Below are 94,503 nucleotides of genomic sequence, written 5' to 3' on the forward strand. Positions count from 1 at the left end.
GACGGACATGCCGCGGCCAGCGCGGTCTCGCGCGGCGGCGGCGCGGCCGTCGCCGATGCGCAGGACGCCGATGCGGGCCAGGACGTGCCTTACCGCGACACCCGTTATCTGCCGGTCACCGCGACCCTGCGCTTCGAAGGCGACGGCCTCGACGCGGTGCTGGCTACGGCGCAGGCGAGCATGGACGTCTACAACCCGTACCGCATCGACAGCGAGACCATCGCCGGGCGCAAGGTGCCGCTGGCGGCGAACTATTCGGCCGCCTACGGCGTGTGGCTGGCGCGCTCGGAACTGGCGCGGCTGAGCCTGACCAGCCTGCTGCGGCCCAAGCAGGCGCGCGCGTTCAAGCCGCGCGTGTATCTCAACCAGCCCTACGATCCGAACAAGCGCGTGATCGTGCTGATCCACGGCCTGGCCAGCAGCCCGGAGGCCTGGGTCAACCTGGCCAACGAACTGCTCGGCGACGAAACCCTGCGCCGCCGCTATCAGCTGTGGCAGGTGTTCTATCCGACCAACCTCGGCATGCTCTCCAACCGCGCCGCGATCGAATCGGCGCTGCGCCAGACCTTCGCCCACTACGACCCGCAGGGCGACGACGCCGCCAGCCACGACGCGGTGCTGGTCGGCCACAGCATGGGCGGGGTGATCGGGCGGCTGCTGCTGAGCGACAGCGGCGAAAAGGTCCTGGACGCATCGCTGGCTCCGCTCGACGCCAAGGCCGCGCAGCGCCTGCGCGACGATCCGGCGGTGCGCGAGCTGACCGTGTTCCGGCCGATGCCGCAGTTCGGCCGCGCGGTGTTCATGGCCTCGCCGCAGCGCGGCGCGGTGGTCACCGACGGCTGGCCGCTGCGGATGGTGCGCAAGCTGATCCGGCTGCCGTTCGACGTGCTGCGCGAGACCGCCGAACTGATCCAGCGCAACGACGTCGACAGCGCCGAACTCGAACGCATCGGCTTCCGCAAGGGCCGCCCGCCGACCGGGCCGGACGACCTGAGCCCGAATTCGCTGTTCATGCGCAGCACCCGCGACCTGGCGATCGAACCGGGCCTGCCGTACCACGTGATCGTCGCCCAGCGCGATCCGAAACTGCCGCTGGCGCAGTCCAGCGACGGCGTGGTGCCGTACCAAAGCGCGCACCTGGAAGGCGCGGTCTCGGAAAAAGTGGTCGAATCCGGCCATAGCGTGCAGGAGACGCCGCAGGCGATCGCCGAACTGCGGCGGATCCTGCACGAGGACATGGCGACGTACGAAAGCCGCGGCAAGCGCTGAGCGCCGCCGCGGCGGCGCGGCTCAGCGGTGCGCGGGCTGCGGTTGCGCCTGGGTCTGGGTTTCGTTCTGCGCTGGCGCTGGCGTCGGCGCTTCGCGCGGCAGCGCCGACAACTGCCGGCTCGATTCCTCCACCGGCGTGCGCAGCGCGTCCTGCATCGCGACGCCCGCGCGGCGGTGCGCGGGATCGTCGAGCCCGCCCTGGACCACGAACACGCTGCGGCCCGAACCGACGTCGGCGCCGATCACGACATGGTCGGCGCGCTCGATGCCGCCGCGTCGCGCCTCCACGGTCAGGGCCGCGGCGAGGCGCTCGCTTTCCTGCGCGTTGCGGTGCAAGGGATGCCCCTGCGCGCCGAGCTTGTCGTGGATGCTCTGGTACAGCGCGTGGTCGGGATGTTGCGGGCTGCGCAGGTCCGACGCGGGCAGCGCGGGCGCCCCGGCCGGCGCCGCAACGGACGCGACCGCCGGTGCCGCGGCGGTCGGGCGGTTGTTGCGGACGTAGTCGTGCGAATCGATGGTGTGGTCGAAGTTCGACAGCTCCGGCCGGCGGCCGCCGACATCGTAGTAGGGCAGGCGCTCGCCGGCGTGGCGGCCGAGGTTGATGCCGTTGCGCTCGAGCGTGCGTTCGCTCAGGCCGAGCGCGCGCATGTCGATTTCCACCCGCGGCGCGTTCGCGGGCGCGTGCCCGCGATCGAGTTCCAGCTGGGCGAGTTCGCCGATGTAGCGCGCGCCGTACAGATTGCTGTAATCCGAGCCGCCGCGATAACCGAGCCGCGCGTCGCTGGCCGACTTGCCGAAGTAGTACTCGCCCATCGCGCGGACGTTGGCGGCGTTGTCCGGCGAAATCGACTGGTCGGCCTCCAGCGTCAGGTTGCGCTTGAGCCGGTACGAAGGATTGCTGTCGGAGCCGGTCTGTTCGATGAAATCGGCCGCGCGCGGCGAGGACTTGTAGATGTCTTCCAGGGTCAGGTTGGAATCGGTCTCGCGCAGCGCGCCGACCATCGCGTTCCAGCCCTGGATATGCGCGCGCGCTTCGTTGTCGCGATGCGCCTGCAGCACCGTCGTCAGCGCCGGCGTGTAGTTGTGGACCGGCGCGTCGCTGGCGGCCAGCGTGCGCGCCTGGTCGGTGAAGGCCTGGCGCGCCTGGTCCATCGGCGTCTGGGTCTGGCCCGGCGCGATCCGTCCGTGCTGCACTTCGTGGCCGAGCACGAAGGTCATGTTGTTGGCGTCGTACTTGTTGGTCAGGTCGTCCAGGCCCAAGGCCATCGTGCGGTTGCGCGAATCGAAGCTGCCGCCGGCATGCGGGTCGCTCTTGAGTTCGAAACGCCGCAGCTCGTGGCTGTCGGCCGCCGCGTTCAATTGCCGGGTCAGCGCCGGCGAGCGCACGATCGCCGCCTCCAGGTTGCGCGCGGCTTCCGCGGTGACGCCGGTTTGGCGTGCGAACTCGTCCAGGCGTGCGCGCAATTCCGTACCGATGGGTTCGGCGCTCATGCTGCCTCCTTGCGTTGCCGGCGTTATTCGACCGTGATCAGGCTGACGCACTCGTGCTCGTAGGCGTCGTCGGATTCGGCGCGGGTGTAGATGCGGATCCACAGCTGCGGGCGCTGGAAGCTCCAGCCCAGCGGGCGGTCGTGCTCGGCCGACATCGGGCTGCGCTGGTAACCCAGGCCTTCCAGGGTCTTCGCGTAGCGCTCGAAATCGGGGCGGCAGATCGCGCTGGCGTCGGCGTCGTCGCGCTTGCGCCGGTACTCGAAGCGCAATTGCTGGCGCTGCGAACCCGCCGGCACCAGCAACTCAAGCGAGTAACCCCAATCCGGCCCGAGAGAAGCGCCGGTGCGGGCGCTGTTTTCGGAGCGTTGCAGGCTCCAGCCGGTGTCGCGCTCGATCCGTTCGGCGCTGAGCTGCTCGCGCGCGCTCAGGCCGGCGAGCAGTTTCAACACGGTTTCGCCGACGGCTTCGGCGTCGGCCTTGCGGCCGGGAGATTCGTCGGAAGGATTCATCCTGGACTCCTTGACGGGCGCCTGGGCCGGACCGGCCGCGGCGCAGGCGCTCAACAACGCGACGCTCAATGCGCAGGCGAGCGCCGGGGCGGTTCGGCCGGAAGCGATACAGGCTGGGCGAAAGCGGAAAGGCATCCGGGGCGTCCTGCGTGCGTCGGCTCGGTATAGATCAAACCGCAGGCGCGGGCAAGCGGCAGCGCGAATCGACGCGCGAATCGTGGATTTTTTGCCCACGGCCGGCTGGCGAACCGGTCGGGCCCCGCGCGCGGCGGAGCCCGACCGCACACCGCGATCAATGGTGCGAGTTGGCCGAAATGCCGCCGCCCTTGCCGTCCGGCACCAGCATGCGCACGTTCTGCATCATGCCGCGGTCCTCGTGGTCGAGGATGTGGCAGTGCAGGACGTACTCGCCGATGTAGCGCTCGTAGCGCGAACGGATCACCACGTTGTAGCCCTGCTTGACGAACAAGGTGTCCTTCCAGGTGTTGCGCAGGTTGGCGTACTGCGGATCGTTGGGCTCGCCGCTGACGCTGACGTCCTTGCCGCTGGGGTCGTAGATCGCCACGACCTGGAACGGATTGACGTGGATGTGGAAGGGATGGCCGCCGCGCTTGGAGGTCAGCGTCCATTCCTCGGTGCGGCCCAGGATCAGGTCGCGCGCTTGCTTGGGCGCGTAGGAGTTGCCGTCGACCTGGTACTGATCGTCGTCGGTGATGTTGAAGTACAGCTCCTGATTGCCGTTGACTTCGCTCTTGGGAATGTCGCGATGCGGTACGAACGCGCCCAGGCGCAGGCCGTCGCGCAGCTCGGCCAGCACGCGCGGCTTCACTTCGTTGGGCATGTTGCGTTCGGCCGAAGCGGTGAGCTGTTGCAGGATCAGCGCGCGCGGTTCGAACGCCGGTGCGAACGGCCCGGCGACTTCGGCGATGCCGAGCAGCTGACGGTCTTCCGCGGCCTGGGTGACGCTGGCGCTGGCCGGCGCGGCGGCGTCGATCACGCAGTAGCGCCCGGGGGTGGGGAACACCACCAGCACGTCGCTGCGATAGCCCGGTTGCAGCACGTTCTCGCGCTTCTCGATGATCTGGCCATGGGTGAGTCCGTCGGCCGCGACTTCGAACTGGCTCAGGACCGGGCCGGTGCAGTTCTTGCTCACCCAGTTCTCCAGCGCGACGCCGGCCAGCCCGACCGGCGCCGCGACCCGCGCGTTGAGCGCGCGCAATTGCAGGTTGACGGTGTCGCGCACGCCGGCGTGCAGCAAGCGCCAGCGTTCGAGCTTGCCGGCCTGCAGGCCGGTGAAGGTCGGCAGCACCACGCCGTTGACGCTGGTGTAGCGGCCGGACTTCTGCCAGGTGCCGAAACCGAACTGGTCGTCGTAGTTGTCGATGCGGCCGATGTCGCCCGGATCGCAGATCCAGTTGCCCTTGGCGTCGGTCTTGATCTTGCCGGCGCTGTTGCGGCAGGCGTAGGCGACCTGCTGGAACATCAGCAGGCGCTCGGCCATCGGCTGGTCGGACGAGGCCTCGCGCAGCAGGGTGTCGAGGTCGCCGTTGCGGGTCGGCGAGGGCAGGCGCGCGCCGCGCACGAGCAGCGCGCCGGCCATGCCGCTGGAAACCTGCAGCGCGGTCGAGCCGTGCAGGTGCGGGTGATACCAGAAGGTGCCGGCGGGGTGGTCGGCCGGCAGGTTGTACTCGTATTCGAACGACACGCCCGGGTGCAGGGTCAGCATGACGTTGTCGCTGTTGCCGGACGGGCTGACCCACAGACCGTGCGAATGCAGGTTGGTGGAGTTGAAGCAATGCGGCGTGTTGAGGCTGGGCTGGGCGCAGTCGGGTTCGGGGTCGAGTCCGTTCTTGAGCGCGATGCGCACGGTTTCGCCGGGCGCGGTGACCACGGTCGGGGCGACGAAGGGAATGTTCGGATCGGTGCCGGGGCTTTTATAGGAGCGCAGTTCGACCGTGTCGTTGCGCTGCGTGGCCGGATTCCAGATCTTCGAAGTGGTCAGGCCGATGACGAGGTCGAGCTTGGCCTCGCGCGTGTCGAGCGGACGCGCGCCGGCGCTGGTCAGCAGCTTCTGCGCGGTCTCGGGCGCGTCGGTGGAGCGCAGCATGCGCGCCAGCACCGGCGGCGCGGCGACGCGCAGCGCGGCGGCGTCCTCGGCCGGCGCGGCGCTCTGCTGGGCCAGCGCCGCGCCGTGCGCGGCGAAAGCCAGGCACAGCGCCAGCGCGGTGCGTTGGTGGCGAATGCGGGCGGAAGAAACGGAAGTGTTCATGCGGAACCCCTGTTGGCATGAAGCGTGCCGTCGCGGCACGGTGTACCGGCGTGCGCGGCGCGGACGGGCGCGTCGCGCCGCATCGGCGGCTGAGCGGATCGGTGAGTCGGTTGCGGGTGTCGCCTGCATCGCCGCGCGCCGCAGACGCTGCGGCGCGGACGGAGCGCGCGGCCGCGGGGCCGACCCGAAGCCGCGAGGAACGAAGTGCGTGCGATTCCGCGGCGAAATGCGAACCCGTTCGCACCGCGCGTTCCGCCGCGGTCTCGAGTGCGTGCCGTCGTCGTCGCGACGGCCGTTCGCGCTCGCTTGATGAACGGCGAAAGCTTGAGCCGCAGGACAGTGCGCAGCGTCGCGCGCTGCACTCGGGTGCGGGCTCCAGCGTTGTCCGCTGCGCGCGTCGGCGTCGGCGATCGATGCGCTGGCTTTACGGAGGCGCGAAGTGTGCGGTCGTGCGGCGACGCGGACGTTCGCTGTCGGCGAGTCGATGGCCGCGGGCGGCCGGCGATGCGTCGTTGCCGGCCGCACGGCAGACGCTCGCGAACGCTGCGGGAACGCGCCGGCCGTCACCGCCCGCTGTCGCCGGCTTGGGCCGGATCGACGGCATCGCCGGTTCCCGGCCTGCGCGCCAGGGCACGCACGACCTGCGACCGCCGCCACGGCTGCGACCCGGTTTGGCGCAAATTGCGCGGGCCTCGCCTATTCAGGTTTCGCCGTCCCGAGCCGGACGACGCGCTCCGGTGTCCGCGCGGGTTCCGCTTGTCATCGGTAACAAGCCTTATGCCGCAAGGTTTTCGCGTTTGCGGGCCGATCCACGCGAGACCGTTTCAAATGTACCGATAAGTTCTGTTTTGCAGTGCAGCGTGCAAACCCAATAACGCTTCCTTCACGATCAGCACGCATCCCGACGTGGGGGAGGGAGCAAGCCCGCAACCGGTTCATCCGGAAGCGGGCTTTTTTATTGCCCGCGTTTTTTGCGGCGCAGTTTATCGCCCTGGGCGCGCGCCGCGCTGCCGCTGTCGCGCAGGCGCCGCGCGGATCCGGTCCGGCGACGACGATCGTCCGCCGCGGCGGCGATGCGCGCGCAGGCCGCCCGATATCGCCATGCGATCATTGCGCGCATGCACGCTTCTTCTTCCGCCGCCGCGCCCGCGCCCGACTTCGCCGCTCTCGCCGAGCGCGCGCTCGCGCGCCTGCGCAACGCCTCCGACGCCGCGCGCGTCGCGCTCGAAGACCCCGCCCTGGCCGCGCGCGCAGCGCGCGTGGCGCGGATCAGCGACTTCGCCATCGACACCTTGGTGCGCCAGCCGGCGCTGCTGCTGGCGCTGGCCGCCGACGACGGCGCCGCGCCGCTGCCGCCGCCGGTGCTGGACGCCGAAGCGCGCGCCGACTGGGCCACGCGCCTGCGCCGCTACCGCGCCGCCGGTTCGACCCGGCTGATCTGGCGCGACGCGCTGGGCCTGGACGAGGTCGCCGATACCTTGCGCGGCAGCACCGACCTGGCCGAAACCTGCTTGCGCCTGGCCCACGACGCGCTCGAAGACGAGTTCGAGCGGCGCTACGGCGCGCTGCGCACGCCGGCCGGCGAACGCGTGCGGCTGGTGGTGTTCGGGCTCGGCAAGCTCGGCGGCGGCGAACTCAATTTCAGCTCCGACGTCGACCTGGTCTACGCCTACGAGCACGACGGCAGCACCGAATTCGACGGCCGCGACGCGGCGCGCGCGCTCGACGCGGAAACCTACTTCGCCAAGCTCGGCCAGCAACTGGCGCGGCTGCTCGACGAACTCACCGCCGAAGGCTTCAGCCACCGCGTCGACCTGCGCCTGCGGCCGTACGGCAACGCCGGCCGGGTGGCGTGGTCGTTCGCGGCGATGGAGCAGTACTTCCAGCGCGAAGGCCGCGACTGGGAGCGCTATGCCTGGCAGAAGGCGCGGCCGGTCGCCGGCGATCTCGACGCCGGCGAGCGCTTCGTCGAGGCCTTGCGGCCGTTCGTGTACCGGCGCTACCTCGACTTCGGCGCGCTCGACGGCCTGCGCGCGATGAAGGCGGCGATCAGCGCCGAGGTCGCGCGCAAGGAACTGGCCGACGACATCAAGCGCGGGCCCGGCGGCATCCGCGAGATCGAGTTCCTGGTCCAGGCGCTGCAGCTGATCCGCGGCGGCCGCGAGGCCGAACTGCGCGGCCGCCGGCTGCTGCCGGCATTGGACGCGCTGGTCGCGCAGCGCCAGATCGGCGAAGACGCCGGCGCCGCCCTGGCCGACGATTACCGCTTCCTGCGCCGGCTGGAAAACCGCCTGCAAATGCTGCGCGACGCGCAGACGCATGCGTTGCCGGCCGGCGAGGCCGAACGCGAACGCATCGCGACCGGCCTGGATTACCCCGACTGGGATGCGCTCAGCGCCGAACTGGAACGTCGCCGCGCGCGCATCACCGCCGAATTCGACGCGCTGCTGGCGCCGCGCCGGCGCCGCGCCGCGCCCGATGCGCTGACCGCGTACTGGCGCGCGCTGCCCGAGGCCGGCGAGGCGCAGGCGCTGCTCGACGCCGGCTTCGACGCGGCCGGCGACGCCGATGCGGCGCTGCGCGACTTCGCCCGCAGCCCCGGCGTGCGCGGCCTGTCGGACGCGGCGCGCGCGCGCCTGGACCGGGTGCTGCCGGCGCTGCTGCAGGCCGCGGCCGCGTCGAGCCAACCGATGCTCGCGCTCAAGCGTTTGCTAGCGCTGCTGCACAACGTCCTGCGCCGCAGCGCGTATCTGGCCTTGCTCGACGAACAACCGGCGGCGCTGTCGCGGTTGGTCGAAGTGGTCTCGCGCAGCGCGCTGCTGGCCGAGCGGCTGGCCTCGCATCCGCTGCTGCTGGACGAATTGCTCGACGCGCGCGTCGCCGGCCCGCTGCCGGACCGCGAGGAACTGCTCGCCGCCTGCGCAGGCTTCGATGCGGGGGGCGATGTCGAAGAAGCCTTGCAGGCGATCAACGAAACCCGTCAGGCGCTGAGTTTCCGCATCGCGATGGCGCTGCGCGACGGCCGCCAGTCGGCCGAGGACAGCGCGCGCCAGTTGGCCTGGCTAGCCGATGGCGTGGTCGCGCAGGTGCTGGCGATGGCCCAGGCCGAAGTCGCCGCCGCGCACGGCCGGGTGCCCGGCGCGCGTTTCGCCGTGCTCGGCTACGGCAGCCTCGGCGGCGAGGAACTCGGTTTCGGCTCCGACCTGGATCTGGTGTTTCTGTATGAAGCGCCCGCGGTCGAGGGCGGCGCGGCCTCCGACGGCGCGCGCTCGCTCGACGCGCCGCGCTGGTTCGCGCGGCTGGCGCAGAAGATCGTCGCCCTGCTCGGCGCGGTCACCGCGGCCGGGCGTTTGTTCGATGTCGACGTGCGCTTGCGGCCCGACGGCGCCAAGGGCCTGCTGGTGTCGTCGCTGGCCAGCTTCGCCGAGTACCAGGACGAACGCGCCTGGACCTGGGAGCATCAGGCGCTGGTGCGCGCGCGCTTCGTCGCCGGCGACGCCGACCTGCACGCGCGCTTCGACGAGGTCCGCGCGCGCACCCTGACCCGCGCCCGCGACGGCGACAAGCTGCGCGGCGACGTCGCCGCGATGCGCGCGCGCATGCGCGCCGAGCTCGACCGCAGCGACGCGGCGTTCTTCGACCTCAAGCAGGGCGAAGGCGGGCTGGTCGATTTGGAATTCCTGTTGCAGTACCTGGTGCTGCGCGACAGCGCGCGCGCGCCGGCGCTGCTGGCGCCGCGCGACACGCCGGGGCTGATCGCGGCCGCGCGCGCAGCCGGCGGCTTGTCGGCCGAGCAGGCCGACGGTTTGCTGCAAGCGCATGCGGTGTTGCTCGCGGCGGGGCTGGAATGCACGCTGGACCGGCGTCCGCGGCGGGTGGCGGAAACCGACGCGATCGCGGCGGCGCGGCGCGCGATCGGCGCGGCGATGGCGGCGCACGGGCTGAGGGAAGCGCGATGATCGACCACGACGCCCGCGACATGATTTCGGTCTGGATGGGCACTACCACCCAAGTCGATGCGTTCGACCGCTACACCGAAGGCATGGAAGTACAGGGCTCGGGCTGCCCGGCGCACCGCGATTTCGGCTGCGGCTTCATCGATTCGGACTTCTTCGTCGCCTACGTCACCGCCGGCGCGCAGGTGATTCCGGTGGAGGAACTGGTGCGCGAAGTCGGCACGTACTCGCTCGAGACCAATCGCAAGATTGTCGCGCGCTGCCACGAACTCGGCATCGCCGCGGGCAACGCGCTGTACTTCTACGACCGCTGCGCCTTCATCGAGGAACAGCCGGGGCGGCTGTACAACGAATTGCGCTTCATCGGCAGCTTCGACAATTCCAGGCCGCGCCGCCGCGTGCGTTGAGGCGGGCGCGGCGACGCGGCACCGCCGTCAGTCCTGCAAGCCCAGCCGATGCCGGACCTCGCGCGCGACCCGCGCGGTCTCGCGCAGCGGCTCGACCGGAAACGGCCGCAGATGCGGATCGAACGCGTGCGCCCGGCGCAGCCCGAGCAGGCTGTCGACGAAGCGGCGCGGCCGCCCTTCGACCCGGTCGATGCCGAACACGAACAGCGGCGCGCGGGTCGCCGCGGCCTCGGACAGCATGTTGACCGAGTCGGCGGTGCAGACGATGCGGTCGGCCCAGCCGAGCAGGCCGGGGTAGGGGTTGGCGCCTTCGCCGGGTTCGTACCACGACACCTGCGGCAGCGCCGCCAGCCGTTCGCGCAGGCGCGCGCGGATCTCGGCCGGGGTGCGCCGCGAGGTGGTCGCCAGCAGGCTGCCGCCTTCGCGTTCGAGCTGGGCCTGCAGGCGCGAGGCCAGCGCGTCGAACGCGGCGCGGTCGAAGCGGGCGTGGGCGCTGGAGCCGCCGAGCAGCAGCGCGGTGCGCGGGCCGGGCAACTGGCCGAACGCGGGGAAGGTCTTGCGCGCGCCGGCCAGCCACAGGTCGTCGACCGGGTTGAGGCTGCCGAGCAGGGTGATCACGTTGGGCCCGCGCAGGCCGTCGTGCTCGGGCGCGATCACCAGGTCCCAGTGATCGGGCGGGATGCGCGGGTCGAGGATCTGCACCGCGCGGGTGCGTTCGCCGCGCATCAGCCGGGTCGCCAGCGCGGCGTGGCGGCCGCAGCCGATCACCATGTCCGGGCGTGGACCCAGCAGGGCCTGGGCGAAGTCCTCACCGAAGGCCCGTTCTGCCCCCGGCAGGCGCCGCGGCGACAGCCAGCGCCAAGGCGCGCGCGGCTGCAGCACCCAATGCCGGGCCGCGCGCCCCAGGGCCAGGGCCAGCGCCGAGGCCTGGCGCTGGTTGCCGGCCAGCCCGTCGGTCAATAACCAGGTTGCAGTGGTGGCGTCATTCTTCGCCGAAATGCTGTTTCGTTGCACAGATGCGGGTAATCCGTTCCGGGAGTGTCGATTTAGCGGCCGGGTCGAGACTCTACACTTCCGTCTCCCGATCACTTGCCCCAGCTTGGCAGCCCCATGGAGAAGAAGATGTCCAAGGTCCTCAGCGACGACGCCCTCGATCAGCTGTTCCGCAGCGCCCGCACCCACAACGTGCTCGGCGGCGAGATCAGCGAGGAGACCTTGCGCCAGCTCTACGACCTGACCAAGTGGGGGCCGACCAGCGCCAACGGTTCCCCGGCGCGGTTCGTGTTCGTGAAGTCGCCCGAGGCCAAGCAGAAGCTGCGCCCGGCGCTGTCGGAAGGCAACCTGGCCAAGACGATGGCCGCGCCGGTCACCGTGATCGTCGCCCACGACCTGGAGTTCTACGAAAAGCTGCCGTACCTGTTCCCGCACGACGACGCCCGCAGCTGGTTCGCCGGCAACGACGCGGCGATCAAGACCACCGCCTTCCGCAACGGCAGCCTGCAGGGCGCCTACCTGATCCTGGCCGCGCGTTCGCTGGGCCTGGACACCGGCGCGATGTCGGGCTTCGACAACGCCAAGGTCGACGAGGCGTTTTTCGCCGGCACCCGGATCAAGTCCAACTTCCTCATCAACCTCGGCCACGGCGACCACGACAAGCTGTTCCCGCGCTCGCCGCGGCTGCCGTTCGACGAGGCCGCGCGCATCGAATGATGCGTGCGCGCCGGCACGGTTCCGCGCTCGCGCCGCTTCGGCGCCGCGCGCGCCGGGCCATAGTGGTTCGAGCGACATGGCCGTACCCGCAACGCGTTACCCCGGATCCATCAACGAGCTCCACCACCAGCGTCCACCCGACGACATTTCGAGGAGATTTCCCATGAAGCGCATCCTGCTCGCCGCCGCCCTGGGCCTGGCGTTCGCCGGCGCCGCCAGCGCCGCCCCGGTCACCTACAAGATCGATCCGAACCACACCGACGTGATCGCCAGCTGGAGCCACTTCGGCTTCTCCAACCCGATCGCGCACTTCGGCAAGGTCGACGGCTCGATCACCTACGATCAGGCCAAGCCCTCGGCTTCGTCGGTGCAGGTGACCATCCCGCTCGACGGGCTGGATACGCACGTCGGCGATTTCGACGAGCACCTCAAGAGCGCCGACTTCTTCGACGCCGCCAAGTACCCGACCATCACCTTCAAGAGCACCAAGGTCGAAGCGGCCGGCGCCAACAAGCTGAAGGTCACCGGCGATCTGACCGTGCACGGCGTGACCAAGCCGGCGGTGCTCGACGTGAACGTCAACAAGGTCGGCGAGCAGCCGCTGGCCAAGCGCGCGGCGGCCGGCTTCGACGCCACCACCACGCTCAAGCGCAGCGAGTTCGGCATCGCCAAGTACGTGCCGAACGTCAGCGACGAGATCAAGATCCGCATCACCACCGAAGCGATCGTGCCGAAGAAGTAAGCGGCCTCGCGTGCCGGACGGCGTCGCCCGCGGGCGGCGCCGTTCGCGTTTTTGCGGGCATGAGCCGCCGCGTTGCGCGCTAAAATGGCGCGATGATCATTCAACGTTTTTCCCATGAGCGCGGGCGCGTCGGCGCCGACGGCACCGACAGCCTGCACGCGTTTTCCTCGGGCGCTTACTACGATCCGGCGTGGATGGGTTTCGGCGCGCTGCGCGTGTTGCGCGAAGTGCGGGCCGAGCCCGGCGCGGGATTGGCCGTGCACCGCTACGCGAATATGGACGTCTTCAGCTATGTGCTCGAAGGCGAGATGGGTTTCGAAGGCGCGGCGGGCTCGGAGTTCGGCGAGGCGGCCGAGAGCGGCGAGGTTGCGACCGGCATCGTGCGCGCCGGCGAGCTGCAATGGCTCGGCGCCGGCCACGGCATGCGCCATCGCGCGTTCAATCCGGCGGGCGACGCGCCGCTGCGTTTCCTGCAGATCTGGATCCAGCCCGACCGGCTCAACGCCCGCCCGGCGTATGCGCTGTCGCCGGTGCCCGCGGACGCGGACGGCTTCGTCCTGCGCGCCTCGCGCGACGCGGCCGAAGGCGGCCTGCCGGTGCGCCAGGACCTGCGCCTGTACTCGGCCGCGCTGGCGCCGCACGCCGACGCGCGGCGCGCGCTCGACGGCGGGCGCTGCTACTGGCTGCAACTCGTCGCCGGCAGCGCGCGGGCCAACGGCCGCGACCTGGCCGCGGGCGATGCGCTGGGGTTCGTCGCCGAAACCGGCGAACTGGCGCTGAGCGCGGGCGCGCAGGGCGCGCAGCTGCTGTGGCTGGAGCTGCCGCCACCGGCGTGAGCCCCGGAGCGCGGGTTTGGGCCCCGATCCGGCCGTTTCCGCCGCCCGAACCCGCGGATTTGCGCCGAACCGCCCGCCGGCGTCCACGCGCCGCCGCGCCGGCGCTGTTAAAATGCCCGCCCGCGTCGCCACTCGTCGTCCCGATCATGACCGCAGCCAACGCCCATCCCACCCAGGCCAACGCCGAACAGCGCTACACCGTCACCCGCGCGGACCTGCCGCTGAGCTGCCCGCTGCCGTCGATGGCGCTGTGGAACTCGCATCCGCGCGTGTACCTGCCGATCGAAGCCGAGCGCGAGTGCCAGTGCCCGTACTGCGGCGCGCACTACACCCTGGTCGACTGACCGCGCCGCCATGACTTCGCCGCAGCCGACCTCCACGCGCCGGCTGACGGCGATGCAGTTGCTGCCGGCGCTGGAGTCCGGCGGCGTCGAGCGTTCCACCCTGGAGATCGCCGACGCGCTGGTGCGCGCCGGCCATCGCGCGATCGTGGTCTCCGCCGGCGGCCGGCTGGTGCCGCGGCTGCTGCAACTCGGCGCCGAGCACATCGAGCTGCCGATCGGGCGCAAGTCGCCCTCGACCCTGCTGCACGCGTTCAAGCTGCGCCGCTGGATGACCGAACTCGGCGTCGACGTGCTGCACTTGCGGTCGCGCCTGCCGGCCTGGGTCGGCCTGCTGGCCTGGCGCGGCCTGCCCGAGCACGCGCGGCCGGCGTTGGTCAGCACCGTGCACGGGCTCAACTCGCCTTCGCGCTACAGCCAGGTGATGACCCGCGGCGAGCGGGTCATCTGCGTGTCCGACACCGTGCGCGACTACGTGCTGCAACATTATCCCGACACCGATCCGGCCAAGCTGCGGGTGGTGCCGCGCGGCATCGACCCGGCCGCGTTCCCGCATGCGCCGTGGCCCGACCGCGAAGCGCGCGCCTGGGCCGCCGCCGAGCATCCGCAACTGCGCGGCGACGGCCCGCTGCTGTTGCTGCCCGGCCGCGGCACGCGCCTGAAAGGCCATGCCGACGGCCTGCAACTGTTGGCCGACCTGCGCGCCGACGGCCGCGACGCGCGGCTGTGGCTGCCGGGCGCGCGCGAGCCAGGGCGCGAGGACTACATCGAGGAGATGCACGGCCTCGCGCAGCAGCTCGGCATCGCCGACGCGGTCGCGTTCACTGCGCCGACTGACGCGATCGCGCGCGCCTACGCCGCCAGCGACCTGGTGCTGCAACTCTCGCGCAAGCCCGAAGCCTTCGGCCGCACCGTGGTCGAGGCGCTGTCGTGCGGCCGCCCGGTGCTGGGCTGGAACCACGGCGGCGTCGGCGAATTGCTGACGCGGCTGCAAGCGCGCGGCGCGGTCGCGCCGTTCGACCCGCAGGCGCTGCGCGAGCGCGCTTGCGAATTGCTAACGCACGCGCCCGCGCCAGTGGATACGATGGCGTTTTCCTTGCGGGCGATGCAGGAGGCCACGCTTGCCGTCTATGCCGAACTCGTCGATGCCTGAGCCGGCCGCTTCGGTCGCGACGCAAACGCCGCCGAGCGGCGCCGCTCCGCCGCAGGAGATCGCCGGCTGGCGCTGGGCGCCGGTCTGGGTGTTGGCCTACGTCGCGCTGCTGTTCGCGCCGGGCTTCGCCGAGACGGTGCTGAGCCTGGGCGCGCTGACCATGCTGGTGAAGCTGGCGCTGGGGCGCATGCGCACCGGCCCGCGTTTGCTCAGCGACGCGGCCTGGGCGCTGACCAGCGCCTTGTTCGCCGCGTACTGGCTGCCGGAACTGGTCTCCGCGATCGACGCGGTCGACCCCGCGCGCGCGTTGCGCGAAGCCGCGGTCGACCTGCGCTATCTGCCGTTCCTGTGGCTGGTCGCCGCGGCGGTGGCCTCGGCGCGCGGACGCCGCATCACCTTCGGCGGGCTGGCGCTGATCCTCGCGGTCTGGACCGTCGACGCCTTGCTGCAGGCGCTGCTTGGCGGCCTCGAAAGTCCCTTGTTCCAGGCCATCGACGCGGCCAAGCATGCGATCAGCGGCCACGGCATGTGCACCGCGGCCGAACTGGCGCTGGTCGACCGGCTCGGCGGCGTGCTCGGCCCGTGCAATCTCAAGCTCGGCCAGGTCATCGCCAGCTTCTCGCCGTTCCTGCTCTACGCCGCCGGCCGCCGTTTCGGCGTGGCCGGCTGGCTGGTGGCGACCGCGCTGACCGGCGTGGTGGTGGTGCTGGCCGGTTCGCGCGCCTCGTGGATCACTTTCGCCCTGGTGCTGCTGCTCAGCGGCTGGCGCCTGCTCGGCTGGCAGAAGCTGCTGGCCTTGTTCGCCTGCGGCCTGATCGCGCTGGTGGTGCTCGACCGCGCCTCGCCGCAGGTGCACGAGCGGCTGGTGCGCACCGCGCACATCGTCAGCGGCGATGGCTCCGGCGTCGACGACGCGCTGTCGGGGCGCGCGCGGATCTGGCGCGCGGCCGGCTGCATGATCGCCGAGCACCCGCTCAACGGCGTCGGCGCGCGCGGCTTCCGCGAAGCCTTCCCGGCCTGCGATCCGACGCCGGGCGTCAACACGTCCTGGGGTTACGGCCCGGCCCTGCACGCGCACCAGTTGGTGCTGGAAGTGTTGAGCGAAACCGGCGCGTTCGGCCTGCTGTTGTGGCTGGCCGGCATGGCCCTGGCCTGGCGCGCGTGGGCGGTCGCCGATGCGCAGGCGCGCGAACGCGCGCGTCCGGCGATGGTCGCGCTGGCGGTCACGGTGTTCCCGCTGAACACCCATCTGGCGTTCTATTCGACGTTCTGGGGCGGGCTGACGTTGTTGCTGGCGGCGTTGTACGCGGGCAGTTTGCTGGCCCAGCCACGTAGCGAGTAGCCCCCTGCAGGAGCGGCGCGAGCCGCGACCGCGAAACCTCGCTTGCGTCGTATGCGCGATGTCGCGGTCGCGGCTCGCGCCGCTCCTACAAGGGGCTGCGGCGGTTATCGCGGCTGCTTGTAGGGCGAGACCATGCCTTCCGGCCGGCGCTTGAAGCGCCGGTGGATCCACAGGTACTGCGTCGGCGCCTGCCGCACCATCGCTTCGATCTGGGCGTTGACCCGCGCGCTGTCGGCGGTGGCGTCGCTGGAAGGGAAGTCCGGCAGCGGCGCGCCGACGCGCAGCACGTAGTCGGCGCCTTCGCGGCGATGGAAGAACGGCACCACCGCGCAGCCGGCCACGCGCGCGAACTGGTGGGTCGCGGTGATGGTCGCCGCCGGCACGCCGAAGAACGGCGCGAACACGGTTTCCTTGCCGCGCATGTCCTGGTCCGGCGCGTACCACAGGAAACCGCCCTGCTTGAGGTGGCGCATCGCCGGGCGGATTTCCTCGTTGGTGAACATGGCCGCGGCGTAGCGCAGGCGGCCGCGCTTGACCGCCCATTCCATGACCGGGTTGCGGTGCTTGCGGTACATGCCGGCCAGCGGCAGCCGGTCGCACATCAGCCGGCCGCACATTTCCAGGGTCATGAAGTGGCCCGACACCATCAGCACGCCGCGGCCGGCGGCGCGGACTTCGTCGAGCAGCTCGACGCCCTCGATCCGCACCGTGCGCCGCATCGGTTCGACCCCGCCCCACCACGCGCGGGCGAATTCGAAGAAGCCGATGCCGAGGTCGCGGAAGCTCTCGCGCAGCAGCGCTTCGCGCTCGGCTTCGCTTTTTTCGGGGAAGCACAGGGCCAGATTGATCCGCGCCGCGCGCCGGCGGGTGCCGGCGACGCGCAGCGCGAACGCGCCGATCAGCGCGCCGAGCGCGCGTTGCAGGCCCCACGGCAGGCGCGCGCCGGCGCACATGACGGCCAGCGCCAGCCACATCGGCCACAGCCGCGGCGACAGCAGGGAAGGACGGGGGGGCAGGGCGGGTTCGGCCATGCCGGTAGTTTATTCGCTGCGGACATGAATGCCCGTGCATGCGAGCGCCAGCGACGGCGATGGGCGCTGAAGATCGCGACGCGCGCCCTGCGCAAACCGTACCCATGCCCGCCCGTTCGCGCCGCCTGCACCCCGAACCGGCGCCGCAGCCTTTATCCTTGGCGGCATGCGGAAGGATTTGATCGAGCGCCTGTTGCGCGGCCTGTATTCGGTCGCCCTGTACCTGTTGGCTCCGGTCACGGTCTATCACCTGATCTGGCGCGGCTTCCGCCAGCCCGCGTATTTCCAGCGCTGGCTCGAGCGCTACGCGATCTACCGCGGCCCGGCGCAGACCCGTACGCTGTGGCTGCACGCGGTCTCGGTCGGCGAGGTCAATGCCGCGATTCCGCTGGTGAACGCGCTGCGCCGCGGCCGCCCGGACCTGCGCCTGCTGGTGACCACGATCACCCCGACCGGCTCGGACCGCGCGCGCGCGGCCTGGGGCGATTCGGTCGAGCACGTGTACCTGCCGTACGACCTGCCCGGTGCGGTCGGCCGCTTCCTCAAGCATCACCAGCCCTGCGCCGCGCTGATCATGGAAACCGAGCTGTGGCCGAACCTGCTGTTCGGCTGCCGCGACCGCGGCATTCCCGCCTACATCCTCAACGCGCGCCTGTCGGAACGCTCGCTGCGCGGTTACCGGGTGCTGGCGCCGCTGGTGAGCCGCGCGCTGCGCACGGTGCGCGCGGTGGCCGCGCAGTCGCGCGCCGACGGCGAGCGCTTCGTCGAGCTCGGCGCCGATCCGCAGCAAGTGGTGGAGACCGGCAACCTCAAGTTCGACGTCAGCGTGCCCGATTCGCTGGAAGCCTTCGCCCAGGAATGCCACCGCCATACCGGCGAGCGCCCGGTGTGGATCGCCGCGAGCACCCACGAAGACGAGGAAGCGGTGACCGTGGCCATGCACCGGCGCCTGCGCGAGCGCTTCCCGGGCCTGCTGCTGCTGTGGGCGCCGCGCCATCCCGAGCGCTTCCGCATCGTCGCCGAGAACGCGCGCAGCGCCGGCTGGCAGGTATCGACGCGTTCGCGCGCGCGCTGGCCGCAGCCGGGCGACGACGTGTTCGTGATCGACACCCTCGGCGAGCTGATGAGCTTCTACGCCTGCGCCGACGTCGCCTTCGTCGGCGGCAGCCTGCAGGCGATCGGCGGGCACAACCTGCTCGAACCGGCTGCGACCGGCACCGCCATCGTCACCGGCCCGCACCTGCACAACTTCGTCGAGATCGCCCAGCGCCTGGACGACGCCGGCGCGCTGCGCATCGGCCAGGACGCCGAGCAGGTCGAAGCGGCGGTGGAGCGCTTGCTGGCCGATCCGGACGAGCGCGCGCAGATGGTCGCCGCCGGCCGCGCGCTGGTGGAAACCGGACGCGGCGCGCTGGTGCGGACGATGGCGTTGTTGCAGCCGGCGTTGCCGCCGGTGGCGCGATAGGCGCCGCGCAGGACGCGGTCGGCAGCGCCGATCCTGCGGACCTGGCCGGCAAGCGCCGATCCTTGTTCAACCGATCGCGGCTACAGGAAGCAAGCGCATGGACATGCAAGCCGAGCTGTTGAGTCCTCCGAGCAACTACGCCGTCGTGCAGTTGCCGCACAGGAACTACCCTGGCGTCGTCGTGCAGGGAGATTCGCTGAACACGCTATGCCGGGACGTGGCGGATTTGAAGCGGCTGCTTGAGGCGAAGGATCTGGAGGCGTTGGCCGACGAAATCGAATACCTGTACGAACGATTGTCCGAGGTGCGGGCCCACTACGAGCGGGTTTGCGCGGAGCGCGGCATCGGCTTGCCGTACTCTTAGCGGCGCGTCGATCCCGTCGTTCGCGCTGCCGGTGAAAGCAGCGCCGCGTGCAAAGAAAAACCGCCGGACATGCCGGCGGTTTTTCGTTTGCGGCGCGATGCGATCGCGCCTCAGCGCATCGTCGGCGGCGGCGCCAGACTGGTCGCGGCGTCGGCCGACAACAGACGGTTCACGTCCTGCACGTCGCTGATGTCGAGCGAACCGGCCGACTGCTCCAGCAGCAGACGGTTGAGCAGGAAGTTGTACTTGGACTGGGCGTAGGCCTGCTGCGCCTGCAGCAGGGTGCGCTGGTTGTTCAACACGTCCAGCACGGTGCGGGTGCCGACTTCCAGGCCGACCTGCGAGGCGTCGTACGCGGCCTGCGCGGAGACCACCGCGAGGCGGCGCGCTTCGACTTCGCTGATGCCGGCGACGAGGTTCTGGTAGGCGCTGCGGGTGCTGCGCACCAGCTGGCGGCGCTGCTGTTCGTACACGTCCTGGGCGGCGTCGCGGCGGGCCAGGGCCTGGCGCACGCCGGACTGGATCGAGCCGCCGGCGTACAGCGGGATCGACAGGACCACGCCGATGCTCGGGCCGTGGCTGGAGCTGCCCGGCAAGCCGAAGGTGTTGCCCATGACCGAGCGCTCGCTCCAGGTCGCGGTGTCGCCGTAGCTGCCGTTCAACGACAGCGTCGGCCAGTGCCCGGCGCGCGCGGTCGCCACGTCGATGTCGGCCGATTCCACCGCCAGCTTCTGCGCGTGCAGCGCCGGATTGGTGGCGATCGCGTTGTCGACCCAGGCGTCGACCTGCTGGCTTTCCGGCAGGCTCGGCTTGAAGTCGGCCGGCAAGGCCTTGAGCGTGGTCACCGGCTGGCCGGTGATCTGGCTCAGCGCCTGGTAGTTATCTTCGACCGTGTTGCGCGCGATGATCGTCTGCGCGCGCGCGTTGTCGTACTGGGCGCGCGCTTCGTGCACGTCGGTGATCGGCGCCAGGCCGACTTCCAGGCGCTTGGTGGTGTAGTCGAACTGCTTCTGCAGCGCGGTTTCCGACGCCACCGTCGCGGCCAGGTTCTCCAGCGCGACCAGCACGTTGAAGTAGGCCTGCGAGGTGCGCACGATCAGGTCCTGGCCGGCCGACTCGAAGGTGTAGTCGGAGGCTTCGCTGAGCTTGTTCTGGCTCTGCAGGCCCTTGATGTAGGAGCGGTTGTACAGCACCTGGCTGGCGCTGAGGCCGTAATTGCGCGTGGTGCTGTCGCTGGTGATGCCGGTGCCGCGCGGAACCACCGGGGCGGTCGGGTCGCTCGGATCGCGGGCGCCGCTGGCTTCGCTCTCGTTGCGGCTGCGGGTCAGCCGGGCTTCGCCGGACAGCGACGGCAGCAGGCGCGCGCGCGCCTGGACGCGGTTTTCCTTGGTCGCCAGCCGGTTCGACTCGGCCTGGGCCAGCGTCGGGTCGCTCTGCCGCGCCTGTTCGTAGGTCTGCAACAGGTCTTCGGCGGACGCGGCGGCCGGCAGCAGGCCGAGAACGAGGGCAAGAACGAGCGGACGGCGGATCATGCGGCTTCCTTGGACTTGCATGTTTTGATGGGTCCGCATGCTGGCACGCGGGCTCTTACGGTGGGCTGACGCGCAACTGACAGGGCGGTCAGAACTCGAAGGCGGGCGCGGGCGCGGCGCCTTGCAAGTAACTTAGATCGGTTTCGAACAACGATTGGATGCGCGCGGCGTTGACTTCGTTGCGCTCGCCGCCGCCGACCAGGACCGCTTCCATCGCCGGCGAGCGGCCGCGGACCACGAACAGGCGCCCGCCCGGTTGCAGCCACTGCAGCCACTGCGGCGGAATCTGCGCGACCGCGCCGGTGACGCAGATCGCGTTGAAACGGCGGTCGGTGCTGTAGTTCAGCGCGTCGGCGTCGATGACCTGGGCGTTGAGCACGGTCTGCGCCGACAGGCGCTCGCGCGCGGCGGCGGCCAGGTCCGGGTGGATCTCCAGGCTGACCACTTCGCGCGCCAGCCGGCCCAGGCAGGCGGTCAGGTAGCCGCTGCCGGTGCCGATTTCCAGCACGTCGTCGGTGGGGTTCACGCCCAGCGACTGCAGGGTGCGGCCTTCCATGACCGGCTTCATCATGAATTCGCCGTGGCCCAGCGGCAGGGCCAGGTCGGTGTAGGCGAGGTTCTTGTGCGCGTCGGCGACGAAGGCTTCGCGCGGCAGCTCCGCCAGCACATCGAGCACGCGCGGGTCGAGCACGTCCCAGGGCCGAACCTGTTGTTCGACCATCGTTTCTCGGGCCTTGGCGTAATCGATCGTAGTCATGTCGTATCTGCGGAATTCGTGCGCGGGGAACCGCCAATTCTACCGGGACCGCGCGCCCCGGCGGGGAAAAAGAATTAACCAGCGCGGTCGGTGGGCTTAGTGCCGAAAGTCATCAGAACTCCTGGCAGGGCGCGCACTTACGTTCGCGGCGGGGGCGTCGGTGCGGGCGCCAGACCCGGCACAGTCAGCGCTCGCGCCGGGCATAAGCGCGCAGGAACATGTCCACCGACGCCTCCAGGTGGGCGCGGGTTTCGGCCGCGCCGGGCAGCGGATAGCCCAGCATCAGCAGGGCGTACGGCTCGCCCTTGAGCACGGCGAAGAACTGGCGCGAGGCGGTGTCGGCGTCGGCCAGCTCGAGCTCGCCGGTCTCGGCCCGGCGCCGCAGCAGGCCGGCGAATTCGTCGTGCAAACGTTGCGGACCGACGTCCCAGAACAGCTGCGCCAGCGGCGACTGGTCGAGCTGCGGCGTGCACAGCAGGCGGTGGATGCGGATCGCTTCGGGCGCGGCGGCCATCTCGAAGAAGGCCCGGGCGATCGCCAGCAGGCGCTCGCGCAGCGGCGTGCCGGGCTCGGGCGCGAACAGCTGCGGCGGCAGGTGCTGCTCGCAATGGGCGCGCACGGCGGCCGCGAACAGCGTCTCTTTGTCGCCGAAATGGCTGTAGACGGTGAGCTTCGAGACGCCGGCCTCGGCCGCGATCTGATCCATGCTGACGCCGTCGTAGCCGTCGATCAGGAACAGCCGCTTGGCGGCTTCGAGGATGGCGTTGCGCTTGCTGAGGTCCTTGGGCCGGCCGGGGCCGGCCGGCTTCTGCGCGGCCGACGAAGCCGCGGTCGCGTCGGCCGGCTTCTGACCGGCGGCGTCGGAGGGACTGGAGGGGCGGGGGGAGACCATGCTTGAATACTGGACTATCGGGTTTGATATTTATACAGTACTGACGAGTACATTAATTCTCTTAGAGGCCGTCCGCAATGCGCAGCCGGATTTTTTCCGCCTCCACCCCTATCTTGCCGGCTTTCTTCTCGCCTGCCGCGACGGGCGCCCGCCCATTGTGGCTGGCCGCGGCCCTGGGCCTGGCGCTCAGCGCCTGCGGCGGCGCCAAGCCGGCGGCCGAAAGCGCCCGCCCGGTGCTGGTGGCCAAGCCCAGCGGCGCGGTGACCGCCGTGTCGGCCTACGCCGGCGAGGTCCGCGCCCGCGAGGAGAGCCCGTTGTCGTTCCGGGTCGCCGGCAAGCTGGTCGAACGCAAGGTCGACGTCGGCGCCCATGTGACCGCCGGGCAGGTGCTGGCGGTGCTCGACCCGGGCGACCTCGACGCCCAGACCCGCGCCGCCCAGGCGCAACTGGCCGCGGCCGAAGCCGAGTATGCCCGCGCCCGCGCCGATCAGGTCCGCTACGACCAGTTGGCCAAGGACCAGTTGGTCAGCCGCTCGACCCGCGACGCCCAGGACGCCCAGGCCAAGGCCGCGCAGGGCCAGCTCAATTCGGCCCGGGCCAATTGGGAAGTCGCGCGCAACCAGTCGGCGTATTCGCAACTGCGCGCGCCGGCCAACGGGGTCATCGCCAGCCGCAGCGCCGAGGCCGGGCAGGTCGTCGCCGCCGGCCAGCAGGTGTTCGCGCTGGCCGCCGACGGCACCCGCGAGATCGCCTTCGCCGTGCCCGAGGGCGCGATCGCCGCGTTCAAGCCGGGCCAGCAGGTGCAGGTGGAACTGTGGTCGCAGCCGGGCCAGCGTTGGCCGGGGCGGGTGCGCGAAGTCGCGCCGGCGGCCGATCCGGCCTCGCGCACGTACGCGGCGCGGGTCACCGTCGACGCGCCGGCCGGCAGCCTCGAACTGGGCCAGAGCGCGCGCATCTACCAGGCCGATCCGGCCGCCTCGGGCCTCAGCGTGCCGCTGGCCGCGGTGCAGAAGACGCCGCAGGGCACCGCCGTGTTCGTCGCCGATCCGCGCGCCGGCACGGTCAAGCTCAAGCCCATCGCGACCGGTCCGTACGGGCCCGAGCGGGTGCCGGTGCGTTCGGGCCTGAGCGCGAACGAATGGGTCGTGGTCGCCGGCGGGCATCTGCTGCGCGACGGCCAGAAGGTGCAGCCGGTGGATCGCGAGAACCATCCGGTGGAGCGGTGAACGCCGCCGCGCCTGCGCTTCGCGTGCGGCCGCATCGCTGCGCCGCTTCCGTGTCCGGCCCGGTCGCCCCCGCGCGACCGCGCGCCACGCCCTAACGAGTCGATTCCATGCGCTTCAATCTTTCCGAGTGGGCGCTGCGCCACCGCAGCCTGATCGTCTACGCGATGCTGGTGCTGGCCGTGGCCGGCGCGATGTCCTACCTGCGCCTGGGCCGCAGCGAAGACCCGGCCTTCACCTTCAAGGTCATGGTGGTGCGAACGCTGTGGCCGGGCGCCACCGCCGAGCAGGTCTCGCGCCAGGTCACCGAGCGGATCGAAAAGAAGCTCATGGAGACCGGCCAGTACGAGTTCATCCGCTCCTACTCGCGCGCCGGCGAGTCGCAGGTGATCTTCGCGGCCAAGGACTCGATGCGCTCCGCCGACATCCAGCCCTTGTGGTACCAGGCGCGCAAGAAGATCGGCGACATCCGCCCGACCTTGCCCGAGGACATCGTCGGCCCGTTCTTCAACGACGAGTTCGGCGACACCTTCGGCAACATCTACGCGCTGACCGGCGAGGGCTTCGACTACGCCGTGCTCAAGGACTACGCCGACCGCGTGCAGCTGGCGCTGCAAAGCCAGCCCGACGTCGGCAAGATCGAACTGTTCGGCGTGCAGGACGAAAAGATCTGGGTCGAGCTGTCGAACGTGAAGCTGTCCACGCTCGGCGTTCCGGCGCAGGCGGTGCAGGACGCGCTGAACCAGCAGAACGCGCTGGTGCCGGCCGGCTTCTTCGAAACCCCGTCCAGCCGCGTGCCGATCCGGGTCGGCGGCCAGTTCGCCTCGGTCGAGCAGATCCGCAACTTCCCGATCCGCGTCGGCGACCGCACCTTCCGCCTCGGCGACGTGGCCGAAGTGCGCCGCGGCTTCGCCGACCCGCCGCAGCCGCGCATGCGCTTCATGGGCGAGGACGCGATCGGCATCGGCGTGTCGATGAAGCAGGGCGGCGACATCCTCAAGCTCGGCAAGACGCTCGAGGCCGAATTCGCGCGCCTGCAGAAGACCCTGCCGGCCGGCATGCAGTTGCGCAAGGTCGCCGACCAGCCCGCGGCGGTGGAAGAATCGGTCGGCGAGTTCGTGCGGGTGCTGGCCGAAGCGGTGGGGATCGTGCTGCTGGTGAGCTTCTTCTCGCTCGGCCTGCGCACCGGTCTAGTCGTGGCCTTGTCGATCCCGTTGGTGCTGGCGATGACCTTCGCGGTCATGGACTTCTTCGGCGTCGGCCTGCACAAGATTTCGCTAGGCGCGCTGGTGCTGGCGCTGGGGCTGTTGGTCGACGACGCGATCATCGCGGTCGAGATGATGGCGATCAAGATGGAGCAGGGCTACAGCCGCCTGCGCGCGGCCGCGTTCGCCTGGGACAGCACCGCGTTCCCGATGCTGACCGGCACCCTCATCACCGCCGCCGGCTTCCTGCCGATCGCCACCGCCGCGTCGAGCACCGGCGAGTACACCCGTTCGCTGTTCGAGGTGGTGACCATCGCGCTGTGCGTGTCGTGGATCGCCGCGGTCGCGTTCATTCCGTTCCTCGGCGACAAGCTGCTGCCGGATTACGGCCACGCCGCGGCGCCGCCCAAGCCCGGTTCGCTGGCCGCGCGCTGGAACGGCCTGCGCGAAGGCCTGGCCCGCCGCGTGCCGGCGCTGAGCGAGGTCATTGCGCCGAAGCCGGCGATCGACGGCCATGCCCACGATCCGTACGAATCGAAGTTCTATGTGCGTTTTCGCGGCTGGGTGCTGTGGTGCGTGCGCCGGCGCTGGCTGGTGATCGCGGTGACCGTGGCCGCGTTCGTCGGTTCGATCTTCCTGTTCCGTTTCGTGCCGCAGCAGTTCTTCCCCGACTCGGTGCGGCCGGAACTGATGATCGACATGGAACTGGCCGAAGGCGCCTCGCTGCGCCAGACCGCCGAGCAGGCCGCGCGCCTGGAGGCGATGCTCAAGCAGCGCAAGGACGTGGCGAACTACGTCGCCTACGTCGGCACCGGTTCGCCGCGCTTCTATCTGCCGCTCGACCAGCAGCTGCCGGCGGCGAACTTCGCCCAGTTCGTGCTGATGCCGAAGGACCTGAAGGCGCGCGAGACCCTGCGCAGCTGGATCATCCAGGACGTGGCGCCGCGCTTCCCCGAGCTGCAACTGCGCGTGACCCGCCTGGAGAACGGCCCGCCGGTCGGCTATCCCGTGCAGTTCCGCGTCTCCGGCGAGCACATCGACCAGGTCCGCAAGATCGCCTATCGGGTGCAGGAAAAGATCCGCGAGAACGCGCACGTCGCCAACGTCAACCTGGACTGGGACGAGCCGAGCAAGGTGGTGCGCCTGCAGGTCGACCAGGAGCGCGCGCGCGCCTTGGGGATCAGCTCGGCGCAGCTGTCGCAGTTCCTGTCCAGCTCGCTGTCGGGTTCGCACATCAGCACCTACCGCGAAAGCAACCGCCTGATCGAGATGCTGCTGCGCGGGCCGGGCGAGGAGCGCATCCAGCTCGACATGCTCGGCAACCTGATGGTGCCGACCAGCAACGGCCGCAGCGTGCCGCTGACCCAGATCGCGACCCTGGAGTACGGCTTCGAGGAAGGCATCATCTGGCACCGCGACCGCCTGCCGACCATGACCGTGCGCGCCGACATCTACGACGGCACCCAGCCGGCGACGGTGATGGCGCAGATTTCGCCGACCCTGGACGGTCTGCGCGCGCAGTTGCCGTACGGCTATTCGATCAACGTCGGCGGCAGCGTCGAGGATTCCGCGCGCGGGCAGAAGTCGATCAACGCCGGCATGCCGCTGTTCCTGTTCGTGGTGTTCACCCTGCTGATGCTGCAGCTGCGCAGTTTCTCGCGCGCGTTCATGGTGCTGCTGACCGCGCCGCTGGGCCTGATCGGGGTGACCTTGTTCCTGCTGGTGTTCCGGGTGCCGTTCGGGTTCGTGGCGATGCTCGGCACGATCGCGTTGGCCGGCATGATCATGCGCAACTCGGTGATCCTGGTCGATCAGATCGAGCAGGACCGGGCCGAAGGCCACGAGCCGTGGAAGGCGATCGTCGACGCGACCGTGCGCCGGTTCCGCCCGATCGTGCTGACCGCGCTGGCGGCGATCCTGGCGATGATCCCGCTGTCGCGCAGCGCGTTCTTCGGGCCGATGGCGGTGGCGATCATGGGCGGGCTGATGGTGGCGACCGCGCTGACCTTGCTGTTCCTGCCGGCGTTGTATGCGGCTTGGTTCAAGGTGAAGGTGCCGGAGCGGGACTGAGCGCCGCCGCGGGTTCCCGAGCCCGCTTGCGAGCCGATGGCTCGCAAGCGGGAGAGGGGCTTCAAATCAAGCGTGTTCCACGCTGAAAGCCAACGTCGCCTCGATCGCCCGCTTCCACCCCGCATAAAGCTTCTCGCGCTCCGCCTCCAACATCTTCGGCTCGAAGCTGCGCTCCACCTGCCACTGCTGCGCGATCTGCTCGCGGCTGTCCCAGAACCCGACCGCCAAGCCAGCCAGATACGCCGCGCCCAGCGCCGTCGTCTCGTTGATCCGCGGCCGCTCCAGCGCCACGTTGAGGATGTCGGCCTGGAACTGCGCGGTGAAATCGTTGGCAATCGCGCCGCCGTCGGCGCGCAGCGAGGTCAGCTCGATTCCGGAATCGGCCTGCATCGCGCTGAGCACGTCGCGGGTCTGGTACGCCAGCGATTCGAGCACGGCGCGGATGAAATGCTCCTTGCTGGTGCCGCGCGTCAGGCCGAACATCGCCCCGCGCACGTCGCTGCGCCAGTACGGCGCGCCGAGGCCGACGAAGGCGGGAACGAAATAGACGCCTTCGGTCGAACGCGCGCGTTCGGCGTAGGCCTGCGAATCGCCGGCCTTGCCGAGCATGCGCAGGCCGTCGCGCAGCCACTGCACCGCCGAGCCGGCGACGAAGATGCTGCCTTCCAGCGCGTACTCGACCTTGCCGTCGACGCCCCAGGCGATCGTGGTCAGCAGGCCGTTGTCCGAGCGCACCGCCTTCTCGCCGGTGTTCATCAGCAGGAAGCAGCCGGTGCCGTAGGTGTTCTTGGCCATGCCGGCCTCGAAGCAGGCCTGGCCGAACAGCGCGGCCTGCTGGTCGCCGGCGACGCCGCAGATCGGCACCGAGTTGTTGAAGAAATGGCGCGCCCCGGTGTGGGCGTAGACCTCGCTGCTGGAACGCACTTCCGGCAGCATCGACGCCGGCACGCCGAGCATCTCCAGCAGCTCCGGACACCACTGGCGCTTGTGGATGTCGTACATCAGCGTGCGCGAGGCGTTGGAGTAGTCGGTGACGTGGGCCTTGTTCTCCGACAGGTTCCAGATCAGCCAGGTGTCGATGGTGCCGAACAGCAGATCGCCGCGCTCGGCCTTGGCCCGCGCGCCTTCGACGTTGTCGAGGATCCACTTGACCTTGGTTCCGGAGAAATACGCGTCGATCAGCAGGCCGGTGCGTTCGCGCACGAGTTCTTCGTAGCCGTCGGCCTTGAGCTGCTCGCAGATCTGCGCGGTCTGGCGCGATTGCCACACGATCGCGTTGTGCACCGCCTGGCCGGTGTGGCGGTCCCACACCACCGTGGTTTCGCGCTGGTTGGTGATGCCGATGCCGGCGATCTGCGAGGCGCTGATCTGGGCCTTGGTCATGACCTCGATCGCGGTGGTCTGCACGCTGGCGAGAATCTCGCGCGGGTCGTGCTCGACCCAGCCCGGGCGCGGAAAGAACTGCTCGAACTCGCGCTGCGCCGTCCCGACGATGCTGCCGTCGCGGTCGAACAGCATGGCGCGCGAGCTGGTGGTGCCTTGGTCGATGGCGAGGATGTAGCGCTTGGTCATGGTGAGCCGCCGGAGTAGGAGTTAGCGGATGGAAGTCGGGAGGCAGAGACAGCTTTGGGACGAGGATAGGGGAGACGCACGCGTTCGCTGACGCCGGTCCGCTCTCGCCTAGCCGTAGACCGCCTGGAACGCGAACGCCCCCAGCAGCGCGCCGACGATCGGCGCGACCACCGGCACCCACGCATAACCCCAGTCCGAACCGCCCTTGCCGGCGATCGGCAGCAGCGCGTGGGCCAGGCGCGGGCCGAGATCGCGCGCGGGGTTGATCGCGTAGCCGGTGGGGCCGCCGAGCGACATGCCGATCACCACCACCAGCAGGCCGACGCCGAGCGGGCCCATGCCGGGCGCCAGGGTGTTGGCGCCGATCGCGAGCGCGCCGAAGGTCAGGGCGAAGGTGCCGATGACTTCGGTCAGCACGTTGGCCTTGGTGTCGCGGATCGCCGGGGCGGTGCAGAAGATCGCGCGCTTGAGTTCGGGATCGTCGCTGACCCGCCAATGCGCCAGGTACGCGAGCCATACCAGGGTCGCGCCGGCGAACGCGCCGGCGACCTGGGCGACGACGAAGCCGGGCACCACCGCCCACGACAGCTTGCCGATCGCGGCCAGCGCCACGGTCAGCGCCGGATTCATGATCGCGCCACTGGTCGGTCCGGCGATGTAGATGCCGATCAGCACCGCCAGGCCCCAGGCCGCGGTGATCACGCCCCAGCCGGCGCCTTGCGCCTTGGACTTGTTCAACAAGGCGCCGGCGACCACGCCGTTGCCGAGCAGGATCAGCATCGCGGTGGCGATGAACTCGCTGAGGTATTGCGACATCGGTGTGGCCATTACGGTGGGTCTCCTGGAGTCGCGATTGCGTCAGCGTAGTGGGTCTCTACCTGTAGGAGCGGCGCGAGCCGCGACCGCGAATCCGCAACCACGCCGAAAGCTCTCGCCGGGCGAAAGACGCGCATGCGGAAGGAGGCGTCGTGGTTGCGGATTTGCGGTCGCGGCTCGCGCCGCTCCTACAGGATGCTGCGGCGATCATGCGCGTTGGGCGATGTAGCGCTGCAAGGCCTCGCGCCCCGCCGCATCGAAACGCAGGCCGAGCTTGGAGCGCCGCCACAGGATGTCCTCGGCCGTGCGCGCCCATTCGAAGTCGATCAGATAATCCGCTTCGGCCTGGTACAGATCGGAGCCGAAGCGTTCGCCGAGGTCTTCCAGGCGCGAGCAGCTCTCGACGATGCGCAGCGCGCGGCTGCCGTAGTTGCGGCACAGGCGATAGGCCAGGCCGTCCGGCAGCCACGGCCGGCGCAGGCTGAAATCCTCGAAAAAGGCCTCGAAATCGGCGTTCGGCAAGTCGCCGCCGGGCAGTTTCGAGGCGCCGGTCCAGGCCGGGCGGCGGTTGTCCAGCAGCGGCGCCAGGGTGTCGCAGGCTTCTTCGGCGAGCTTGCGCGCGGTGGTGATCTTGCCGCCGAACACGCTCAGCAGCGGCGCGCCGTCGCGGTTGAGGTCGAGCACGTAGTCGCGGGTGATTTCCGAGGCCTTGTCGCTGTCGTCGTCGAGCAGCGGACGCACGCCGCTGTAGGTCCAGACCACGTCCTCGGCCAGCACCGGGCGCTGGAAATAGCGCGCCGCGGCGGCGCACAGATAGTCGATTTCGGCGCTGGAGATGCGCGGCGCCGACGGGTCCTCGCGGTAGTCGACGTCGGTGGTGCCGATCAGGGTGTAGTCGTGTTCGTACGGAATCGCGAACACGATGCGGCGGTCGGGCTGCTGGAAGATGTAGGCGTGGTCGTGTTCGAACAGGCGCGGCACGACGATGTGGCTGCCCTTGATCAGGCGCAGGCTGCGCTTGTGCTCGACTCGGGCGACGCGGTCGAGGAAGCTCGCCGCCCACGGGCCGGTGGCGTTGACCAGCGCGCGCGCGCGGACCGTGCTGACGGTGCCGTCGGCGCTGCGCAACTGCGCCTGCCAGTGTTGATCCGCGCGTTCGGCCGACACGCAGGCGGTGCGCACGTGCACCGCCGCGCCGCGTTCGGCCGCGTCCATCGCGTTGAGCACGCACAGCCGCGCGTCCTGCACCCAGGCGTCGGAATAGACGAAGCCGCGGGTGAATTCCTCGCGCAGGGCGCGGCCGGCGATGTGCTTGCGCAGGTTGACCGAGCGCGAGCCCGGCAGGTCGCGGCTGCGGCGCCCGCCGAGGCGGTCGTACAGGAACAGGCCGATGCGGATCATCCAGGCCGGGCGCAGATGCGGCTGGTGCGGCAGCACGAAGCGCAGCGGCCAGATGATGTGCGGGGCCATGCGCAGCAGGCGCTTGCGCTCGGCCAAGGCCTTGCCGACCAAGGCGAATTCGAACTGCTCCAGATAGCGCAGGCCGCCGTGGATGAGCTTGGTGCTGGCGCTGGAGGTGTGCGAGGCGATGTCGTCGCGCTCGCACAGGATCACGCTCAGGCCGCGTCCGGCCGCGTCGCGCGCGATCGCCGCGCCGTTGATGCCGCCGCCGACGATGAGCAGGTCGGCCGTGGGTGCTTCTTGCTCGGTCATGCGGCTTCGGTCATGCGGTGGCGGATCGTGATGCGTCGACAGGGGCTGTCCCGCGTTGGGCTGCGGGCCGCATGAGACTGGCCCAGGTCGCTTCGCGATCATGGCACAGCGGGTTCGGGCGATTGTTGCTTGGGTTCACATCAATGGCGGGTGAGGAATCGATGTCGGCCGGGCCGGCGCGGCGGGCAAAAAAAATCCCGATGCGGGGGAAGCATCGGGAGAGGGGTTACGGCACTTGCTGGAGAGAGCGGTGGGGTTCGCTTTGTTGTGCGGTTGGGGTTGCGCGGGCGGTGGCCCTCACCCCCACCCCTCTCCCGCAAGCGGGAGAGGGGCTTTGAAGCGGGCAGGTTGAGATCGGGCTCCCTCTCCCGCTTGCGGGAGAGGGTCGGGGTGAGGGCAGCGCCGCAGGCGCGAACGCCTGTCGGCCGGATCGCCGCCCTCAATCGCGCAATTCAGCAACGTGACAAGGCAAGTCGAGCTGCGCCAACACCGCAGCCGTCACCGCCGCCGTCGTTGCCGCTTCGCCCGCCGGCGCCAGATCGGCCGTCAGCACGCCCGCATCGAGCACCGCGCTGACCGCCTTCTCGATGCACGCCGCCTCGGCTTCCAGCCCCAGCGAATGGCGCAGCAGCAGCGCCGCGCTGAGGATGGTGCCGCACGGATTGGCGATGCCGCGCCCGGCGATGTCCGGCGCCGAGCCATGGATCGGCTCATACAGCCCGACCTTGCCCTCGCCGAGCGACGCCGACGGCAACAGCCCGAGCGAGCCGGCCAGCATCGAGGCCTCGTCGGTCAGGATGTCGCCGAACATGTTCTCGGTGACGATCACATCGAACGCGCGCGGCTTGGCGATCAGGTGCATGGCCATCGAATCGACCAGCTGATGCTCCAGGGTCACGTCGGGGAATTCCTCGCGCGCCACCCGCGACGCCACTTCGCGCCACAGCCGCGAGGTTTCCAGCACGTTGGCCTTGTCCACGCTGACCACGTGGTTGCGGCGGCCGCGCGCCAGCGCGCAGGCGCGGCGCACCACGCGTTCGATCTCGGCCACGCTGTATTCGCACAGGTCGCTGGCCGAGGACTCGCTGCGCTGCTTCTCGCCGAAATAGATGCCGCCGGTGAGTTCGCGCACCACGATCATGTCGACGCCGGCGAGCAGGTGCGGCTTGATCGGCGAAGCGCCGAGGGTCGCCGCGTGCGGCTGCACCGGACGCAGGTTGGCGTACAGGCCCAGGCCCTTGCGCAGCGCCAGCAGGCCCTGCTCGGGGCGGACCTTGGCCTTGGGGTCGGACCACTTCGGGCCGCCGACCGCGCCGAGCAGCACCGCGTCGGCGCGCTGGCAGGCCTGCAGCGTCGCCGCCGGCAAGGGTTCGCCGGTGGCGTCGATGGCGGCGCCGCCGATCAAGTGGGAGTGCAGTTCGAAATGATGGTTGTAGCGGGCGGCGACCGCGCGCAGAACCTGGACGGCGGCAGCGGTGACTTCCGGACCGATGCCGTCGCCTTCGAGAACGACGATGTCAGCGCGCATGGACTTGCTCCTGTACCGATTGATTGGCCGCGGCGCGGCGGTGTTCGAACGACTGGATGGCTTCGAGCTGGCGCAGCAGATAGCCGAGCTGGTCGACGCCTTCGAGCAGGCAGGTCTGGGCGAAGGCGTCGAGCGGGAACTGCGCGCTGCGCCCGTCGGGCAGGTGCAGGCGGCGGTCGCGAACGTCGATGCGCAGCTCGATGCCGGGACGCTCCAGCAATTCGTCGAGCAGCGACTGCTCGACCACGATCGGCAGCAGGCCGTTCTTGAGCGAGTTGCTGCGGAAGATGTCGGCGATTTCGCTGCTGATCACCGCGCGCAGGCCCAGATCGGTCAGCGCCCACGGCGCGTGCTCGCGCGAGGAGCCGCAGCCGAAGTTGCGCCCGGCGACCAGGATCGCGGCGCCGGCGTTGGCCGGCTTGTTGAGCTCGAACTCGGGGTTCGGCGAACCGTCGGCGAGATAGCGCCAGTCGTTGAACGCGAACTTGCCCAGGCCCTTGCGCTCGGTGGTGGTCAGGAAGCGCGCGGGAATGATCTGGTCGGTGTCGATGTTGCGTTCGCGCAGCACCACGGTGTGCGAGACGACTTCGGAGAAACCGGAAGCGGCGTGAGCGGCGGACATTACGCGACCTCCTTGACGTCGCCCAGATAATCGCGAGGGTCGACCACATGCCCGGCCACCGCGCAGGCCGCGGCGGTCAGCGGCGAGGCCAGCAGCGTGCGCGCGCCCTTGCCCTGGCGGCCTTCGAAATTGCGGTTGCTGGTGGACACGGCGAGTTGGCCGGCGCCGACCAGATCGCCGTTCATGGCGATGCACATCGAGCAACCCGGCTCGCGCCATTCGGCGCCGGCCGCGCGCACCACCGCGTCGATGCCTTCGGCTTCGGCGGCGCGCTTGACCTGTTCGGAGCCCGGCACCACCAGCATGCGCACGCGCGGATGCACGTGGCGGCCGCGCAGCACGTCGGCGGCCTGGCGCAGGTCGGACAGGCGCGAGTTGGTGCAGCTGCCGACGAACACCACGTCGACCGGCCGTCCAGCCATCGCCGCGCCGCCGTCGAAGCCCATGTAGGCCAGCGCCTTGGCTTCGTCGGCGTCGCGCGCCTGCGGCAGGTGCGCGTCGATCGCCGCGACCTGGCCCGGATGGGTGCCCCAGGTCAGGGTCGGCTTGATCGCGGCCGCATCGATATGCACTTCGCGGTCGAACGCCGCGCCGTCGTCGGTCTTGAATTCGCTCCAGCGCGCCACCGCGCGGTCCCAGTCGCCGCCGCGCGGCGCGCGCGGCGTCTGCGCCAGAAACTCAAAGGTGGTCGCATCGGGCGCGATCAGGCCGGCGCGCGCGCCGGCTTCGATCGACATGTTGCACACGGTCATGCGCTCGTCCATCGACAGCGCGCGGATGGTCGAGCCGCGGTATTCGATGACCTGGCCGGTGCCGCCGTTGACGCCGATCTCGCCGATGATGTGCAGGATCAGGTCCTTGGCGCCGACGCCTGGCGCCAGCTCGCCTTCGACGTTGATCGCCAGGGTCTTGGGCTTGCGCTGCAACAGGCACTGGGTCGCCAGCACGTGGCCGACTTCGCTGGTGCCGATGCCGAACGCCAGCGCGCCGAACGCGCCGTGGGTGGCGGTGTGGCTGTCGCCGCAGACGATGGTCTGGCCGGGCTGGGTCAGGCCCAGCTCGGGGCCGATCACGTGGACGATGCCGCGGTAATCGCTGTCGTAGTCGAACAGTTCGACGCCGTGGCGCGCGCAGTTGCGGCGCAGCGTTTCGACCTGGTTTTCGGCTTCGGCGGTGTAGTACGGCAAACGGCCGTCGGCGCCGGCCGGCAGGGTCGGCGTGGAGTGGTCGAGCGTGCCCTTGGTCAGATCGGGCCGGCGCGGCGCGAGGCCGCGCGCGTCGAGCTCGGCGAAGGCCTGCGGCGAGGTGACTTCGTGGATCAGGTGCAGGTCGATGTACAGCACCGCCGGCGCGGCCTCGGTTTCGGGCGCGACCAGGTGGGCGGTCCACAGTTTGTCGAACAAGGTGGTGGGTGTGGTCATGAGTGGATGATGGCTTTGGCTGTTATGGCTGAAGCGGAATTAGCGGGTTTGCTTGCGCGGCGATGCGCCGGATCGTTCCGGTCCGCTTCCCGGTCCGGCGTTCTTGCCGCCGTCATCCCCGCGAAAGCGGGGATCCAGGGATTCACCGCGACATGGCTCTGAAGTCTCTGGATCCCCGCTTTCGCGGGGATGACGGCTTCGTGCGAGCGCGGCGAGCGGGGCGGATGGTCGGACATGAGCGGCAAGAGTTCGCGTCGATCAACAGTTCATGCGGTCGCGGCGACCTTGCGCGGCGCCGCCGGCTCCGGCTGCCGCTGCGCACGCACGCGGCGGTTGGCCAGTTCCAGCCACGCCAGCGCGCTGGCCTCGATGATGTCGGTGCTGGTGCCCGAACCGGTCAGCTCGACCCCGTCCACGCGCGCGACGATGCTGGCCTGGCCCTGCGCATCGTCGCCGGTGGTCACGCTGGAGACGTTGTAGCTGTCGATGCTCAGGGCGATGCCGGTGGCGCGCGCCAGCGCCGCGAACAGCGCGTGCACCGGGCCGTCGCCGACCGCCGCCTCGCTGACCGTGGCGCCGTCGGGATCGACCAACTGCACGCTCGCGGTCGGCAGGCTGCCGTCGGCGACGCCGGTGCTGACGTGCGCGCGCACCAGCCGGTAGCCGCGCGCGGCCTTGGCGTCGGCGCCGAGCACCAGCGCTTCCAGGTCGGCGTCGAACACTTCGCGCTTCTTCTCGGCCAGGGTCTTGAACGCGGCGAACACCGAGTTCAGGCGCGCTTCGTCGACGCTGAAGCCCAGCGCCTGCAAGCGGTCGTTCAACGCGGCGCGGCCGCTGTGGCGGCCCATCACCATCTGCGACTGGGCCCAGCCGACGTCTTCCGGCGCCATGATTTCGTAGGTGCCGCGGTGCTTCAGCATGCCGTGCTGGTGGATGCCCGATTCGTGCGCGAACGCGTTCTGGCCGACCACCGCCTTGTTGCGCTGCACGGCCATGCCGGTGATGCGCGACAGCAGGCGCGAGGTCGGCACCAGCCGGCGGGTGTCGATGCGGGTGCCGGCGTTGTAGTAGGCGTTGCGCACGCGCAGCGCCATCACCAGTTCTTCCAGCGCGCAGTTGCCGGCGCGCTCGCCGATGCCGTTGATGGTGCACTCGACCTGGCGCGCGCCGCCTTCGATCGCGGCCAGGCTGTTGGCCACGGCCAGGCCCAGGTCGTTGTGGCAGTGGGCGCTGAACACCGCCTTGTGCGCGTCGCGGACGTTGTCGCGCAGGTGTTCGAACAGCGCGCGGATCTCGCTCGGCGTGGTGTAGCCGACGGTGTCGGGGATGTTGAGGGTGCGCGCGCCGGCGGCGATCGCGGCGCTGCAGATCTCGACCAGGTAATCGTGCTCGGTGCGCAGCGCGTCCTCGCACGAGAACTCGACGTCGTCGACGTACTTGCGCGCCTGCTCGACCGCGGCCACCGCGCGTTCCAGCACCTGCTGCTTGTCCAGGTTGAGCTTGTGCTGGCGGTGCAGCGGGCTGGTCGAGATGAACACGTGGATGCGCGGCTTGGCCGCGCCTTCGAGCGCGCGCGCGCAGGCTTCGATGTCGCCGGGGTGGCAGCGCGCCAGGGTCGCCAGCGACGAGCCGCGCACTTCGCGCACGATCGCGCGCACGCCTTCGAGGTCGGCCTCCGAGCTTGCGGGGAAGCCGGCCTCGATGACGTCCACGCCGAGTTCGCTGAGGGCATGGGCGAAGCGCAGCTTCTGGCTGGCGCTCATGCTGCAGCCGGGCGATTGCTCGCCGTCGCGCAGGCTGGTGTCGAAGATGGTGACGTGCTGGGGCGCTTCGGTAGGTCCCGTAATCGGGGGAATTACCGGGCCGGGCGACTCGTTCATGCGGGGATGTCCTCTGTCACGGTGCGATGCGGGGAAAGGGGGGAGGCGACTGCGGATGCGGCAAGCGCCGCGCGCGGCGGCGGCAGATTGGCGAGCTTGTAAATGTCCGCCTCGATGGTGGCGCCGGCACGCGACAGCGAAGTGTCGCGATTGCGACGGCGCGGGCGCCGCGGTGCGCGCGGTCGCACATCCGACAGCAGCTGCGCCAGCACGCCGGCGTCGACGTTGCCGCCGGACACCACCGCGCACTTGCGCTTGGCGGCGATGCGGCGGCCGGCCGCCAGCGCCAGCGCGCCGGCGCCTTCGGCGATGATGTGTTCTTCCAGCGCCAGCCGGACCAGGGTCTCGCGCAGTTCGGCTTCGCGCACGATCACCACGTCGTCGAGCAGGTTCGCCAGCACCCGTTCGGTCAGCCGGCCGGGGTCTTTGACCCGCACGCCGTCGGCCAGGGTCGCGGCCGGTTCGATCAGGCGGCGGTCGCCGCGCAGCGCGCGCGCCATCGAGTCGACGCCTTCGACCTGCGCGCCGATGATGCGCACGCCCTGCGATTTCAGCGCCAGCGCGACGCCGGCGGCGAGGCCGCCGCCGCCGATCGGCACCAGCACCACGTCGGGCGAGAACGCGGCCAGTTCCAGGCCGACCGTGCCTTGTCCGGCGATCACGTCGGGGTCGTCGAACGCCGACAGCAGGCGGTAGTCGTGCTGCTGCGCCAGTTCGATCGCGAAGGCCTTGGCTTCGTCGTAGGTGTCGCCGTGCAGGCGCACGGTCGCGCCCCAATGGGCGACGCCGGCGATCTTGGTCTGCGGCGCGCAGCGCGGCATCACCGTGATCGCGTTGACGCCGAGGCGATAAGCGGCCCAGGCCAGACCCTGGGCGTGGTTGCCGGCCGAGGCGGCGATCACCGGGCGGTGATCGCCGCGTTCGCGCGCGGCCAGCAGCGCGTTGAGCGCGCCGCGCACCTTGTACGAGCCGGTGCGCTGCAGGTTCTCCAACTTCAGCCAGCAGCCGAAACGCTCGGCGTGGTGCAGCGGGGTGACGGTGAGGTAGCGGCGCAACCGCGCCTGCGCCGCCAGCAGATCGGCGGCGCCGACGTCGGTGTGGGTGCGTACTACGTCGCCGTCCATGCTCAGACCGCCGTCAGCCAGTGGGCGTAGCGGCTGTCTTGTCCGCGCACGACCTGGGAGTACAGCGCCGACAGCTCGCGGGTGACCGGGTTGTCGCCGAACACGCGGCGGTCCAGCACGTCGATCGCGCAGGCTTCGGCGGCGGTGCCGCAGACGAAGACCTCGTCGGCGTCCAGCAGCTCGTGCAGGGTCACCTCGCGCGAGGCCGCGCCCGACAGCGCGATCATGGTGTCGCGGGTGATCCCTGGCAGCGCGTCGCGGTGATCGACCGAAGTCACCTCGCCGTTCTTGACCATGAACACGTTGGCGCCGGTGCACTCGACCACATAGCCCTTGTCGTCGGTGAACAGCGCCTCGTCGAAGCCGCGTTGCTTGGCTTCGCGCTTGGCCAGGATCGAATTGACGTAGGCGCCCGACAGCTTCAGCGGCGGCAGCGAGGTGGCCGGGTTGCGCTTCCACGGCGACACGGTCAGACGGGTGCGCGCGCCGCCCAGGTGCACGACCTTGGCCATCGTGGCGACCATCAGGTGCTGGGTCAGCGGATCCACGTCCAGGCCGATGGTGCCGGTGCCCATCCAGGTCAGCGGACGGATGTAGGCGTCGCGATGGCCGTTGGCGCGCAGCGTGTCCAGCACCGCGCGGCCGGCGCGCTCGACGTCGAAGTCGATGCCGAACATGTCCGCGCCCTTTCGCATGCGTTCCAGGTGCTCGGGCAGGCGGAACACCGCGGCGCCGCCGTCGGCGGTGGCGTAGCTGCGGATGCCTTCGAACACCGCGGTGCCGTAGTGCATGGCGTGGGTGGTCAGCGGCGCTTCGGGGGCGTCGCTTGTGATGAATCGCCCGTCGAACCAGATCTGCGGCTGCGCGGCCGGCACTTCGATGCTGCGGCTCGGCGCCGGCGCACGCTCGCGCACCGTCGCCGCGGCCTGCGCCGGCGCCTGCGCGTGTTCGGGACGTTCCAGAAGTTCGGTGCTCATGTGCATGGGGAAACCTCGACGGCAAGACAGTCGTAAAGCTTGGCGAGCTGGCTCTGCAACGCGGTGTCGGCGCGGTCGCCTTCCACCGTCATGCGCAGGTGCCAGCGGTCGCCGTCCGGTTGCGCTTCGCCGTCCACCGACAGGGGACGGAAGCCGCGACGTTCGGCAGCGCCCAATACCCGGGCCAGGGCGCCTTCGGCCTGGCGCAGGGTCAGATCAAGCTGGTATCGCATGGGCGTTCTCCTTGTCGGCGGACGGGGGCGTCAGGCTGACGATCGCGTCGGCGTCGGCGGCTTCCGGATCCATCATCTGCGCGTTGTTGTGGTTCGGCGGAACCAGCGGCCAGACGTTGGCGGCCTGGTCGATGGCCACGTGCAGCAGCACGGGGCCGGGGGTGTCGAGCATGTAAGTCAGCGCTTCGTCGACCGAATCGGCGCGGTCGACGTACATCGCCTTGATCCCGAACGCGGCGGCGATCGCGCAGAAGTCCGGGTTGTCGGACAGGTCGATCTCGGAATAGCGGCGTTCGAAAAACAGTTCCTGCCACTGCCGCACCATGCCCAGGGCCTGGTTGTCGAGCAGCACGATCTTCACCGGCAGGCGGTAGCGGGCGATGGTCGCCAGCTCCTGCACGTTCATCAGGAACGAGCCGTCGCCGCTGACGCAGATCACGGTCGCTTCGGGATTCTCCAACTGCGCGCCCAACGCGGCCGGCACGCCGAAACCCATCGCGCCCAAGCCGCCGCTGGTCAGGTGCTTGCGCGGATTATCGAAACGCCAGTGCTGGGCGACCCACATCTGGTGCTGGCCGACGTCGCAGGCGACCACGGCCTGCGGCGCGCGTTCGGACAGTTCCTTCAGCAGCGCCGGCGCGTACACCGTCTCGCCCGGCGCGTCGTAACGCGGCGCGCATTCGCGCTTGCGTTGCAGGCAGACGTCGCGCCACGCGCGGCGGGCGCCGCCGTTGCGGCCCTGCAGCTGGGCGGTGATCGCCGGGGTCAGCGCGTCCAGCGAGCGGCGCAGGCAACCGCGCACGCCGGCGTCGGCGTGGCGCAGCTTGCCGATCTCGCAGGCGTCCAGGTCCATGTGCACGACCCGCGCGTTCGGCGCGAACTCGGCCAGCTTGCCGGTGGCGCGGTCGTCGAAACGCGCGCCGACCACGATCAGCAGATCGCATTCCTGCACCGACAGGTTCGACGCGCGGGTGCCGTGCATGCCCAACATGCCCAAGTTCAGGGCGTGATCGGCCGGCAATGCGCCCAGTCCCTTCAGCGTCAGCACCGCCGGGATCTGGCTGCCTTCGACGAAGGCGCGGAACGACTCCACCGCATCGCCGAGCGAGATGCCGCCGCCGCCGTAGATCAGCGGCTTGCGCGCATGCGCGATCAGCGCGGCGGCTTCGTGGTACGACGCATCCGGCGCGGCCGGAACCGGATCGGTCGGCAGCGGCGCGTGCGCCGGCAGATGCGAAGCGTCGGCGTTCTGCACGTCCTTGGGCAGGTCGATCAGCACCGGTCCCGGCCGGCCCGAACGCGCCAGCCGGAACGCTTCGCCGACCATGCGCGGCAGGTCGTCGACGCTGCGCGCCAGGAAGCTGTGCTTGACGATCGGCAGGGTCATGCCGAACACGTCCAGTTCCTGGAACGCGTCGGTGCCCATCAGCGCGGTCGCGACTTGGCCGGTGATGCAGACCATCGGCACCGAGTCCAGCATCGCGTCGGCGATGCCGGTGACCAGGTTGGATGCGCCTGGGCCGGAGGTGGCTACGCAGACGCCGACTCGCCCGCTGGCACGGGCGTAGCCGTTGGCCGCGAAAGCCGCGCCTTGCTCGTGGCGGACCAGAATATGCTTCAGGTCCGAACCGTGCAGGGCGTCGTAGAAGGGCATGATCGTGCCGCCCGGATAACCGAACAGCACGTCGACGCCTTCTGCGGCCAGCGCTTGCGCCAGCCAGCGGGCACCGTTCATCAGGCGGCCTCTTCCTGTCGTTCGCCGCGGCTCGCGGCGGGCGCGGCGGCGGCCGCGGTCTTGGGCGCGTTGTCCAGCCACTTCATGTTCGCGCGCAGCTTCTTGCCGACCGCTTCGATCGGATGCTCCAGGTCGCCGCGCTTGAGCGCCTTGTAGTTGGCGTTGCCCGAGGCGTACTCGGCGATCCACTGCTTGGCGAAGGTGCCGTCCTGGATTTCGGTCAGCACCTTGCGCATCTGCGCGCGGGTGTTGTCGTCGACCACGTAGCTGCCGCGGGTCAGCGCGCCGTACTGCGCGGTCTCGCTGATGAACTCGTGCATGCGGGTGATGCCGCCTTCGTAGAACAGGTCGACGATCAGCTTCAGTTCGTGCAGGCACTCGTAGTAGGCGACTTCGGGCTGATAGCCGGCTTCGACCAGGGTTTCCCAGCCGGCCTGGACCAGCTTGGTCGCGCCGCCGCACAGCACTGCCTGTTCGCCGAACAGATCGGTTTCGGTCTCTTCCTTGAACGTGGTCTTGATCGCGTTCTGGCGCGCGCCGCCGATGCCGGCGCAGTAGGTCAGGGCGAATTCCTCGGCGCGGCCGCTGGTGTCCTGATGCACGGCGTAGACGCTCGGCACGCCGCGGCCGATTTCGTACTCGCGGCGGACCAGCGCGCCCGGGCCCTTCGGCGCGACCAGGACCACGTCGAGGTCGGCGCGCGGCGAGATCTGGCCGTAGTGCACGTTGAAGCCGTGCGCGAACAGCAGGCAGGCGCCTTGCTTGATGTTGGGTTCGATGACTTCGCGATACAGCTGCGGCTGGACCATGTCCGGCGTAAGCACGGCGACCAGTTCGGCGCCGGCGACCGCTTCGGCCGGGGTCTTGACGGTGAAGCCGTCGGCCTTGGCCTTGATCTCGGTCGGGCCGCCCGGGCGCAGGCCTACGGTGACGTCGAATCCGGAATCGCGCAGGTTGAGCGCGTGGGCGCGGCCCTGGCTGCCGTAGCCGACGACGGCGATCTTGGGACGGGAGGCGGTGCTGGTCATGGCGGGATCTCGTAGGGAGGAGTGAGCGGAGAGGAGTGAGGAAAGAGCGGGTCAGGCGGGTTCGGGTACTGCGTTCTCGATCAAGGTCGCTTCGATTCGTTTCGGCGCCTGCAACGGGCCCGGCGCGGTGACCGCGCCGCGCGAGGCCGAGCCGACGCTGCGCGCGTACTTGGCCAGCACGCCGGTGGTCACGCGCGGGGCGATGCGCGCGGGTTCGCGCGCGGCCAGGTCGGCGGCGACGCTCAAGGTGCGGGTGGCGACGTCGATGGCGATGCGGTCGCCTTCGCGCAGCCGCGCGATCGGGCCGCCGTGCGCGGCCTCGGGCGAGATGTGGCCGACCATGAAGCCGTGGGTGGCGCCGCTGAAGCGGCCGTCGGTGATCAGCGCGACATCGTTGCTCAGGCCCTGGCCGACCAGCGCCGCGGTCACCGCCAGCATCTCGCGCATGCCCGGGCCGCCGGTCGGGCCTTCGAAGCGGATCACCACGATGTCGCCGGCCTGGATCTGCCGCGCCTGCACCGCGGCGAACGCCGCTTCTTCCGAATCGAACACCCGCGCCGGGCCTTCGAAGTGCTCGCGGCCGTGGCCGGCCAGCTTGAGGATGCAGCCTTCCGGGGCGAGGTTGCCGTAGATGATCGAATAGCCGCCGCGCGGCTTGATCGGATCGCTGACCGGACGCACCACGTCCTGCTGCGCGGCCATCGTCGCCTCGCTCAGCTCCTGGAAAAAGGAACGGCCGGTGACCGTCGGAATATCCTCGATCAGACCGGCCGTCTTCAGCTCGCGCGCCACCAGCGCCGCGCCGCCGAATTCGAACATTTCCGCGGCGGTGTAGCGTCCGCCGGGTTTCAGGTCGGCGATGACCGGCGTGTGCGCGGCGGCTTCGAATTCTTCCAGGTCGAAATCGACGCCGGCCTCGTGCGCGATCGCCAGCAGGTGCAGCGCGGCGTTGGTCGAACCGGCGGTGGCCGAGACCGCGCGCGCGGCGTTGCGCAGCGACGCGGCGGTGATCAGCTGGCGCGGCGTCGGCGCGCCGTCGCGCAGGCGCTGCATGACCAGTTCGCCGCACAGCCGCGCGGTTTCGGGCTTGTCGTCGTGGATCGCCGGGACGTCGTTGTAGCCCAGCGGCGACAGGCCCAGGAAAGTCAGCACCATCGCCATGGTGTTGGCGGTGAACTGGCCGCCGCAGGCGCCGGCGCCGGGGCAGGCGTGGGATTCGATCCGATGCAGTTCGGCGTCGTCGATGCGGCCGGCCGAATGCGCGCCGACCGCTTCGAACACGTCCTGCACGGTCAGCGGCTTGTCGTCGGCGCGGTTCTTCTTCGACGGGCAATGGCCCGGCATGATCGTGCCGCCGTAGAGGATCACGGTCGGGATGTCCAGGCGCGCGGCGGCCATCGCCGCGGCGGGGATGGTCTTGTCGCAGCCGACCAGCAGCACCATCGCGTCCAGGCAGTGGCCCGAGACCGCCAGTTCGATCGAATCGGCGATGGTTTCGCGCGAGGCCAGCGAGGCGCGCATGCCGTCGCTGCCCATCGCGATGCCGTCGGTGACGGCGATGGTGTTGAACTCGATCGGCGTGCCGCCGCCGTCATGCACGCCGCGGCGCACGTGCTGGGCCAGATCGCGCAGGGTGATGTTGCAGGGCGAAACGTCGCTCCAGGTATGGACCACGGCGACCAGCGGTCTGGCGATGGCCGCGTCGTCGAGGCCGGTGGCGCGCAACATCGCGCGCGCGGGGGCTCGGGACGGGCCTTGCTTGATGGCGTTGCTTCTCACGAACGGCGTTCCTTGAGGGCGAATCCTTCGCCGTTGCCGCACGTCCGCGTGCGGTGTTGCGGGAACCCGGGGCCGTATAACGAAAAAACCCGCGCCTTTTGGGCGCGGGGTTCAGGTTCTTTCGACCTTCGGGTTGTGTGGTTTTGCTACACGAACCCGTATCCCGCGCTGGTGAGCGAGGTAATAAGTACGAGCGCAAGAATAATGGTCGCGATGGCCGGTGCGGCCTTGAGCAGCGTGGCGCGAAGCTTGGCCGCGCGCGCGGATTCGTTCGAGGCCGCGATGGCCTGCGAATTCGTCCGGCGGTGGTTGCTGCGCTGCGTCATGGGGTCGAGAAGAACATGCCCATTTGGGGCTTGTCAATAGTTTCCTGGAAAACCATCGCGAACCGTGGCTGCGGTCGCGGCGAACGGTGCATCGGGTAAGCAGGACGCCATCGCCTGCGGCGGCAGTCGCCAGCGTAGGCGGACTGGGCGCGAAAGAGAACTCGCGCGCGGTCTTTAAACGAAAGGCGATGGCCGGACTCGCTTTCGAACCGCGTAGCACCGAGGACTGCACGCGATTTCCGTTATGCCCGTTCAGCCTCGTTCGACCAGTTGAGGCGAGCGGGTACGAAGTCCACCGCACCGGCTCGGATCGATAGGGAGCTCGAATGGCAAGACGCTCGCAGGGGGCCTTAGGGCTTTGGGTGATCGGAGGCTTGATAGCGATCGTGGCGATGTGCCGTCCGCATCAGGATCGAGCCGCACCGCCCGATACCGAGATGCCCCCCGTGGCGGCGGAGGCGCCGGTTGCGACGGAGGTCCTGTATGTCGATGCGGCCTCGCTGAACCAACGCGCTTCGCCGCATGGCCCCGTGGTCGGATCGCTGGCCGGCGGTTCGGCGGTCGAAGTGCACGAGCGGCGCGAGGGGTGGATCCGGGTATCGCGGCCTGGGGAACGCGAACAATGGGTTTCGGCTTCGCATCTGTGCGCTGAAGCAGGTTGCTACCGGACGCGGCAAAGCGGGCGATCGACCTCCAAGGCGGCCGCCGGGTCTGCTCGCAGGACGCCCGCCCGTACGTATCGCCACGGCAGCTACGAAGACGGCACGTGTCCGTGCTCGGGCCGCCGGGTATGCATCGGTCCGCGCGGCGGGCGGTACTGCATTACATCAGGCGGCAACAAGCGCTACGGGGTGTGAGCACAGCGGACCCGATTCTCGCCCGATTTTCGCGCTATCGCGGAAAACCGAGCCTTCGAATCGGCATCCGGGCACATCGCCATCGCCGGCTGCAGCCGACGATGGCGATACAGGACGTCACGGCAGGGCGGCTGTATGCATACGGTGCTCGTCGACGGCGGTTCGCAGCAAGCGTTCGCGCAACACCGCATAGTCCGCCGGCATCGCTTCTGCCGACGCCGGTCGCGCCAGCGATTCGGCCAGCGCCGGGGGCGGCGGCACCGCGTGCCCGACCAGCGGCTCGACGATGCTGTCGAACTTGGACGGATGCGCGGTGGCGGCGACCGCCCACGGCCGCTCGTCGCCGTGCGCGCGCAACGACTCCAGCACGCGCAAGCCGGTCGCGGTATGCGGGCAGGGGACGATTCCGTAGCGCCCGGGTGCGGCGCGCAAGGTCTCGACGATGGTCGCGTCGTCCACGCCTTCGGCGCGGATCGCCGCGCGCAGCTCGGCGTCGTCGCGGTGCCAGTGGCGCAAGCGCTCGAAGTTGCTGGGCGCGCCGACGTCCATCGCATTGGCCAGGGTCGCGCGGGTCGGCTGAGGGGCGTAGTCGGCGCCGCCGAAGTAACGCGGCAAGGTGTCGTTGGCGTTCGTCGCCAGGCGCAGTTCGCCGACCGGCGCGCCCATGCGCTTGGCCACCAGCGCGGCGCAGGCATTGCCGAGGTTGCCGGTGGGGACGATGAAGTTCAGCGGCTCGCCGTGGCCGGCGTAGTACTGCGCGGCGGCATGCGCGTAGTACGCCGCCTGCGGCAGCAGCCGGCCGAGGCTGATGCTGTTGGCCGAACTCAGCGGCACCTGCGCGCGCAGCGCCTCGTCGCCGAGCGCCTGCTTGGCCAGACGCTGGCAGGCGTCGAAATCGCCGTCCACGCGCAGCGCCTGCACGTTGTCGCCCCAGCAGCCCAGGCCGTGGGCCTGGCGCGGGGAGACGCGGCCGTCGGGATACAGGATCAGCACGCGGAATCCGGTCCGGCGATGGAACGCGCTGGCGACCGCGGCGCCGGTGTCGCCGGAGGTGGCGACGACGATCGTGGTGTCGGCCGCATCGGGCGCGCGCAATCCGGCCAGCGCGGCGGCGAGGAAACGCGCGGCGTAGTCCTTGAACGCGGCGGTGGGGCCGTGGAACAGCTCCAGCAGCCAGCTGTCGGGCGGGTTCAGCGCGCGCAGCGGCGCGTCGAACGAGAACGCCTGCGCGCAGATCGCGCCGAGGCGTTCGCGCAGCGCCGACTCAGCGAAATAGGGGGCGAGCAACGCGTGCGCGGTTTCGGGCAGCGACAGCGCGGCCAGCGGCCGGGTCAACGGCGGGATCGTGGCGGGAACGTAGAGACCGCCGTCGGGCGCGAGGCCGGCGGCGAGCGCGGCGTCGATCGGCGTGGGCGCGGTCTGGCCGCGCGTGCTGAGGAAGTTCATGCGGAGTCCGGTTGGGCGAGGCGGTGTGCGCAGTACGTATCGTCGCTTTGGTGCGGGCGCGGACTCAGTCGAGTACCTCCGCGCGCGGCCCGGCCACCGGGGTGACGTAGGCGCGCGAATCGAAACCGGCGTCGGCGAAGGCCTGGCGCATCGCCGGCGCGGCCGCGGCGGCGTCGGCGCGCGAGGCGAACCAGGCGAAGCAGCTCGGTCCGGCGCCGGAAATGCTGGCGCCGAGCGCGGCGTGTTCCAGCGCCGCGGCCTTGACCGCGGCGAAGCCGGGGATCAGCGGCGCGCGCCGCGGTTCCACCAGCAGGTCGACCAGCCCTTCGCGCAACAGGCCGGCGTCGCCGCGCTGCAGGCCGGTCAGGAACAGCGCCAGATGCGCGCTCTGCTTGACCACCTGCGCCAGCGGATACGGATCGGCCAGCACCGCGCGCGCGCGCCGGGTTTCCAGCACCTGGTCGGGATGCACCACCACCGCGTACAACCAGTCCGGCGCGGCCAGCGGAATCATCCGCGTCGAGGTCGCCATGACCACGCCGCCGAGCAGCATCGGCGCGACGTTGTCGCCATGGCGGCTGCCGCTGGACACCGATTCGCCGTCGAGCGCGAACTCGTACAAGGCCTCGCGCGACAGCGGCCGCGCCAGCACCGCGTTGGCCGCGACCAAGGCGGCGACGCAAGAAGCGGCCGAACCGCCGAGCCCCGAGCCGAGCGGAATGCCCTTGTCCAGTTCCAGTTCGAAGCCGTGTTCCAGCCCGAGCCTGTCGCGCAGCGAAATCAGCGCCTTCCCGGCGGTATTGCGCGCGGCCTCCAGCGGCAGCGCGTCGGCGCCGGGCACCGCGCCGCGGATCGCGCGGATGCGCACGATCGGTTCGTCGATGCGCCGCACCGTGGCGACATCGCGCACGCCTTCGATCGAATGGCCGAGCACATCGAAGCCCACGCCGATGTTGCCGACGCTGCCGGGCGCGAACGCGCGCGCCTGCGGCGCGGGTGCGTGCGGCGCGGGCGTCGCGTCGGCCGCGTCGTCGGCGGAAGGAAGGGCAGCGCTCATGCACGGGCTCCGAGGGTCTGGGCGATGGTCAGCAGGTCGCCGAACACGCCGGCGGCGGTGACGTCCGGGCCGGCGCCCGGGCCTTGCACCACCAGCGGATTATCGGCGTAACGGCGCGTGCGGAACTGGATCAGGTTGTCGGTGAGCGCGCCGTGCAAGGCCGCATGGCCAGGCTGTGGCGTGACCACGCCGACGCTGGCGCGGCCGTCGCGGTCGAGGCGGGCGAGGTAGCGCAGGCTCAGCCCGGCCTCGCGCGCGGCGTCGAAACGCTGCTGCAACGGCGCGTCGAGTTCGTCCAGGCGCTGGAAGAACTCGTCCTTGGAGACCTCGCGCAGTTGCTCGGGCACCAGGCTCTCGACCTCGATCTGCTCCAGCGACAGCGGCCGCCCGGCTTCGCGCGCCAGGATCACCAGCTTGCGCGCGACGTCGGTGCCGGACAGGTCGTCGCGCGGGTCGGGCTCGGTGTAGCCCAGTTCGTGCGCCTCGCGCACCAGCTGCGAAAACGGGGTGCGGCCGTCGTAACGGTTGAACAGCCACGCCAGCGTGCCCGACAGGATGCCTTCGACTTCGGTCAGCTCGTCGCCGGTGTCGAGCAGCGAGCGCAGGGTCTGGATCACCGGCAGGCCGGCGCCGACGGTGGCTTCGTAGCGGAACTGGCCGCCGTGGCGGGCGGCGTCGCGGATGGCTTCGTAACGCTCCAGCGGGCCGGCGCCGGCGTGTTTGCTCGGCGTTACCACGTGGATGCCGGCGGCGAGCCATTCGGGATAGCGCGCGGCGACCGCTTCGGAGCCGCTGCAATCGACGATCAGCGCGTGCGGGATGTGCTCGGCGCGCACGTGTGCGGCGAAGCGCTCCAGGTCCAGCGGTTCGGAGTCGGCGTCGAGCGCGTGCGCGTCGAACGCCAGCGCGCGCGGCGCCAGATGCATGCGCCGGCTGTCGGCCAGCGCGCGCAGGCGCAGGTCCAGGCGGTGCTGCGGACGGGTTTCGCGCTGGAAGCGCGGCTGCGCGGCGGCCAGCTGCGCGAGCAGGGCGCGGCCGACCTTGCCGGGGCCGATCACGCCGATCGAAATGCACTGCGGCGACAGCCAGAACGCCGAATGCGCAGCGCGCAAGGCGCGGGTAGCGTCGCGCGCGGCGATCGCCACGGAGATGTTGCGCTCGCCCGCGCCCTGGGCGATCGCGCGCAGATTGATCCGCGCCTTGGCCAGGCCGTCGAACAAGCGCGCGGCCACGCCGGGCTGACCGACCATGCCGTCGCCGACCGCGGCCAACACGCAGATGTCTTGGGTCAGTTGCACGTGCTGGGCCTGGCCGTCGGCCATCGCGCCGGCGAATGCGGCGATGACCGTTTTGCGGCCGCGCTCGGCCTGATCTGCGCGCACCACGCAGCAGATCGAATGTTCGGAAGAACCCTGCGAAATCATGATGACCGACACGCCGGCGGCGCTGAGCGCGCCGAACAGCCGCTCGGCCGCGCCGGGTACGCCGACCATGCCGTTGCCGACCAGTTCCAGCACCGCCAGGTCGTGGACCAGGCTCAGGCCTTTGACCGGCGTGTCGCCGGGCTGCGCGCTCGGGCTGATCAGGGTGCCGTGCGCCTGCGGGTTGCGGGTGTTGCGGATGCGCAGCGGAATGCCGCGTTTCTGCACCGGCGCCATCGTCTGCGGGTGCAGCACCTTGGCGCCGAAATACGCCAGTTCGCAGGCCTCGGCGTACGACATCGACGGCAGGCAGACCGCATCGGGCACCAGCCGCGGATCGGCCGAGAGCACGCCGTCGACGTCGGTCCAGATGGTCAGCGCGTCGGCGTCGAACAGGTTGGCGAAGATGCCGGCGGAGTAATCGCTGCCGTTGCGGCCCAGGGTCACCGCGTGGCCGTATTCGTCGCGCGCGATGAAGCCGGTGACCACCACGTTGGCGGCGCGGTGGCGTTCGCGCCATTCGGCCAGATTCTTGCGGCTGAGCTGCCAGTTCACCGCCATGCCCATTTCGCTGGCGTGCGCGACCAGCACGTCGCGCGCGTCCAGCCGCGCCCAGCCCGCGGCGTCGCCGCCGAGCGCAGCATGCAGCAGGTACGAGGACCAGACCTCGCCCAGGCCGGCCACCACCTGCGGGGTTTTTTCGTCGCGCGAATGCATTTTTTCGAGCATCTCGCGCAGCTGCACGAACTCGGCCTCGAGCGCTTCCAGCACGCCGTGGCGGCGGTGCGGGTCGAGCGACTGCGCGGCGTCGAGGTGGCGTTCGCGCAGCGCGCTCCAGCCCGGCTTCCAGTCGCGGCCGCGTTCCTGCGCGTTGACCAGACCCACCAGCGCGTCGGTCACGCCCTGCATCGCCGAGACCACGGCGATGCGTTCGCGCGCGCCGTCGTCGAGCAGGCCTACCGCTACCCGGTAGCGGTCGGCATCGGCGAGGCTGCTGCCGCCGAACTTGTGCGCGTGGCGCGTCGGAGAGAACGCGGACGCATTTGCGGCGGCATCCTCGGCGGCAAGGTGATCTTCGACCGCGGCCGCTTCGGGCTGGGCGTCGAGAGCGGTTTGGGGTGGGGCGGACGACATGGCAGGCTCCTGATGGGGGAGCTCCGCGGGTCCGTCAGGGTGAGGCCGTCGGCCCGCACCCTGGTCGGGTGCGGAGCGGCGTGTGGTTCAGCTGGACACGCCCGTCCGCACCCTGGAAAGAGTGGTACCGGTACCGGTGGTGGTAATCGACATCGCCGCTACGACGCGTACCGCGCCGAGCGGCGAGGTCGAGACGGAGCGGGCGATGGCGAGGGCGGCGTGCATGGGCTTAGCAATACCGTGCCGTTGTGCGGCGCGTCAAGAGGCAGCGCGAAAAAACTTGCGCGCGGCGCAAAGCCTGTGACGGCGAGGGTTTGCGGTCGCGCCGGCAGCGGCGACGCGCGCCGCCGCGATGGTTTCCGCGGTTACTTATTTGGGCCGGCCGTACTGCACGGTGATCGTCGCGTGGCCGAGCGCGTCGGCGCGGGCCATGAACCCGCCCAGCGCGGCCTTGGTGTTGGCGTCGAGCCTGAGCTTGTCGCTCTTGAGCGCCCACACCGTGAATTCGTAGCGGTGTGGCTTGCCCGGCGGCGGGCAGGGGCCGCTGTAGCCGGCCGCGCCGAAGTCGTTGCGCAGTTGCAGCGCGCCGGCCGGCGGCTTGGCGCCGCGTTCCAGCGCGGTGGTGGCGGCTGGCAGGTTGACCACCGCCCAGTGCCACCAGCCGTTGCCGGTGGGCGCGTCGGGGTCGAACACGGTCACCGCGAAGCTGCGCGTGCCGGCCGGCGGGTTCTTCCATTCCAGCGCCGGCGAAACGTTGCCGCCGTTGCAGGCCGGCAGCAGGTGCAGGCCCGGCACGGTGTCGCCTTCGTGCAGGTCGGCGCTTTGCAGGACGAATTCGTCGGCCTGGGCGAACGCGCTCAGCGACAGCCCGGCGGCCAGCAGCGCGGCGGACGCGGCCCGGCGGATGCGCGGGAACGAGGCGGAAAACATCGGGAAACGGAACATGCGCGGCGGCTCTCCTTGGCGTGCGGAGCGCCAGTGTCGCAGATGCGCCGCGCACGGCGCAGCGACGCGCGGCAATGCAGCAAAAGCGCAGCAAGCCGCTGTCGACTTGCGCGCAATGTGTGCGCTGCTCCCATTTGCGTTCATGCTCGCCGCGCCGCTTTGCGACGCGATCGCGCGCGCGGTGTGAACCGCATTGAGGAATGGCCGTGCGCCGGCGCATGTGCGGCGCCGATTTGAACTGCGTCGCACGACAGCGTCGGCGGCCGCGGTCAGAGTCCGCCGGCTCGCGACATACGGACAGGCGATCGCGAGCGTTCCGACGATGACGAACGGTCGTGCGTACCGACGTCGCGCGGTTCCGGTTTCGCGCAGTTGCGACTGCGCGGCCGCGGCGCCGTCCACCACTCTTCAAACGTCTTTCTCGGGAGCAGACCATGAAGAAGATCGCAAAAGCGGGACTCGGGCTGGCGCTGGCATGCGCGCTGGTAACGATCGGCGGCACGGCCAGCGCGCAGGGCCGCGGCCTCAGCGGCGAGGACCTGGTGTATTCCTACGACGAGATGTTCGACTTCGACATCGACGCGTATCTGGCCAAGCATGCGCCGCACCTGCGCAAGCATTCGGAGGAGATCTCGCACTGGGCCGGCTACAGCGGCATCAGCCCGAAGGTGCTGATCGCGTTGATGGAACAGCAGAGCGGCGCGATCAGCGCCAAGCGCGCGCCGGCGCGTCCGTTCGGCAAGCTCGCCCGCGCCGACGGCTTCGGCGCGCAGACCCGCGAAGTGGCGCTGGCGCTGCGCGAATCGCTGTACGAGCGCGATGCCGACGGCGCCAAGGGCCCGGTGACGCTGGCCCGCGCCAACCCGTTGCAGGCGCTGTTCCAGCGCTCCGGCGACAACGAGCCGGCGGCCGCGCTGCGCGGCGACGGTGAGTTCCAGTTGGTCTACGGCCGTCTGTTCAACGAGGCGCGCCAGGCCAAGGCGCCGTCGGACCGCTTCGCCAAGGCCGGTCCGGACGTGCAGCCGCTGTCGCCGAACGGCCTGTTGCAGTTCCCGTTCCCGCGCGGCGCGCGCTGGCATGTCGGCGGCGCGCACACCAACACCGGTTCGGGCAACTACCCGATGTCCTCGCTCGACATGTCGCTCGGCGGCGGTTGGGGCAGCAACCAGAACAACGTCTGGGTGTCGGCGTCGGCGGCGGGCTCGTTCAAGCGCCATTCCTCGTGCTTCGCCGAGATCGTGCACACCGGCGGCTGGTCGACGACCTACTACCACCTGATGAACATCCAGTACAACACCGGCGCCAACGTGGCTATGAACACCGCCATCGCCAATCCGGCCAATACCCAGGCGCAGGCGCTGTGCAACGGCGGCAGCTCGACCGGCCCGCACGAGCATTGGTCGCTGAAGCAGAACGGCAGCTTCTACCACCTCAACGGCACGTACCTGTCGGGCTATCGCATCACCGCGACCGGCAGCAGCTACGACACCAATTGCAGCCGGTTCTATCTGACCAAGGGCGGGCAGAACTACTGCTACGGCTACTACACCAACCCCGGTCCGAACTGAGTTCTCTGGCGGCAGGTCCGCGCCTTCAGCCGCCCCAGGGCGGCGGAGGCGCGGGCAGCGGCCGGGTCAGATCGAACTCGACCCGGAACAGGCGGCCGGGACGCGCGAGTTCGTAGACGAATCGCTTGTCGTCGATTTCCACCGCCCACACGTTCGGCACCGACACTTCGCGGCCGAGCCGGCGGAACAGCGCGCGGCTTTCCGGATCGGCGGGGAATTCGTAACGCTCGCCTTCGCCGCGCGGCTTGAGCTCGCCGCCGTACATCGTCAACTCGTCCTCGCTGCCGTCGCGGTGGCGATGGTCGTGCTTGAAGCGCAGCCCGCCGGGATGGCGCGTGAACACCCAGGTGCGCGAGCGGTCCTCGCCGACGTGGAACGGAATGCGGATGGCGTCGGCCTCGCAGCCGCGCACGTGCATGACCAGGGTCTTGCCGCCGAACGGATCGTCGGCGCTGCGCGGCGTGTCGGCGACGATGCGGCCGGCGAAGGCCTGGCCGCACAGCGGCTTCAGGCGCTGGAACAACTGTTCGGCGCGCGTCTGGCTCGCGGCGCGTTCGGCCGTGGGCGAGGGGTGCACGGTATGGCCGAGGACGCAGCCGCCGAGCAGCAGGGCGGCGGCGAGGGGCAGCAGGGCGAGCGCGCGGGCGCGTGAGGGAGTCGGGTTCATGCGCGCACGCTAGCGGCCGGGCGTGACGCCGGCAAGGCGGTCCGGGCCGGCCCGCGGCCGCGATCGCGGGCGGCGGGATTGGCGCCCGGGCCGGTTTCCGGGTCTAATGCACCCCTGAAGCGGGGGTACCGCGACGGGCCGCAACGGCCGTCCGGTTGAGACAGTCCCTTCGAACCTGATGCGGTTGAGACCGCCGTAGGGAAGCTTCGCAGGACGCGATCTTGGCGTCCGCGCGCCCGCTTTGCGCGAGCCCTCCGGCTCGCAGCGCCGCACCGTCAGGTGTGCGGCCGGCTTTTCCTCACAAGCCCCTCCAAAGCGGACGAATTCCCATGAACGCGGTTCCCTCCGAGCTGATCCAGCAAGCCGAGAAGTTGTCGGCCGACGTCACCCGCCCGATCCCCGGCTCGCGCAAGATCTATGTGCAAGGATCGCGCCCCGATCTGAACGTGCCGATGCGCGAGATCGCGCTGGACCGCACCCCGACCATCTTCGGCGGCGAAGACAACGCGCCGCTGGCGGTGTACGACACCTCCGGCGCCTACACCGATGCCGACGCGCACATCGATCTGGCCGCCGGTCTGGCGCCGCTGCGCGCGAACTGGATCGCCGAGCGCGGCGACACCGAACTGCTCAAGGGCCTGTCCTCGGAATTCGGCCGCCAGCGCGAGCACGACCCCAAGCTCGCCCACGTGCGCTTCGGCAACCGTCCGCTGCCGCGCCGCGCGATCGCCGGCGCCAACGTCACCCAGATGCATTACGCGCGCCGCGGCATCGTCACGCCGGAGATGGAATACATCGCCATCCGCGAGAACCAGCGGCTGGAATCGATCCGCGAAGCGCACCTGCTGCGGCAACATCCGGGCCACAGCTTCGGCGCCGACATCCAGAACATCATCACCCCGGAATTCGTGCGCGACGAAGTCGCCCGCGGCCGCGCGATCATCCCCAACAACATCAACCACCCCGAAAGCGAGCCGATGATCATCGGCCGCAACTTCCTGACCAAGGTCAACGCCAACATTGGCAACTCGGCGGTCTCCTCGGGCATCGCCGAGGAAGTGGAGAAGCTGGTGTGGTCGATGCGCTGGGGCGGCGACACGGTCATGGACCTGTCGACCGGCAAGCACATCCACGAGACCCGCGAGTGGATCATCCGCAATTCGCCGGTGCCGATCGGCACGGTGCCGATCTACCAGGCGCTGGAGAAGGTCGACGGCCGCGCCGAAGAACTCACCTGGGAGATCTTCCGCGACACCCTGATCGAACAGGCCGAGCAGGGCGTGGACTACTTCACCATCCACGCCGGCGTCTTGCTGCGCTACGTGCCGCTGACCGCCAAGCGCGTCACCGGCATCGTCTCGCGCGGCGGGTCGATCCTGGCCAAGTGGTGCCTGGCGCACCACAAGGAGAATTTCCTCTACACCCACTTCGAAGACATCTGCGAGATCATGAAGGCCTACGACGTGGCCTTCTCGCTCGGCGACGGCCTGCGTCCGGGCTCGATCGCCGACGCCAACGACGCGGCCCAGTTCGGCGAGCTGGAAACGCTCGGCGAGCTGACCCAGATCGCCTGGAAGCACGACGTGCAGACCATGATCGAGGGCCCCGGCCACGTGCCGATGCAGCTCATCAAGGAAAACATGGACAAGCAGCTGGAGGTGTGCGGCGAGGCGCCGTTCTACACCCTCGGCCCGCTGACCACCGACATCGCGCCGGGCTACGACCACATCACTTCGGCGATCGGCGCGGCGATGATCGGTTGGTACGGCACCGCGATGTTGTGCTACGTGACGCCGAAGGAGCACCTGGGCCTGCCCAACAAGCACGACGTGCGCGAAGGGCTGATGGCGTACAAGATCGCCGCCCACGCCGCCGACCTGGCCAAGGGCCATCCGGGCGCGCAGGCGCGCGACAACGCGATGAGCAAGGCGCGCTTCGAGTTCCGCTGGGAAGACCAGTTCAACCTCGGCCTGGACCCGGAGCGCGCGCGCGAATACCACGACGAGACCCTGCCCAAGCAGGCGCACAAGGTCGCCCACTTCTGCTCGATGTGCGGCCCGCACTTCTGCTCGATGAAGATCACCCAGGACGTGCGCGACTACGCCAAGGAACACGGCCTGGACGAGAGCGCGGCGGTCGACGAGGGCATGGCGGAGAAGTCGGCGGAGTTCCGCGCGCAGGGCGCCGAGGTGTATCACCGGGCCTAAGCGCTGGCTCCCTGCAGGAGCGGCGCGAGCCGCGACTGCGACAACGCAACTGCGCCGCAGGTTGCGCCGTGACTGCGTTGTCGCGGTCGCGGCTCGCGCCGCTCCTACAGGGGGCGGCCGTGGCGACGCGGGGCAGGGTGGGTGAGAACCGAAGCGAAGCCGGGCATGCTGTGCCCGGCTTTCTTTTTCTTCCGACCTCAGCGCGCGGCCTTCGACCCATGACCAGCTACGCCTCCCTCAAATGGCGCGCCATCGCCCGCCGCCACCCGTCGGCGTTCCTGCTGGCGGCGCAGTTGCTGAGCCTGGCGGTGTATCCGCTGTTCGAACCGGCCGGCGGCGGGCGCGTGGTGTTCGGCGCGTTCGGCGTGCTGGTGCTGGCGCTGGCGGTGTGGGTGGTCAACCGCAGTCCGGCGATCAAGTGGATCGCCTGGATCATCGCGGTGCCGGCGTTCGCGTTGTCGCTGCTGTCGGTGCTGGCCGACAGTCCCGGCCTGCTGGTGCTGTCGTCGGCGCTGGAGGCGGCGCTGTATTTCTACGCGGCCGGCGCGCTGATCGCGTACATGATGAGCGACCACAAGGTCACCGCCGACGAACTGTTCGCGGCCGGCGCGACCTTCACCCTGTTGGCCTGGGGTTTCGCCTACGCGTTCCTGGTCTGCCAGGCCTGGTATCCGGACAGCTTCGTCGGCGCGCAACGCCCGGGCGAGCCGCGCACGTGGCTGGAACTGCTGTTCCTGAGTTTCACCAACCTGTCGGCGGTCGGGCTCGGCGACATCCTGCCGATGTCGCCGGCGGCGCGGGTGCTGACGATGTTCGAGCAGTTCGCCGGGGTCGGCTATATCGCCGCGGTGGTGTCGCGGCTGATCGGGCTGACCATGCTGCGCCACCAGCGCCCGTGAAGGCGGCGCCGGCGAAGCCTGCGCAGATAAGCCCCGCGCCGGGCCGGAATAGCCTGCGGCGCTGAACGAAGTTGAAATGACTCCGCGTTAAGCTTTGTCGGCAGCGTGGCGCCGCGAGCGCTGCGCAAGCGATGGGTTACAGATAAATACACGGCGCGAAGTGCCTTTTGGAACGATACGTTTCGGCCTGTCGGCGCCGAAAACGCCCCTGCGGCGTTGTGCGACGGTCGTAGCGCCTTTCCCCGGCGCTAGAATAGGCGGCTAGAACAAGCAGTGACGGCGCGCCTTTCCGATCGCGCCACCGCGCCATGCCGGATATGTCGGTTGGTCGGTCTTGCGCCTAGGCGTTCAGGCACATGACCAACCGCGGGCAAGTGCGCACCATCAGCAGGATTCATGCCGCGAACCCACGAGCCATCGACGCCGCCCTTGCCCGCCGAGCATCTGCGGGTAGGCGATTGCGTGGTCGACATCCCCTTGCGCGAAATCCGCGCGCCGGGGGCGCGTCGGCCGCGCCGGATCACGCCCAAGGCGATGGGCGTGCTGCTCGTGCTCGTCGATCACGCCGACCGCGTGGTCAGCCGCGACGCGCTGCTGGCCGAGGTCTGGCCCGACACCTTGCCGACCGACGACGTGGTCACCCAGGCGGTGACCCAGTTGCGCAAGGCCTTCGACGAAGACCGCGGCAATCCGCGCTACATCGAAACCATCGCCAAGAACGGCTACCGCCTGCTGGCCAAAGTGCGCTGGCTGGTGCCGGAGTCGGCGGCCGGCGCTGAAGCCGGCGCCGGCGGCAACGCGGCCCCGGAGTCGATGGCGGAGACGGCCTTCGCCGACAGCCCCGCCGCCTCCGCTTCCGCGTCAGCCTCTGCGCCCGAGCGGATCGACCCGGTGCCGTTGCCGAACCAGCCGCGTCCGCGCGGCACCTGGCGCTCGATCGTCGGCGCGGTCGCGACCGTGCTGGTGCTGGTGGTCGCGCTGGTGTGGTGGTCGCTGGCGCGGCAGTCGCACGCGCCCGGCGCGACGCCGGCGCCGGTCGACCCGGCGCGGGTCGCCGGCACGCCGCGGCCGTACCGCCTGATCACCTCGATGCCCGGCTTCGAAGTCCAGCCGACCCTGTCGCCGGACGCGGCCCTGGTCGCCTACGTCGCCATTCCCGAAGGCCAGCGCGGCACCGCGATCCTGGTCCAGACCACCGACCAGACCCCGCCGCGCCAGCTGACCCGGCCCAGCGGGCTGGCCGAGGACAGCATGCCGGCGTGGTCGCCGGACGGCCGCTCGATCGCGTTCCTGCGGGTCGACCCGGCGCGCATGTGCAAGGTGCTGATGATCGCCGCCAACGGCGGCGCCGAGCGCGAGGTCGGCGAGTGCGACCCGCGCAATCCGCCGACCTTCGAATGGACTCCCGACGGCCGCGGCCTGATCTTCGGCAGCATGCAGACCCCGCAGGGCATGGTCGGCATGCGCGTGCTCGACCTGGCCAGCGGCGAATGGCGCGCGGTGCCGTACCGCCCCGGCGCCGGCAACCTCGACCTGTCGCCGCGGTTCTCGCCCGACGGGCGCTGGATCGTGTTCCTGCGCAACAACCCGCAAGGCGATTTCTGGCGCCTGCCGGCCGAAGGCGGCACGGCCGAGCGGCTGAGCCAGCTCAGCGCCGACGTGCGCGGCTGGGACTGGCTGCCGGACAACCGCAGCATCCTGTTCGGCCGCATGATCGACGGCGACACCCGGCTGTTCCGCCTGGACCTGGAAACCGGCCAGGCCCGCGACCTGGGCATCGAGTCGGCGCAGTTCCCGGCGGTCGCGGCCTCGCGCCCGGCCGCGGCCTTCGTCCAGCGCAAGCCTTACTTCGGCCTGTTCCGGGTGGTGCTCGGCGATACCTCCAAGGGCGCGGTGCACGTGGTCGACCCGCTGTTCCCGTCGTCGGCGCGCGACATGTTGCCGGCGGCGGCGCCGGACGGGCGCCAGATCGTGTTCTTCTCCGACCGCTCCGGCAGCAACCACCTGTGGTGGGCCGACCTGGAGCAGCCCGATTCGCTGCGCATGCTGCCGGGGGTGACCCCGGGCACCCGCTACGGCGCTTCGTGGTCGGCCGACAGCACCCGGGTGACCGTGGTCGGGCCGGATCCGGAAGGGCGCAATGCGGTGTTCGAGATCGTGCCGGCCAGCGGGCGGGTCACCCGCTTGCCGGTGCCGGTCGACGAACCGATCCAGGCCATGCAGCTGCCGGATCCGAATCGGCTGTTGGTCCTGGCCGGCGCCGGCGACGGCCGTCTGCGCCTGAGCCTGTTCGACCGCAGCGTCTCCCCGTGGAAGCTGGTCGCGGCGATCGACGACGTGGCCGAGGGCAAGGCCGACCCGGCCCACAACCGCCTGCTGTTCGCGCGCCAGACCCAGGCCGGGCTGTGGCAGGCCGATCTGGCCCTGAGCGCGGCCAGCATCCGCCAGGTCGACGACAGCGAGCCGGTCGCCGACCGCTACCGGCTGTGGGACGTGGCCAGCGCCACCGGCGACCTGCGCTACATGGACCAGCAGCCGACCTGCCTGTCGCTGATGCGCCGGATCGCGACGCCGGAGCTGCCGCCGTCGGCCCTGTGCCTGGACCAAAGCCGGCGTTCGGCGATCAATGGATTCAGCCTGAGTCCGCGCGGCGACACCGTGTATCTGGCCCTGGCCAAGTGGGATGGCGCCGATATCGGTTACATGGACCTGCCCGAGGAGCCGAAGACCTTCGTGCCGGGCTGGCTCAACTGATTGATCCGACTAGAGAAAGTGCTTTCGGAAGTTCATCGGATGTGACGTCGTGCCGAATTCGGCTAACTCTCCGTCAAATTTCCGGCGCCCGCGGTCGTTGCTCGCGCAAATAAAAACCTCATACCCCGCAAATGAGGTGGACCAATGGAGCAAGCATTGTGGGCGGATCGCGGACAGCTGATGCAGCTGGACGCGCAGGACCAATCCGTTCAGGCAAGTTGCGTCGGCGTCTCGCGACTGGGCAGCGTTCAGTTGTCCGGTACTCACTTCTCGATCTGGGTGCAGTTGCGCGGCAGCTCGTGGGTTGAAGCCAAAGAGGGCAAGTTCCGGCTCAAGCGCGGCGACTGGATCGCGTTCGAACGCGACTCCAAGCCGGTGCTGCAAGCGGACCGCTACGGCGTCTGCGTCGGCCTCAACCTGACCCCGGACGCGATCAAGGCGATGGCCCGTCTGGCCGACAGCAGCCTGTACGCCGGCCGCGGCCGCATGAACCGCCACGACGCCCGCATCGCCCTGCGCCTGTGGCGCCAGGCCAGCGCGCGCAACAGCGAGGCCGACGCCGGTTTCGATCTCAACGCCCTGCGTCCGATCCTGCTGCACCTGGCCGGCGTCCAGCGCGAGCTGACCGCGCGCATCCAGCGTTGCCCGGGCCGTTCGCGCAGCCGCAAGCGTCAGGTCTTCGGCCGCCTCCAGCGCGCCCGCCTGTACCTGGAAGGCAATTGCGACCGGGTCGTGCGGATCAGCGAACTGGCCGAGCTGACCAGCTTCTCGAGCTGGTACTTCTCCAAGACCTTCCACAGCCTGTACGAGGAGAGCCCCCAGGCCGCCTCGGCGCGCATGCGCCTGGAACACGCTGCGGACTTGTTGAAGAACACCTCGATGATGATCGGCGAGGTCGCCGCGGCCAGCGGTTTCGACAACTGCTGCAGCTTCGCCCGCGCCTTCCGCGCCCGCTTCGGCACGTCGGCCACGCGTTATCGCAGCGCCGCGGCCAGCGCCAAGGCCGCCGAAGCCGCCAAGCCGGCCGTGGTGCCGTTGCGCAAGCTGGCGATGGCGAGCTGAGCGGACGACGAAAGCGTTGCGAAACACCGAAGAAAGTTCCGAAACGGCCGTTGCCGGCCGCGCAGTACGATCCGAAGCGACATTCGTAAAGCGACATCCGTAACGCAGCAAACGCAAGCCACGAGCCCGCAGTATCCGGCCCGCCCGAACCGATCCGCCGATTCGCTCCGTACAGTCGCGCCGATCCGCTCCGGGACCACCGCCAGGCCGATACCGCCAGCCGCCTCCCCCAACAGGCCGGACTCCGCACTACCCGAGCAACGCCGAGGTTTCGACTGCGCGCATCGCGCGCAGCCGAGCCTCGGCGCCACTCGATGCGCCGCTGGCGCGCGCCGCGCCGCTGTGCCGGCGATTCCTCTGTTTCCTGACCTTGTCGATTCGCGCGTGCGACTCGCGCCGCTGCGCATCGGCGCTTGCGATCGGCGGCGCTGCGGCATCCGTATGAACGAAGCGTTCAGGCATCGCATGCGATGCATCGCTTCGCCATGCGCGTGAACGAATCGTTCAGCATGCGCGCGCATCGGCGCGCCGCTTACACCTTGCTTATACAAACGCGTTCCTCGCGCGAGCGCGTCGCTGCGCGCGTGCGGCGCGAGCGCGCGACTGAACGAATCGTTCAGCCCGCCACACGCGATGCCGGCGCGATCGCCGCGATGAGCGCGATACAGCTGCGTCGTGCGCACATAGTTTGTCTATACGACGCGTCGCGAATGCTCATGTCGGCAGCGCGCGAACCTCGATGCGTGCGCTGTTTCTATACGCATCGCGCCGGCTGCGTATGCAGCGCAAACGCCACGAATCAGCGGCTTTGCCGCGATCAGGCTCGTTGTGCAAAGACGCGATGCAAAGCCATCGCACCGAATCGGCAAGATGCGACGCAATGCGATGCAAAGCGTTCGCGTGCATGCGACGCGATTCGCCGACTCCGACGCAATCGGTCAAAAACACCTGGAATTCATCACATTTGACGCTCGCGACGCGAGGCTTTCGATGCGATGACAGTGGCCTCTACGACCGACTGCGCAAAGTCTCCCGCTGCCAACCGCAAAGCAGTGCGGGGAGTTGGAACGTACTTTTGCATGGCGTTTTAACACGCCTATAACGAGATTACTGGAGAGAGATAGATGAACCATCGTAGTCTGCGCCCCACGGCGCGGTACGGCGTTCTGCCGTCCGCCATCGCCGCAGCGCTCGTGTCCGCTCTGGTCCCGGCGATCGCCGGCGCACAAGAAGCCGACGCCTCCAAGAACCCGACCACTCTCGATCGCATCGAGGTGACCGGTTCGCGCATTCGCCAGGCCAACCTGGAGACGTCGCAGCCGGTCGTCACCATGACCCGCGCCGAAATCCAGAAGCAAGGCTTCACTTCGGTCGCCGACATCGTCCAGAACATCACCGCCACCGGTTCGCCGGCGATCTCGCGTTCCGACGCGCTCGCCTCGGGCGAAGAAGTGGGCGGCCAGTACGTCGACCTGCGCGGCCTCGGCCCGCAGCGCACCCTGGTGCTGATCGACGGCAAGCGCATGGGCATCAGCTCGGCCGGTTATTCCGACCTGGCGTCGATCCCCAGCTCGATCGTCGAGCGCATCGAAGTGCTGACCGACGGCGCCTCGGCGCTGTACGGCTCCGACGCCATCGCCGGCGTGGTCAACATCATCACCCGCAAGCGTTTCGACGGCCTCGAAGGCAGCGCCTACATCGGCCAGTACGGCCAGGGCGACGGCAACAAGGAGGTCTACAACTTCGTCATCGGCCAGACCGGTGAGCGCGGTTCGGTGACCTTGGGCGCCGAGTACAGCAAGGAAGATCCGGTCTTCGCCCGCGACCGCGACTTCACCCTCTACCCGAACGGCCGCGCCCACCCGACCCCCGACCTGGGCGGCCCGGAAGGCAGCGTGCGCAGCAACGGCTGGAGCGCGATCAATCAGTGGGGCACCCTGATCGACGCGAACAAGAACAGCTGGACCGCGAACCGCGGCACCACCGATACCACCAAGATTTCGAACTTCCACCCGACCAACGGTCTGACCGACCAGGCCAACCCGAACGAAGAGATGTATCTCTCGACGGCGCTGGAGCGTCGTTCGGTGTTCGCCAACGCCGAGTTCGACATCACCGACAACCTGCGCGCCAAGGCCGACATCCTGTACACGGATCGCGAAGCCACCCAGCAGGTCGCCGGTTATCCGTTCCGCTCGACCGGTTTCGATCGCTATAGCGGCGATCTGAGTCTGAAGGGCGACAGCGCGTTCAATCCGCTCGGCTACGACGCCAACTTCATGCGCCGTACCTGGGAAGTGCCGCGTCAGACCAAGTCCGAGCTGACCACCTACCGTTTCAGCGGCGGTCTGGAAGGTTCGTTCGAACTGGCCGGCAAGACCTGGGACTGGGACGCCAGCTACCTGTACAACCAGAACAAGGGCGTCAAGACCGGCACCGGCAACCTGTTCCTGCCGAACGCCGAGAAGGCCCTGGGCCCGTCGTTCGTCGACGCCAACGGCGTCGCGCGTTGCGGCACCGCCGCCAACCCGATCGACGGCTGCCTGGCGTGGAACCCGTTGCTGGGTCCGGACGTCACCGGCCCGGGTTCGTTGAACAACAAGGATCTGCAGAAGTACCTGTTCCTGCCGACCCACGACACCTCGACCACCAAGACCGAGGTCTACAGCCTGAACCTGAGCGGCACGCTGGCGACCCTGCCGGCCGGCGACCTCGGCCTGGCCGCGGGTTACGAGCACCGCAAGGAATCGGCGCACTACTCGCCGGACGCGCTGCTGCAGTCGGGCCTGAGCAGCGACCTGGCCGGCAGCGAAACCCAGGGCGGCTACTCGCTCGACGAGTTCTACGTCGAACTGGCCGTGCCGGTGCTGTCGGATGTGACCTTCGCGAAGGAACTGTCGTTCAACATCGCCGGCCGCTACTCCGACTACAACACCTTCGGCGACACCACCAACGGCAAGTTCAGCCTGAAGTGGAAGCCGATCGACGATCTGTTGATCCGCGGCACCTACGCCACCGGCTTCCGCGCTCCGACCGTGGCCGATCTGTACGGCGGCGTCGGCGAGAGCTTCGACAACTACACCGATCCGTGCGACACCCTGTTCGGTTCGGCCGTGCGCAACCCGCAGGTCGCTGCGCGCTGCGGTGCGAACGTCCCGGCGAACTTCCGCCAGGTCGCTTCGGGCGGCAAGCCTGCCACCGGCCCGAACGCCCAGTCCGACAGCGCGTTCCTGTCGGGTTCCAACCCGCTGCTGAAGCCGGAAACCTCGAAGTCGACCAACATCGGCTTCGTGTACAGCCCGAGCTGGTTCAGCGGTTTCGACGTCAGCCTGGACTGGTGGAAGATCAAGATCGAAGACGTGATCGCGGCTGAGACCGTGAGTTCGATCCTGAACAACTGCTACGTGCTCGGCATCCAGTCGGCGTGCGGCCGTTTCGTTCGCGACACCGATCCGGACAACCTGGGTCAGGTCGTCGGCGTCACCCGTACCCTGATCAACGGCGGCTACCAGGAAACCGCGGGTTACGACCTCGGCATCTCCTACCGCCTGGCCGACACCCGTTACGGCAACTTCGCGTTCAACTGGAAGACGACCTACGTCGACTACTCCGAGTACAAGCGCGACAACGAGTCGACCACGCCCGTCGAGCAGCGCGCGAGCTGGGTCGCCGACGGCCTGAGCAACTTCCGCGTGCGTTCGAACTTCAACGCCGACTGGAGCTGGGGCGACTTCGGCGCGAGCTGGGGCATCCGCTACTACTCCGGCCTGAAGGAAGAGTGCGCGTACGACCTCGACGGCGGCAAGGAGTGCTCGGATCCGAACTACCGTTCCTCGTACAAGGGCGCGGTGCCGGTTCGCGAAGTGGGCAGCAACACCTTCCACGACCTGCAGGTCCGCTACAACACGCCGTGGAACGCCACTGTGGCGGTCGGCGCGAACAACGTCTTCGACCACACCGGCCAGACGATGTTCAGCCAGCCCAACGGCGGCTTCAGCTACAACGGCGCTTACGACATCGGCCGCTTCGTGTACATGAAGTACACCCAGCGCTTCTGATCGAAGCGTCTGCGGTAATGCGATACGACTACGGCCCCGAAAGGGGCCGTAGTTTTTTGCGCTTTATGTAGGAGCGGCGCGAGCCGCGACCGCGACAAAGCAACTACGCCGCAATTTTCGCCGTAGTTGTTTTGTCGCGGTCGCGGCTCGCGCCGCTCCTACAGGGAGCATCGCAGCTGCGCGGACGCGGGCAACAAAAAAGCCGCCCGAAGGCGGCTTTTTCGCGAGCGGGGCTTACGCTCAGAACTTCGGCTTGTCGTCCTCGGCCGCGTAGCGCTCGATCGCTTCTACCAGGATCTTCTTGGCTTCTTCGGCGTTGCCCCAGCCGTCGAGCTTGACCCACTTGCCCTTCTCCAGGTCCTTGTAGTGCTCGAAGAAGTGGCCGATGCGCTCGAGCCAGTGCGGGCTGACCTGGTCGATGTCGTGGATGTGCGAGTAGCCGGCGAAGACCTTGTCGACCGGCACCGCCAGCAGCTTCTCGTCGCTGCCGGCTTCGTCGCTCATGCGCAGCACGCCGACCGGGCGGCAGCGGATCACCGAGCCGGGGATCAGCGGCAGCGGCAGCACCACCAGCACGTCGGCCGGATCGCCGTCGCCGCAGACGGTGTGCGGGACGTAACCGTAGTTGCAGGGGTAGCGCATCGGGGTCGACAGAATGCGGTCGACGAAGATCGCGCCGGAGGCCTTGTCGACCTCGTACTTGACCGGCTCGGCATCCTTCGGGATTTCGATGATGACGTTGATCTCGTGCGGCGGGTTCTTGCCGGTGGGGACGTGGTCCAGACCCATGTGTGCTCCGACTGCTGAGGCCCGCGGGGGCGGGCCGGATGGATGAAAGGGCCCTCATTTTACGCGTCTGGCTGCTGCGTTGCAGCACGCGGCGTGCCGGACCTGGGGCCGCCCCCAGGTCCGGGCCGGCGCGCGGCAAATGTCGAACGGCGGCGAAGCGGCCGGCTTCGGCGCCGATCCGGCCGCCGCCGGGCCTGTCTGCGCAGGCCCGCCCGGACCCGGCGAAGCCCCGTCCAATTGCGCCAATGCCGCCGTCCAATGCCCTGGGGCCGGGTTTTGCGCGCGGCACTTGAGCCGGCCGCCAGCCCCTGGCTATATCGACCTGGATCGATCTAAACCGGGGAGTAACGATGGATCTGGGTCCGCAGGCGCTGCACGAGCTGGTCGCCTTCTTCGGCCTGGGCGCGTTGCTGGAGCTGCTGGCCGCCGACGGCTACCGGGCCCTGCTCAGCGGCGCGGGCGTCAAGGCGCTGCTGTTTCCGGTGATCCCGATCCTGCTGGTCTACGAACTGCTGCGCGCGGCGGTCCAGCGCAAGTTCCGGCTCGAGGACTACAAGATCCCGTTCCTGACCCTGGTCGCCAACCGCCTGATCGGCGCGGTGCTGAGCTTCGGCATGGTCGCGCTGTGCATCGCGCTGTTGCAGCCGCTGGCGCTGTTCCAGGTCGAGCTCAGCGGCTGGGGGCTGCTGTACGGCTACGTGGTGTGGGAGTTCGCCCACTTCGTCTACCACTACCTGGCGCACAAGGTGCGGTTGCTGTGGTGCCTGCATTCGACCCACCACGCGCCGACCGCGATGAACCTGTCGGTCAACTACGCGCATCTGTTCCTGGAAGCGCCGTACGCCGACATCGTGCGCACCAGCATCTGCATCCTGGCCGGGGTCAGCCCGCCGCTGTTGCTGCTGATCATGCTGATCGACGGCTTCTGGGGGCAGTTCATCCATCTGGGCGAGCACGCGCTCAAGGACGGGCGGCTGGGCCGGCTGCACCGCTGGATCCTCACGCCCGCGCACCATCGCGTCCATCACGCGCGCAATCCGCTGTACATGGACACCAACTTCTGCAACCTGCTGAACCTGTGGGACCGCGTGTTCGGCACGTATCAGCCGCAGCGCGAGGACATCCGCATCGAGTACGGCATCACCCGGCCGATGAAGCCCGGCAGTTTTCTCGACGCGTACCTGGGCGAGTTCCACGCGCTGCTGCGCGACGTGATCGCCGCGCCGGGCCTGCGCAACAAGCTGCGCTACCTGCTGATGCCGCCGGGCTGGAGCCACGACGGGCGCTACAAGACCGCACTGGAGAGCAAACGCGAATGGCTGGCGCAACGGCAGGGAACGGCATGAAACGAACGATGGCGGCGATGGTGTCGATGGCGCTGATCGCGCTGGCCTTGAACGCCTCGGCCGCGGAAAACTTCGCCTTGCATCGGCCGACGACGGGCTCGCCGATCTGCAAGCCGGGCGAGGAAGCGGTCAAGGCCGTCGACGGCCGCCTGAGCAGCAAGACCGAACACAAGTTCTGCACGCTGCAGCGGCCGGCGTGGTTGCAGGTCGACCTGCAAGCGCGCCGGCAGGTGCGCGAGATCGTGCTCAAGCACGCCGGCGCGGGCGGCGAGCCGGCGGCGATGAACACCCGCGCCTACACCGTGTCCTTGTCCGAAGACGGCAAGCGGTGGCGGCAGGTCGTCGCGGTACGCGACAACCGCGACGACGTGCGCACGCACGCGATCGCGCCGGCCTGGGCGCGCTACGTGCGGCTGGAGGTCAGCCAGCCGGCGCAGGATCCGGCCGATCCGGCGACGCGGCTGTACGAGATCGAAGTGCGCTGAGCGGGTTCGGTGCGGTGGTGGGGAAGGGCCTTCAGGCGCGATGCTTTTCGATCCGACGCGATGGACCGACCAGCGACCTGAGCCGAAAGCTTCGGCGCTGAAGTCCGTTCCGCAACCGCCTGGGGCCGACCCTAGCTCGGGTCCGCGCTAGCTTGGCCGCGGCCATACCTGTGCGTATCCAGGAACCTCGATTCCATTCGCGCAGGTTCCGCTCATGTCCGTACAGCTCGACGCCACCCGCCCCGCGCCGCCGCCGCAGGCCGATGCTTACTGGGACAACCCGGCCGCGTCCGACCCGAACCGGCAGGTGACGCCCGAGCCGATGGCGCTGTTCGCCGCGCCCGCGCCGACCGCGAGCCTCGCCGCCGACGGCACGGTCGAGATCGACGGCGGCGCGACCAACCCGCAGCAACGCACCCAGGGCAGCACGCCCGACGGCAAACCGGTGCAGATCGATCCGCTGCACGACGGCGGCGAAGTGTCGATCTCGCGCGAACGCACCCTCGCCGACGCCGGCGGCGGCCGCCAGTACGTCAGCGCCGACCAGATCGTGCTGACCACCGGCGGCAAGAACGACGACGTGCGGGTGACCCAGCGCGACGACGGCACCCTCGATGTCGGCGTCAACGGCGAGCGATACGCGCTGCGCCTGACCGAGAACCAGGAACTGACCCTGCGCAGCGGCGACGGCAACGACGTCATCACCGTCGCGCCGAACGTCAAGGTCAATATCGTGGTCGATGCCGGCGCCGGCGACGATACGGTGACCACCGGCGCCGGCAACGACCGCGTCGACGGCGGCCTCGGCAACGACCGCATCAGCACCGGCGCGGGCCGCGACGACCTGTTCGGCAACAGCGGCGACGACATCCTCGACGCCGGCGCCGGCGACGACGTGGTCTACGGCGGCGACGGCGCCGACTGCCTGCTCGGCGGCGACGGCGTCGATTTCCTCGAAGGCGGGCGCGGCAACGACGAACTCGACGGCGGCGCCGGCCACGACATGCTGTCCGGCGGCCTCGACGACGACACCTTGCGCGGCGGCCAGGGCGACGATGCGGTCTACACCGGCGCCGGCAAGGACACGGTCGACAACCAGTCCGGCAACGACACCGTGTACGCGCAGAGCGCGATGGACCTGATCAACGCCAACGGCGGCGCGCGCAACACCGTGGTCAACGTCGAGATCGGCGCGGCCAAGGGCGTGACCATCGAAGGCTCCGACGCGTTCAAGCAGCGCGTCGGCGCCGAGATCGATTTCCTGCGCAGCTCGCCGAACGGCCAGCGCATGCTCGCCGAATTCGACCAAGCCGCCGCGCGCGGCAACAGCGTGACCATCAAGGAACTGGCCAACGAGCAGAACGGCTACGCCCAGACCTTCAGCAACGACGCCGACATCGTCAACGGCAGGCCGGGTCAGGGCGGCGACGTGCAGATCAGCTACAACCCGTCGTTCCACATGGCCGAATTCCCGGCGCCGGCGGTGGTGCTGTACCACGAGATGTCGCACGCCTACAACGGCGTCAACGGCACGTTCCAGCAGGGCACGTATCGCGGCACCGGGCCGGACGACGGCCAGGTGCCCAACGCCGAACGCCAGGCGGTGGGGCTGGAGACCAGCGCGCCGGCCTACGACTTCGACGGCGACCCGAACACGCCCAAGACCACGGCCAATCCCGACCACCTCACCGAGAATGGTTTGCGCGCCGAACTCGGATTGCCGGACCGGCCGAGCTACAGCCTGTAACCGCGCCGCTGCGGTTCGCAGCGCGCAACCTTGGGGATCGAAGGCAGCCCGCGCGCATCGCGGGCTGCCTTCGCACAGGCCATGGGGCAGGGGCCCTCGCCAGCGGGAAGGAGCCGAGGCCGCAGCCGACGCCTCCGTGGGACGGATTTCAGTCCCGATGCTTTCCTTCCCGGTGTGGCCTCAGCGCACCAACGCGTCCAACTCCGCGGGCTCGAACGCGATCGCGCTGCGCGCGCCGGTATCGGCCAGGATCTTGCGCGCGATCAGTTCGCTGGTCGGCGCCAGCACGCTGAAGTGATCCGTGCGCGGCACCAGGTACCAATGCGCCAGCGGGTTGCGGTTGGCCCGGCGCATCGCCTGCAGGGCTTCGAAGTTGCTGTCGTGGTCGCCTTCGAACGCGAACACCGGGCTGCGGATCGACTCCAGCCAGTACCCCGGCGAACGCAGGCGCCGTTGTTCTTCGGTCAGGCCCGCGGGCACGAAGCGCCCGCCGTAGCCGGCGACATCGTCGGTCGGACCGAACGCGAACACCGCGCGGAAGCGCGCATCGCTCTGCGCCACCAGCAGCGCCAGGGTGCCGCCGGTGCTGTGGCCGCCGAGATAGATGCGCTGCGGGTCGACGTAATCGAGCTTGGCCAGATAATCGGCCGCGGCGAGTACGTCGCGCACTTCGCCGTAGAAGCCTTCGCGCAGGCCCGGGTTGTCGTTGCCGCCGCGCAGCGAGGGATACATCACCACGATGCCGGCCTGGCGCAGGGCCGCGGCGCTCTGATCGTTGTCGCGCGATTGCGGGCTCCATACATCGCCGAGCGTGTTGCTGTCGCCGCCGGTGAGCCAAACGATCGCCGGATGCTTGCCCGGCTGCGCCGGACGCGGCGTCAGGTAGGCGGCCAGTTCGCCGGGTTCGGCGCGGTAATGCACCAACTGCAGCACGCCAGGCGGCGGCGCAGGAACGGCGCTGCCCTCTTGCGTGCCGCGCGCGGTTTCGGCCGGCGCCGCGGCGCGCGCGGCGGTCAGGTCGGCGCCGTCGTTGGCGTTGGCGGTCGGGGCCTGGGAGCAGGCGGCGAGCGCGGCGAACAACAGTAAAGGCAACAACGGAAGGCGCATCGCAGCGGTCCTTGCTAGAGAAGGGCGCTAGTGTGCGCCAAAGCGCGACCGTGCGCGCAAAAGAAAACGGCGGCCCAGGGCCGCCGTTTTCGTTCGACGCAATGATTTACTCGACGCTGACTTCGACCCGCCGCGCTTCCCGGGCGTCGCCGCCGCCTTCGGTCACCGCCGGCTTGTCGAGTTCGATGCGCTCGCTGGCGATGCCTTGTTCCTGCAGCCACTGCTTGACCGCCTGCGCGCGCTGCTTGGCCAGTTCGGCATTGGTCGCGGCGCTGCCGGACTCGTCGTGGAAGCCGGAGATGCGCGCCTTGGCGTCGGCCTTGGCCTGCAGCGCCTGGAGCACGCCGCCGAGATCGCCGGCGGCGGTCTGCGGCAACTGCGAGGAGCCCAGGTCGAAGTAGAGCTTGACGTGGTCGCTCGCGGGCAAGGCGCTGTCTGCGTTGCCCGTGCCGGCCGCGTCGGCCGCGCCGGCCGAAATCGCGCTGCTGGCGGCGGAAGCGCCCGCCGCCGATGCCGCGTCCGCGCTGGCTTGGGCGTCGTGCGCCGCGGCCGTGGCGACGGCCGCCTGCGCCGCGACCTCGTCCTGCCCGCGCACGTCGCCGACCGGCAGCAACGGCACCAGCAGCAGCGCGACGATGTTGATGATCTTGATCAGCGGATTGATCGCCGGGCCGGCGGTGTCCTTGTACGGGTCGCCGACGGTGTCGCCGGTGACCGCGGCCTTGTGCGCTTCCGAACCCTTGCCGCCGTGGTGGCCGTCCTCGATGTACTTCTTGGCGTTGTCCCAGGCGCCGCCGCCGGTGGTCATCGAGATCGCGACGAAGATGCCGGTGACGATGGTGCCGATCAGCAGGCCGCCGAGCGCTTTCGGGCCGAGCAGCAGGCCGACCACGACCGGCACCGCGACCGGCAGCAGCGACGGCACGATCATTTCCTTGATCGCCGACTTGGTCAGCATGTCCACCGCCTTGTCGTACTGCGGCTTGCCGGTGCCTTCCATGATCCCGGCGATGTCGCGGAACTGGCGCCGCACTTCCTCGACCACCGCGCCGGCCGCGCGGCCGACCGCTTCCATCGCCATCGCGCCGAACAGGTACGGGATCAGGCCGCCGATCAGCAGGCCGATGATGACCATGTGGTCGGACAGGTCGAACGCGAACAGCTTGCCCGGATGCGCGGTCTGCAGGTTGTGGGTGTAGTCGGCGAACAGCACCAGCGCGGCCAGCGCGGCCGAGCCGATGGCGTAGCCCTTGGTCACCGCCTTGGTGGTGTTGCCGACCGCGTCGAGCGGGTCGGTGATGTCGCGGATCTCCGGCGGCAGCTCGGCCATCTCGGCGATGCCGCCGGCGTTGTCGGTGATCGGGCCGTAGGCGTCGAGCGCGACGATCATGCCGGCCATCGACAGCATCGAGGTCGCGGCGATGGCGATGCCGTACAGCCCGCCGAGCGCGTGCGCGCCCCAGATCGCCAGACACACCGCGATCACCGGCAGCGCGGTCGACTTCATCGACACGCCAAGGCCGGCGATGATGTTGGTGCCGTGGCCGGTGGTGGAGGCCTGCGCGACGTGCTTGACCGGGCCGTACTGGGTGCCGGTGTAGTACTCGGTGATCCACACGATCGCGCCGGTCAGGACCAGGCCGATCAGCGCGCACCAGTACAGGTTCATCGGGCCGACGCTGGTGTCGCGCATCAGTTCGGTGGTGATCGGGTAGAACGCGATCGCCGCCAGCACCGCCGACACGATCACGCCCTTGTACAGCGCGCCCATGATCGAGCCGCCGGCCTTAACCTTCACGAAGAACGCGCCGATGATCGAGGCGATGATCGACACGCCGCCGAGCACCAGCGGGTACAGCACGCCGTTGGCGCCGACCGTGCTCGCCATCAGGCCGCCGAGCAGCATCGTCGCGATGACCGTGACCGCATAGGTTTCGAACAGGTCCGCGGCCATGCCGGCGCAGTCGCCGACGTTGTCGCCGACGTTGTCGGCGATCACCGCCGGGTTGCGCGGGTCGTCTTCGGGGATGCCGGCTTCGACCTTGCCGACCAGGTCGGCGCCGACGTCGGCGCCCTTGGTGAAGATGCCGCCGCCCAGGCGTGCGAAGATCGAGATCAGCGACGAGCCGAACGCCAGGCCGACCAGCGCGTGCAGCGCTTTCTCGCCGGTGACGCCGAGCTTGGCCAGCACCAGCCAGTAGCCGGCCACGCCGAGCAGGCCCAGGCCGACCACCAGCATGCCGGTGATCGCGCCGCCGCGGAACGCCACGTCCATCGCCGGGCCCATGCCCTTGCGCGCGGCTTCGGCGGTGCGCACGTTGGCGCGCACCGACACGTTCATGCCGATGTAGCCGGCGGCGCCGGACAGCACCGCGCCGAGCAGGAAGCCGATCGCGGTATGCCAGTTGAGGAACAGCCCGATCAGTACGAACAACACCGCGCCGGCGACGGCGATGGTGGTGTATTGGCGATTGAGATAGGCGCGCGCGCCTTCCTGGATCGCGCCGGCGATCTCCTGCATGCGTTGGTTGCCGGCGGGTTGTGCGCTGATCCAGCGCGCGGACACGATGCCGTAAAGGATCGCGATGACGGCGCAGCCTAGCGCCAGGATCAAACCGTACTGCTCCAGCATGAAACCCCTCCCCTAGTGGAAAAGCGGACATCACGGGACAACGGATTCGACTTGTGCCGCGAGCGGTCGTGGACCGGTGTTCCGCGGATCGCGTTCGCGCGCCGGACGTGTTGCATCGCAGCGTGGCCGTGCTGCGAACACGGCGCGAACCGACTATCGCATAGGGGCTGTGCCGGCGAAACCGGGCCTGCGGCAACGGTCGCGCCGATGCGCGCGGCGTCGGCGGGGCTGCGACTCCAGTCACGGAACCCGTGCGTTTCCTTCCCGGCTTCGGCCCGCGCCGGCGCTTGACTCGGCGGGGCGTTGCGCGAAGCGCGAAGCCCGCGCGCATGTTGCGCAGCCGCAACGCCGCGCGCGCGGCGTTCGCGTGCGGGCCGCGGCGCCTGCGTCGGTTTGACACGACGCGCGTGCCGGCACTTAGATCGAAGCGCGCGACCGCAGTGGCGGCGCGCGGCAAGGGATGCGGGCCGCGGGGGCGGTCGAGGGGCGAGTGGAGCGCCCGGCACGGGCTATCGCATTCATTCGCGCCGCGCGGCCGCTGTGATCCGACTCGCGCACTCGCGTTGCATCCGGGGCGGCGCCTTCCGGCGCCGTGGCGTCGCCCCGAGTCATCCACAGGCGCCGATCCAGTCCGACCAAGGAGAGTCACATGAGCAAGAAGCTGATGGCCGCGTGCGTGTTCGTATTCGGCATGGGCCTGGGCGTGAGCGCGTTCGCCGGCGGCGCCAGCATCACCGAGGAAATGGCCCAGTGCATTTACCAGTGCAAGCTCGGCGGCGGCACCCAGGCCGCTTGCTGGGCCTGCTGCGTGAACAAGAAGTGCGTGATCCCCGAACCGATCGAGTAAGGCGGGCGCGGGACGCGGCGAGCCGCGTCCCGCTTCGGTTCGGTCGACGCGGTTTGCCGCCTCCCGCTTCGGCCCGAGCGATGCGTTTTGCCGCACCCCGCTTCGGTTCGGTCGCGAGGTATGCCGTCTCCGGCTGCGGTTCTGGCTCGCCGGTTCGCCGCCTCCCGTTTCGATTCAGGCGACGTGGCTGGCCTCATCGTGCTTGGCGACGGCGCAGGGTCGCGGGTGAAGTGAGTGTTCAGCCTGCCCGTGCGAGGCTGCCCCCCGCCCCGCAACCGGAGTCGCGCCATGCGCAGACTGTCGCTGTTTTCCGCCGCCGCGCTGGCCGTGCTGGCCGCGCCCGCCGCCGTCGCGGCGGATCCTGCTCCCGAAATCCAGCGAGCGGCCACCGCGCCGCCGCAGCCGGCCGGCAGCGTGCACACCCTGCGCCAGATCCCCGAGGCCTGCGCGCGCCTGGAAGGCATGTTCACCGGCGACGCGGCGCAGCCGTACAAGTTCGCGGTGGTGCGCTCCAGCCCCAATTGCCAGCCGCGCGCGCGCTTCGTCGATGCGGCCAAGGCGCAGCCGTCGGAAGCGGCGGGCTGGAAGTTCAACGATCTGATCCGCGTGCCCAGCGCCGCCTGCCCGCAACAGCAGGCGGTGGTGCGGGTCTGGCGCAAGCCGGCCGCGGTGGCGCCGCCGCAGCTCGACGCGCAAGGCCGCGCGCGCCTGTACCTGCAGGACGAAAAGGCCCGCGCCGAAGCGGCCAAGCTGGCCCAGGTGCCGATGTTCGCCGCCGCGATGACGGTCGAAGGCAAGGCCTGCGGCGGCTGAGCGCCGCGCCGGGCCGTCGGCGCGGTCCGCCGGTCGCGCAAAAAGACGAAAGGGCCGCTCGCGCGGCCCTTTCGCTGTGTTGCGGATGCGCGAAGCGGCTCAGCGCACGCCGACGCAGTCCTTGAGCTCGACCACGAAGTCGGTGTCGTTGTACTCGTCGAACACGCCGGTCAGCTGGATGCGGTCGTTGGCCCGCAGGGTCAGCGCATAGGCCTTCTGGTCCGGACGCAGCAGGCAGCGCACGCGGGTTTCGAACAGGCGGCGGTCGCTGTCGGCCAGGCCCGGGATCAGCGAGGTGGTGGCCTGGAAGGTCACGTAGTACTTGCCGCTCTTGCCGTCGCTGACGCCGGCGTTGGTGCCCTTGACCGTGTACACGCGGCCCTTGTAGCGGTCGGCGACGACGGCGGCGTTTTCCTTGGCCTGGGTTTCGATTTCCTTGGCCAGCTGCGGCGCGCCGATCACGATCGGCAGGGCCTTCGGCGCGGCCGAGCGCGGCGGCGCGGTCTTGCCGGGCTGCAGCGTGCCGATCATGTCGCAGATGTTCTTCTTGATCGTGTCGGGATGGCCGAACGCGCCGCGGCGCAGCTTCAGCGTCGCGGTCACGGTGCCGGCGGCGTCGGCGGTGATCTGCAGCGGCAGCGGGCGGCTCATCGCGGTGGACGGCTCCTCCAGCACCAGGCTGCCGCCGACGGTGTCCTCGCTGAGCACGGCCATGTTGCGGGCGATGCCGGCGTTGCGGACCTGGCCGATCGCGCTGGCGATCGAAAGCCCCTTCACCGTGTTCGAGGTGAAGTACTCGGTGCCGGTGATCGCATTGCCCTTTTTGACGAAGTTGTCTTCGCACTGGCCCGCGACGGCCGAGACGGAGGGGATCAACAGCAACAACGGAACCAGAAACCTGCCTTTCATGAAGGACTCCCTGTAATGACTGAAGCGTGCGTCCCTGCGCCCTGATCCCGCACGAACGCTTGCGGCGGCAGATTGCCGCAATCGGGTGGGCGGTTCAACGTTTTTCGGTTGGCCGCGGCGGCCCGGACCGGGCATTGGCGACGTGGCGCACAGATGCGCGGCGGGCGCGGCCGGGCCGGGGCGTCCCGGCGGTGCCCGCGGCAACCGGCGCGGCACCGCCCGCGCGGCGGGCCCGCGCCGCTTCAGCCGCTGGCGGCGCCGCCGCAATCCGGGTCGAGGTCGTAGCGGCGCTGCATTTCCTCCGGCTCCAGCGCCTCGATGCTGTGGCCGATGTTCCAGCGGTGGCCGAACGGGTCGATCACCGTGCCCGAGCGCTCGCCGTAGAAATGATCGCGCGGCGCCATCGCCAGCTGCGCGCCGGCGGCGACCGCGCGGCCGACCACGTCGTCGGCGTCGTCCACGTGCAGGTGCAGGGTGTGGCTGTGGCCGGCGCAGGCGACCGGGCCGCGGATGTCGACCTCGGGGAATTCCTCGCACAGCATCAAGGTGGTGCCGCCCAGTTCGAGCTCGACGTGGCCGATGCGCCCGCCGGGTTCGACCAGGCGGAATTTCTCGGTCGCGTCGAACACCTTGCAATAGAACTCCACCGCGGCCTGGGCGTCGCCGACGCAGAGATAGGAAAACAGTTCGTGCACGGCCATGACGGGCTCCGGGGATGAGGTGTGCGCAGTCTCGGCGCGCGGGTGCCGCTGCGTATTGGACGAAATTTACCTCGTTGCGCTGCCGGGTTGCCCCCTGTAGGAGCGGCGCGAGCCGCGACTGCGCAGCATCCGTTCGCGCCGCATGCTTCGGCTCGCGGCGGTTGTCGCGGCAGCGCGGCGCGCGGCGGTTCTCGTCGTAAGCGTGATGTCGCGGTCGCGGCTTGCGCCGCTCCTACAGGGGCTGCGGATCGCCGATCGGCAGGTGGTGCGGCGAGGCCGCCGCGGCGGCCAGATACGCGCGCGGCGACACGCCGGCGAATTCGCGGAATTCGCGGATCAAATGCGATTGGTCGAAATACCCGCCGTCCAGCGCCAGTTGCGCCCAGTCCGGCCGCGGCGTCGCCGTCAGCGCGCGCAGCAGGCGCTTGAACCGCTGCACCCGCGCGTAGCGTTTCGGGCTCAGGCCGGCGGCGTCGCGGAAGCCGGCGATGAAACGCCGGTGGCTGCGCCCGCTGGCCGCGACCAAGGCGGCGACACGGCTGTCCTCGTCGTCGCGCCACGGCGCGGCGACGCCTTCGAGCAGGCGCACCGCGCGCACGATCTGCGGGTCCAGCCCGCGCACCGGCCGCAGCCGCGCGCCGAGGAAGGCCTCGAACGCGCGCCGCCGCCGCAGCGGATCGGCATCCGCGGCGAGGCGTTCGTACAACTCGCCGGCCGCGCCGGCGCCGCACAACTCGTCCAGGCCGACGTGGCGGCCTTCCAGTTCCGCCGCCGACACCCCGAACAGCGCCAGCGCCGCGCCCGGCCGCAGCACCGCGCCGACCGAGGCGGCCGGCTGCGCGGTGTCCTTGATGCAGTAGCCGGCGCGCGCGCCGGCCAGCACCGCCGGACCGTGGCCGCGGCCGACGGCGTCGCCGGCATCGGCGTACAGGCGCAACGGCGGCCCGTCCAGGCGCACCGCCAGATGCGCGGCGCCGCTCGGCAGCGAGTGCTCGCGCGCATGCGCGGGCGGCGCGGACGGCCGCGCGCAGACCCAGACCGTCTCGATCCAGGGCCGCAACGGCGGCAGCCACGGCGCGCCCGCGGACACGGCGGCGCCCTCAGCCCTCGAACGGCGGCAGCTTGGGCTTCACCGCCGCGTTCTTCAGCGTCACGTACTGCGGCAGCCCGTCGCGCCCGAACGGCGGCGGCGCCTCGCCGCGGATCAGCGGCTCCATGTACTTGCGCGCCGCCGCGGTGATGCCGTAGCCGTCCTTGCGGATGAAGCCCGCCGGCATCTTCTTTTCGCGGTTGGCGATGCTCGACAGCGGCGCCGCTTCGATCTTCCAACGGTACGGCGCATCGGAACTGCGCACGATCACCGGCATCACCGAGTTCATGCCCTTGAGCGCGTATTCCACCGCCGCCTTGCCGACCGCGCGCGCCTGCTCGACGTCGGTCTTCGACGCCAGATGCCGGGCCGAACGCTGCAGGTAATCGGGCAGCGCCCAATGCACCTTGTAGCCGAGCGCGTCCTTGACCCGCCCGGCCAGATGCGAGGCGACGCCGCCGAGCTGGGTGTGGCCGAACGAATCCTTGCCGCCGCCGGCGTCGGCGACGAAGCGGCCGTTGGGGGTCTGGATGCCTTCGCTGGCGACCACTACGCAATAGCCCACGCGTTCGACCGTGGCCTTGACCTTGGCGAAGAAGTCGGCCTCCACGAACGGGCGCTCGGGGAACAGGATCAGGTGCGGCGCGGCGTCGGCGCCGTCGCCGGCCAGGCCGGCGGCCGCGGCCAGCCAGCCGGCGTGGCGGCCCATCGCCTCGTAGACGAACACCTTGGTAGAGGTCTCGGCCATCGCCGCCACGTCCAGCGCGGCCTCGCGCACCGACACCGCGGTGTACTTGGCGGCCGAGCCGAAGCCCGGGCAGCAGTCGGTCACGGCCAGGTCGTTGTCGACGGTCTTGGGCACGCCGACGCAGGTCAGCGGGTAGCCGTACTCGGCCGCCAGCTGCGAGACCTTGAGCGCGGTGTCGGCCGAATCGTTGCCGCCGTTGTAGAGGAACCAGCGCACGTCGTGGGCCTGGAACACCGCCAGCAGCCGCTCGTAGCGGGCGCGGTCGGCGTCGAGCGCCTTGAGCTTGAGCCGGCACGAGCCGAACGCGCCGCCCGGGGTGTGGCCGAGGGCGCGGATCGCCGCGGCCGATTCCTTGGAGGTGTCGATCAGCTCCTCGCGCAGCGCGCCGAGGATGCCGTTGCGCGCGGCCAACACCCGCACCTTGCGCGCCCGGGCCGCCTCGATGACCCCGGCGGCGGTGGCGTTGATGACGGCGGTCACACCGCCGGATTGCGCGTACAGCAGGTTTCCGGCGATCTTGCCAGGGGATTTTCTGGCGGTTTTGGCAGTCGGCATGGGGATTCCAGGATTGGCGCCGGTTTGCGGTAAGCTGGCCGCAATATTCCGCCCGGCGGGTGGCAGGCCGCTTCGAGTGTAGCGCCGCCCCGCATCCAGGCCAGCCCAGCGGCGGCCTGCGGGCTCCCTGGCCGCCGTGCGCGGCGGCCAGCCGGATTTCATTTGTTGCGAGGAGCGATGTAGATGCGATTGGTACTTCTGGGCGCGCCCGGCTCGGGCAAGGGCACGCAAGCCGCACGGCTCAAGGACCACCTGCAGGTGCCGCACATTTCCACCGGCGATCTGTTGCGCGCCGAAGTCGCCGCCGGTTCCAAGCTCGGCCTGGAAGCCAAGGCGGTCATGGACGCCGGCAATCTGGTCAGCGACGAGATCCTGCTGGGCATGCTCGAAGACCGTTTCTCGCGCGCGGACACCCGCGGCGGCTTCATCCTCGACGGCTATCCGCGCAACCTCGCCCAGGCCGACGCGCTCGACGCGCTGCTCAAGCGCATCGGCCAGCCGATGGACTTCGCGGTGCAGCTGGAAGTGCCGACCGAGCTGCTGGTCCAGCGCATCGCCGGCCGCGCCGCCGAGCAGGGCCGCAAGGACGACAGCCCCGAAGCCGTGCGCACCCGCCTGAAGGTCTACGACGACCTGACCGCGCCGGTCATCGAGTACTACCGCCAGCACGGCCGCCTGACCGTCGTCGACGGCGTCGGCGCGCTGGACGCGGTGTTCACCCGCATCGTCGAGGCGCTGGAGCCGGCGCCGACGGTGGGTTGAGACCGCACGCGGCAACAGGGGGCCGGACATGGCGTTGATTCGGGTCGCAGCCTGTGCGGCCGCGTTGCTCGTGGCGTTCGCGGCGCAAGCCGCGCCGCCGCCCTGGGCCAGAGGTCCGGCGCCGAGCTACGAACCCTCGGAGCTCGGCGGCGGCGCCTGGGCTTCCACGACGGGCCAGCAGGTTCTGGTCGATCAAGTGATCCGATACTGCGTCACGCGCTTTCCGCAACTGGACGGCGAGCTCGGCAAGGCCGGCGGCCGCTGGCTGGCGCGCAACGCGCGCTGGCTGCGCGCCGGCGAGCGGGTGCGCGTCGACATGAAAGCCCACCTGACCAAGAACGGCACGGTCGATCTGGACAAGTGGCGGGGCCTGGAGCGCTTGATGAGCGACGCCTACGCCGCGCGGATCGCGACGATCGAGAAGCGCATGGCGAGCGACCCCGAGGCCGCCGGGCACTGCGCGAATCTGGGCGCGTCGCTGGACGCCGGCAAGCTGGACGTCGATTACAACCAGGACGCTCAGATCATGAGCCTCCTTCGCAGTTACAAAGAATGACGGCGCGAACACCGGCGGGGCTTCCGGCCGGCCGGCCGCGGGCAGAAGTGGATAGATGAAGCTACATATCTTGGGCATCGCCGGCACCTTCATGGGCGGCGTCGCCGCGCTCGCGCGCGAACTCGGCCACGACGTGGAAGGCAGCGACCAGGCGGTGTATCCGCCGATGTCGACCCAGCTCGAACGCCTCGGCATCGCCCTGCAGCAGGGCTACAAGGCCGAAAACATTTCCGCCGACTGCGACGAGATCGTGGTCGGCAACGCGCTCTCGCGCGGCAATCCGGCGGTCGAGCAAGTGCTCGACGACGGCCGCCGCTACACCTCCGGCGCGCAGTGGCTCAGCGAACGCGTGCTGCCGGGCCGCGACACCCTGGCGGTGGCCGGCACCCACGGCAAGACCACCACCACCAGCATCCTGACCTGGCTGCTGGAAGCCGCCGGCCGCGCGCCGGGCTTCTTGATCGGCGGCGTGGCCGAGGATTTCGGCGCCTCCGCGCGCATCGGCGCCGGCCGCGAGTTCGTGGTCGAGGCCGACGAATACGACACCGCGTTCTTCGACAAGCGCAGCAAGTTCGTCCACTACCGGCCGCTGGTGGCGATCCTCAACAATCTCGAATACGACCACGCCGACATCTTTCCCGACGTCGCCGCGATCCAGCGCCAGTTCCACCATCTGGTCCGCACCGTGCCGCGGCGCGGGCGGCTGATCGTCAACGGCGAAGACGAGCGCCTGCGCGAAGTGCTGGCGATGGGTTGCTGGACGCCGGTCGAACGCTTCGGCCTGGACGGCGGCGACTACGACTGGAGCGCGCGCCTGATCGCCGCCGACGGCAGCGCGTTCGCGGTGATCCGCGCGGGCGTCGAAGTCGGCGAAGTGCATTGGCCCTTGCTCGGCCGGCACAACGTCATGAACGCGCTGGCCGCGCTGGCCGCCGCCGCCGCGGTCGGCGTCGACGTGGCCTCGGTGCTGCCGGCGCTGGCCGGCTTCCGCAGCGTCAAGCGCCGTCTGGAAGTGATCGGCGAAGCCGCCGGGGTCACCGTGTACGACGACTTCGCCCATCATCCGACCGCGATCGAGACCACGCTCGCCGGCTTGCGCGCGCGGGTCGGCGCGGCGCGGATCGTGGTGGCGATGGAGCCGCGCAGCAACTCCATGCGCCTGGGCGCGCACGCCGATGCGCTGGCGCCGTCGCTGCGCGAGGCCGACACCGTGGTGTTCCTGCATCGGCCCGAACTGGCCTGGGATGCGGGCAAGGTCGTCGCGGGTTTGCGCGGCGAGGGTATCGCGGTGGCGGATGTCGACGCCTTGATCGCGGCGCTCGGCGAACGCGTGCGCGCCGGCGACCATGTGGTGTTCATGTCGAACGGCGGCTTCGACGGCGCGCCGCGGCGGTTTTTCGCGGTGTTGCAGCAGCGCTGAGCGCGTGGGCTGTGAAGCGCGGGAGCCTTCGTCGTTGCCGAGTTGTCGCGGTCGCAGCTTGCGCAGCTCCTACAGTCTGATACGACACTTGCCGCCGCCCCTGTAGGAGCTGCGCAAGCTGCGACCGCGGCAATACGACTGCCGCGCCCGCTCCGATTCAACGCCCCGGTCCCCGCGGTTACACTGCCGCCATGTCGTCCGACCCCGCCGCCTCCGATTCGCTGGGACTGTTCCCGCTGCATACCGTGCTGGTGCCCGGCGCGAGCCTGGACTTGCGCGTGTTCGAACGCCGCTATCTCGATCTGGTGCGCGAATGCGGCCGGCTCGGCCGCGGTTTCGGCGTGTGTCTGATCATGCAGGGCGAGGAGGTCGGCGCGCCGGCCAGCGCCGCGGCTTACGGCACCGAAGCCTTGATCGAGGATTTCGGCACCGGCGAGGACGGTCTGTTGACCTTGCGCGTGCGCGGCGCCCGCCGCTTCCGCGCCGAGCGCGCGCGGGTGCGCGACAACGGCCTGCAAGTCGCGCAGGTGACCTGGTGCGAGCCCGACCGCGACGACGTGGTGCAGCCGCAGCACTCGCTGTTGGTGACCTTGCTCGAGCGCTTGCTCGAACAGGCCGGCGGCGAACACGCGCTGGCACCGCATTCGCGCCTGGACGACGCGGCCTGGGTCGGCTGGCGCCTGGCCGAGCTGTTGCCGCTGTCGTTGCCGCAGCGGCAGATGCTGCTGCAACTCGACGACCCGCACGAACGGCTGGAGCGCTTGCTCGCGTTGCTGCCGTAGACCGGCGCCGCTGTTACGGCGCCGCCTGCGGCCCGCGATATTCCGAACGCAGCCGCAACACTTCGACCCCGTTCTTCGGATGCGCCTGCTGCACCGTGATGTAGCCGGCCAGCGCGCGCCGCACCTGCGCGTGCGCGGCGCCGTCGTCGGGCTGCGGCAGCCACAGCACCGCCGCATCGAACGGCTTGTTGAGCTTGAGCGTCTGGGTGGTGCCGATCCACAGCGGCGTGCCGTCCGACAGCACCGCCGGTGCCGGCCACAGCCGCAGCGCGTATTGCATGTCCGGGGTCGGGCCGTCGCGCAGCATCAGCAGCGATTCGGCCTGCGCGTCGAGCGTCGCCGGCAGCACCACCTGCTCGCGCGGCGGGGTGTCGTCGTCGAGCAAGGCGATGGTGTTGAGCCAGCTCGCCTGTTCCTGCACGCGCCAGCCGGCCGCTTCCAGCGTGGCGCGCAGCGGCGGCAGCGGGCCGGCGACCTGCAGGTCCAGCGGCCAGCGCCGGCGCGCGTCGCGTTCGTTGCGCTGCGCCGGCAAGCTGCTCCAATCGTTCTGCCACCAGCGCTGCGCGTCCAGCACTTCGCTGGGCTTGGCCGATGCGAACTTGGCCAGCAGCGGATCGGCCGCGCGCGGCGCATGCCACAGCGCCGCGATCGCGAACACGCTGTAGAACAGCCACGCCAGCGGCCGCATCCAGAACGAGCGGGCGACGTGGCGGCGATAGGCGATGCCCAGCGCCAGCAGCCAGAAAATGCCGAACAAGGTGCCGCCGATCAGGTCGCTGGGCCAATGCGCGCCGAGGTACAGGCGGGCGAAGCCGACCAGGGTGGTGACCACGCCGGCCAGCAGGTACGGCCACACCCGCTGCCGGCCCGGCAGCTCGCGCGCGATCAGCACGGCGAAGAAGCCGAACACGATCGTGGTCATGGTCACCGCGACCGACGGGAAGCCGAAGCCGGCCGGCGCGGTCGGCGGGCGCGGCATGTCGATGGCCCATTCCAGCAACGAAGTCAGCGCCAGCCCGAACACGATCGCCGCGACCCAGTGCGCCGCGGCCATCCAGCGCCGCCGCCAGGCCAGATAGCCCAGCACCGCGATCGACGCCGGCGCCAGCACCATCGGATCGCCGAGGCAGGCCAGCGCCGCCATCAGCCGGTCGGCCAGCGGGTTGCGCAGGGTCCACATGAACTCGTGCACGGTATGGTCGATCTGCAAGGGCCCGCCGCTGGCCAGCAGCGTCGCCAGCAGGGTGAACCAGATCCAGCTGATCGCCAGCAGGCAGACCGCCAGCATCACCAGCGACGCCGACTCCGGGCGGTTGGGGCTGATCAGCGCGCCGGCGTAACGGCCCAGGCGCGGATGCGCGCGGGTCCAGCGCAGCGCGCGCGCGAGCAATTGGTCGGCGTGGTTGGCGAACCAGCGCCAGGTGTAGAGCACGCCGGCCCACACCGCCGCCACCGCGACCAGCAGCGCGCCGAGCACCACCGCTAGGCGGTCGGCGACCGCGGCCACCGCGTCGTAGGAGGCGCCGAGCACCCAGCCCGGGGCCAGGAACAGCGCCGACCAGGTGACGCAGGCGAACAGGCTCGGAATCGCGTAGCGCCGCATCGGCATGTGCAGCATGCCGGCGATGGCCGGCACGAACGGGCGCACCGCGCCGACGAAGCGCGCGATCACGATGCTCTTGCTGCCGTGGCGGTGGAACAGGGTCTCGCCGCGGTCGATCCATTGCGGATAGCGCGAGAACGGCCAGCGCTGGCGCAGCTGCGGGCCCCAGCGGTGGCCGATCCAGTAACTCAGGCCGTCGCCGGCGAACGCGCCCATCGTCGCGCAGAACAGCGCGTAAGGACCGTTGATGTGGCCCAGCCCGACCAGGGTGCCGACCGCGAACAGCAGCGGCAGCGCGGGGACCGCGATGCCGAGGATGATGAGGGCGTCGCAGAACGCGATCAGGAAGATCACGATGCCCGCGGCGATGGGATGGGCCGCGATCCATGCGGTCGCGCTTTCGAGCCAGGCTGAATCCATCGGTCGATTATAGGCAGGGCGGGCTGTGGCGAGGATGAAGCGGCAAGGCGACCCACCGCACCGGGCGTGACCGTCGGTGACGGGCTGTAACCTGCGCGGCCGGGCCGGCGGACCGGTCCGCGCGCGAGCCCCGCCGGCGCGGCCGCGGCGCCGCGGGACGGGCCCGCGATCGGTCCGAAGTACACTGCGCGGATGTCGGAAGTGATCGAAGTGACCGCGCTGAAGGCCGATAGTTTCGGCCGCATCGCCCTGATGCGCGACGGCCGCGGCCTGTTCGTGCGCCGCGACCTCGGCCACGTGCCGTGGTGGCTGCGCCTGCCGGCGTGGTGGCTGGCGCGGCGCGAGGCGCGCGCGCTGCAACGCATCCACGGCCTGGAGGCGACCCCGCAACTGCTCGGCTGGGACGGCCGCAAGCTCGACCGCAGTTATTTGGACGGCGCGGCCATGTACCAGCGCCCGCCGCGCGGCGACCTGGCCTATTTCCGCCGCGCCCGCCGCCTGTTGCAGCGCCTGCACCGGCGCGGGCTGGCGCACAACGATCTGGCCAAGGAAGCCAACTGGCTGGTGCTGACCGACGGGACCCCGGCGATCATCGACTTCCAGCTGGCCGTGCGCGGCGACCCGCGCTCGCCGTGGATGCGCCTGCTCGCGCGCGAGGACCTGCGCCATCTGCTGAAGCACAAGCGCACCTATTGCCCGCAGTGCCTGACCCCGGTCGAGCGGCGCGTGCTCAAGCGCCATTCCTGGGTGCGCGAGCTGTGGTTCGTCACCGGCAAGCCGGTCTACCGCTTCGTGACCCGGCGCATCCTGCATTGGGAAGACAACGAAGGGCAGGGGCCCAAGCCCTGAGCGTCAGCGGATCGAACGGCCGCGCTTCAAACACCATCGTTTGAAACGTATGGTGCGCGCCGTTCGCGAACGCGCCGGCGGCAACGGCGGCGCGCGCGGCTTGGGTTTAGGATGAAGGCCACGTCCGCGCCGAGCGCGTCCCCTTCGATTCCAGGCCGCCCATGTCCACACTCCAAGGCAAGACCCTGTTCATCACCGGCGCCTCGCGCGGCATCGGTCGCGAGATCGCGCTGCGCGCCGCGCGCGACGGCGCCAACGTCGCGATCGTGGCCAAATCGTCGGTCGCCAATCCGAAGCTGCCGGGCACCATCCACAGCGTCGCCGCCGAAGTCGAAGCCGCCGGCGGCCGCGCGCTCGCGCTGAAGTGCGACATCCGCGAGGAAGACGAGGTCAACGCCGCGGTCGCCGCCGCCGTCGACGCGTTCGGCGGGCTCGACATCCTGGTCAACAACGCCAGCGCGATCTGGCTGCGCGGCGCGCTGGACACGCCGATGAAGCGCTTCGACCTGATGCAGCAAGTCAACGCGCGCGGCAGCTTCCTGTGCGCGCAGGCCTGCCTGCCGTATCTGCGCAACGCGGCCAACCCGCACATCCTGACCCTGGCGCCGCCGCCGAGCCTGGACCCGAAGTGGTGGGCGCCGCACACCGGCTACACCCTGGCCAAGATGGGCATGAGCTTCGTGACCCTGGGCCTGGCCGGCGAGTTCGGTCCAACCGGAGTCGCGGTCAACGCCCTCTGGCCGAAGACCATAATCGCCACCGACGCTCTAAACATGATCCCCGGCATCCCCCTGGACCGCTGCCGCAAACCCCAAATCGTCGCCGACGCCGTCCGCGAAGTCCTGATCCGCCCCGCCAAGGATTTCTACGGCCGCTTCCTCATCGACGAAGACGTGCTGAAGGAAGCCGGCGTCAGCGATTTCGAACAGTACTCGGTCGAACCCGGCAAGCCGCTGCTGCCCGACCTGTTCCTCTGATCGCGCCGCGGTAAAGAAAAAGCCCCGCGAATGCGGGGCTTTTCGTCGTGCCGCAGCGGTTACGGCGAAGCGTCGGGCAACGCCGCCAGGTTCACGTTCGGCCGCGCGTGCGAGCGCTTGCGCGCGACCGTCGTCCCGGGCGTTTCGGACTGGCTGAAGAAGCCGGTGTTGCGCAGATAGAAGGCCGACGCGACCGCGCCGCCGGTGATGTCCAGGCGCTGGCGGTTGCTGGCGGTGGCGTCGACGGTGAAGCGCGCCGAAGTCATTTCGGTCCACGCGCCGGTATTGCTGACCGCCCACTGGTTGCCGTACCAGGCCTTGCGGTCCAGATAGCCGAGCGCGGGATTGAAGCATTCGATGAACGAGTACACGCCCTTCTGGTACGTGGACGCGCCGTCGTACTTCCAGGTGGCGATGAACTTCCACGGACAATCGCGGCGGCCGCTGGCGCAGGGCAGGCCGAACCAGGCCGAATACAAGGTGCTGCCCAAACCGTCCGGATGCGCGCGGGTGATGAAGCGATAGGTCTGGCCGGGCTTCCAGTCGTAGCGCAGGAAGCTCTGGCCGCCGGTGCCTTCGCCGCCGAAGTCCTGGGCGACCACGTCGGCGCCTTTCTTCAGCAAGGTGGTCTTGCCGGTCGGCGAATCCCACACCGAGAACAGCACGCGCCGCTCGCTGGCCGAGTTGACCTGGATACCGGAATAGCCGCCGTTGAAGCCGTTGGCCATGAAGTACGAACCGATGTGGTCGTGGCCCTTGGGCACGGTGACTTCGCTGTAGAAATACTCGGTGTTGTCGGGCACCGAGAAGCCGAGGTGCCCGGACGGGCCGCGCCGCGACCAATAGAAATTGGCCGGATCGTTGGCGAACGTCAGTCCATCGGCGGTCGCGCTGCCGCCGACTTCCAGGCCGCTGATGTCGCCGTAGTAATCGCCGTCGCTGCGCACGCCGCGCAGGTCGACCTTGACGTAGCCGGGCCGCGAGACGTTGAAGCGGCCGACCGGGAACGAGGACGCGCCGCTGGCCAGCGAAGCCAGCCGGCGCTGGCCTTCGACCGTCACCTCGACGGTGCTGCGGGTCGCGCCGTTCAGCGCGCCTTGCAGGGAAAGATCGAGCTGGCCGGGGCGCTTGACGTAGAAATACACGCTGGCGACGGCGCGGTCGGAACTCCAGTTGTGCAGGCCGGTGTCGTCGACGAGTTCTTCGCCGGCCGGCGCGGCGCGGGTGACGAAGGCGTTGCCGCCCAACGGAACCACGGACTTGGTTTGCGCCAGGGCGGCGCCGGCGTGCAGCGCGAGGGACAACAGCAGCCAGGAAGCGGTGGGTCGCATGGTGGTTCTCCGGGTGGAGCGGTGAGCGCCGTCGGACGGCGTTGCGGGACACCTGAGTCGCGTCGCCCGCATCGGCGGCGAGGCGCGCGCAGCGGGTCGCGGCGATTACTCCACGGCTTTTCGGACAGCGTCAATGCGTCGGGCGCCGTGTAATTCCGCGCCCCAATCGCGGCGCGGACTTGCGACGGAAAATCGCCGCCGTGAAAGTTTCCGGCGCCGCCTTCGGCATGGAAATCGGCGGAAAACGCGCGGATTCGGCGTTGAATCGCTGGCGGAAACGAAAGTCGAAGCGGGCTTTGGCTTTCGTTGCGATGAGATGGTCGTCGCGACTTTCGTTGCAACGACGGGGCGCAATCGCGTTCGTTCGTTCGACGCGCACGCGACGGCTTTAGATGCGGCGATGCAGGCGCGCCGGATTTCGCAGCAGCCGTCGTCTTGACTGGATCGATGCGGCGGCCGCAGCCCAGAGGCTACGGCCGCCGAGCTTCAACGCCTCACTTCTTCGACTTCTTCAACGCATCCGACAGCGAATACAACAGATCGACATAGAACCGCTCCACCTGCGTCAGGCTCGCGATCTTCGATCCCTTGGCCGGCTCCACGACCATGTACTCGTTCGGCGCGTGCGCGCCGCTGCCATGGCCGAGGCCGCCGGAAATCATCGGCAGGCCCAGGGTCTGGGTGAACACGTAATACGGCGCGCTGCCGGCGATGCGCGGCGCCACCGGCGGGGTCTGGCCGTACTTGCGGTAGACGCTCAGCGCCGCACGCGTCAGCGGCGCCTGCACCGAAGTCTGCGCCGGCGGATAGCCCGACAGCTTGCGGATCTCGATGTCCTTGAAACCCTTGTCGTCGAGGCGTTTGCGGATCAACGCCAGCGCCTGGTCCGGGGTCTGGTCGGGCACCAGGCGCGAATCGACCTTGGCCACCGCGCGGTGCGGCAGGATCGTCTTCACCCCTTCGCCGGTATAGCCCGCGACCAGGCCGTCGATGTTGAGCGTGGTGTCGAACAGCTCCGCCGCGGTCGCGTCGCGATAATCGCGGCCGTTCTTCCAGCGCGCCGCGCCCAGCGATTCCAGTTGCTTGGCCGGATCGGCGCGATCGCGCACCACGCCGTTGAACAACTGCTGCTCCTCGCGGTTGGGCGCGCGGATCGCGTCGCGGTAACCGGGCACCGCGATCTCGCCGTCGGGGCCGGTCAGCGTCGCCAGCGCCTGCACCAGCCGCCAGCTCGGCGAATCGAGCTTGGCCGCGAGCGAGCCGTGCACTTCGGCCTTCTGCGGACCGCCGCTGACGGCGTTGCCGCGCGCTTCCAGCTCCATGTACAAGATGCCTTTCACGCCGAGGAACATCGACGCGCCGCCGTCGCGGTCCTGGGTGTTCATCGGGAAGAACACGCCGTCGGCCTTGCGCAAGGTGTCGGCGTACTTCGCCACCACTTCGGGGTAATGCGGCGAACCCAGTTCTTCCTCGCCTTCGGCCAGCACGATCAGGTTCACCGGCGGCTTGCCGCGGGTCTTGATCAGCGCGTCGAGCGCATTGAGAAACGCGCGCTGCGGGCCTTTCTGATTGGTCGCACCGCGCGCCATCAGCACCTTGCCGAGCCCGGGCTCGTCGACCAGCGAACCGGCGAAGGCGTCGACCTTCCAGCCGGTGGGCTCGATCGGCTGCACGTCGTACATCATGTAGACCACCAGCGTGTGCTCGGCGCCGGCGTCGTAATAGCCGTACACGCCGGGGTGGCCGCTGGTCGGCACCAACGCGGTGTCGCGAAAGCCCAGCTGTTGCAGGTCCGCGCGCAGCAGCTCGGCCATCTGCGCGATGCCCTGGTTTTGCGCGCTGATCGAAGGCTGGCGCACCCAGCGCTGCAGCTGGGCCAGATGCTCGGCGCTGTGCTGGTCGAGATACGCGTAGACGTCGGCGTAGTCGCCGCCGAACGGCGCGACCGTGGCCGCGTCGAACGCGGCGGTTTCGGTGATGGCGATCTTCGGCGTTGCGGCGTGGGCGGCGCCGAGCAGCGCGGCGCCGAGCAAAGAAGCGGACAGCAGCGATGCGGACAGCAGCGATGCGGACAGCGGCACAGCGGTACGGCGACGGCGCATGGCGTTTCCCCTCGGCATGGACGGTGTCGGCCCGGGGCGCCGCGCGCCGGTCGCGCGCGGTCAGCCCATGGGCGTGGGCAGATGATGCCCGCAATTGCGGCAGAACAGCGCTTCCGGGTCGTGGCCCTCGAGCCCGCACTGCGGACAGCCGCGACGGTCGAGGTGGCCGCGTTCGTGGCTGGCCTCGCGCAGGCTGCTGGCCAGCTCGGCGGTGTAGATGCCGGTCGGCACCGCGATCACGCTGTAGCCGATCAGGATCAGCACCGAGGCGATGAAACGCCCCAGCGGCGTGCCCGGGGCGATGTCGCCGAAGCCGACCGTCGCCATGGTCACGATCGCCCAGTACATGCCGGTGGGAATGCTGGTGAAGCCGTGTTCCGGGCCTTCGACCACGTACATCAGCGCGCCGAAGATCACCACCACGGTCAGCACCGCGCTGATGAACACGAAAATCTTGCGCCGGCTGCGCCACAGCGCGCCGACCAGCATGCCGCCTTCCTCGACGTACTGGGTCAGCTTGAGGATGCGGAACAGCCGCAGCATGCGCAGCACCCGCACCACCAGCAGGCTCTGGCTGCCGGGGATCAGCAGCGACAGGTAGGTCGGCAGGATCGACAGCAGGTCGATCAGCCCCCAGCTGCTCAGCGCGTAGCGCCACGGCCGCCGCACCACCGCCAGGCGCAGGGCGTACTCGACGGTGAACAGCGCGGTGAACACCCACTCCAGGCCGTACAGCCACGACGACCAGCGCGCATGGAAGCGCGGCACGCTGTCGAACATGATGACCAGCACGCTGGCCAGGATCAGCGCGATCAGCAGCAGGTCGAAGTTGCGCGACGGCGGGGTGTCGTGGCGGTAGATGATGTCGAACCAACGCCGGCGCCAGCCCGTTTCGGTGGCCGGGTTGAGTTGCGGGTCCAGCAGAAGTCGCATGCCTGTCCTCTCCTCGCAGGCCGGTCATTGTGCCCGCGGCGAGGCAGCGCGGCGTGATGCCGGCGGCGGCCCTGCACGCGCCGGGGCGACCTGCGACAATGGCCGTTCCGCTCCCACCCACGCCTTGCCGCCCTATGGACACCGCCTCGCTGTACGCCCTTTCCGAGCGCTACTACCTGCCCGTCTACCGCCCGCGCCGGATCGTGCTCGACCACGGCAAAGGCTCGCGCGTGTGGGACCTGGACGGCCGCGAATACGTGGATTTCGGCGCCGGCATCGCGGTCAACGCGCTCGGCCACGCCCACCCGGCGCTGGTCGCGGCGCTGACCGAGCAGGCCGGCAAGCTGTGGCACACCAGCAACGTGTTCGTCAGCGAGCCGCCGCTGCGCCTGGCCGAACAACTGGTGTCGGCCTCGGGCTTCGCCGAGCGCGTGTTCCTGTGCAACTCCGGCGCCGAGGCCAACGAGGCGGCGATCAAGCTGGCGCGCAAGTGGGCCAGCGGCGAAGGCCGCGCGCCCGAGCGCCGCGCGATCCTGAGCTTCCGCGGCAGCTTCCACGGCCGCACCCTGGCCGCGGTCACCGCGACCGCCCAGCCCAAGTACCACGAAGGCTTCGAGCCGCTGCCGCCGGGCTTCCGCTACAGCGACTTCAACGACCTCGCCGCGGCCGAAGCGGCGATGGCCGACGGCGCGGTGTGCGCGGTGCTGGTCGAGCCGGTGCAGGGCGAGGGCGGGGTGACGCCGGCCAGCGAAGCCTTCCTGCGCGGCCTGCGCGAGCTGTGCGACCGCCACGGCGCGCTGCTGATCCTCGACGAAATCCAGTGCGGCATGGGCCGCACCGGCGAACTGTTCGCCTGCCATGCCTATGGCGTGAAGCCCGATGTGGTGACCCTGGCCAAGGCGCTCGGCAGCGGCTTCCCGATCGGCGCGATGCTGGTCGGGCCGAAGCCGGCGCAGTCGATGCAGTTCGGCGCCCACGGCACCACCTTCGGCGGCAACCCGCTGGCTGCGGCGGTCGCCGGCGCGGCGCTGCGCGAGCTGCGTTCGCCCGAACTGATGGCCAACGTCGCCCGCCAGGCGCAGGCGATCCGCGCCGGCGTGGCCGCGCTCGACGCCGAGCTGGGGCTGTTTTCCGAAGTGCGCGGCCGCGGTCTGATGATCGGCGCGCAGTTGCGCGACGAGCACGCCGGCAAGGCCGGCGAAATCCTCGACCGCTGCGTCGAACACGGCCTGCTGCTGTTGCAGGCCGGCCCCGACGTGCTGCGCTTCGTGCCGGCGCTGAACATCGGCGACGCCGACATCGCCGACGGCCTGCAGCGCCTGCGCGCGGCGCTGTTGCAGTTCCTCGGCCGCTGAGCCGCACGGGCGCGGCGGCGATGCGCTGCGTGTTCTGCGATCTGCTCGCCGGCCGCGCGCCGGCGAGCTTCGTCCATCGCGACGAGCATCTGTCCGCGTTCGTCGACCTGCGCCAGGCGGTCGCGGGCCACGTGCTGATCGTGCCGAACCGGCATGTGGAAACGCTGTACGACCTCGACGAAGACACCGCCGGCCGGATGATGGCGCTGGCGGTGCGGGTGGCGCGCGCACTGGCCGTCGAGTTCGACCCGCCCGGGCTCAACCTGTGGCAATCCAACGGCGATGCTGGCGGGCAGGAAGTCCCGCACGTGCATCTGCACGTGCAACCGCGCCGCGTCGGCGACGGCTTGATGCGCGTCTATCCCAATGGCGTGCCGGCGCCGAGCCCGCGCGAGACCCTCGACGAGCTGGCCGCGCGCCTGACCGCCCACCTTTTGTAGGAGCGGCGCGAGCCGCGAGCGCGCCAACGCACCTACGGCGAACGCTGCCCGTGGCCGATATGCCTGCCCCGCGCGTTCGAAGCCGCGGCGCGAACGGCCACTCCGCGGTCGCGGCTCGCGCCGCTCCTACAGGTCGCTCCGGCCGTCCTGGATCCAGCGAATACCGAAGCTCCGGCCCCTTCGCGCTGGCTCGAAACCCCGCAAAACCCGGCCCTTTACCCCCGAGCCCAAATCAAACGATAATAATTCTCGTTTGCCGTAACCCTCGGAGCCGCCCCCCCATGTCCCGCCGCCGCCACTCCCTGGCGCCCCTGACCCTGGCCATCGCCTTTTCGCTGAGCCTGCCCGCCGTCGCCGCGGACATCGCCGACGCCGCCCCGGCCGACGCCGAACGCGACAAAGCCACCACGCTCGACCACGTCGTCGTGCAGAGCGCCGGCGACGGCTACAAGGCCGCCACCGCGGCGACCGCGACCAAGACCGAAACCCCGATCGGCGAAACCCCGCAGGCGATCACCGTGGTCACCCGCGAGCGAATGACCGACCAGGGCGCGACCACCGTGCAGGACGCGCTGAACTACGCCGCCGGCGTGCGCTCGGAAGCCTACGGCCTGGATTCGCGCGGCGACTGGACCCTGATCCGCGGCAGCTCGCCCGACGAATACCTCGACGGCCTGCGCAGCTCGTTCAACTACTACACCAGCTCGGCGCGCACCGATCCCTACATGCTCGAGCGCATCGAAGTGCTGCGCGGCCCGGCCTCGATGCTGTTCGGGCAGGGCAGCACCGCCGGCGTCGTCAACCTGGTCAGCAAGCGCCCGCAAGCGCAGACCCGGCGCGAAGTCGGGGTGCAGCTCGGCAGCTTCGAGCGCCGCCAGGCCAACGCCGACTTCACCGGCGCGCTGACCGGCGACGGCACCTGGCTGTACCGCCTGGTCGGCGTGTACCGCGACAGCGAAACCCAGGTCGATCACGTCGACGACAACCGTCGCCTGTTCGCCCCGTCGCTGACCTGGAAGCCGAGCGACGACACCTCGCTGACCCTGCAATTGCGCTGGCAGCGCGACCGCACCGGCTCGACCTCGCAGTTCTTCGGCTGGAGCGGCCTGCAGGCGCCGAACCCGAACGGGCGCGTCCCGTCCAGCCGCTACATCGGCAACCCCGGCGACCACTACGACACCGACCGCGTCACCACGGGCTGGCTGTTCGAGCACCGCTTCAACGAAAACTGGATCGTGCGCCAGTCGTTCCGCGCCGCGCGCAACAAGGTCGACTACGTCAGCGTCTACGGCAGCCCGTACCAGAACCCCACCGATCCCTTCGTCGACCCGCAGCAGCGCCTGCTGCCGCGCGAGGGCTGGTTCGCCAAGACCAACGTGCGCATGCAGAACATCGACCAGCACGTCGAAGGCCTGTTCAAGACCGGCGCGGTCGATCATCAGCTGGTGGTCGGGCTCGACGCGGTCCGCTTCAAGCAGGACGAAGCACAGATGTTCGACGTGGTCCCGCCGATCGACATCTTCAATCCGGTGTATGTGCCGTACACGCCGCCGCCGCTGCCGGCGCCGGTCAAGACCAGCCAGCGTCAGGTCGGCCTGTACCTGCAGGACCAGATGAAGCTCGGCGAGCACTGGATCGTGGTCGCCGGCCTGCGTCACGACCGGGTCACCAACGGCCTGGAAGGCGCCGCCGACGAGAAATCCAGCGCCACCACCAAGCGCCTGGGCGTGATGTTCCACGACTGGGCCGGCTGGTCGCCGTACGTGAGCTACAGCGAATCCTTCACCCCGCTGGCCGGCACCAACGCCCTCACCGGCGCGCGCTACCGGCCGAAGAAGGGCGAGCAGGTCGAAGCCGGCGTCAAGTTCGAACCGGCCGGGCGCGATCTGAGCTTCACCGCGGCGACCTACGAGTTGCGCGAGGAAAATCGTCTGGTCGCGGACCCGCGCAATCCGAACGTCAACATCCAGGCCGGCAAGACCAAGGTCAGCGGCCTGGAACTGGAAGTCACCGGCAAGGTGACGTCCTCGTTCGACATCACCGCGCACTACAACTACCTCGACAACGACAAGCAGCTCGAGGCCACCCCGCGCCATCAGGCCGCGGTGTGGGGCAAGCAGCGCTTCAGCGTCGGCGGCCGCGACGGCTTCGCCGCCGGCCTGGGCCTGCGCTACATGAGCGCGTTCGACAGCCCGCCGGCGCCGACCACGCCGGCGGTGACCCTGGCCGATGCGATGGTCTCCTACGACACCGGCGCGTGGCGCTGGGCGCTCAATGTCAACAACCTGACCGACAAGCGCTATTTCAGCATCTGCATGGGTCGCGGCGACTGCTGGTTCGGCGCGCGCCGCAACATCGGCCTGAGCGCGACGTACACGTTCTGAGCGAACCGGTTACGCCGGTGCGGAAACAAAAAGGGCCGGCGATTCGCCGGCCCTTTCGTTTGTGCGCGAATCAGTCGTGCCGCCGGATTTACAGCGCCGCGAACGCCGCCCGCGCCGCTTCCAGCGTCAACGCGATTTCCGCCTCGCCGTGCGCGCTCGACACGAACCCGGCCTCGAACGCCGACGGCGCCAGATACACGCCGCGCTCGAGCATGCCGTGGAAGAAACGGTTGAAACGCGCCGTGTCGGAGGCCTTGGCGTCCTCGAAGGTCTCGACCGGCCCTTCGCGGAAGTACAAACCGAACATGCCCGGCGCGCGGGTGGTGTGGAAGGCCACCCCGGCTTCGCGCGCGGCCGCTTCCAGCCCGTCGCACAGGACGTGGGTGCGGCGCTCCAGGTCGGCGTGGAAGCCCGGCGCCTGGATCAGCGCCAGCGTCGCCAGGCCCGCCGCCATCGCCACCGGATTGCCGCTGAGCGTGCCGGCCTGATAGATCGGCCCGGCCGGCGCGACCTGGCTCATCAAGTCGCGACGGCCGCCGTACGCGCCGACCGGCATGCCGCCGCCGATGATCTTGCCGAACGTGCTCAGGTCCGGCTCGATCCCGTACAACTGCTGCGCGCCGCCGAGGGCGACGCGGAAACCGGTCATCACCTCGTCGAAGATCAACAGCGCGCCGTGCTTCGTGCACAGCTCGCGCAGGTGCTGCAGATAGCCGGCGCGCGGCAGGATGCAGTTGGCGTTGCCGACGATCGGCTCGATGATGAGTCCGGCGATTTCGCCGCCGACTTCGTCGAACAGCTGGGTCGCCGCGTCGAAATCGTTGTACGGCAGGGTCAGGGTCAGATCCGCCAGCGCCGACGGCACGCCCGGAGAGTTCGGCAGGCCCAAGGTCATCACGCCGCTGCCGGCCTTGACCAGGAAGCTGTCGCCGTGGCCGTGGTAGCAGCCTTCGAACTTGACGATGCGGCTGCGGCCGGTGGCGCCGCGCGCGACCCGGATCGCCGACAGCGTGGCCTCGGTGCCCGAATTGACCATGCGCACCATCGCGCAGCTCGGCACGATCTTGACGATCTCCTCGGCCATCGCCACTTCCAGCGCGTTCGGCACGCCGAAGCTGAGGCCGTCGCGCATGGTGCGCTCGACTGCGGCCAGCACCTGCGGATGGGCGTGGCCGGCGATCATCGGGCCCCACGAGCCGACGTAATCGACATAGCGGTTGCCGTCGACGTCGAACAGGTACGCGCCCTGCGCGCGCTGGGCGAAGAACGGCTCGCCGCCGACCGACTTGAACGCGCGCACCGGCGAATTGACGCCGCCGGGCAACAGTTGCGAGGCGCGGGTGAACAGTTCGTGCGAGCGGGCGTTATTCATGGGCAGGGTCTTCGAAACAGGAAAGGTAGGCGCGCACGGCGGCGGCCGGGTCGGG

General features: G+C 69.9%; 76 protein-coding genes, 1 pseudogene and 1 riboswitch (2 of these 78 only partly in view). Of the genes and pseudogenes, 34 read left to right on the plus strand and 43 right to left on the minus strand.

Features of this window, described 5'->3' with window-relative positions:
* On the plus strand, positions 1-1,269 hold the 3' portion of the coding sequence (locus tag JHW38_RS20620) for an esterase/lipase family protein (RefSeq protein WP_207523175.1). The gene continues 825 nt to the left of window position 1, outside the view; the window shows 1,269 of its 2,094 coding nt (coding positions 826-2,094); its start codon lies off the left edge, out of view; the stop codon is at positions 1,267-1,269.
* A gap of 21 nt (positions 1,270-1,290) precedes the next feature.
* On the opposite strand, the gene JHW38_RS20625 is transcribed toward JHW38_RS20620, so the two are convergent.
* The 4 genes from JHW38_RS20625 to JHW38_RS20640 form a co-directional block, all read right to left on the minus strand.
* Positions 1,291-2,760 carry an XVIPCD domain-containing protein gene (locus JHW38_RS20625; RefSeq protein ID WP_207523176.1) on the minus strand — a complete coding sequence of 490 codons (1,470 nt, stop codon included), beginning with the start codon at positions 2,758-2,760 and terminating at the stop codon, positions 1,291-1,293.
* 23 nt (positions 2,761-2,783) lie between these two features.
* Positions 2,784-3,269, minus strand: a complete 486-nt coding sequence (locus JHW38_RS20630) for a hypothetical protein (RefSeq protein WP_207523177.1) — start codon at positions 3,267-3,269, stop codon at positions 2,784-2,786.
* 292 nt (positions 3,270-3,561) lie between these two features.
* A complete protein-coding gene (locus JHW38_RS20635) occupies positions 3,562-5,538 on the minus strand; it encodes a multicopper oxidase family protein (RefSeq protein WP_207523178.1) in 1,977 nt (658 codons plus the stop codon).
* Positions 5,539-6,493: 955 nt separating this feature from the next.
* Positions 6,494-6,658 (minus strand): hypothetical protein, encoded by a 165-nt coding sequence (locus JHW38_RS20640; protein ID WP_207523179.1) that lies wholly within the window; start codon positions 6,656-6,658, stop codon positions 6,494-6,496.
* Here JHW38_RS20640 and glnE point away from each other — a divergent pair.
* Together glnE and JHW38_RS20650 are read left to right on the plus strand one after the other, a co-directional pair.
* Entirely contained in the window at positions 6,657-9,497 is a 2,841-nt protein-coding gene (gene glnE, locus JHW38_RS20645; RefSeq protein ID WP_207523180.1) for a bifunctional [glutamate--ammonia ligase]-adenylyl-L-tyrosine phosphorylase/[glutamate--ammonia-ligase] adenylyltransferase, read from the plus strand. The genes JHW38_RS20640 and glnE overlap by 2 nt on opposite strands.
* Positions 9,494-9,901, plus strand: a complete 408-nt coding sequence (locus tag JHW38_RS20650; protein ID WP_207523181.1) for an immunity 22 family protein — start codon at positions 9,494-9,496, stop codon at positions 9,899-9,901. The genes glnE and JHW38_RS20650 overlap by 4 nt, the downstream gene beginning before the upstream one ends.
* Before the next feature lie 27 nt (positions 9,902-9,928).
* On the opposite strand, the gene JHW38_RS20655 is transcribed toward JHW38_RS20650, so the two are convergent.
* On the minus strand, positions 9,929-10,915 hold the full coding sequence (locus tag JHW38_RS20655) for a mitochondrial fission ELM1 family protein (protein WP_242691013.1): 987 nt from the start codon (positions 10,913-10,915) through the stop codon (positions 9,929-9,931).
* A 108-nt stretch (positions 10,916-11,023) separates the two neighbouring features.
* On the opposite strand from JHW38_RS20655, the gene JHW38_RS20660 reads away from it, so the two are divergent.
* The 6 genes from JHW38_RS20660 to JHW38_RS20685 all read left to right on the plus strand — a co-directional run bounded on the left by JHW38_RS20660 (position 11,024) and on the right by JHW38_RS20685 (position 16,025).
* Positions 11,024-11,611, plus strand: coding sequence for a malonic semialdehyde reductase (locus JHW38_RS20660; RefSeq protein WP_207523182.1), 588 nt, complete (start codon positions 11,024-11,026; stop codon positions 11,609-11,611).
* 163 nt (positions 11,612-11,774) lie between these two features.
* Positions 11,775-12,353 carry a YceI family protein gene (locus JHW38_RS20665; protein ID WP_207523183.1) on the plus strand — a complete coding sequence of 193 codons (579 nt, stop codon included), beginning with the start codon at positions 11,775-11,777 and terminating at the stop codon, positions 12,351-12,353.
* 92 nt (positions 12,354-12,445) lie between these two features.
* Entirely contained in the window at positions 12,446-13,189 is a 744-nt protein-coding gene (locus tag JHW38_RS20670; RefSeq protein WP_207523184.1) for a pirin family protein, read from the plus strand.
* Positions 13,190-13,335: 146 nt separating this feature from the next.
* A complete protein-coding gene (locus JHW38_RS20675) occupies positions 13,336-13,533 on the plus strand; it encodes a zinc-finger domain-containing protein (protein WP_115861450.1) in 198 nt (65 codons plus the stop codon).
* Between the two features lie 10 nt (positions 13,534-13,543).
* Positions 13,544-14,683, plus strand: a complete 1,140-nt coding sequence (locus tag JHW38_RS20680; RefSeq protein ID WP_207523185.1) for a glycosyltransferase family 4 protein — start codon at positions 13,544-13,546, stop codon at positions 14,681-14,683.
* Complete coding sequence (locus tag JHW38_RS20685; RefSeq protein ID WP_207523186.1) at positions 14,676-16,025, plus strand: O-antigen ligase family protein; 1,350 nt, start codon at positions 14,676-14,678, stop codon at positions 16,023-16,025. Before JHW38_RS20680 ends, JHW38_RS20685 begins: the two co-directional genes overlap by 8 nt.
* Before the next feature lie 104 nt (positions 16,026-16,129).
* Here JHW38_RS20685 and lpxL read toward each other — a convergent pair whose 3' ends face one another.
* The gene (lpxL, locus tag JHW38_RS20690) at positions 16,130-17,056 is read right to left on the minus strand and encodes an LpxL/LpxP family Kdo(2)-lipid IV(A) lauroyl/palmitoleoyl acyltransferase (RefSeq protein ID WP_207523187.1); all 927 of its coding nucleotides are present in this window, start codon (positions 17,054-17,056) and stop codon (positions 16,130-16,132) included.
* A gap of 166 nt (positions 17,057-17,222) precedes the next feature.
* Here lpxL and waaA point away from each other — a divergent pair, with 166 nt between their 5' ends.
* Positions 17,223-18,521: a lipid IV(A) 3-deoxy-D-manno-octulosonic acid transferase gene (gene waaA, locus JHW38_RS20695; RefSeq protein WP_207523188.1), complete on the plus strand. Its 1,299-nt coding sequence runs from the start codon at positions 17,223-17,225 to the stop codon at positions 18,519-18,521.
* A 97-nt stretch (positions 18,522-18,618) separates the two neighbouring features.
* The gene (locus tag JHW38_RS20700) at positions 18,619-18,885 is read left to right on the plus strand and encodes a DUF6959 family protein (protein ID WP_207523189.1); all 267 of its coding nucleotides are present in this window, start codon (positions 18,619-18,621) and stop codon (positions 18,883-18,885) included.
* Positions 18,886-18,995: 110 nt separating this feature from the next.
* Here the strand turns inward: JHW38_RS20700 and JHW38_RS20705 are convergent, their stop codons facing one another.
* The 3 genes from JHW38_RS20705 to JHW38_RS20715 form a co-directional block, all read right to left on the minus strand.
* Positions 18,996-20,417: a TolC family outer membrane protein gene (locus JHW38_RS20705; RefSeq protein ID WP_207523190.1), complete on the minus strand. Its 1,422-nt coding sequence runs from the start codon at positions 20,415-20,417 to the stop codon at positions 18,996-18,998.
* 88 nt (positions 20,418-20,505) lie between these two features.
* Positions 20,506-21,174 carry a protein-L-isoaspartate O-methyltransferase family protein gene (locus tag JHW38_RS20710; protein WP_207523191.1) on the minus strand — a complete coding sequence of 223 codons (669 nt, stop codon included), beginning with the start codon at positions 21,172-21,174 and terminating at the stop codon, positions 20,506-20,508.
* 184 nt (positions 21,175-21,358) lie between these two features.
* Positions 21,359-22,066, minus strand: coding sequence for a TetR/AcrR family transcriptional regulator (locus JHW38_RS20715; protein WP_207523192.1), 708 nt, complete (start codon positions 22,064-22,066; stop codon positions 21,359-21,361).
* Between the two features lie 155 nt (positions 22,067-22,221).
* On the opposite strand from JHW38_RS20715, the gene JHW38_RS20720 reads away from it, so the two are divergent.
* Both JHW38_RS20720 and JHW38_RS20725 read left to right on the plus strand, forming a co-directional pair.
* A complete protein-coding gene (locus JHW38_RS20720) occupies positions 22,222-23,292 on the plus strand; it encodes an efflux RND transporter periplasmic adaptor subunit (RefSeq protein ID WP_242691015.1) in 1,071 nt (356 codons plus the stop codon).
* Positions 23,293-23,399: 107 nt separating this feature from the next.
* Entirely contained in the window at positions 23,400-26,564 is a 3,165-nt protein-coding gene (locus JHW38_RS20725; protein ID WP_207523194.1) for an efflux RND transporter permease subunit, read from the plus strand.
* A 66-nt stretch (positions 26,565-26,630) separates the two neighbouring features.
* On the opposite strand, the gene glpK is transcribed toward JHW38_RS20725, so the two are convergent.
* The 14 genes from glpK to JHW38_RS20795 form a co-directional block, all read right to left on the minus strand.
* Positions 26,631-28,136: a glycerol kinase GlpK gene (gene glpK, locus JHW38_RS20730; RefSeq protein ID WP_207523195.1), complete on the minus strand. Its 1,506-nt coding sequence runs from the start codon at positions 28,134-28,136 to the stop codon at positions 26,631-26,633.
* A 108-nt stretch (positions 28,137-28,244) separates the two neighbouring features.
* Entirely contained in the window at positions 28,245-28,964 is a 720-nt protein-coding gene (locus tag JHW38_RS20735) for an MIP/aquaporin family protein (RefSeq protein ID WP_242691017.1), read from the minus strand.
* 195 nt (positions 28,965-29,159) lie between these two features.
* Positions 29,160-30,665, minus strand: coding sequence for a glycerol-3-phosphate dehydrogenase (gene glpD / locus JHW38_RS20740; RefSeq protein ID WP_207523196.1), 1,506 nt, complete (start codon positions 30,663-30,665; stop codon positions 29,160-29,162).
* Between the two features lie 439 nt (positions 30,666-31,104).
* A complete protein-coding gene (leuB, locus tag JHW38_RS20745; protein ID WP_207523197.1) occupies positions 31,105-32,193 on the minus strand; it encodes a 3-isopropylmalate dehydrogenase in 1,089 nt (362 codons plus the stop codon).
* On the minus strand, positions 32,183-32,815 hold the full coding sequence (gene leuD, locus JHW38_RS20750; protein WP_207523198.1) for a 3-isopropylmalate dehydratase small subunit: 633 nt from the start codon (positions 32,813-32,815) through the stop codon (positions 32,183-32,185). The genes leuB and leuD overlap by 11 nt, the downstream gene beginning before the upstream one ends.
* Complete coding sequence (gene leuC, locus JHW38_RS20755; protein ID WP_207523199.1) at positions 32,815-34,236, minus strand: 3-isopropylmalate dehydratase large subunit; 1,422 nt, start codon at positions 34,234-34,236, stop codon at positions 32,815-32,817. The genes leuD and leuC overlap by 1 nt, the downstream gene beginning before the upstream one ends.
* Before the next feature lie 266 nt (positions 34,237-34,502).
* Positions 34,503-36,116 (minus strand): 2-isopropylmalate synthase, encoded by a 1,614-nt coding sequence (locus JHW38_RS20760; RefSeq protein WP_207523200.1) that lies wholly within the window; start codon positions 36,114-36,116, stop codon positions 34,503-34,505.
* A complete protein-coding gene (locus JHW38_RS20765) occupies positions 36,113-37,240 on the minus strand; it encodes a threonine dehydratase (protein WP_207523201.1) in 1,128 nt (375 codons plus the stop codon). The genes JHW38_RS20760 and JHW38_RS20765 overlap by 4 nt, the downstream gene beginning before the upstream one ends.
* A 2-nt stretch (positions 37,241-37,242) precedes the next feature.
* Positions 37,243-38,217 (minus strand): aminotransferase class IV, encoded by a 975-nt coding sequence (locus JHW38_RS20770; protein ID WP_207523202.1) that lies wholly within the window; start codon positions 38,215-38,217, stop codon positions 37,243-37,245.
* Complete coding sequence (locus tag JHW38_RS20775) at positions 38,214-38,450, minus strand: ACT domain-containing protein (protein WP_057946323.1); 237 nt, start codon at positions 38,448-38,450, stop codon at positions 38,214-38,216. Before JHW38_RS20775 ends, JHW38_RS20770 begins: the two co-directional genes overlap by 4 nt.
* Positions 38,434-40,185, minus strand: coding sequence for an acetolactate synthase 2 catalytic subunit (ilvG, locus tag JHW38_RS20780; RefSeq protein ID WP_207523203.1), 1,752 nt, complete (start codon positions 40,183-40,185; stop codon positions 38,434-38,436). Before ilvG ends, JHW38_RS20775 begins: the two co-directional genes overlap by 17 nt.
* On the minus strand, positions 40,185-41,213 hold the full coding sequence (ilvC, locus tag JHW38_RS20785; RefSeq protein WP_207523204.1) for a ketol-acid reductoisomerase: 1,029 nt from the start codon (positions 41,211-41,213) through the stop codon (positions 40,185-40,187). The genes ilvG and ilvC overlap by 1 nt, the downstream gene beginning before the upstream one ends.
* 51 nt (positions 41,214-41,264) lie before the next feature.
* Complete coding sequence (locus JHW38_RS20790) at positions 41,265-42,992, minus strand: dihydroxy-acid dehydratase (RefSeq protein WP_207523205.1); 1,728 nt, start codon at positions 42,990-42,992, stop codon at positions 41,265-41,267.
* 146 nt (positions 42,993-43,138) lie between these two features.
* Positions 43,139-43,318: a hypothetical protein gene (locus JHW38_RS20795; RefSeq protein WP_207523206.1), complete on the minus strand. Its 180-nt coding sequence runs from the start codon at positions 43,316-43,318 to the stop codon at positions 43,139-43,141.
* A gap of 437 nt (positions 43,319-43,755) precedes the next feature.
* Here JHW38_RS20795 and JHW38_RS26055 point away from each other — a divergent pair, with 437 nt between their 5' ends.
* Entirely contained in the window at positions 43,756-44,175 is a 420-nt protein-coding gene (locus JHW38_RS26055; RefSeq protein ID WP_428995332.1) for an SH3 domain-containing protein, read from the plus strand.
* A gap of 117 nt (positions 44,176-44,292) precedes the next feature.
* On the opposite strand, the gene thrC is transcribed toward JHW38_RS26055, so the two are convergent.
* The 4 genes from thrC to JHW38_RS20820 all read right to left on the minus strand — a co-directional run bounded on the left by thrC (position 44,293) and on the right by JHW38_RS20820 (position 50,178).
* Positions 44,293-45,621: a threonine synthase gene (gene thrC / locus JHW38_RS20805; RefSeq protein WP_207523208.1), complete on the minus strand. Its 1,329-nt coding sequence runs from the start codon at positions 45,619-45,621 to the stop codon at positions 44,293-44,295.
* Between the two features lie 64 nt (positions 45,622-45,685).
* Positions 45,686-46,678 carry a homoserine kinase gene (locus JHW38_RS20810; protein ID WP_207523209.1) on the minus strand — a complete coding sequence of 331 codons (993 nt, stop codon included), beginning with the start codon at positions 46,676-46,678 and terminating at the stop codon, positions 45,686-45,688.
* On the minus strand, positions 46,675-49,233 hold the full coding sequence (gene thrA, locus JHW38_RS20815; RefSeq protein WP_207523210.1) for a bifunctional aspartate kinase/homoserine dehydrogenase I: 2,559 nt from the start codon (positions 49,231-49,233) through the stop codon (positions 46,675-46,677). The genes JHW38_RS20810 and thrA overlap by 4 nt, the downstream gene beginning before the upstream one ends.
* Positions 49,234-49,602: 369 nt before the next feature.
* Positions 49,603-50,178 (minus strand): YbhB/YbcL family Raf kinase inhibitor-like protein, encoded by a 576-nt coding sequence (locus tag JHW38_RS20820; protein ID WP_207523211.1) that lies wholly within the window; start codon positions 50,176-50,178, stop codon positions 49,603-49,605.
* A gap of 434 nt (positions 50,179-50,612) precedes the next feature.
* Between JHW38_RS20820 and JHW38_RS20825 the strand changes: the two genes are divergently transcribed.
* On the plus strand, positions 50,613-51,746 hold the full coding sequence (locus JHW38_RS20825; protein WP_207523212.1) for a M23 family metallopeptidase: 1,134 nt from the start codon (positions 50,613-50,615) through the stop codon (positions 51,744-51,746).
* A gap of 25 nt (positions 51,747-51,771) precedes the next feature.
* Here the strand turns inward: JHW38_RS20825 and JHW38_RS20830 are convergent, their stop codons facing one another.
* Positions 51,772-52,413: a hypothetical protein gene (locus JHW38_RS20830; protein ID WP_207523213.1), complete on the minus strand. Its 642-nt coding sequence runs from the start codon at positions 52,411-52,413 to the stop codon at positions 51,772-51,774.
* Between the two features lie 111 nt (positions 52,414-52,524).
* Positions 52,525-52,633, plus strand: a riboswitch (TPP riboswitch).
* Positions 52,634-52,742: 109 nt separating this feature from the next.
* Between JHW38_RS20830 and thiC the strand changes: the two genes are divergently transcribed.
* The 4 genes from thiC to JHW38_RS20850 all read left to right on the plus strand — a co-directional run bounded on the left by thiC (position 52,743) and on the right by JHW38_RS20850 (position 59,335).
* A complete protein-coding gene (gene thiC / locus JHW38_RS20835) occupies positions 52,743-54,620 on the plus strand; it encodes a phosphomethylpyrimidine synthase ThiC (RefSeq protein ID WP_207523214.1) in 1,878 nt (625 codons plus the stop codon).
* A 218-nt stretch (positions 54,621-54,838) separates the two neighbouring features.
* Positions 54,839-55,519, plus strand: coding sequence for a two pore domain potassium channel family protein (locus tag JHW38_RS20840; protein WP_207523215.1), 681 nt, complete (start codon positions 54,839-54,841; stop codon positions 55,517-55,519).
* 396 nt (positions 55,520-55,915) lie between these two features.
* Positions 55,916-58,273, plus strand: a complete 2,358-nt coding sequence (locus JHW38_RS20845; RefSeq protein WP_207523216.1) for a winged helix-turn-helix domain-containing protein — start codon at positions 55,916-55,918, stop codon at positions 58,271-58,273.
* 144 nt (positions 58,274-58,417) lie between these two features.
* On the plus strand, positions 58,418-59,335 hold the full coding sequence (locus JHW38_RS20850; protein WP_207523217.1) for a helix-turn-helix domain-containing protein: 918 nt from the start codon (positions 58,418-58,420) through the stop codon (positions 59,333-59,335).
* Positions 59,336-59,584: 249 nt separating this feature from the next.
* On the opposite strand, the gene JHW38_RS20855 is transcribed toward JHW38_RS20850, so the two are convergent.
* Complete coding sequence (locus tag JHW38_RS20855) at positions 59,585-59,797, minus strand: hypothetical protein (RefSeq protein ID WP_207523218.1); 213 nt, start codon at positions 59,795-59,797, stop codon at positions 59,585-59,587.
* Positions 59,798-60,459: 662 nt separating this feature from the next.
* On the opposite strand from JHW38_RS20855, the gene JHW38_RS20860 reads away from it, so the two are divergent.
* Positions 60,460-63,393: a TonB-dependent receptor plug domain-containing protein gene (locus JHW38_RS20860; protein ID WP_207523219.1), complete on the plus strand. Its 2,934-nt coding sequence runs from the start codon at positions 60,460-60,462 to the stop codon at positions 63,391-63,393.
* Between the two features lie 240 nt (positions 63,394-63,633).
* Here the strand turns inward: JHW38_RS20860 and ppa are convergent, their stop codons facing one another.
* Positions 63,634-64,182: an inorganic diphosphatase gene (ppa, locus tag JHW38_RS20865; protein WP_057946337.1), complete on the minus strand. Its 549-nt coding sequence runs from the start codon at positions 64,180-64,182 to the stop codon at positions 63,634-63,636.
* Between the two features lie 350 nt (positions 64,183-64,532).
* On the opposite strand from ppa, the gene JHW38_RS20870 reads away from it, so the two are divergent.
* The 3 genes from JHW38_RS20870 to JHW38_RS20880 all read left to right on the plus strand — a co-directional run bounded on the left by JHW38_RS20870 (position 64,533) and on the right by JHW38_RS20880 (position 67,760).
* The gene (locus JHW38_RS20870; protein WP_207523220.1) at positions 64,533-65,528 is read left to right on the plus strand and encodes a sterol desaturase family protein; all 996 of its coding nucleotides are present in this window, start codon (positions 64,533-64,535) and stop codon (positions 65,526-65,528) included.
* Entirely contained in the window at positions 65,525-66,013 is a 489-nt protein-coding gene (locus JHW38_RS20875) for a discoidin domain-containing protein (RefSeq protein ID WP_207523221.1), read from the plus strand. Before JHW38_RS20870 ends, JHW38_RS20875 begins: the two co-directional genes overlap by 4 nt.
* A 214-nt stretch (positions 66,014-66,227) precedes the next feature.
* A complete protein-coding gene (locus JHW38_RS20880) occupies positions 66,228-67,760 on the plus strand; it encodes a M91 family zinc metallopeptidase (protein ID WP_207523222.1) in 1,533 nt (510 codons plus the stop codon).
* A 180-nt stretch (positions 67,761-67,940) separates the two neighbouring features.
* Here JHW38_RS20880 and JHW38_RS20885 read toward each other — a convergent pair whose 3' ends face one another.
* The 3 genes and pseudogenes from JHW38_RS20885 to JHW38_RS20890 form a co-directional block, all read right to left on the minus strand.
* Positions 67,941-68,867 carry an alpha/beta hydrolase family protein gene (locus JHW38_RS20885; RefSeq protein WP_207523223.1) on the minus strand — a complete coding sequence of 309 codons (927 nt, stop codon included), beginning with the start codon at positions 68,865-68,867 and terminating at the stop codon, positions 67,941-67,943.
* A gap of 106 nt (positions 68,868-68,973) precedes the next feature.
* Positions 68,974-69,486: an OmpA family protein gene (locus JHW38_RS25595; protein ID WP_242691426.1), complete on the minus strand. Its 513-nt coding sequence runs from the start codon at positions 69,484-69,486 to the stop codon at positions 68,974-68,976.
* Positions 69,475-71,499, minus strand: a pseudogene (locus JHW38_RS20890) (sodium-translocating pyrophosphatase); the annotation flags it as partial. The pseudogene JHW38_RS20890 and the gene JHW38_RS25595, both read right to left, overlap by 12 nt.
* Positions 71,500-72,148: 649 nt before the next feature.
* Between JHW38_RS20890 and JHW38_RS20895 the strand changes: the two are divergent.
* Positions 72,149-72,346, plus strand: coding sequence for a hypothetical protein (locus tag JHW38_RS20895; protein WP_207523225.1), 198 nt, complete (start codon positions 72,149-72,151; stop codon positions 72,344-72,346).
* 288 nt (positions 72,347-72,634) lie between these two features.
* Positions 72,635-73,159: a hypothetical protein gene (locus JHW38_RS20900; protein ID WP_207523226.1), complete on the plus strand. Its 525-nt coding sequence runs from the start codon at positions 72,635-72,637 to the stop codon at positions 73,157-73,159.
* 99 nt (positions 73,160-73,258) lie between these two features.
* On the opposite strand, the gene JHW38_RS20905 is transcribed toward JHW38_RS20900, so the two are convergent.
* From JHW38_RS20905 to JHW38_RS20920, 4 genes are all read right to left on the minus strand, one after another.
* Positions 73,259-74,068 carry a hypothetical protein gene (locus tag JHW38_RS20905; RefSeq protein ID WP_207523227.1) on the minus strand — a complete coding sequence of 270 codons (810 nt, stop codon included), beginning with the start codon at positions 74,066-74,068 and terminating at the stop codon, positions 73,259-73,261.
* A 242-nt stretch (positions 74,069-74,310) separates the two neighbouring features.
* Positions 74,311-74,769: a VOC family protein gene (locus JHW38_RS20910; protein ID WP_207523228.1), complete on the minus strand. Its 459-nt coding sequence runs from the start codon at positions 74,767-74,769 to the stop codon at positions 74,311-74,313.
* Between the two features lie 232 nt (positions 74,770-75,001).
* Positions 75,002-75,859 (minus strand): AraC family transcriptional regulator, encoded by an 858-nt coding sequence (locus tag JHW38_RS20915; protein ID WP_207523229.1) that lies wholly within the window; start codon positions 75,857-75,859, stop codon positions 75,002-75,004.
* 10 nt (positions 75,860-75,869) lie between these two features.
* Positions 75,870-77,162 carry a 6-phosphofructokinase gene (locus JHW38_RS20920; RefSeq protein WP_207523230.1) on the minus strand — a complete coding sequence of 431 codons (1,293 nt, stop codon included), beginning with the start codon at positions 77,160-77,162 and terminating at the stop codon, positions 75,870-75,872.
* 183 nt (positions 77,163-77,345) lie between these two features.
* Between JHW38_RS20920 and JHW38_RS20925 the strand changes: the two genes are divergently transcribed.
* The 4 genes from JHW38_RS20925 (at position 77,346) to JHW38_RS20940 (ending at position 80,682) form a co-directional block, all read left to right on the plus strand.
* Positions 77,346-77,924 (plus strand): adenylate kinase, encoded by a 579-nt coding sequence (locus JHW38_RS20925; RefSeq protein WP_207523231.1) that lies wholly within the window; start codon positions 77,346-77,348, stop codon positions 77,922-77,924.
* A gap of 28 nt (positions 77,925-77,952) precedes the next feature.
* Complete coding sequence (locus JHW38_RS20930) at positions 77,953-78,480, plus strand: hypothetical protein (RefSeq protein ID WP_207523232.1); 528 nt, start codon at positions 77,953-77,955, stop codon at positions 78,478-78,480.
* A 55-nt stretch (positions 78,481-78,535) separates the two neighbouring features.
* The gene (mpl, locus tag JHW38_RS20935; RefSeq protein ID WP_207523233.1) at positions 78,536-79,900 is read left to right on the plus strand and encodes a UDP-N-acetylmuramate:L-alanyl-gamma-D-glutamyl-meso-diaminopimelate ligase; all 1,365 of its coding nucleotides are present in this window, start codon (positions 78,536-78,538) and stop codon (positions 79,898-79,900) included.
* 191 nt (positions 79,901-80,091) lie between these two features.
* On the plus strand, positions 80,092-80,682 hold the full coding sequence (locus JHW38_RS20940) for an LON peptidase substrate-binding domain-containing protein (RefSeq protein ID WP_207523234.1): 591 nt from the start codon (positions 80,092-80,094) through the stop codon (positions 80,680-80,682).
* Between the two features lie 13 nt (positions 80,683-80,695).
* On the opposite strand, the gene JHW38_RS20945 is transcribed toward JHW38_RS20940, so the two are convergent.
* Positions 80,696-82,705, minus strand: a complete 2,010-nt coding sequence (locus JHW38_RS20945) for a bifunctional DedA family/phosphatase PAP2 family protein (protein WP_207523235.1) — start codon at positions 82,703-82,705, stop codon at positions 80,696-80,698.
* A 192-nt stretch (positions 82,706-82,897) separates the two neighbouring features.
* On the opposite strand from JHW38_RS20945, the gene JHW38_RS20950 reads away from it, so the two are divergent.
* Positions 82,898-83,554 carry a serine/threonine protein kinase gene (locus JHW38_RS20950; RefSeq protein ID WP_207523236.1) on the plus strand — a complete coding sequence of 219 codons (657 nt, stop codon included), beginning with the start codon at positions 82,898-82,900 and terminating at the stop codon, positions 83,552-83,554.
* Positions 83,555-83,715: 161 nt separating this feature from the next.
* Positions 83,716-84,531: an SDR family oxidoreductase gene (locus JHW38_RS20955; protein WP_207523237.1), complete on the plus strand. Its 816-nt coding sequence runs from the start codon at positions 83,716-83,718 to the stop codon at positions 84,529-84,531.
* 59 nt (positions 84,532-84,590) lie between these two features.
* Here JHW38_RS20955 and JHW38_RS20960 read toward each other — a convergent pair whose 3' ends face one another.
* The 3 genes from JHW38_RS20960 to JHW38_RS20970 all read right to left on the minus strand — a co-directional run bounded on the left by JHW38_RS20960 (position 84,591) and on the right by JHW38_RS20970 (position 88,897).
* Positions 84,591-85,862: a DUF3472 domain-containing protein gene (locus JHW38_RS20960; RefSeq protein ID WP_207523238.1), complete on the minus strand. Its 1,272-nt coding sequence runs from the start codon at positions 85,860-85,862 to the stop codon at positions 84,591-84,593.
* A gap of 494 nt (positions 85,863-86,356) precedes the next feature.
* The gene (locus JHW38_RS20965) at positions 86,357-87,964 is read right to left on the minus strand and encodes a M20/M25/M40 family metallo-hydrolase (RefSeq protein WP_207523239.1); all 1,608 of its coding nucleotides are present in this window, start codon (positions 87,962-87,964) and stop codon (positions 86,357-86,359) included.
* 60 nt (positions 87,965-88,024) lie between these two features.
* Positions 88,025-88,897, minus strand: a complete 873-nt coding sequence (locus JHW38_RS20970; RefSeq protein ID WP_207523240.1) for an ion transporter — start codon at positions 88,895-88,897, stop codon at positions 88,025-88,027.
* Positions 88,898-89,031: 134 nt separating this feature from the next.
* On the opposite strand from JHW38_RS20970, the gene JHW38_RS20975 reads away from it, so the two are divergent.
* The 3 genes from JHW38_RS20975 to JHW38_RS20985 all read left to right on the plus strand — a co-directional run bounded on the left by JHW38_RS20975 (position 89,032) and on the right by JHW38_RS20985 (position 93,076).
* Positions 89,032-90,252: an acetylornithine/succinyldiaminopimelate transaminase gene (locus tag JHW38_RS20975; RefSeq protein WP_207523241.1), complete on the plus strand. Its 1,221-nt coding sequence runs from the start codon at positions 89,032-89,034 to the stop codon at positions 90,250-90,252.
* A 20-nt stretch (positions 90,253-90,272) separates the two neighbouring features.
* Positions 90,273-90,692 (plus strand): HIT family protein, encoded by a 420-nt coding sequence (locus JHW38_RS20980; RefSeq protein ID WP_207523242.1) that lies wholly within the window; start codon positions 90,273-90,275, stop codon positions 90,690-90,692.
* A 281-nt stretch (positions 90,693-90,973) separates the two neighbouring features.
* Complete coding sequence (locus JHW38_RS20985; protein WP_207523243.1) at positions 90,974-93,076, plus strand: TonB-dependent siderophore receptor; 2,103 nt, start codon at positions 90,974-90,976, stop codon at positions 93,074-93,076.
* A gap of 88 nt (positions 93,077-93,164) precedes the next feature.
* Here the strand turns inward: JHW38_RS20985 and hemL are convergent, their stop codons facing one another.
* Together hemL and thiE are read right to left on the minus strand one after the other, a co-directional pair.
* The gene (gene hemL, locus JHW38_RS20990; RefSeq protein ID WP_207523244.1) at positions 93,165-94,448 is read right to left on the minus strand and encodes a glutamate-1-semialdehyde 2,1-aminomutase; all 1,284 of its coding nucleotides are present in this window, start codon (positions 94,446-94,448) and stop codon (positions 93,165-93,167) included.
* A protein-coding gene (gene thiE / locus JHW38_RS20995; protein ID WP_207523245.1) for a thiamine phosphate synthase crosses the window boundary here: on the minus strand, positions 94,441-94,503 show its end. It continues 576 nt past the right edge of the window; 63 of the gene's 639 nt are visible here — the last part of the coding sequence; its start codon lies off the right edge, out of view — the gene reads right to left on this strand; its stop codon occupies positions 94,441-94,443. Before thiE ends, hemL begins: the two co-directional genes overlap by 8 nt.

Source organism: Lysobacter enzymogenes, assembly GCF_017355525.1.
In the GTDB taxonomy this organism is placed as follows: domain Bacteria; phylum Pseudomonadota; class Gammaproteobacteria; order Xanthomonadales; family Xanthomonadaceae; genus Lysobacter; species Lysobacter enzymogenes_C.

Excerpts from the sequence above, each read along its gene's own strand:
- thrA (WP_207523210.1), bottom strand. The coding sequence starts at position 49,233 with ATGTCGTCCGCCCCACCCCAAACCGCTCTCGACGCCCAGCCCGAAGCG.
- JHW38_RS20635 (WP_207523178.1), bottom strand. The coding sequence starts at position 5,538 with ATGAACACTTCCGTTTCTTCCGCCCGCATTCGCCACCAACGCACCGCG.
- glnE (WP_207523180.1), top strand. The coding sequence starts at position 6,657 with ATGCACGCTTCTTCTTCCGCCGCCGCGCCCGCGCCCGACTTCGCCGCT.
- JHW38_RS20965 (WP_207523239.1), bottom strand. The coding sequence starts at position 87,964 with ATGCGCCGTCGCCGTACCGCTGTGCCGCTGTCCGCATCGCTGCTGTCC.
- JHW38_RS26055 (WP_428995332.1), top strand. The coding sequence starts at position 43,756 with ATGCCCCCCGTGGCGGCGGAGGCGCCGGTTGCGACGGAGGTCCTGTAT.
- JHW38_RS20845 (WP_207523216.1), top strand. The coding sequence starts at position 55,916 with ATGCCGCGAACCCACGAGCCATCGACGCCGCCCTTGCCCGCCGAGCAT.
- JHW38_RS20825 (WP_207523212.1), top strand. The coding sequence starts at position 50,613 with ATGAAGAAGATCGCAAAAGCGGGACTCGGGCTGGCGCTGGCATGCGCG.
- JHW38_RS20795 (WP_207523206.1), bottom strand. The coding sequence starts at position 43,318 with ATGACGCAGCGCAGCAACCACCGCCGGACGAATTCGCAGGCCATCGCG.
- hemL (WP_207523244.1), bottom strand. The coding sequence starts at position 94,448 with ATGAATAACGCCCGCTCGCACGAACTGTTCACCCGCGCCTCGCAACTG.
- mpl (WP_207523233.1), top strand. The coding sequence starts at position 78,536 with ATGAAGCTACATATCTTGGGCATCGCCGGCACCTTCATGGGCGGCGTC.
- JHW38_RS20665 (WP_207523183.1), top strand. The coding sequence starts at position 11,775 with ATGAAGCGCATCCTGCTCGCCGCCGCCCTGGGCCTGGCGTTCGCCGGC.
- ilvC (WP_207523204.1), bottom strand. The coding sequence starts at position 41,213 with ATGACCAGCACCGCCTCCCGTCCCAAGATCGCCGTCGTCGGCTACGGC.
- JHW38_RS20830 (WP_207523213.1), bottom strand. The coding sequence starts at position 52,413 with ATGAACCCGACTCCCTCACGCGCCCGCGCGCTCGCCCTGCTGCCCCTC.
- JHW38_RS20880 (WP_207523222.1), top strand. The coding sequence starts at position 66,228 with ATGTCCGTACAGCTCGACGCCACCCGCCCCGCGCCGCCGCCGCAGGCC.
- JHW38_RS20980 (WP_207523242.1), top strand. The coding sequence starts at position 90,273 with ATGCGCTGCGTGTTCTGCGATCTGCTCGCCGGCCGCGCGCCGGCGAGC.
- glpD (WP_207523196.1), bottom strand. The coding sequence starts at position 30,665 with ATGACCGAGCAAGAAGCACCCACGGCCGACCTGCTCATCGTCGGCGGC.
- JHW38_RS20870 (WP_207523220.1), top strand. The coding sequence starts at position 64,533 with ATGGATCTGGGTCCGCAGGCGCTGCACGAGCTGGTCGCCTTCTTCGGC.
- JHW38_RS20630 (WP_207523177.1), bottom strand. The coding sequence starts at position 3,269 with ATGAATCCTTCCGACGAATCTCCCGGCCGCAAGGCCGACGCCGAAGCC.
- JHW38_RS20925 (WP_207523231.1), top strand. The coding sequence starts at position 77,346 with ATGCGATTGGTACTTCTGGGCGCGCCCGGCTCGGGCAAGGGCACGCAA.
- JHW38_RS20940 (WP_207523234.1), top strand. The coding sequence starts at position 80,092 with ATGTCGTCCGACCCCGCCGCCTCCGATTCGCTGGGACTGTTCCCGCTG.
- JHW38_RS20700 (WP_207523189.1), top strand. The coding sequence starts at position 18,619 with ATGGACATGCAAGCCGAGCTGTTGAGTCCTCCGAGCAACTACGCCGTC.
- JHW38_RS20985 (WP_207523243.1), top strand. The coding sequence starts at position 90,974 with ATGTCCCGCCGCCGCCACTCCCTGGCGCCCCTGACCCTGGCCATCGCC.
- JHW38_RS20640 (WP_207523179.1), bottom strand. The coding sequence starts at position 6,658 with ATGCGCGCAATGATCGCATGGCGATATCGGGCGGCCTGCGCGCGCATC.
- lpxL (WP_207523187.1), bottom strand. The coding sequence starts at position 17,056 with ATGGCCGAACCCGCCCTGCCCCCCCGTCCTTCCCTGCTGTCGCCGCGG.
- JHW38_RS20900 (WP_207523226.1), top strand. The coding sequence starts at position 72,635 with ATGCGCAGACTGTCGCTGTTTTCCGCCGCCGCGCTGGCCGTGCTGGCC.
- JHW38_RS20680 (WP_207523185.1), top strand. The coding sequence starts at position 13,544 with ATGACTTCGCCGCAGCCGACCTCCACGCGCCGGCTGACGGCGATGCAG.
- JHW38_RS20960 (WP_207523238.1), bottom strand. The coding sequence starts at position 85,862 with ATGCGACCCACCGCTTCCTGGCTGCTGTTGTCCCTCGCGCTGCACGCC.
- JHW38_RS20955 (WP_207523237.1), top strand. The coding sequence starts at position 83,716 with ATGTCCACACTCCAAGGCAAGACCCTGTTCATCACCGGCGCCTCGCGC.
- thiC (WP_207523214.1), top strand. The coding sequence starts at position 52,743 with ATGAACGCGGTTCCCTCCGAGCTGATCCAGCAAGCCGAGAAGTTGTCG.
- JHW38_RS20920 (WP_207523230.1), bottom strand. The coding sequence starts at position 77,162 with ATGCCGACTGCCAAAACCGCCAGAAAATCCCCTGGCAAGATCGCCGGA.
- JHW38_RS20905 (WP_207523227.1), bottom strand. The coding sequence starts at position 74,068 with ATGAAAGGCAGGTTTCTGGTTCCGTTGTTGCTGTTGATCCCCTCCGTC.
- JHW38_RS20715 (WP_207523192.1), bottom strand. The coding sequence starts at position 22,066 with ATGGTCTCCCCCCGCCCCTCCAGTCCCTCCGACGCCGCCGGTCAGAAG.
- ilvG (WP_207523203.1), bottom strand. The coding sequence starts at position 40,185 with ATGAACGGTGCCCGCTGGCTGGCGCAAGCGCTGGCCGCAGAAGGCGTC.
- JHW38_RS20975 (WP_207523241.1), top strand. The coding sequence starts at position 89,032 with ATGGACACCGCCTCGCTGTACGCCCTTTCCGAGCGCTACTACCTGCCC.
- JHW38_RS20895 (WP_207523225.1), top strand. The coding sequence starts at position 72,149 with ATGAGCAAGAAGCTGATGGCCGCGTGCGTGTTCGTATTCGGCATGGGC.
- JHW38_RS20945 (WP_207523235.1), bottom strand. The coding sequence starts at position 82,705 with ATGGATTCAGCCTGGCTCGAAAGCGCGACCGCATGGATCGCGGCCCAT.
- JHW38_RS20885 (WP_207523223.1), bottom strand. The coding sequence starts at position 68,867 with ATGCGCCTTCCGTTGTTGCCTTTACTGTTGTTCGCCGCGCTCGCCGCC.
- JHW38_RS20685 (WP_207523186.1), top strand. The coding sequence starts at position 14,676 with ATGCCTGAGCCGGCCGCTTCGGTCGCGACGCAAACGCCGCCGAGCGGC.
- leuB (WP_207523197.1), bottom strand. The coding sequence starts at position 32,193 with ATGCGCGCTGACATCGTCGTTCTCGAAGGCGACGGCATCGGTCCGGAA.
- glpK (WP_207523195.1), bottom strand. The coding sequence starts at position 28,136 with ATGACCAAGCGCTACATCCTCGCCATCGACCAAGGCACCACCAGCTCG.
- JHW38_RS20710 (WP_207523191.1), bottom strand. The coding sequence starts at position 21,174 with ATGACTACGATCGATTACGCCAAGGCCCGAGAAACGATGGTCGAACAA.
- JHW38_RS20820 (WP_207523211.1), bottom strand. The coding sequence starts at position 50,178 with ATGTTCCGTTTCCCGATGTTTTCCGCCTCGTTCCCGCGCATCCGCCGG.
- thrC (WP_207523208.1), bottom strand. The coding sequence starts at position 45,621 with ATGAACTTCCTCAGCACGCGCGGCCAGACCGCGCCCACGCCGATCGAC.
- JHW38_RS20770 (WP_207523202.1), bottom strand. The coding sequence starts at position 38,217 with ATGAGCACCGAACTTCTGGAACGTCCCGAACACGCGCAGGCGCCGGCG.
- JHW38_RS20705 (WP_207523190.1), bottom strand. The coding sequence starts at position 20,417 with ATGATCCGCCGTCCGCTCGTTCTTGCCCTCGTTCTCGGCCTGCTGCCG.
- JHW38_RS20970 (WP_207523240.1), bottom strand. The coding sequence starts at position 88,897 with ATGCGACTTCTGCTGGACCCGCAACTCAACCCGGCCACCGAAACGGGC.
- JHW38_RS20650 (WP_207523181.1), top strand. The coding sequence starts at position 9,494 with ATGATCGACCACGACGCCCGCGACATGATTTCGGTCTGGATGGGCACT.
- JHW38_RS20625 (WP_207523176.1), bottom strand. The coding sequence starts at position 2,760 with ATGAGCGCCGAACCCATCGGTACGGAATTGCGCGCACGCCTGGACGAG.
- JHW38_RS20675 (WP_115861450.1), top strand. The coding sequence starts at position 13,336 with ATGACCGCAGCCAACGCCCATCCCACCCAGGCCAACGCCGAACAGCGC.
- JHW38_RS20760 (WP_207523200.1), bottom strand. The coding sequence starts at position 36,116 with ATGAACGAGTCGCCCGGCCCGGTAATTCCCCCGATTACGGGACCTACC.
- JHW38_RS20765 (WP_207523201.1), bottom strand. The coding sequence starts at position 37,240 with ATGGACGGCGACGTAGTACGCACCCACACCGACGTCGGCGCCGCCGAT.
- JHW38_RS20725 (WP_207523194.1), top strand. The coding sequence starts at position 23,400 with ATGCGCTTCAATCTTTCCGAGTGGGCGCTGCGCCACCGCAGCCTGATC.
- waaA (WP_207523188.1), top strand. The coding sequence starts at position 17,223 with ATGCGGAAGGATTTGATCGAGCGCCTGTTGCGCGGCCTGTATTCGGTC.
- ppa (WP_057946337.1), bottom strand. The coding sequence starts at position 64,182 with ATGGGTCTGGACCACGTCCCCACCGGCAAGAACCCGCCGCACGAGATC.
- JHW38_RS20735 (WP_242691017.1), bottom strand. The coding sequence starts at position 28,964 with ATGGCCACACCGATGTCGCAATACCTCAGCGAGTTCATCGCCACCGCG.
- JHW38_RS20950 (WP_207523236.1), top strand. The coding sequence starts at position 82,898 with ATGTCGGAAGTGATCGAAGTGACCGCGCTGAAGGCCGATAGTTTCGGC.
- JHW38_RS20840 (WP_207523215.1), top strand. The coding sequence starts at position 54,839 with ATGACCAGCTACGCCTCCCTCAAATGGCGCGCCATCGCCCGCCGCCAC.
- JHW38_RS20775 (WP_057946323.1), bottom strand. The coding sequence starts at position 38,450 with ATGCGATACCAGCTTGATCTGACCCTGCGCCAGGCCGAAGGCGCCCTG.
- JHW38_RS20875 (WP_207523221.1), top strand. The coding sequence starts at position 65,525 with ATGAAACGAACGATGGCGGCGATGGTGTCGATGGCGCTGATCGCGCTG.
- JHW38_RS20660 (WP_207523182.1), top strand. The coding sequence starts at position 11,024 with ATGTCCAAGGTCCTCAGCGACGACGCCCTCGATCAGCTGTTCCGCAGC.
- leuD (WP_207523198.1), bottom strand. The coding sequence starts at position 32,815 with ATGTCCGCCGCTCACGCCGCTTCCGGTTTCTCCGAAGTCGTCTCGCAC.
- JHW38_RS20850 (WP_207523217.1), top strand. The coding sequence starts at position 58,418 with ATGGAGCAAGCATTGTGGGCGGATCGCGGACAGCTGATGCAGCTGGAC.
- JHW38_RS20670 (WP_207523184.1), top strand. The coding sequence starts at position 12,446 with ATGATCATTCAACGTTTTTCCCATGAGCGCGGGCGCGTCGGCGCCGAC.
- JHW38_RS20855 (WP_207523218.1), bottom strand. The coding sequence starts at position 59,797 with ATGCCTGAACGCTTCGTTCATACGGATGCCGCAGCGCCGCCGATCGCA.
- leuC (WP_207523199.1), bottom strand. The coding sequence starts at position 34,236 with ATGACCACACCCACCACCTTGTTCGACAAACTGTGGACCGCCCACCTG.
- JHW38_RS20860 (WP_207523219.1), top strand. The coding sequence starts at position 60,460 with ATGAACCATCGTAGTCTGCGCCCCACGGCGCGGTACGGCGTTCTGCCG.
- JHW38_RS20930 (WP_207523232.1), top strand. The coding sequence starts at position 77,953 with ATGGCGTTGATTCGGGTCGCAGCCTGTGCGGCCGCGTTGCTCGTGGCG.
- JHW38_RS20910 (WP_207523228.1), bottom strand. The coding sequence starts at position 74,769 with ATGGCCGTGCACGAACTGTTTTCCTATCTCTGCGTCGGCGACGCCCAG.
- JHW38_RS20810 (WP_207523209.1), bottom strand. The coding sequence starts at position 46,678 with ATGAGCGCTGCCCTTCCTTCCGCCGACGACGCGGCCGACGCGACGCCC.